This window comes from Pseudomonas sp. 21LCFQ010, assembly GCF_024129905.1.
In the GTDB taxonomy this organism is placed as follows: domain Bacteria; phylum Pseudomonadota; class Gammaproteobacteria; order Pseudomonadales; family Pseudomonadaceae; genus Aquipseudomonas.
The window spans coordinates 115,344-230,686 of record NZ_JAMYDZ010000007.1 but is presented as its reverse complement, the minus strand read 5'-3'; the positions used below and the strand labels follow the sequence as shown (position 1 = coordinate 230,686).

Below are 115,343 nucleotides of genomic sequence, written 5' to 3'. Positions count from 1 at the left end.
AGCTGAGCGTAGCGCGCGGCGTGGTGCGTTGCGGGTCATGCCTGCAGGTATTCAACGCCGCCAAACAATTGCTGGAGCAAAGCCATCAGCAGCGCACCGCGCTCGCCCCACTGCCTGCTCCCGCAGAGCCGGCAGCGCTGGCGGAGCCCGAGGCCGTCACTGAACCGTCAGCGCAAGCGCCGCTTGAGCCGGCGCCGTTAGCCGCAGAGCCGCCCGCTACCGTGCCAGTGGTTGCCGAACCAGCACCGCCGGCCATCAACGCCGCGCCCGGCGAAGACTACTGGCATGTCAGCGAACTGGATCTGGACAGCCTGGACCTGGACGAAGAGCTGGCACGCCTGGAGCAGCGTGAAATCCAGCTGGCCGAGTCGGTTGCCACTGCCGATGCACGCGCCCCGCAAGCAAGCCTCAGCGCACGACGCGACGCAGCACCGGGCGAAGCCGGCGAGTGGATCGCCAGCCTGGCCAATGACGATGTCGAGCAATTGCCTGAAGTACATGCCGAAGTCATCCGCGCCAGAGAGCCAGAACCTGAGCCGGATGAACCGGACCAACCCATCGTTGAACCCGCTGCCGCCCACGAAACCCGCACCGAGCCCTCGTTGTCACTGACCAGCGTCACGGACGACGACAAGGGACCGGATTTCACTGCACTGGAGCTGCGCAAGCAGCCCTCGGGGCACAGCGCCCGCCTTTCGGCGCTCGACGACGAAGACGAGCCGGCGCCGGACGATGACGATCATGATCCGCGTGGCCGCAGCGAGCCTGCCCTGCGTGACAAACCGCTGGTGGACCTGACCGACGACCCGCTGCAGCTCGACTGGCAGCGCCCCAAGCCGCGCTGGGGCCGGCGTCTGTTATGGATAACCCTGATTACCCTGGCGCTCAGTGGCCTGGCCGGGCAGTACATCTGGTATCACTTCGATCATCTGGCCCGCCAGGATCAGTATCGCCCCTGGTTCCAGCAGTTGTGCCCGCAACTGGGCTGCAAGGTGCCATCGAAGGTCGACATCAACCAGCTCAAGAGCAGCAATCTGGTGGTACGCAGCCACCCGGAGTTTCAGGGCGCGCTGGTGGTCGATGCGATCATTTATAACCGTGCATCCTTTTCCCAGCCCTTTCCGCTGCTGGAGCTGCGCTTTGCCGATACCAGCGGTCAGTTGATCGCCAGTCGTCGCTTCAAACCCGGCGAGTATCTGTCAGGCGAAATGGCCGGCAAGGAAGAGATGCCACCCCAGACGCCGATCCACATTGCACTGGACATCCTCGATCCAGGCGCCAAAGCCGTGAACTACAGCCTCAATTTTCGCTCCCCGGAATAGCCTCTGCGGCCAGCACGGCGGTCCGGGGCAACCGGACGCCGCCCCGGCATAACGAACAGTTGCCTGCATGATCGCTGCTGTTCGTTGGTAAAACCTGAAAAACCGAACGATTAGTGATAAGCATCGAGCTGTTCAGATTTTATCCAATTCAGCCTTTATCCAGTCATCGAGAGCGGGTATCATGCCAACCCTTTTTCAAACTCCCGGTTCGGTCTGGCCGCTGTGCAAGCAGTTGGACGGGCGAACCGTTGCAGACCGTGTGCAACGGTAATCATGCGGCCTGTGGATGATTCGGCCCCTTTATAGGTAACGCTATGTCGGTGGTACGCATCGGCCCATATACATTGCAGAACGGCTTGATTCTCGCTCCGATGGCGGGCGTCACCGACCAGCCTTTCCGTCAGTTGTGCCGCCAGATGGGCGCCGGGCTGGTGGTTTCGGAAATGGTCACCAGTGACATGAGCCTGTGGAACAGCCGCAAATCGCGCCTGCGCATGATCCACGAAGGTGATCCCGAGCCACGCTCGGTACAGATCGCCGGTGGTGATCCGCAGATGCTGGCCAGTGCGGCCCGTGCCAATGTCGAACTGGGCGCCCAGATCATCGACATCAACATGGGTTGTCCGGCCAAGAAGGTATGCAACAAGGCAGCAGGTTCAGCGCTGCTCAAAGACGAACAACTGGTGACCGAGATCCTGCACGCCGTGGTGGCCGCAGTCGATGTGCCGGTCACCCTGAAGATCCGCACCGGCTGGGACCGTGACAACAAGAACGGCCTGACTGTCGCGAAGATTGCCGAGCAGGCCGGTATCCAGGCCCTGGCAGTTCACGGGCGGACCCGTGCGGACCTCTACACCGGCGAAGCCGAGTACGACACCATCGCCGCGATCAAGCAGGCGGTGTCGATCCCGGTGTTTGCCAACGGCGACATAGATTCACCCGAAAAGGCCCGGTATGTGCTGCAAGCGACCGGCGCCGATGGTTTGTTGATTGGCCGGGCAGCTCAAGGGCGCCCGTGGATTTTCCGCGAGATAGAGCATTACCTGCGCACCGGCATGATCCTGCCCGCCCCTTCGCTGGTTGAAGTGGAGCAGATCCTGCTGGAGCACCTGACCGCCCTGCACGCGTTTTACGGCGATGTAATGGGCGTGCGCATCGCGCGCAAGCATGTCGGCTGGTATCTCGCAACCTTGCCGGGCGCCAGGGAGTTTCGCGCCCACTTCAATCGTTTGGACGATACGCAACAACAATGCGCCAACATCCGGGAGTTCTTCAGCCAAGGCTGTCAGGGCCCGGATAACGAAAATGAAGAAGAGGTGGCCGCATGACGATGATGACCGAGACTTTAGTGAGTGGAACAACACCCGTGAGCGACAATGTCAATTTGAAACAGCACCTGAACACGCCGAGCGAAGAGGGCCAGACCCTGCGCGGCAGTGTCGAGAAGGCGCTGCACAATTATTTCGCCCACCTCGAAGGCGCCAACGTCACTGACGTGTACAACCTGGTGTTGTCCGAAGTCGAGGCACCATTGCTCGAAAGCGTCATGAATTACGTCAAGGGTAACCAGACCAAAGCCTCTGAAGTTCTGGGCCTCAATCGCGGCACCTTGCGCAAGAAACTCAAGCAGTACGACTTGCTGTAAGCATTGCAGACCAACCAAGGCGACCCACCCACCGGTCGCCTTTTTTGCTGATTACCTTTAGCTTTGATGGAAATCGAGATGACCGACCAGACCACCCGCCTGCCGATCCGCCGCGCTTTGATCAGCGTTTCCGACAAAACCGGAATCCTCGAATTCGCCCGCGAGCTCGAAGCCCTGGGCGTGGAGATCCTGTCCACTGGCGGAACCTTCAAACTGCTGCGCGACAACGGCGTTGCGGCGGTTGAAGTGGCCGACTACACCGGCTTCCCGGAAATGATGGACGGCCGGGTCAAGACCCTGCATCCGAAGATCCACGGCGGCATCCTCGGTCGTCGCGGCACCGACGACGGCATCATGGGCGAACACGGCATCAAGCCGATCGACCTGGTGGCGGTCAACCTCTACCCGTTCGAAGCCACCGTTGCCAAACCAGGCTGTGACCTGCCGACCGCCATCGAGAACATCGACATCGGCGGCCCGACCATGGTCCGCTCCGCAGCCAAGAACCACAAAGACGTGGCCATCGTGGTCAACGCCAGTGATTACGCCAGCGTTCTGGAAAACCTCAAGTCCGGCGGTCTGACCTACGCTCAGCGCTTTGACCTGATGCTCAAGGCGTTCGAACACACGGCCGCCTACGACGGGATGATCGCCAACTATCTGGGCGGCATCGACCAGAGCGCCGAAACCCTGAGCACCGAAGGCCGTGGCCAGTTCCCGCGCACCTTCAACACCCAGTTCATCAAGGCCCAGGAAATGCGCTACGGCGAGAACCCGCACCAGAGCGCGGCGTTCTACGTTGAAGCAAAACCTGCCGAAGTCGGTATCGCCACCGCCACCCAGCTGCAGGGTAAGGAGCTGTCGTTCAACAACGTGGCCGACACTGACGCTGCGCTTGAGTGCGTCAAGAGCTTCGTCAAGCCAGCCTGCGTCATCGTCAAGCATGCCAACCCGTGCGGCGTGGCCGTCAGCCCTGACGACGAAGGCGGCATCCGCAAGGCCTACGACCTGGCCTACGCCACGGATACCGAATCGGCATTTGGCGGCATCATCGCCTTCAACCGCGAGCTGGACGCTGAAACAGCAAAAGCCATCGTCGAGCGTCAGTTCGTCGAAGTCATCATCGCCCCGAGCGTCAGCGCCGAAGCTCAGGCCGTGGTCGCCGCCAAAGCCAACGTGCGCCTGCTGACCTGCGGCCAGTGGGGCGAGCGTCAAGCCGGCTGGGATTACAAGCGCGTCAATGGCGGCCTGCTGGTACAGAGCCGCGACATCGGCATGATTACTCAGGCCGACCTCAAAGTCGTGACCCAGCGCGCGCCAAGCGAGCAGGAAGTGCATGACCTGATCTTCGCCTGGAAAGTGGCCAAGTTCGTCAAGTCCAACGCCATCGTCTACGCCAAGAACCGCCAGACTATCGGTGTCGGCGCCGGCCAGATGAGCCGCGTCAACTCCGCGCGCATCGCCGCCATCAAGGCCGAACACGCCGGCCTGCAGGTCGCCGGTGCAGTCATGGCCTCGGACGCCTTCTTCCCGTTCCGCGACGGTATCGACAACGCCGCCAAGGCCGGCATCACCGCGGTGATCCAGCCAGGTGGTTCGATGCGCGACGCGGAAGTGATTGCTGCCGCGGATGAGGCCGGAATCGCGATGGTGTTCACCGGCATGCGCCACTTCCGTCACTGAGTTATAAAAACGGCCGCACTGGCGCAGGCGTCTGCTGCGTTGGACGGGGCTGCCCCGATGCTCATTGCCATAAGGCAACTGCGCTCGGTCCAGCCCCATCCGCCTTGCATCCACCTACGCCAGTGCGACCTCGTAATGCATGATCGCGTTACACCCCAGAATTTGCGTCATCGAGGTTTTTGAAATGAATGTTTTGATCATTGGTAGCGGTGGCCGTGAACACGCCCTAGCCTGGAAAGTCGCTCAGGATCCTCGCGTAGAGAAGGTTTTCGTGGCACCGGGCAACGCCGGCACTGCCACAGAAGCCAAGTGCGAGAACGTCGCCATCGACGTGCTGGCTCTGGAACAACTGGCCGACTTCGCCGAGAAGAATGTCAGCCTGACCATCGTCGGCCCTGAAGTACCACTGGTAGCCGGTGTCGTGGACCTGTTCCGCAGCCGTGGCCTGGACTGCTTCGGCCCGACCGCAGGCGCAGCCCAGCTCGAAGGCTCCAAAGCGTTCACCAAGGACTTCCTGGCCCGCCACAAGATCCCGACTGCGGACTATCAGAACTTCACCGAGATCGAGCCGGCCCTGGCCTACCTGCAGGAAAAAGGCGCACCGATTGTGATCAAGGCCGATGGCCTGGCTGCCGGCAAGGGCGTGATCGTTGCCATGACCCTGGCAGAAGCCGAAGCAGCCGTGCGCGACATGCTGGCTGGCAATGCGTTTGGCGATGCCGGCTCGCGGGTCGTGATCGAGGAGTTCCTCGATGGCGAAGAAGCCAGCTTCATCGTCATGGTTGACGGCAAGAATGTGCTGCCCATGGCCACCAGCCAGGACCACAAGCGTGTTGGCGACGGCGACAGCGGCCCGAATACCGGCGGCATGGGCGCTTACTCCCCCGCACCGGTGGTCACCGCCGACGTTCACCAGCGGGTCATGGACCAGGTCATCTGGCCGACCGTCCGCGGTATGGCTGAAGAAGGCAACGTCTACACCGGTTTCCTCTATGCTGGTTTGATGATCGACAAGGCCGGTAACCCGAAGGTCATCGAGTTCAACTGCCGCTTTGGCGACCCCGAAACCCAGCCGGTCATGCTGCGCCTGCAATCGAGCCTGGTCTTGCTGATCGAGGCCGCTTTAGCGCAAGCTCTGGACAAGATCGAAGCGCAGTGGGACCCGCGCCCGAGCCTTGGCATCGTCCTGGCCGCCGGCGGCTACCCGGGCGATTACGCCAAAGGCGCCGCAATCGAGGGTCTGGACGCAGCAGCCAGCCTGCCAGGCAAAGTGTTCCACGCCGGTACCGCGCTCAAGGATGGCCGTATCGTGACCAGTGGTGGTCGTGTGCTGTGTGCCACAGCGCTGGGAGAAAGTGTCAGCAGCGCTCAGCAAAACGCCTATGCTCTGGCAGCGAAGATTGATTGGCAAGGTTGTTTCTATCGCAAGGACATTGGCTATCGTGCCATTGCCCGTGAGCGTGGTGAAGGCCAGCAATAAGGCCACCAGGCCGGCCCCTGACCGGGCCGGCCGGTTGTACTGGTCGCAGCAATACCGCGCATGTATTCAGGCATTCACACAGGGAAGGATTACGTCGTGCGCTGGCTCAGGATCGCCATAGCTTCAACCGCAAGCCTGCTGACCCTGTTTTTCATGCTGTCGGCCCATGCCGCTGCAACTACAGGCTGGTCGACTTTACTCGATGAAAAGGGCCACCTTTCAATTGCCGAGGTGCGCGCGGCGCATCAGCAGAACCAGTTCAGCCCACGCGAGCTCGACAGTATCACCGCCGCCAAACGTGACGGTGCCGTCTGGTTGCATTACCGTCTGACACCCGAGCCCCACGAACAACTGCTGCGCATCTTTGCGCCTGATCTGGCCAGTGCCGATCTATACGTATTCCAGGGCGACAGGCAGATCGATCTGCTGCGCACCGGCAATCTGATTGCCAAACAGAACCAGCGCCTGCCCGCCAATGACTTTCTGTTGCCGGTACCACAAGCCCAGACCCCTCTGGACCTGTACCTGCGCATGGTCTCCAGCCAGCAGATGCGCCCCAATATCACTCTGCAGCCCGCCATCGAAAGCGCCGCCGACGAGCGCGAGCCGTTCCTGTTCGGCCTGGTGTTCGGTTTGCTGGCCATGTTGATCCTGCAGAATCTGGCCCGCTACAGCCACACCCGTTCCCGTACCAACTTGTGGCTGGCCGCCTGCGAAACCTTGCTGGCGCTCAGTGCGCTATTGCTATTGAACCTGCTAGACCTGTTCGATGACTGGCACCTGCCACAGACCCCCGGCGCTCACGTGGCGTTGCTGCTGGCGGCCGTCACCGGGTTGATGTACACCTACTGCTTTTTTGCCCATCGCAAGTCCAGAGCGGTTGATCGCCTGCTGCTGATCGACGGCAGCTTGATGGTCATCGGCACCCTGTTGGTGTTACTGGTCGACGACCTGTCAATCAACCTGGTGACCTTCGTGCTGGTGGCCCTGACCACGGTGAGCATCCTCGGCATTTCAGTGCTGCACTGGATCAAGGGTTATCGGCCTGCACGCCTGTTCATGTTCTCGATGATCATCTTCAACCTCGGTTACATGGTGGTCCTGCCCGGACTGTTGTGGCTGAGCCTGATACCACCGCAGTGGCTGATTCTCACCCTCCTTGCGGTGTTCTGCGTCAGCGGCCTGCTGATGAACACTGCCCTTGGAGAACGTCAGCGCAACATCGTCGAGAGCAAGTTCAGCATCAGCCGCGACGAGGCGGCCAGCACCGCCGAGATCAACGCCAAAGCCGAATTCCTGGCCAAGATCAGCCACGAGATTCGCACCCCCATGAATGGCGTGCTGGGCATGACCGAGCTGCTGCTTGGCACACCGCTCTCGGTCAAGCAGCGCGACTATGTACAGACCATTCACAGCGCCGGCAATGAGCTGCTGACGCTGATCAACGAGATCCTCGACATCACCAAGCTGGAGTCCGGGCAGATCGAACTGGACGACGTGCAGTTCGACATCAGTGCCTTGATCGAAGATTGCCTGAACATCTTTCGGGCAAAGGCAGAACAACAGAATGTCGAGTTGATCAGCCTGGTCCAGTCCCAGGTGCCAAGAGTGATCAGCGGTGACCCGACGCGCCTGCGCCAGACCTTGCTGAGCCTGCTGGAAAACGCCCTGAAGAAAACCGAGGGCGGCGAAATTCTGCTGGTCGCGGCACTCGACAATCGTGGCGGCAAGCCGCGCCTGCGCATTGCCGTGCAGGATACCGGCGAGCCGTTGTCGGGCGAAGAACGCGATGCCCTGTTGCATACTGAACTGCACAGCAAAAACTTCCTGGCCTCCAGCAAACTGGGCGGCCATCTGGGGCTGGTCATCGCCCGCCAACTGATCATCCTGATGGATGGCGAATTCGGCATCCAGAACAGCACCGGTCAAGGCAATACCCTGTGGCTGTGCCTGCCGTTGCCGGCGCACCTGCTTGAGCAGCCGACCCTGGACCTGGACGGGCCGCTCAAAGACGCCCGAGTACTGGTGGTCGATGACAACGACACCTGCCGTAAAGTGCTGGTGCAACAGTGCTCGGCATGGGGCCTTAACGTCAGTGCCGTGGCGTCCGGCAAGGAAGCCCTGGCCATGCTGCGCACCAAGGCGCACCTGCGTGACTACTTTGACGTGGTCCTGCTCGACCAGAACATGCCCGGCATGACCGGCATGCAGTTGGCGACCAAGATCAAGGAAGACCCGAGCCTCAACCACGACATTCTGCTGATCATGCTCACCGGCATCAGCAACGCGCCGAGCAAAATCATTGCCCGTAATGCCGGGATCAAACGCATATTGGCCAAACCGGTGGCCGGTTATACCCTCAAGACCACCCTCGCCGATGAGTTGACCCAGCGCAGCAAGGGAACCGCGTATGTCGCACCGTCAGCACTGCCGTTGGCGGCCGCGCCCATCGACGTACCGGGTGACTTCCGCATTCTGGTGGCCGAGGACAACAACATCTCCACCAAGGTCATCCGCGGCATGCTGGGCAAGCTCAACCTCAAGCCCGACACTGCCAGCAACGGCGAAGAAGCCTTGCGCGCCATGAAAGCCCAGCGCTACGACCTGGTGCTGATGGACTGCGAAATGCCGGTGCTTGATGGTTTCTCGGCGACCGAGCAACTGCGCGCCTGGGAAATGGGCAACCAGCGGGTGCGCACGCCCATCGTGGCCCTTACCGCACACATTCTCACCGAACACAAGGATCGCGCCCGCCAGGCTGGCATGGACGGCCATATGGCCAAACCCGTGGAGCTTTCGCAATTGCGCGAGCTGGTCGAGTACTGGCTGGCACAGCGCGATCGCACCCGTGCCAAGACGACTGAAGAGAAGGTCTACCAGCAGAACTGACCCTGATAGACTGAGCACATTCTCCCTGCCTGAGCGCCCGCCATGCTTCATGTGCTGTCCAGCGTTTACCTGAAAATGTTAGTGCTCTACAGCCCATTTTTCGTCCTGTCCTGCTTCATCAGCCTGACCCGTGGCCACTCGCGCAAAGAGCAGAAGCGCCTGGCCTGGAAAGTCGCGTTGGGCACGTTGGTATCGAGCGTGCTGTTGTACCTGTTCGGGCGGGTGATCTTCGACGTGTTCGGAATTACCGTTGACGCTTTCCGGATCGGTGCCGGTACTGTGCTGTTTATCTCGGCGCTGAGCATGGCCCAGGGTAAATCAGCGGTACAGACCGATAACATCCAGCAGGATGTGAGCATCGTACCGCTGACCATCCCCATCACCGTTGGCCCCGGCACCATCGGCGCCCTGCTGGTCATGGGGGTCAGCCAGCCGCACTGGAACGACAAAATCAGCGCGCTGCTGAGCATTACCCTGGCCAGCTTCACCGTGGGGCTGGTGCTGTTCATGGCCAACCGCATCGAACGCTTGCTGGGCGACCAGGGCTTGCAGATCGTCAGCCGCTTGATGGGGCTGTTCGTCTGCGCGCTGGCTGCACAGATCATTTTTACCGGGATACGTGGTTATCTTGTCCCGGCTTAGAGTTCAAGCCGGGTAATGAATGCATTGCTCTTGCCCCTCAGGTAGCTGCGCACCTCTTCGCGGCGCGCAGCAAACAACTGCGCGTTGAAGTGGTAAGCGTTACCCTTGAAATGCAAGATCAGACGTTTACCGCCCGCAGCATAGTCGTCAATGTTCAGACGCAAGCTACACAGCAAGGTCATCAGCCCTGCGCTGTCAGTCTGCACGCACGGCATCACCTGAAAACTGCCCAGCCGCACCGCTGCCAGGTGCTCACTGCGAAAAAAACCACTGGCAAGCTGCTGGACCCCAAGCCTGCTGAATGCATCGCGGACCTGCGCTGCCAGATGTTCTCTGACCTGCGGGTTGGCAATCCTGAAACTTGCACGGTCCAAATCGTCGGCGCTACCAATGACCAGAGAGTCGCCAGTCACCAGCCCACCGGGCTGAAATCCCTTACGCTCCAGATGCTGCCGGTAAGCGTGAATCCAGCTGTGCCACTGGCTCTGAAAGTCATACCGATGGCCAGCACGTTGCTGGGCATACAGCAGGGCGTCCTGGATATCCTCCCGATGTGACTGTGCCACACCGGGAAAGAACGCGAGCAGGCTGTCTATGTCACCCAGACGGCAGACAAAGTCAGGCGCACTCATGCTTTACTGCCCTGGCTCAGCACCGGCAAGACAAGCCCGACACGGCGGTCCTCAAGCTTGCGAAAAAGCGCTTCACGACGTTCCCGGTATAAGGCCCCGCTGGACAACAACAGCCGATGAAAGCTGAATCGGATATTGCCCTTTACCTGAGCCGGGCTCCAGGGTCCGAACAGGCTGTCGCGACTCAGCGGACTACGGCACTCAAAGTACAACTGCAACAGGGTCAAGCTTTTATCCCTGTCCAGCAGCCCTACTTGCATCGCCAGGGCGGTTGCACCGGGGCCCAGCACCTGGTTGGCAAATACCGTGAAGGCGGCCTGCTGCAATGAGCACTGTTGCAATGCCTTCTCGCCACCCTCAACGAGCGCCTCGCTGACAAAGGCCGGGCGTAACGCCTTGGCCCAGTCCCAGAAAGTGGCAGACTCCTGGCAGGGGGCCGGCTCTACGAAATTAAGACTGCCCTGATAATCCCATCCCAGGTAAATCGCAGCCTCCAGCCAAGCCTTTTTCCAACGCTCATGATCAGTCAGCCTGGAATGTTTTTTCGAAGCAAACAGTTGCGTATACAGCGCAGCGTCAATGACATCCGTGTCAGACCGATGATTGCCGAAAAACAACAGGCATCCCGCACTGACCATCAAACTGTGGTTTTGCAGTTCCATGAGCCGCCCCCTGCCAATCTGGCTGTCAGATCTCGAATGCCGCGATGTTGGCACGAGCGCCCTTGCCCAGTTTGTCCTCTACATCGCCTTTGACACGCTCATAGTGCCGGCGATTGAAGACCAGGCCACGATTCGCACCATAGATCTGCGCTTCACCGTCGCTCCAGCGAAAGCCCAGGACCGACGTCATGTTGCGCTTGATTCTGAAGTTGACGGTGGCCAGCGTAATATAGACCTCACCGTCTTGCGCCTCATGGCAAGTGCCGACCCGAAAGTTGGCACCTTGTTGTGATTTGCTCTTTTGCTCGAATAGCTTGAGTGGCCCTGGCTGACTGGAAAACCCCTGAATCAACTGGGTGGCAACCTCCAGCAACTTTGCACCAGCAGCCCCAGGCAAGGCTGCCGTAGCAATCGCCGAGGCGAGCATTTCCAGAATCAGTTTGTCCATGCTCAGGCTGGCACCGCCAGACTGATAATCGCGGTAGCCCATATCGTGAACCGGCCAGCCCAGATTGAGCAGAACGTAATTAAAAGCCCCGAACCAATCCTTGTTTTCGGTTTCGATATCATGAGCGTTATTGGCAACCAGGGTCGCTAACAACAAACAATCCAGTACTTCCTTGCGAACCTCTGCGCTGGTGCCTGGCGTGAAGACCATCAGACCGCCTTCAACTACTGCGCCGCTGCCAGCGCCTTCGACAAGGTGCTGTGGACCCTCATTACCGCCATCGACGGCCATCGTCAGCGCGGCCGACATCGCCCCGTGCGGAGTGATCGACGGTGCTTCGCACTGCCCCAGCTCACAGTTGGCAATAAACTCTTGAACACTCTGCAGCGACAGCTCATTAAAGTTTTCCATAACGTCTAACCCTTTTAGTTCCCTGTAGTCAAATGTCCTACTGGACAACAACAAGGTAGCACTAGCCGTTATAAATACTCCATCCTCTCAATTCGCCAGCATCCGAAAACAAAATACTAAAAATTGATTTAACAAACAGACAACACGACAAAGGCGTATTTTTTATCCACAGAACATTAATCAACAAAAACAATAAATTACAAAAAAACCGGCAAATAAAGAGAAAAATCTTACAAAACCAATATTTAGAAAAAGTACAAAACCCTACAACTCCCCTGCCTGCAGGCCACCTATTGAAAGATGAACTTTCCTACGAGCCGCGCCTACCAGACGACGGCTCGTCACCATGAGTTCAGGGTTTGCTGCCATACCAACGCGGCGTATACACCCACTGCCCGCCATCGGCCCGCGGGAAGGTGCAGGTGGTCGACGAGCCAACCAGCACCATGGTGCGCATATCGACCATCTCGGGGGTCAGCTCGCCCAGGCTCACGACCCGCAGGCTCTGCCCAGGCCGGCCAATGTCGCGGCCCAGGGTGACCGGGGTCTGCGCACTGCGATGCTGACGCACGATCTCCAGCGCGCGGCCCAGTTGCCAAGGTCGCGAGCGGGAGATCGGGTTGTAGAAGGCCAGCACCAGATCAGCCTGGGACGCCAGCTCCAGGCGCTGCTCGATGATCGACCAGGGCTTGAGGTTGTCCGACAGCGACATCACGCAGAAGTCATGCCCCAGCGGCGCGCCGGCCTGCGCCGCGGTGGCCAGGCTGGCCGATACGCCGGGCAGGATTTCCAGCTCCACGCCCCGCCAGTCAGCGCGGGCCGGATCGTCGACGACTTCGTGCAAGGCTTCGAGCACTGCAGCGGCCATGGCGAACACCCCAGGGTCACCGGACGATACCACTACCACCGACCGCCCCTGGGTAGCCAGTTCGAAGGCGTGGCGGGCGCGCTGCATTTCTTCGCGGTTATCGGTGTTGTGCAGCACTTGATCGTCGCGAAAAGGCCCGGCCATGCGCACGTAGGTTTCATAACCCAGCACATCGTTGGCGCGGGCCAGTTCGGCCTGCACCGCCGGGACCATCAGCTCGCGGGCACCGGGGCCCAGGCCGATAACTGCCAGCCGGCCACGACCACGCCCGATGCGCTCGACATTCAGTGGCTCGGCGCCGATGCCGATCAACAGCCCGGCCTGCGCTGCGCTGTGCAGGCTAACCCCGCTCAATTTCAGGCGCTCGGCATTCGAGGCGCCGGTCACGTAGCGCACCGCGACCTTCAGCTCGGCGGCCGCCTGATGCAGCAATGGGTTGGCCATTTGTGCCTCATCGGCGAGCAGGCATGCTAGAGCCGGCGCAGCAATTGCGGCGGCGCTCAGCGCCTGATTCACTTCGCTTGCCAGCTGTTCGGACACCCGCTCGACCGCCACCAGCACGTTGCGCGGATAAATCAGCAACTCGTCGGCTGCGGCTTCACGTTGCAAGTGGCTGACATGGATACTCCGGGCCGCCTGCGCATCATGGGGCAACGGCACTTTATCGAGCCACGGCGCCTGCCCCTCGACACGCACGCTTTGCCCGGCCAGCAAGTCAGAGACAAAGCGCTTGCCCTGCTCCAGATCCGCCAGGGCATAGCCGGCCGGTGGATTGAGCAGGCAGGTGCCAAAGCGCAGTTCGCCACTGGTGGTGATGGCCGGTGCCACCGCCAGCGCAGCAGCGATTTCCCGGGCCAGGCCATTGACCCCGGCCAGGCCACCGAGCAGCGGCACCACGGCGCTGCCGTCCTCGGCCACCGCCAATACCGGCGGCTCGACGCCCTTCTCCAGCAGCAGCGGCGCCAGGGTGCGGATCACGATGCCGGCAGCGCACAGGGCAATGATTGGCGAGCCTTGTCGGTACAGCTCGCGCAGGGTGGCACCAAACTCGGCATAGGGCCGGTCCGCACCCTGCACCCGGCCGTCGAGGCCATGGATCAACGCGCCGGGGTACACCTGCTGGATGCGCCGCGCCGTGGCCAGGCTGCCATTGCCGAGGATGACAATCGCTGGAGGTGTCTGGGTCATCAGCCTTGCCACCTTTCGCCCGGTACGATGATCAGCGAGAAGTACGGCGACGACATCGGGTCGACGTCATCCAGTGCCACGATCTTCTGGTTGGCCATGGTCGCGCGCTCGACATACAGCGCCCGCCCGGCCAGCCCCAGTTCTACCAGCACCTGACGCACCTTGGGAAAATTGCGCCCCAGTTTCATGATCACCGCCGCATCGGCATCGCCCAGCTTGCGCTTGAGCTCTTCATGGGGCAGCACGCCGGACAGTACCGACAGGCTCTGGTTGCGATACACCAGCGGCACGCCCAGCACCGAGGCGCCACCGAGCATCGAGCAAACGCCGGGAATCACTTCAGCCACATAACGCTCGGCCAGCCGATCGTGCAGGTACATGTAAGAGCCGTAGAAGAACGGGTCCCCCTCACAGATCACCGCCACGTCACGACCGGCGTCCAGATGCGCCGCCACCTCGACACTGGCCTGGTCGTAGAAATCGCTGATCACCTGCTCATAAGACAAGGGGGCCGGCAGCGCTTCGGTGGTTACCGGGTAGACCAGCGGCAATAAGGTTTGCGCTTCTTGCAGGTGCGCCTCGATGATGCCGAAGGCGTTGCCTTTCTTGCCCTTGGCCACGAAATACGCCACCACCGGCGACTCGCGCAGCAGGCGCAGCGCTTTGACGGTAATCAGCTCAGGATCGCCGGGGCCTACGCCCAGCCCGATCAGACGGCCACGCTGCTGCATCATTCGACCTCCGTGGCCAGGGCATTGACCGCCGCCACCGCCATGGCGCTGCCACCGCGCCGGCCTTTGACAATCACATACGGCACGCCGCGGCTGTCGGCCGCCAACATGTCCTTGGACTCGGCAGCACCCACGAAGCCCACCGGAAAACCAATGATCAGCGCCGGCTTCGGAGCCCCGGCGTCGAGCATTTCCAGCAGGTAGAACAATGCGGTCGGCGCGTTGCCGATCACCACTACACTGCCCTCCAGGTGTTCGCGCCAGTGCTCCAGAGCCACGGCCGAACGGGTATTGCCCAGCGCTTTGGCCAGCTCCGGTACACCTTCGTCGTGCAATGTGCAGATGATCGGGTTATTGGCTGGCAGCCGCGCACGGGTGATGCCCTCGGACACCATCCGCGCATCGCACAGAATCGGCGCACCGGCGGCCAGTGCCTTGCGGCCCGCCGCACCTGCACCTGGCGAGAAGCGCAGGTCTTCGACCACATCGACCATGCCGCAGGCATGAATCACTCGCACCGCGAGCTTTTCCAGGTCGGCGGGAATGGTCTCCAGCCGCGCTTCAGCGCGGATGATCGCGAAGGAGTTGCGATAAATCTCCTGACCATCGCGGATGTAATCAATCATGCAGGGTGCTCCGTGTGTCGGCGGCCAACAGTGCGCCGACGGCTTCAATAGTGAGATTGCGCGCCCGCAGCACACCGAACCCCGGGTGCTGCGCATTGCGCTGATAAAGATCGTAGTGCCCCGGCGCCACCGCCAACAGCGTCAGCGGCGCCACATGGGCGGCGGCGCAGGAGCGCTGGCAGCCGGTCAGGTGCAAGGCGGTATCGGCAGGCAACTGCGCAGCCAGGGCCAGCGCGTCGCCCTTGGTATCGGCCAGGCCTTTGGCGCAGCCCTGCGAGCCGGTGCACGCCATCAGCCGCGCCAGCGGCTGCTCGGCGCTAACGGTCAAGCCGAGCCCCTGCAAGGCGTCGAGCACCGACCCGGCATTGCTGGCAGGCACATTGGGCAGCAACAGACTCTGCCAAGGGGTCAGGTGCAGGCTGCCGTCGCCCAGCTGTTCAGCCAGCTGCGCCACGGCGCCGAGCAAGCATGAATCAAGCCGCCCAAGCGCGGGGGCGGCGCCGACCGCAACCAGGCCATCCTGCACCTGTGGATAAATCCCCAGATGCCGGTACGCCTCGCGGGTCGGGCGCTGCCAGCCGCTGACCTGGCGCCATTGCACCGGCAAGCGCGCCTGTAGCTGGCCCAGTAACTCAGCCGCTGGAACATCCTGCAAAAGGTGACGCATGCGCGCCTGCTCCGGCCGGGCCAGGTCAAGAAACAGCTCCAGTACCGCGATCACCAGAGCATGACCGTGCTCCAGCGGCACAGCCGCCAGCGGCGCATCGTGCGCCGGGCAACCCGCCAGCCCAAAACCAAGCCAGACCTGGCCGTCGAGGCGCAGCGCCGACAGCCACAGGTCATGGGGATGCTCCAGCATGGCCAGCCCTTCGCCGCCGTCCAGCGAAACGGCGAACTTGGGCGACAGGGCGTGCAGGTGTGGCAGGTTTTCCAGCGAGGCGAGAATCTGCGCTGCCAGTGGCCGGGTGTCGCAGAGCATCTGCGGGTCGAGCCCGGCACTGGGGCTGAGCATCAGGTTGCGCACATCGTCACTGGCCGGGTTGGCCGGCCCGAGACCGGCGCCCAGCAGTTCGCCGATCAGCGCCTGATGCTCAGCGCCAATGCCGCGAATCTGCAGGTTGGCGCGGTTGGTGACCTCGATCACGCCCTGTGCATAAGTCTGCGCCGCTGTGGCCACGGCCTGCGCCTGGGCGGCACTGAGTACCCCGCCGGCCAGCTTTATCCGGCAGATCCCGCCATCGCGCGCGGCGACGATACGCAACAACCCCGGACAAGCCGAGGGACGAGGCGTAACGAAGCAAGGGCGAGCGGACTGCGGCTCGTTCAAGGATTCACCGATGTGCGTGTATACAAGTGGCTGGCAGCGCTGCGCGCTGCATTCGCCGGCAGAGCCGCCTCCCACAGACTTGTGGGAGGGAGCTCTGCTCGCGAACGAACGCAGTGCCAGGCGCTGCCAGAAGCCATGACGGGCAATGTGCCTGTCAGGCGCGCTATTATGCCTGCTTTGGCGACAGGCTTCATAAGGCGCTCTGTCGGAAGTTCGAATCGAGGTATTCAGATGTCACCCTGGCTGACCGTCGTGGGAATCGGTGAAGACGGCTACAAGGGCCTGGGCCGCAATGCCCGGCATGCGCTGCTCAATGCCACCGAGGTGTTTGGCAGTACCCGGCAACTGGCATTGCTGCCGCCGTGCATCGGCGCCGCCCGGCAGCCCTGGCCCAGCCCCTTCTCGCTCAACGCGGTGCTGGAGCGCCGTGGCCAGCCGGTGTGCGTGTTGGCCAGCGGCGACCCGATGCTGTACGGCGTGGGGGTCAGCCTGTCGCGGGTGGTGGATAAAAGCGCAATGACCGTGCTGCCGGCGCCGTCTTCCTACTCACTGGCCGCCGCGCGGATGGGCTGGGCGCTGCAGGATGTTGTCACCCTGTCGGTGGTCGCCCGGCCGCTGACGGCGCTCAATGCGCACCTGCATCATGGCCTGCGCCTGCTGGTGTTGAGCAACGACGGCAGCAGCCCTGCCGCGCTGGCTGCGCTGCTGCGCGAACGCGGCTTCGGCCCCAGCCAGATCAGCGTGCTGGAGCATCTGGGCGGCCCGGCCGAGCGTCGAGTCGATGGCATCGCCAGCGAATGGCAAAACCCGGACATTGCCGCCCTGAATCTGGTCGCTATCGATTGCCGCATCGCCGCCGACACCTTGCGCCTCAGCCCGCTGGCCGGGCTGCCAGATCAGGCTTACCTGCATGACGGCCAACTCACCAAACGCGACGTACGCGCGGTGACCCTCGCCCACCTGGCACCGGTACCCGGCCAGTTGCTTTGGGATGTCGGCGCCGGCTGCGGCTCGATCGGCATAGAGTGGATGCGCGCCCACCCGACCTGCCGCGCCATCGCCATCGAGGCCGATGAGGGGCGCCAGCAGTTGATCGAGACCAACCGCGACAATCTCGGTGTACCCGGCCTGCAACTGGTGCGCGGTACAGCCCCCGACGCACTGGCCGGCCTGGAGCGCCCGGACGCGATTTTCATTGGCGGCGGCGTGACCCGCCCCGGCGTGCTGGAGACTTGCTGGGAGCATCTGCGCCCCGGCGGGCGGCTGGTGGCCAATGCCGTGACCTTGCAGAGCGAGATGGCGCTGCTGAACTGGCGCGAACGTCATGGCGGTGAACTGACCCGTCTGCACGTCGCCCAGGCCAAGCCACTGGGTGAGTTCGACACCTGGCGCCAGGCGCTGCCGATCACCCTGCTGGACCTGGTCAAACCCTGATGCGCGAAGAAACCGCTGAACAACCCGCGCCCCTGCGCAGCGGCCTGACCACTGGCAGCTGCGCCACGGCCACCAGCCTGGCGGCGGCGCGCCTGCTGCTGGGCGGGCAAGCCTGTGATGCGGTTGAGATCACCTTGCCAAAAGGCAAACAGGTGCAGCTACGCCTGGAGTTCTGCCGCCTGCTGGAAGACGGTGCCCAGGCCGGTACGATCAAGGATGCCGGTGACGACCCGGACGTGACCCACGGCGCCTTGCTGTTCGCACACGTGAAGTTGCTCAGCGCACCGGGCGTGCGCTTTGTCGCAGGCCCAGGCGTGGGCACCGTGACCCGACCGGGGCTGGTGCTGGCGGTGGGTGAGCCGGCCATCAATCCGGTGCCGCGACGGATGATGACCGAGCACTTGCAGCGGCTGGCTGACGAGCAGGGCTACAACGGCGGCTTCGAAGTCACTATTGCGGTCCAGGGCGGTGAACAGCTGGCCCTGAAAACCATGAACCCGCGCCTGGGCATTCTCGGCGGGCTGTCGATTCTCGGCACCAGCGGCATCGTCCGGCCGTTCTCCTGCGCGGCCTATATCGCCTCGATCCAGCAGGGCATCGATGTCGCCACCACCAACGGCTATCAGCACATCGCCGCCTGCACCGGCAACGCCAGCGAAGACACCATGCGCCGGGTCTACGGCATCCCGGACATCGCCCTGATCGAAATGGGCGACTTTGTCGGCGCCGTGCTCAAGCACCTGCGCAAAGTGCCTGTGGATAAATTGAGCCTGTGCGGCGGCTTCGGCAAAATCAGCAAACTGGCCGCCGGGCATATGGACCTGCACAGTCGCCATTCAAGCATCGACCTGCCGCAACTGGCGCGCTGGGCGGCGCAAGTCGGGGCCGACACCGAGCTGCAACAGCGCATCATCGCAGCCAACACCAGCCAGCAGGCCCTGGCCATGTGTAGCGCCGCCGCTGTACCGCTGGGCGATACCGTATGCCGCCATGCTCTGACCTTCGCCCGCAGTGTGGTGCCGGCCAGCGTCGAGGTGGAAGTCTTCGCCATTGATCGGCAAGGCGGCATCGTCGGCCACGCACGATAAGGAACCCCATGAAACGCATCCTGCTGCTCGGCGGCGTCGCCGAGGCCTTGGCCATCGCCCGCACCCTGGGGCCGGCGCATATCTACAGCCTGGCCGGTGTCGGCCGGGTGCCCAATGACCTGACCTGCCAGCTACGGGTCGGCGGCTATGGCGGTGCCGAAGGGCTGGCCCAGTTCATTCGCGACCAGGGCATCAGCCTGCTGCTCGATGCCACCCACCCCTACGCCGCCCAGATGAGCCGCAACGCCGCAGCCGCCGCCCAGCTGACCGGCATCCCTTGCTGGGCCTTGCGCCGCCCGGCCTGGCAAGCCGGGCCGGACGACGACTGGCGTGAAGTCGCCGACTGGCACGAACTGATACGCGCCCTGGCGCCCTTCAAGCGACCGCTGTTCACTCTGGGCCGCGAGCCGTTACAGCATCTGCACGAAATCCCCGAGCAGCAGTTCTGGACCCTGCGCGCACTGGACAGCGTGCCTGGCAATGATCGCTGCGAAATCATCGCCGCTCGCGGCCCGTTTCAGTTGGAAGAGGAACGCCAGCTATTCGAACGACGCGGCATCGATGTGCTGATCAGCAAAAACAGCGGCAGCCAGTCCACCGAGCCCAAACTGCAGGTGGCTCGCGAGCGCCGGATACCGGTGCTGGTACTCAAACGGCCTGAGTTGCCGGCGGTGGATCGGGAGTTGGGGAGTGTCGCCCAGGTAATTAAAGCACTCACAATCTGAGGAGCGCCTTTAAACACTACCTGCTGGCTGGGCAGCTGTCGGCGCTAAGCACGCCAATGTTTTTTTAGGCACCCTGAAGTGCCCACGCCTGACGTACTGGATGTTTGCATGATGCCAGCAGCGGCGCAGCCAAACACCCGGTTGATCCGATTGCCTACACTGGCGACTTAAACCACGTCTCAAGCCGGTGCACATTGAAGCCGCCCCATAGCAATACGGCAAAGATCAATCCACTGCGCAATGTTTTGCCCGCCTCGGAAATTGTGCACCAAGCACCGAATAGCTCGTCATCAAGATTGAGGCGATCAGCAATCCGGAAAAAACACTTTATAGAATTTCAAAAAGCGATTGGAAGCGGTGTCAGAAGTGCCTTCCATCATGTTGACTACCTTGGATAGGGTGGATTGAATTCCGTTAATTGCAGTCATTAGGGAGGCCAGCAAAACATTGATATCAGCAAGCTCATGCAGAATGCCGACGCCCGCTTTGAGTTCCAGTTGTGCCAGAACCGCATCATAACGAGCGCGAGCGAGCTCGTGGTGGGCCTGACATGGCTACTTTGCACCTGCAACACATCAATGCTGACACGCGCCCTTCTTCATAGCCTAACCGGTTGGACTCCACTGCCACTTTCGCCAAACGCTTGGCCGCTTTCAACGCCCGAACCTGTGCTATACCGGGCAACAGTCCTGACCAAGCATCCCGTCGCCCTAAAGTGGTGGTCCACAAGTGCCAATGGAATCTGGCCTATGCTCATCTGAAATCAACTCGTGAGCGCTGCGCTTTTATAGGGGCTTATCAGCGACCGGACGTGGTCTCGCGGTCGCGCACAGGCTTGTCGAAATAGGGATTGATTGGCCTGCACGATGAACATCGTTCCGGCCACCCGCGCACAATCGGTGATGAACAAGTGCAGAAGGTGGTTGATCAGGTTCTGAAGAGTAAACCCGATGACGCCAAGGTCGCTCCCACTGGAAGCATAAAGCGCCTAATTGAACAGTATTGGTATTACGTTGGATGACGCTCGCTGGATGAATGAGCCCATTATCGCATTCAGGCTACTGCGCCCCGTCCAGTAAAACCTGACGCTTTTACTTTCATCTCGCGTTCAGGCTAAATGACGCGTCTAGACGCACCTCTAGGCTACTTGCGAAATGGCTTTACGAAGCTCAGGCACGACAGATGGCCGTCCCATAAAGCAGGCACGACCGCAGCGCTTGAGAGTTTCAAATGAGCAGCTGACCACTCGGCGATCCGTCGGGTTGGCGCACCAGCCGGCTTTTAACGCAGCGACGGCGCACCTAGCATCGAAGAAGCCCGGCCAGCGGGAGTAGTTAGAGGTGTTCTCAAGTCTTGTCCCAAACAGGTACCCGCCATGTCCCAGCCCCGGACAACATCAGCCTGGATCGCCTGCTTTGCAGTGCTGTTCAGCCTGCTGGCCATGCCGCTTGCGCCGAATGCGCAGCGCGGGGTCGATGCCGGGTTGCTGTGGGGCGGCTTCTGTGGGGCCAATGTGCAACTGGCGGCGCAGGCGCCCAGCGGCGAGGGTCAGGCGCAGCAAGACCCGCATGCCGGTATGCAGCATTGCCTGTGCTACAGCGCTTCGCTGCTGGTGATGCTGCCGGGCGGGCTGCCAACGGGGTTGTTCAGCGGGCTGCCAGCACTGCGCCTGCCGGTCTATCGGGTGGCGGCCCCCATTTCGCCACGCCTGCAATGGCCGACGGCCAACCCGCGCGCCTCTCCTGAAGTTTGAAGATAACCATCCGTATCGACTGACTGACCGGAGATTTACATGCTCAAGAAAACCCTGCTGCTGGCCGCGTTGTTGTTGCCTGCCGTGTTTGCCCATGCCCATGAATACAAGGCCGGCAGCCTGTTGGTCGACCACCCGTGGTCAATGCAACTGCCGCCCAACGCGCCCAGCGTTGCGGCCTATTTCACCATTGATAATCAGGGCGCCAGCGCCGACCGGCTGCTGTCAGTCGACACCCCGATTGCCGGCCAGGCGCAGCTGCATCAGCATGTGCAGGTCGATGGCCTGATGAAGATGCGCCAGGTGCCCAGCGTCGAGGTGCCCGCCGGCGGCCAGGTGAGCTTTTCGCCCATGGGCTATCACGTGATGCTGCTGGACATCAAAGACCGCTCGCAATTGGTCGAGGGCCAACGCTTTGCGCTGACCCTGCACTTCGAGAAAGCCGGAGCATTACCGGTGCAGGTCGTGGTACAAAAGCAGGCCCCTGAACACAGCCATTGAGTAAGCGTCTGCCGTGAGCGCCTTGCGCACCTGTCGCGCCAACCGGGCACTGCCTCGCCAGCCAAGAGGTTCGTGGCTTGCCCTGTTTGCCATGTTGATGATCTTTATCGGCCCACTGATTTCTCAGTCGATGCCGATGGAGCATCACGCCGGTATGCCCATGCCTGCGGCGCAACACAGCGGCATGTTGTCGATGGACCACGCCAGCCACGGCGACCGGCATGCCGCACACGCGGCCTCGCAGGACGCTGCCGCCATGGACCATGCGCTGTGGGCCAAGTGCGGTTATTGCACCCTGCTGTTCGGCTGCCCGGCCCTGCCGCAGATGCTCAGCCTGGTACTTGCCACACCGCCCAAACCCGCCGACTACTACGCTGCCCTGACCCGCGACGGCCACGCCCGCCGCACGGTATTTCTGCATGCCCTGAGCCGGGCGCCGCCGTTATTGATGCTGTCTTGATCTTTTAACCCGCAGCTTTAAGAGCTGCGCGATCCTGATTGCTATACGGAAAGCACCATGAACGGTTCTACCTCCACGCCCGCAGGCGCGCTTGTTCCTGCTCCGTGCGTTATCTCATCACCTGGCATCCGCGTTACGACCGTGAGCGACAGCCATGAAAACCAGTAATCCCAACTTCTACAACCTGGCCTGGCGCTGGCACTTCTATGCCGGGCTGTTCGTTGCGCCGTTCATGATCCTGCTGGCCATCACCGGGATCATTTACCTGTACAAGCCGCAACTGGACAACCTGATGTACCACGACATGCTGCATGTCGAAGCCGGCCAGCAACGCATCAGTGCCGACCTGCAGCAGCATCATGTGCTGATGGGCTGGCCCGGCGCTTCGATCAGCAAGTATTTCCCGCCAGTGGATGCCCAAAGCAGTGCGCAGTTCGTGCTGACCTACGAAGGCCGTGGGCAGAACGTGTTCATCAATCCGTACACCGGCAATATCCTCGGCGTACAGGATGCGCAGAACAACCTGCAATCAATTGCCCGCGCGCTACACGGCGAACTGATGATCGGCACCCTGGGTGACCGGCTGATCGAGCTGGCCGCAGGCTGGGGCATCGTTCTGGTGGTCTCGGGGCTATACCTGTGGTGGCCCAGAGGCAAAAACCCGGCCGGCGTGCTCTGGCCACGGCTGTCGCGCCGCGGCCGGGTGCTGTGGCGCGATCTGCATGCGGTAACCGGTTTCTGGGGTTCGCTGTTGTTGTTGTTCATGCTGCTCAGCGGCATGACCTGGACCGGCTTTTGGGGCAAGCAATACGCTGAGCTGTGGAACAGCTTCCCGGCCGCGATGTGGACCGATGTACCGCAATCCACCCGGCTGGCGGGCGAGCTGAACACCGCCAACGCGCAGACCGTACCCTGGGCGCTGGAAAATACGCCGTTGCCTGTCTCGACTGAAAAGCCCAGCGGCGAACATGCCGAGCACATGCACCATCACGGCCCGTCCAGCGGTCCGGCAGCGCCGCAGGTCAGCCTGCAGGACGTTGTGGACATCGCCACCGAGCACGGCGTCGAACCCGGCTACAGCATCACCGCCCCCCGTACCGCTGAAGGCGTGTTCACCATTGCCGTGTTTGCCGACGACCCGCGCAACGACGCCACGCTGCACATCGACCAGTACAGCGGCAAGGTACTGGCCAATGTCGGCTGGGAGCATTACAGCCTGGTCTCCAAGGCCACGGAAACCAGCGTGATGCTGCATGAAGGCAAGTTCTTCGGCTGGCCCAACCAACTGCTGATGTTGCTGGTGTGCCTGATGATCCTGCTCGGCTCGGTCAGCGGCCTGGTGATCTGGTGGAAGCGCAGGCCAGAAGGCGGGTTGGGCGTACCGCCGCTCAAGCATGAACTGCCGCGCTGGAAAACCGCCACCGGGGTCATGCTGGCCCTCGGTGTGATATTCCCGCTGGTAGGCATATCGATGCTGGTGATGTGGGTGATAGACAGTCTGGTGGTGAGGCGTCAGGCGCTGCAACGCGCTTGAACACGCCACACGGTATAAGCATGGTCCCGTCAGGGAGCATGCTTGCACAGCCAGAATTAATCGCTATCGACCTGTGTACGAACCGCACTGACAAAAAAACAGCGCATTTGATCGAATAGTTGTTACGCGCTTTGCCAAATCCCCGGCAGAAGCTTAAATTGCTGGGGCGGGGCCCGAAACCGGCGAGCGGTTTTGTGATGAATTCCTCACTCGACACGCTTCGGGTCCCGCGTCCCTCCCGCAAACCTCACTCCTGCTTCGATCTCATGGCTTTTACGCGTCGCCCTCTTGCGTCCTGCCGCCACCGCGCTCCAGACTGACAGCTGACTGGAGACTCTGATGATGCCCCTGATTCGTGACGCAACCCCTGCCGACCTGCCCGGCATTCTCGCTATCTATAACGACGCGGTACTGAACACCACCGCCATCTGGAACGAACAGCCCGTGGACCTGGCCAACCGTCAGAGCTGGTTCGCTGCACGTCAGGCGCAGGCCTATCCGATTCTGGTTGCGGTTGACGAACATGAGCAGGTGCTGGGGTATTCATCGTTTGGCGACTGGCGTCCGTTCGAGGGCTTCCGGCATACCGTCGAACACTCGGTGTACATTCGCCACGATCAGCGCGGCCGAGGTCTGGGACCGCAACTGATGAACGCCCTGATCGAGCGTGCCCGCGCCTGTGACAAACACATCATGGTGGCCGCCATCGAAAGCGGTAATGTCGCCTCCATCACCCTGCACGAGCGGCTGGGTTTTAGCGTGACCGGGCAAATGCCTCAGGTAGGCACTAAAGGCGGACGCTGGCTGGACCTGACCTTCATGCAGCTGGACCTGTCGCCGGGGCTACAGGCGCCAGCCTCGCAAGCCCCGGCGCTTTAAGGCCTGGCAGGCGGTCAGCGGCCCCAGCCGCTGCGCGGATCAAAGCCAGACTTGTCGGCCAGTTTTTGCCACAGGGCGCGGCTGGCTTCATCATTCTGGCTGGGCATGACCACCTTCAACTGGGCAAACAGGTCGCCGCGCTGGCCCTGCTTGTCCTGCAGGCCATTACCCTTGACCCGCAGGCGCTGGCCGTTCTGGCTGTCGGGGCGGATGGTCAGGTTGATCCGGCCGGTCAGGGTCGGCACCGCCACCTTGGTCCCCAACGCCAGCTCCCAGGGCGCCAGCGGCACCTGGATCACCAGATCGTGACCCTCGACCTCAAACAGCGGATGTGGTGCCAGGCGAATGGTCAGGTACAGGTCGCCATTTTCGCCACCGGCGATGCCCGGCGCGCCCTGGCCCTTGAGGCGGATGCGCTCGCCATCGGCCACCCCGGCGGGGATTTTCACATTCAGGGTCTTGGTGATATCGGCCATGCGCTGACCGTTGGGGCTGTGCTGCGGCACCCGGTAGCTGACTTTCTTGGATTCGCCCGACAGGCTCTCTTCCAGAAAGATCGCCAGTTCCATGTCAACGTCCTGGCCCTTGCGCCCCTGCGTACGTGAACGACCGCCCCCCGGCTGGCCACGGTTACCGAAGATCGAACTGAAAAACTCGGAAAAGTCCGTGGTATCGCCGCCAAAACCGCCCGCGGCACCACCACTGCGGCTCTGCCAGCCAGGCGGCGCCTGGAAAGGCCGGCCCTGGCGCCCGTACTTGCGGATTTCATCGTACTCGGCACGCTTGTCCGGGCTGCCAAGCACTTCGTAGGCCTCACTGGCCTCCTTGAACTTGTCTTCGGCCCCGGCTTCCTTGCTGACGTCAGGGTGATACTTGCGCGCCAGCTTGCGATACGCGGCCTTGATGGCCTTGTCATCGGCACTCGGCTCGACCCCAAGTATCTTGTAATAGTCTTTGAAATCCATCGAACACTCACCCGTTACTCAAAATCCGGCCGCTGCGCAGAAACCTGCCTGTCAGAGAGTGACATCCGCAACCGCTCAAAGTCGCAGAGTGTATCGGCAAACGAGCGCTATGGATGACTCTGCGCGACTCATTTTCAACTTTGTTCAGGGCCAGAAGCGCTCTTTGGGAAAGAACCTGTGCCCATCGATTTCCAGCCCCTGATAGCGCGGCGGGACCAGCCGGAACTTGCCTTGGCGAACCCGCTCAGGCAGGTCATCAGGCCCATAATCACCTTCCAGATAACCGACACGCTCCCAATTGCCGTCTTCGAGCCGCTGAAAAAATGCCAGCCAAGAGGTATCGGCGCTGAACAGCACCACTTCGGCCTGCCCGTCAGCGTCCAGGTCTACCGGCCACAACACGCACGGGTGCTGGTTGCAGCTTTGCAGGCCCAGCCTGGGGTTGGCAAATTGTTCATGGCCCGGCACCGGCGTACCGATCCAGACCCGGTTGGCTGCTGCGACCGGCAGGCTGTCGCGCTTACGGTAGTCGCGCTCGACCTCAAGACGGTTACGCAATAGCTCACGGTCCTGCGCAGAAAATTGCGCAAGCCGCTCAAGGTTGGCCAGCAGCCACTCGAACGTCTCGCGGCCTGGCTTGCCCAGCTTGCGATGCATATGTGCGGCATCGAATTCAACCGGCTGAGTACGACCATCAAGCAAGCGCTGCAACTGATTACTTGCACTCAACGCCTGCGGGTTCAGGCCGGGTCCATGAATCAGTAAAAGCACCACACAGACCAGCAATGCCTGCCATGGGTTGCTCCAGCGCAGGCTGCCCAGCCAGCCCTGTGGCGAGCGCAACACGGCATACATCGCCGCCAGGCTGTACAAGGCGGCAAACGCCACCGCCAACAGGGCAAAAAAGCGCGAAGGCGACAGTCCGTACTGGTCCAGACGCAGCCAGGTCGAATAACCGGCCAGCGCGGTAAGCACAGGCAGACATAACAGGCTGAGATTGACCAACTGCCGCAGCCAGCGCGGATAGGCCGCAGGCTGCTGCCCATCCTGGAACACCCCATTGACCAGAAACAGCGTGATTGCCACCAGCCCCAGCAGGATCCTTGAGGCATAACCGGTGCTCCAGATCGATGCCAGGCCGGTGAACGGCAAGCTCAGGCAGAACAGCACGACAATCAGTGCCGCCAGCGGGGCCAGGAAACGACACAGGCTTAACAGGATGCCGCGCAACAGGCCGATGACCTTGTCATTCTCGCAGCCCATGCGCATCCCGACGGAAAACACCACGGGCATGACCAACAGCAGAACGTATCGATGGTTGATCCAGTCCTTGAGCGCCACAATGCCAATCATCTCGAACAGGCTGGCGCACAGCATCAGCAGCCCCCAGAACAGCCAGCTCAGCACCACAGCCAACAGCACGATAAACGCGTTGTTCCAGGCATGCCTGAACAACGCCGGGTACGGCACTCGCCAGCCCTGACGGGTCGGGGCGCTGGCGATGAAGGCCGTAGCGACATAACCGATGACCAGCGCACAAACGCCCCAGCTGAAGGCCAGCGAGCTTTGCGCAGAGGCGTGCATGACCCACTCGGTGATCAACCCCATGGTCGCCGCCAGTAACACCGTCCATGCCAGTGGCACACGCTCGTGCCAGCGCTCACCGAGCAGTTGCAGGTTGATCCCCAGTACAGCGGCTGCCACGCCCAGCGCAGGCTGCTTGAGCTCCAGCGCCAGGAGCATGCTCAGCCCTTGCACCAGCCCTATCAGCAGATAAAGCGGCAGGGTTCCCTTGATGAACCGAGACATCACACATCCTTATGCCTGATCGAGAAAAGCCCAGCAGTTTAAACCTGCGCCACCGGCGTGCAACCAATCGGCACATGGCACTACGCATTCCTGGTGCACTGACATACACTGCGCGGCCGTTTTTTTCTGGAAGGCACTCTCCATGACAGATCAATCCCCGGCCCGTGCCTGCGGCATCGACTTCGGCACGTCCAATTCCACCGTCGGCTGGCTGCGCCCCGGCATGGAAACGTTGATTGCCCTGGAAGACGACAAGATTACCCTGCCGTCGGTGGTGTTCTTCAATATCGAAGAGCGCCGCCCGGTGTTTGGCCGCCTGGCCCTGCATGAGTATCTGGAAGGCTACGAAGGCCGCCTGATGCGTTCGCTCAAGAGCCTGCTGGGTTCCAAGCTGATCAAGCACGACACCAGCGTGCTGGGCACCACCATGCCGTTCACCGACCTGTTGGGGTTGTTTATCGGCGAGCTGAAAAAGCGCGCCGAACGCAGTGCCGGCCGGGAGTTCGAGCACGTGGTACTGGGCCGCCCGGTGCATTTTGTCGATGACGATGCCGCCGCCGACCAGGAGGCCGAAGATACCCTGGCCGCCGTCGCCCGCAAGATCGGCTTTAAAGACGTGTCGTTCCAGTTCGAGCCGATTGCCGCAGCGTTCGACTACGAGTCGGGCATTGGGCAGGAAGAGCTGGTGCTGATCGTCGACATCGGCGGCGGTACCTCGGACTTCTCGCTGGTGCGCCTGGCGCCTGAGCGCCGCAGCCGTGACGACCGCCAGGACGACATCCTGGCCACCGGCGGCGTACACATCGGCGGTACCGATTTCGACAAGCAACTGAGCCTGCAAGGCGTGATGCCGCTGTTCGGCTACGGCAGCCGGATGAAAAGCGGTGCGTTCATGCCGACCAGCCACCACATCAACCTGGCGACCTGGCACACCATCAACTCGGTGTACTCACAGAAATCGAAACTGGCGCTGGGCAGCATGCGCTACGACATCGAAGACGCCAACGGCATCGACCGTCTGTTCAAGCTGATCGAGCAGCGCGCCGGGCACTGGCTGGCCATGGAAGTGGAAGCCAGCAAGATCGAACTGAGCCAGGCCGAAAGCCGCCATGTGGCCATGCAACGCATTGAGGCCGGTTTGAGTGTCGACCTGACCCGGCCGCTGTTCGAGTCGGCCATCGAGTCGCAACTGGAGCAGGTGCGCAACAGCGTCACTGAGTTGCTGAACAAAGCCGGGGTCGGCGTCGCGCAGGTCAACACCGTGTTCTTCACCGGCGGTTCCAGCGGCATCCCGGCACTGCGCAACAGCGTGTCACTGATGCTGCCCAACGCCCGGCACATTGAAGGCGATATCTTCGGCGGCATCGGCAGCGGCCTGGCGATCGAAGCCAAAAAGCGTTACGGCTGAGGAGCCGTTGCAAGCCCCAAGCTGTTAAGCCTCAAGCGAAAAGCCAACCTCGATCAGCTTGTAGCTTGCAGCTGCGTTCAGACCAGACCCGCCTGCTTCAATTCGCTCTTGAGGTAGGCGTAGTACACCGGCCCCGCCACCACGCCAGGCAGGCCGAAAGCGGCTTCGAACAGCAGCATGGCCAGCAACAGCTCCCAGGACTTGGCGCTGATCTGGCCGCCGACGATGCGTGCGTTGAGAAAATACTCGACCTTGTGGATAACGATCAGGTAGCCCAGCGCCGCCAGCGCCACCCACAGCGACACCGACAGGCCGACGATGAAGATCAGCGTGTTGGACAGCAGGTTACCCACCACCGGCAACAGGCCCAGCACGAAGGTCATGAAGATCAGGGTCTTGGTCAGCGGCAGGTGAATGCCCCACAGCGGCAGCACCACGGCCAGAAACACCGAGGTCAGTGCGGTGTTGAGCAACGAAATCTTGATCTGCGCAAAGACAATGTTGCGAAACGCCTGGCTGAGCAGGTGCAGACGATCAAACAGCGCGGCAGCCAGCGGTTTGCGGCTGCTGACATCGCTGATGCGCTGCAAGGCAATGATCGCGCCCAGCACCATGCCAATGAGCATGGTTACGAACATGTGCGCGGCACCCTTGCCGATCAGTTGCAGCTCGCCAATGTGCTTTTGCAGCCAGACCACCAGCGAGACCCGGAACTCGGCCGCACTGGCCGGCAAGTAGGACTCGATGAACGGCGGCAACTGACCGCGAGCGCGGTCGATCAGGGTCATGAACTTGTCCAGCGAGGCGCCAGGGTTTTCCGCCTCGTGCAGGATGAAGCTGAACGCGCCGGCGAACAGCAAAGCCAGCAGGCTCACCACCAGGGTGCCAAGCAACGCCACCGCCAGCCAGCGCGCCCGCTCGCCGGCAATCAGGCGCTGCAAGCGCGGGGTCAGCATGTTGACCAGCTCAAACACCAGCAGGCCGCAGAGCAGGCTTGGCAGCAAACGAAACGGCAGCACGAACAGCAGGCCGCCAAACATGATGAGCCAACTGGCGATGAAGATCTGACGCGAAGAAAACGTTGGCATAGCGCCTCATACGGCAGCACGGACAAGCGGGCAGTCTGCCAGCCTTCCAGAGCGAGAACCAGTGAGCGCGCTGCAACGCGCCTGACAACACTGACAACGATCAGCTGCGCGCCCCCGATTTGACGGGGGCGCGACCGGATGACGCAGGCTGAAAATTATTTCTTGCGGGCGCGAAAGCTAGAGACCGGCGGCTTTCAGCCGTGCGGCATGCTCCAGAAACAGCTGCACCGGCCGGGCCCCGCGCCCGACCAGGCCGATCATCTGATTGACGCTGTCGAAGTGATCCAGCGCAAAGTCATCACCGATCACCCGGCCCAGATGCGAGCTGAAGCGCCCGACCATGCCGTCACACTGGCCGCGCTCTTTGGTGAAGGTCCGGGCAAACAGGCGACAGACGATATTGGAGCCATCGAGCAGGTTCAGGCCACGATTGGTGATCCCCGGCTTGATGATCCCCGACCAGGAGTAGTAGCGCACGCCATCGACCACCTCTGCGCCCTGCCCGCCCCAGGACTCTGGCAAGCCTTGGGGATACGCGCGGTTGAACAGGGCCACGCCGGTGGTGGTCAACGACTGGTGCGAGGCACTGATATCAGTGGGCAAGCGCGGCCCGCGATAGCCGGTTTCGAAGACCCGGATCAACCCGTCGAGCAAACCGATGATCGCATTGACGATGCGCCCGCCTGGCGTGCCCACCGGAAACCGCCGCTCAAGAAAGTCGGCCAGTTCCGAACCATGATTGGGGCCGGCCACGGAGGTGACTGAGGCCACCAGGTCCGGGCGCTTGGCCGCCACATAGCGGACCGTCAGCGCGCCCTGGCTATGGCCGAACAGATTGACCTTGGTCGCGCCGGTGTCGCGCATGATCTGCTCGATGACCAGCAACAGTTGTTCCCCGCGGATTTCCGTGGAGTTGACCCCCGAAACCATGACCGGAAAGACCTTGGCACCACCACGCTCCAGAGGTTTGACGATCCCGAACCAGTAGGGGTAGATCAGCACCCTGACAAATCCCAGCAGGCCGGGGACCAACAACAGGGGATAACGCGTGGCGTAGTCTTGTGTCATGGGACGCTCCTGTCCTGAACCTTGATGGGTTCAGCCTAGCGGCGTTTGCCGACAAGGCAGCAAAAGACGACCAACAAACGATACTGGCCAAATGCATCGAACTCTCTGCCGCCGCTGCGGTTCAAAATCGTACCGGGCCGGCATCGGCTCTGTCATACGGAGAGACTGCGATGTACAAGCAAATCCTGGCAGCAAGCTGTGTTCTGGCAACTCTGGCCGGCTGCGGCAGCACCACCGTGCAAAACCCGGTGGACTACGTGACCTATCGCGACCAGCCGCTGGTCAAGCAGGTCGAGAACGGCATGACCCGCCAGCAGGTGCTGACCATTGGCGGCGAACCTTCGACCACCGTGCAGCGCAAGGTCAACCCTGGCACCTGTAATAACTACGTGCTGACCAAAGACGGTCACCAACAGGTGTATCACGTGAGTTTCAACAGTGATGGCAGGGTGGTACACAAGGGCTTCATGACCTGTGAGCAGCGCGAGCAGAACGAAAAGGCAATGTAGCGTTAAACGACATAGACAAAAGCCCGGTGGCTAAAAAACCGGGCTTTTTGCTCTCTGGCGTCGTGATCGACCTAACGCCCATCAGACCTGAAAACGCTGCACATGGCCTTGCAGGGTATGGCCCAGCCTGGCCAGCTCCATGCTCGCCTGGCTGGTCTGCTCGCTCGCGGTGTAAGCCTGCTCGGTAATGCTGCGCACATTCACCACGCTGCGACTGATCTCTTGGGCGACCGCACCCTGCTGTTCGGCAGCGGCAGCAATCTGCCGGGTCATGCCCTGGATGGCGATGATGTTCGAGGTAATGCTCGACAACGCCTGACCGGCATCGCGGGCCAACCCGACGCTGTCTGTGGTCAATTTCAGGCTGGCATCCATTCGCTGTACGGCGCGCTGGGTGCCCTGCTGCAACGCCGCAATCAGCGCTTCTATCTCTTGGGTCGATTGCTGTGTGCGCTGGGCGAGTGCGCGAACCTCATCGGCCACTACGGCAAAACCACGTCCGGCTTCGCCTGCCCGCGCCGCTTCAATGGCAGCGTTCAACGCCAACAGGTTGGTCTGCTCGGCAACCGACTTGATGACGTCCAGCATGGCACCGATACGGCCACTTTCCAGCGCCAGACTGCTTACCGCCTGGCTGGTCAGCTGAACCTCCCCGGTCAGGCTCTCGATCTGCTCTATGGCCTTGATGACGATAGTAGCGCCGCCATCGGCATCCTGCGCAGCCTGGTCTACTGCGCTTGCCGTTTCGACGGCGCTGCGGGCCACGTCCTGGACCGAGGTGCTCATCTGATGCATCGCTGTCGCAACCTGCTCGGTCTCAAGCTTCTGCTCACTGGCGCCGCTGCTGGTCTGCCGGGTGATCGCCGAGAGTTGTTGCGTTGAACTGGCGATCATGGATGCGCCATCACCGATATGGCTGATCAATTGCCGCAAATGGGTCACCATGTCGGCCAGTCCCTGCTCAAGCTGACCGATCTCATCCTCACGGCGCGAGGCAGGCTGCACGGTCAGATCACCGCTGGCAATACGCCGAACGCTTTGCAGAGCGGCGCGCAGGGGCGGCGCAATCTGCCGGGTGATCAGCACGGCCCCAAAGACCCCCAGGCCAAGCGCCAGCGCCAGGCTAAGCGCCATTGTCCAGGCAGCGGTTTGAGTGTCCTGGGTACGCAGTTGCATCTGACTGGCATACAGATCCTGACTGAGCTGCAGCATGGCATCGCCCTGCTTCTTGATTTCATCGACTTGGGTCCTGATCTGCACCAAGGCCGCCTGATGAACATCCAGCGTGGCGCGATAACCGAGCACCAGATCGCGCAGGCTTGAGGCAACGGATTGACCGCTGTCATCCAGCGACTGGCGCAACACCTCCAGACTGGACAAGGTCTTGTCGACGGCCGCGACCGATGCAGAAAAGCTGTTCGGGTTATTGCTGTAGGTGTAGGCCCGTGTTTCAAACCGGGCATACAGAAACTGCATTTGCAGGTCTTTGACGGCTCGGTAGCGCGTGTACTGTTGCTCGACATTCAATTGATTCTTGCCGATATAACCGTCCAGGCTGTCCAGCAGTGCCAGGGTCTTGTCACCGGTACTGCGCCGCATCGCGCGTGACTCGTCGATCTGTTGATAACTGGCTTTAAGGTTATTAAGACCGGCGCTGTATTGCGTCAGGTAGTTTGCCATTTCAGCGAGAATCGCCTGATTCGACGCCTGCCTGTACAGCGCGGCAAGGGCATTGAGTGTCTGCCCGGTCGCGCTGATTCTTGTCTCCAGGGTGCCGGCCTTTTCGGCATTGCCCTCACTCTGCAAATAATCCGATCTGGCCAGGCGCATCGTCGCCAGGTCATCCATGAGCTTGTTCACAGCGCTCATACGATCCATACGCCCGGACAACGCGCTGATGGAGCTCCAGCCGGCGCAAAAAATCAGAACACTCATCAACAACAGCAGCCCGAAACCTGTCATCAGTTTCCTGGCGACAGTCAGATTGGCCAGCCAGCGATACATACCCGGTACTCCTATTCAATCCGACAGACAGCCTGGGACGCGCAGTGCAGGGGGTGCTGGCGTAACAGAACGGGCTGGCAGAATGACAGGCCGGTTTCAATCGCTCCAATGCAAAAATCAGAGAAATTATTGCTTTATGCGCATAAATAAGCACACATCAGCAGCGTCGAACAGGACCGGGGGGACGGCGCGAAGCGAGGCTGCACGTCAGTTGGCTGGCAACCCAGCAGCAATCGTGCAGCCTTGAATCATTCAAACCTCAGAAAACCAGCTTGAACAGCGCGATGACCACGATCAAACCAATCAGAAAAATGATGCCGACGGTGCCGCCAAGGAACTTGAGCATGGTGTCTCTCCATAGAAAGGTCTCATCGTTGTGACCCCCACCTGCTGCAGTCGTTTCGTGTTTTTTACACCCGGATGAATGATTGAATTCCGATAAAACTTTTCCTGTCGCTTGTTACTCACAACCTGTAACGACTTCGCCGCACCGGCTGCAACAGAGCGAAGCGTCACAACCGTACTAGCCCAGGAGATACCTGATGAACAGCCTGAACCCAGCCCATACCCTGTCTGACGTCAGCAGCCTGCGCCAGCGTGCCCGCCAGCACGTCGAGAACGGCGCGGTCACCGAAGGCTACAGCGCCGACCGGGATACCATCCTGCGCCTGCTCAATGAGTCGCTGGCCACCGAACTGGTGTGCGTGCTGCGCTACAAACGTCACTACTTCATGGCTTCGGGGCTTAAAGCCAGCGTTGCGGCGGCAGAGTTCCTCGAACACGCCCAACAGGAAGCCGAACACGCCGATAAACTCGCCGAGCGCATCGTGCAACTGGGCGGCGAGCCGGAGTTCAACCCGGACCTGCTGTCGAAGAATTCCCACGCCCAGTACGTGGCCGGCACAACGCTCAAGGAAATGGTCTACGAAGACCTGGTGGCCGAGCGCATTGCGGTGGACAGCTATCGGGAGATCATCCAGTACATCGGCGAAGCTGACCCGACCACCCGGCGCATCTTCGAAGACATTCTGGCCCAGGAAGAAGAACACGCCGACGATATGGCGGACATTCTCGCTGATTTGTGAGGGTGGATGGCTGGGGCGCTATCCATGACGCCTCGGCCACTCGCTATTGATTCTGCTCCACTGCCCGGCACAGGCCAGCCACCGGGCCAGGCCTGACCCCAGAGGTCAATCAGGCACTTTATGCTTCGCTGGGAGCAGTAATGGGCGTAACGCCAAGACTGTTCGTTTAGGCGTTATATACCTCTGTGGGAGCTCCCCTGGTAGCGAAGAGGCCAGTAAAAACACTGCATCTGCCGTGACTTTACCGACCTCTTCGCGAGCAGAGCTCGCTCTCATCAAACAAATTACAAATCGCTGATTTACAAGGCCCTCCCGTAGGAGCAGCTTTAGCTGCGAAGCCTTTCGCAGCTAAAGCTGCTCCTACGGGGTTGCGTGTTGGCTACGCGACAGCGCGGCGCCGAGGCGGCGGGCGATCTCCCATAGAGATTTTTGAGGCTTAATCGAACAGTATTGGGCTTACCCCTGATTATCTGGTCGCCTTGGGTAACTTGCCGGCCCTGATCTGTTCCAGCATCGGGGTGCATTGGTCCGGGGTGCTGTCGCCGGTGGCAACCAGCGCCAGCAGGCTCGCGGCAGGGCCGGCGGCGACACCCAGCGCCAGCATGCCGGCGCCGCGCAGCAACAACGGGCCGGTCTGTACGCCGGCATTGGGTTTGGCAAAGGTGCCGTTGACGTACAACGGTGAGCGCAGGGAAAACACCCGGAAGCCTTTCGACTCAGGATTGATCTTCAGGTCCAGTTGCTCGCTCTTGAGATTGGCGGTGCCATTGATGTAAATGATCGCGTTCTCGGTATCGAACACAAACAATCGGCTGCTGGCCAGGCCGTCCTTGATCCCGAAGTCGCTGACCGCGCAATTGATCTTCACCTCCTTGTCACCGAACAACTCTCCAACCAGATAGTTGCCAACATTGAGCCCGGCGATTTCCATCAGCCCGCGACTGATCGCACCATCGTTGATCAACATGCGCAGTTGGCCATTGGCGGTCCCCAACAAGGTCGCGACCGAGTTGCCCTGGCCGCTGATATCAGCGTCACCATTGAGCTCGCCGAAGCTGGTTTTCATCGGTTCGAACGTGGGGAACAACTGCTTGAGCTTAAAGCCCCGGGCCGACAGTTTGGCGCGCCCCTGCAGCGGCTGGACGCGACCGTTAAGGCGAATATCGGCATCAAGCTTGCCGCCGGCCACGCCAAAGCGCAGAGGTTGCAGGCTCAACTGACCATCATCGAGCAGCACATGGGTGTACAGATCGCTCAGCGGTAGTTCCGGCGCCTGGACGATGCGCTTGCCGGTGAACTCCACATCGGCATCCATGGCGCGCCAGCGGTCGGTGGCAAATGTCTCGACCGGCAACACTTTACCCGACGGCTGCTTGCTCTCGCCGCCGCGCTTTTTCTGCTCGGTATTGGAATCGGCACCGATCAGCGGCGCCAGATCGGTGAACAGCAACTGGTTGGACACCAGCTTACCGGTCAGTTTCGGCCGTGGCTGGCTGGCGACAAAGCCCAGGTCACCGTGGATGTCACTGTTACCGATCTTGCCGTTGAAGCCTTCATAACGGAAGTTCGCACCTTGCGGGTCCTTGAGCCGGGCAATCAATCGACCGTCGGTGGCGTATGCCCCTGAATCGGGCAGGGTCACGCCGGTCAGCGGGTACAGGTTGCTCAGGCTCGCGCCGGAGAGTTTCAGGCGCAGGTCCAGGGCGCCGAAGTTCTGCGGATCGGTCAGGGTGCCGGCGACCACGATATGGGTATCGGCAATTTTTACATCGGCCTGCACCGGAAATGGCTGGCTGGCATCCTTGAGGGCCAGCAACCCGCCAACCTTGCCATTGCCGCCAACCGGCAGGCCACGGTATTGACCCTTGGTGGCGATGGCAAAGGCATAGTCCTGGGGCCTGGCGCCCTTCTCGGCCACCTTCTGTGCTTCTTTGCCGCCGACAATGTCACTGAACGGAATCGGTTTACCCAATGGGGTGATGACCAGTTCCATCCGGGTTTTAAGGGTCTGGTCATCAATGCTTACCAGGCCTTTGTCGAAGCGGATCGAGCCAATGTCGAGCTCCCACGCCGAAGGCTCTGCGTCTGGATCGGACTTGGGCAGGTCGAACACCCAGTTGGCGCGGCCGTCGGCCAGCCGTTCGAGCTTTGCGTCGGGTTGATTCAGTTCGATGCGGGGAATCACCACCCGCTGGCTCAATAGCGGCAACGGCGAGAGGCTGAACGTCACCTGTTTGAGCGTGACCATCTGCGCCTGACGCGACCAGTCAGGGTTGCCCAGGGTCAGGTCCTGCGCGACAAACTGCGGCCAGGGCACCCAGCCACGCCAGCCGTTTTCATCGCCTTCGCGCTGCCAGCGCACGCTCAGATCTCCGTTGATGGCAAACGGACGATGCAAGGCTGCGCTGACTTTGTCGTTGATAAAAGGTTTGAGGCGGTTCCAGTCAAAGGTGGCGATCACAACGATCAGAATGGCCAGCAGGGCGACCAGGGTGACGCCTGTCCAGGCGAAAATCTTGCGGCTGCGCGTCATTGCGACTCTCCAGAACCCGCGCGCCCATCAGGCGCGCTACACACGACATACCACTTTGACTGGTAAAAGCCAGCATGGTTTGACTCGATCACTCATCAACCTGCTATCGGTCGCTCTCGTGTTAGAGTGCAGCGCAGTTTATCCCCGGAACGCCCCACCCATGTCACCCCGCGCCGAACAGAAACAACAGACCCGCCGCGCCCTGCTCGACGCCGCACATCAGTTGATGGAAAGTGGTTGCGGCTTCGGCAGCCTGAGCCTGCGGGAAGTGGCACGCACCGCCGGGATCGTGCCGACCGGTTTCTATCGGCACTTCGACGACATGGACCAGTTGGGTCTGGCGCTGGTCGCGGAAGTCGGCCACACCTTTCGGGAAACCATCCGCCTGGTCCGTCATAACGAAATGGTGATGGGTGGTCTGATCGAAGCCTCGGTACGGATCTTTCTCGACGGTGTGGCAGCCAACCGGCAGCAGTTCCTGTTTCTGGCCCGCGAACAGTACGGCGGCTCGTTGCAGGTTCGTCAGGCGCTGGCGGCATTGCGCGAAGGTATCGTCGCCGACCTGGCCACAGACCTGGGGAAAATGCCCAAGTGGCAGCACCTCAACAGCGACTCGCTGGGCATCATTGCCGACCTGGTGGTCAAGAGTGTCTTTGCCATGTTGCCAGAGCTGATCGACCCGCCCGCCGCCCCGCTGGCGGCCCACCTGACCCCGCAGGCCAAGATCACCGAACAGCTGCGCTTCATATTTATGGGCGCGCGCCATTGGCGCGGCCTGCACGGTTAGCAGTACGCCTGTTAACATGCGCGCATCCGATCCTGCCGTGATGCCCGCTCATGCCCCACGCCTCCAGCACCGTTCCACAGCCTGAACTGAGTCAGGTGTTTGCCGCCTTGCAAACGCATTTTCTCCAGATTGTTGTGCCCATATGGCTGGGCCCAGGCTGGAACCCGGCACTGGCACTGCCTTTTGAGGCCGTCGACCCCGAGCACCAGCCACTGCCTGCGCAGCGCTACCGGGCCATGGCCTGCGCCCGCCAGTTGTTTGTATTCGCAAGCCTGATTGGCAGGCCGCAAGTACCGCAGGCCGAGCAGCGTGCCCATGCGTTGTTCCGCTCGTTGCAGCGGCACTTTCACGATGCCGAGCATGGCGGCTGGTTCTACAGCATCGACCCGCAAGGCGCCCCACTGGATCGGCGCAAGGATCTGTATACCCACGCGTTCATCATTTTCGCCTGCGCGCACTACTGGGCCAAAACCCGAGAGCCATTGGCCGAGTCGGCACTGGACGCAGCCTTGAGCGTGGTACGCGAGCATTTTGCCGATGGCCAGGGGCTTTATGAAGCAAGCCTTGGCGAAGACTGGTCCGATCTGGGCAGCGGTGCGTTGCAGAACCCGCTGATGCACCTGGCCGAAGCCTTTCTGGCCACGTTACAAGTGCGCGCCGACCCCGACACCGTCGAGGCGCTGGAAGGGCTGGTGGATCACATGCATGAGCACTTCATTGATCCGGCGAGCGGCGTGCTGCTGGAGAAGCCGCTCGGCGCTGTGGATAACTGGTACGAGCCGGGGCACCAGTTCGAGTGGTTCTTTCTTCTGCAATCAACCCCGCAGTTGCATGGCAGCCCGTTGTACAAGGCGCTGCACACAGCGTTCGCCGTGGCTCAGGCGCAAGGTGTCGATGCTCGCAGCGGCGCGGTCAGTGCAATGCTCAAACCCGATGGCAGTGTCGTGGACGGCATCCAGCGTATCTGGGCCCAGGCCGAGTACCTGCGCGCCCTGGCGTTACGCGACGGTGCGCAGTCATTGCTACCTGCGCAGGCCATGGCGCTGCAGACCCGGTTCATTTATCCACAGGGCTGGCATGAGTGCCTGGACAGCGAGGGAAAAGTCAGCCGCAGCGACATGCCCTCCACCACCCCGTACCACTTGGCAACCTGCTACCTGGGGCTGGAAAACCACCTCAATAACAACACATGACCCGGTAGGAGCGGCCGGGCGGCGGTCCGCTTCAGCCGCGAAGGCTTCAGCATCAATTCGCTGCTGAAATTCGCTGCTAAAGCAGCTCCTACGGGGTCAGCGGACAGGTTTTAGCCGCGGTTGCGATCGATGGCAAAGCCTGCCCAGGTCTGGCTGACCGGCATCAGCTCCAGGCTGTTGATGTTGACGTGGGCCGGGGTGTTCATGATCCAGAAGATGGTCTCGGCGATGTCTTGCGGCTGGATCGGCTCGGCGCCGGCGTAGGTGGCGTCGTACTTGGACTGGTCACCGGCAAAACGCACCAGCGAGAACTCGCTTTCGCACAGGCCCGGCTCAAGGTTGGTGACCCGCACGCCAGTGCCGACCAGGTCGTTGCGCAAGTTCAGCGAGAACTGACCGACAAAGGCCTTGGAGCCGCCGTATACGTTACCGCCCGGATACGGGTAGTTACCGGCCACCGACCCCAGGTTGACGATGCTCGCACCACGGCCATGAGCGATCAGGCGCGGCAACAGCAGGCGCGTGGTATAGACTAGGCCTTTGATGTTGGTGTCGATCATGGTGTCCCAGTCGTCCAGATCGCACTTCGGTGCCGGTTCCAGGCCCAGAGCCAGGCCTGCGTTGTTGATAAGTCCGCGAATCGTGGCGAACTCTTCCGGCAGTTCGGCGATGGCCTTCTCCATGGCCTTGCGGTCACGCACGTCCAGCTCAAGGGTCAGCACCCGGGTCTTGGCCGACAACTCGGCCTGCAGCGCATCCAGGCGCTCTTTGCGCCGACCGGTAAGTACCAGCGACCAGCCGGCCTCGGCAAAGCGGCGGGCACAGGCTTCGCCAAACCCGGACGTCGCTCCGGTAATGAATACGGTGGAAGTCATTTCATTCTCCTGACATGGCGCTGAACCGCGCAGCCTGTTGATAAGTGCGCCAACTGCAAACAGCCGCGCACACAAGACCGGCAGAATGCCCGTGCGATCGGCCGAGGATCAAGCCCGGTGGATAAAACAGCCAATACCACGTGAACCTGTACAAAAAACGACCAACAGCCTGTAAGCCATGCAGTTCGTGGCCTGTAGCTGGTTTTACTCACCTTATCCACAGTCAGGCCCACAATTTCCGTGAGCAACTCTGAAACCGGCAAAGCCTTGCGTGACGCGGGCTGCAGGGCCTCAGGAAAAGTTTTTTGCTTGACTTGCGCTGCCTGGTTGTTACGAGCCGTTCATGGATGTTTAGCGAAAATACGTCGCAGCCCTTTGGGTACTTGGCATTGCCGAGTCTTTCCAAGGCTTTCCCACAGAGTTATCCACAGGATGACAGGCACCTGATACTGTATCAATAACCAGCGCTCAAACGATTGACAAACGCTCTGATACGCTTGAAAAAAACCGCTGATCATTTTTTAACCATAGCGCTATAAGCCTTGTATATAAAGGCCTACAGATAAATGCCACCAAGTTATCAACAGTCAGTTCCACAGTAATCCTGAACAAGTCAAAAGCGTGACAAAACAGGCCGTTACAGCGGCTTTATGTCGCGCTCCAGCGCTGCGCCAAAAAGGTTTTCCACAATCGGAAAAAATGACGCCCCGGACGATAACCGGCCGGGGCGTGGATAACTGCTGTTGAAAACTTGACGCGATCAATGCCCGCCCAGATAAGCGTTGCGCACCTCCTCGTTGCAGAGCAGCTCCTGGCCGGTGCCAGACAGGCGAATCTCGCCGTTGACCATCACATAAGCGCGGTCAGACAGCTTCAGGGCGTGGTTGGCGTTCTGCTCGACCAGAAAGATGGTCATGCCGGTAGAGGCCAGCTCGCGCAGGATCGAAAAGATCTGTTTGACGATGATCGGTGCCAGGCCAAGGCTCGGCTCATCGAGCAGCAGCAGTTTGGGCCGGCTCATCAGCGCCCGGGCAATGGCCAGCATCTGCTGCTCGCCACCCGACATGGTCATCGCTCGCTGGTTGCGCCGCTCCTTGAGCCGGGGAAACAACTCGAACATACGCTGCATGTCTTCGCCGCAGTGCTTGTCGCCAATCGGAATGGTGCCCATCAGCAGGTTCTCTTCCACTGACATGTCGGGGAACACCCGGCGGCCCTCCGGTGACTGGGCAATACCGTTGGAAGCGATGTAGTGCGAGGACTTCTGGGTGATGTCGGTGCCCTGATAGAGAATCTGCCCGCTGGCCGCCCGCGGCTGGCCGAAAATCGACATCAGCAGGGTCGACTTGCCGGCCCCGTTGGCACCGATCAGGCTAACCGTCTCGCCTTCATCGATGTGCAGCGACACCTTCTTGAGCGCCTGGATCGGCCCGTAGAACACGTCGATCTCTTTCAATTCGAGGATCGGTTGACTCATACCAGTTCCTCTTCCTCAGCGCCCAGATAGGCAGCAATCACTTTGGGGTCGTTACGAATGTCTTGTGGCTTGCCCGCCGCAATCACGTTGCCGTGGTCGAGCACCACGATGTCATCGGAAATGCTCATGACCATCCCCATATCGTGCTCGATCAGCACGATCGTCATGTCGTGTTCATCGCGCAGCTTGCGGATCATGCCGCTCAGGGCTTCGGTTTCCTGCGGGTTGAGGCCGGCAGCCGGCTCGTCGAGGCAAATCACCTGGGGCCGGGTACACATGGCCCGGGCGATTTCCAGACGCCGTTGCTGGCCGTAGGACAACTCACCGGCCAGGCGGTTGGCACAGTCCACCAGATCCACCACTTCGAGCCAGTAGAATGCGGTATTCAAAGCGTCCTCTTCGGCCTTGCGATAGCCAGGGGTGTTGAGGATACCGCTGAGCAAGTTGCGGTTGACCCACATGTGCTGGGCCACCAACAGGTTCTCCACCACGGACATTTCCTTGAACAGGCGAATGTTCTGGAACGTCCTTGCCAGCCCTGCGCGGTTCACCAGGTGAGTACCGCCGAACATCTTGTAGTACAGCCGGCGGAAAAAGCTCGGTGGCGAGATAAAGTCGGTCGGCTGGAAAGACTCGCCCAGCAGCTTGATGACGTTGGTGGTTTTGCCACGGGTGTGCAGCTCGATGCGCCCGCCAGTGGCCTTGTAAAAGCCGGTCAGGCAGTTGAACACGGTGGTCTTGCCGGCGCCGTTGGGGCCGATCAGGGCGAAGATCGAATTGCGCCGCACTTGCAGGCTGACGTCACTCAACGCCTTGATACCGCCAAAGTGCATCATCAGGTGCTCGACCGAAAGTACGATTTCCTGGCTCATTGCGCCGCTCCTCCCTGCACCAGAACACCCTTGCGAGGCTTGACGCCGGTGCGGCTGATACGGATCAGGCCGCGTGGCCGCCAGATCATCATCAATACCATCAGGATGCCGAACAGCAGCACCCGATATTCAGCGAAGCTACGCAGCAGTTCAGGGGCAACCGTCAGCACGAACGCCGCGATCACCACGCCGACCGTCGAGCCCATGCCACCCAGTACCACGATGGCGAGGATCAGTGCCGACTCGAAAAAGGTGAACGAGGTCGGGTTGACGAAGCCTTGATAGCTGGCGAAAAACACCCCGGCAAGACCGGCAGTGGAGGCACCGATGGTGAATGCCGAGAGTTTGACCAGCACATGGTTCAGGCCCATGGCACGACAGGCGATCTCGTCCTCACGCAGCGCTTCCCAGGCACGCCCGATAGGCATACGGGTCAGGCGATGCTTGATGAACAGCACCGCCAGCACCACGATGAACAGCACCGCATAGATGAACAGGAATTTCAGGTCAGGGTTGTATTCGAAGCCAAAGTACTCGTGGATCGGCACCCCGCCCTCTCTCGCCCTGCGCCCGAACTCCAGACCGAAGAAGGTCGGCGACGGCACCGGCACACCATTGGGACCACCGGTGAACGACAGCCAGTTGTTGAGCACCAGGCGAATGATCTCGCCAAAACCCAGGGTCACGATGGCCAGATAATCACCGTGCATGCGCAACACCGGAAAGCCCAGGATACAGCCCGCCAGTGCCGCAGCAATGGCCGCCAAGGGCAAGGCCGACCAGAAACCCAGGCCCAGATACTGGTAACCCAGCGCCAGACCGTAGGCGCCGATGGCGTAAAACGCCACGTACCCCAGATCGAGCAGGCCAGCCAGACCGACCACGATGTTCAGCCCCAGGCCGAGCAACACGTAGATCAGGCCAAGAATGACCACGGTCAGCAGGTACTTGTTGGCAAATACCGGAAAGATCACGGCAATGACGATCAGGGCCGGGATAATCCAGTACAGGCTCGACTTGTGATCAGGCTTGAGCACATGCACCCCTGCGCCACCGGACTCCATGCCCTGGGCCAGCCGCTGGCCACGCGCCGTTTGCAGGAACAGGCTGAGCAGCAGGCGCCCGACCATTACCACGGCGACAAACATCGCCACCTTGGCAGGCTCAAGATTGAAGCTGTAGCCATCCAGGACCACGCCGACGATAGGACCGAACACGATCAGCGCGAGCAGGCCGGCCAGCACCGCGTCGATCAGGCTTTTCTTGTAATCGATTGGTTTAGTAGGAGCTGACATGCTTACACCTTAGCCACGAGTGGGCGGCCCAGCAGGCCCTGCGGACGGAAGATCAGGATCAGCACCAGCAGGCTGAAGCTGAACACGTCTTTGTAGTCAGAGTTGATCATCCCGGAGAACTGCGCCTCAGCCACGCCAAGAATCAGCCCGCCGAGCATCGCCCCCGGCAGTGAGCCGATGCCGCCCAGCACGGCAGCAGTGAATGCCTTGATGCCGATCACGAAGCCGGCGTAGAAGTCGAAGGTGCCGTAGTTCATGGTGATCAGTACACCGGCCAGCGCCGCCATGGCCGCACCGATGATGAACACGTAGGAAATCACCCGGTCAGTGTTGATGCCCAGAATCGAGGCCATCTTGCGGTCCTGCTGGGTGGCGCGGCACATCCGGCCCAGCTTGGTGCACTGGATGATGTAAGTCAGGATCGCCATGCCGGCAAAGGCGGCGATCAGGATAAAGATCTTGGTGTAGGTGATCTGCACGAAGCCGCTGCCAATCTCGAAACGCCAGGCGCCTTCGAGCAGGGTCGGTACGCCTTGCTGGCGGGCACCCTGGCTGATCTGGGCGTAGTTTTGCAGAATCAGCGAAATACCGATGGCACTGATCAGCGGTGCCAGACGGGTCGAGTTACGCAGTGGCTTGTAGGCCACCCGCTCGATCACAAAGCCGTAGACCCCGGTGACCACAATGGTGAACACCAGGGTGCCGAGAATCAGTAAGGGAAAGGACTCAAGCCCGAAAAATGCCAGCACCGCCAGACCGATGGCGGTCAGGTAGGCAGAGATCATGTACACATCGCCGTGGGCGAAGTTGATCATGCCGATAATGCCGTAGACCATCGTGTAACCGATGGCGATCAGGCCGTAGACCGACCCGAGGGTCAGGCCGTTGACCATTTGTTGCAGGAAAATACCGTCCATCACGCACGCTCACACACTTGAAAGCCGCTCAGGGTCCTGCCCGCCGCGCCTTTAAAGGCGCAGCGAACAGGTGCAAAGGGAACAATCCAGGTCACCCCCGCAGGGTGCGAGGGTGTGGCGGGCCCGGATTACTTCTGCTGGTCCAGTTGCTTGTATTTACCGTTGGCGTCCCACTGGTAAACGACATAGTCGGAGGTTTTCAGGTCACCCTTGGTGTCCCACTCCTTCTTGCCCATCACCGTCTGCACCGGATTGGCCTTGAGCCACTCGGCCGCCTTGTCGCCCTTGTTGGCCTTGGCACCGTTGAAGCCGGCAGCCAGTGCCTGCACTGAAGCGTAGGCATACAGGGTGTAACCTTCAGGCTCGTACCCGGACTTGCGGAACTCGTCGACCACTGCCTTGCTGTCAGGCAGCAGACGCGGGTCGGCGCCGAAAGTCATGTACACGCCATCGACGTTTTTCGCGCCGCCCGCGGTGGTGACCAACTCGTCGGTGACGATACCGTCATCGGACATGAACTTGACGTCCTTCAGGCCCTGCTCACGCAACTGGCGGACCAGCGGGCCGGCTTCGGGGTGCAGCCCACCGAAATAGACCACTTCAGCGCCAGTGGAGCGGATCTTGGTGACCAGCGCACTGAAGTCTTTTTCGCCACGGGTAAGACCTTCGTACAACACCTCTTTCACACCGCGCTTGGCCAGTTGCGCACGGGTCGCATCGGCAAGGCCCTGACCATAGGTGTCTTTGTCATGGATGACCGCGACCTTCTTGGCCTTGAGCACGTCGACGATGTAGTCGCCGGCGACGATACCCTGCTGGTCGTCACGGCCACACATACGGAACATTTCTTTCAGGCCACGCTCGGTCACCGTCGGGTTGGTGGAGCCAGGGGTGATGGCGATTACGCCAGCATCGCTGTAGACCTCAGAGGCCGGAATGGTAGAAGACGAGCAAAAGTGCCCGACCACCCCCACGACCTTGTCCTGATCGACCAGGCGGTTGGCCACGGCCACGGCCTGCTTGGGTTCGCAGGCATCATCTCCGGCCACCAGGACAATCTTCTCGCCATTGATGCCGCCTGCCTTGTTGATCGCATCGGCGGCCGCCTGGGCGCCCTTCATGTACTGCTCACCAAACGATGCATTAGCCCCTGTCATGGGCCCCGCAACGCCGATCTTCACGTCAGCCTGGGCAAAAGACGACACGCCCAATGCAGTTGCCACTGCGATTGCCAGAAAGCCTTTACGGTAGAACGTCTGCGACATGAGTGGTGCTCCTGAGGTTTTTTTAATTAGCACTGCAACTACGCCATAGGCTTGAGCAAGCCTCGTGCCATCATTTTTTTATTTTTCAAAAACTCACGATCCAGGGGACGTACGGTTGCTGATAATCCAGCAAACCAAGAGGTGCAACCCTCTGGATCAACGGGTTGCAACCACACAACAAAAAAGCGCAACCAGAACGACAAAAAGCAGCAACCCCGCCCTCACACGAAGAGCAACCCAACTGTAACCGGCGCTGTCACCGAACTGCACACCGGCGGTGCGCGAACGCTACGGGACGCACCATTTTGAGATTAGTGGATTGTTAGCGTAACGCGGCAAAACCTTTCGACGGGTGTCGTCAGGCCGCCAGCCGCACGGGCAAAATCCAGCGGCTATTGATAAACCCTTGATCGACGGCGGGCAAACGAGGTTTGTGCCGAATGTCATTCCATTCGGGCATGAAGTTGCCTTGGTGCTATGGAATCGCCCAGCAAGGCCTTCGCATTACGGCTCATCCCAGAAAACGGCATCCCTCAGACTGTCCAGACCACGCCCGGTCTGGAAAGAAAAAGGGCGCTCCAGGGTAGCCACTTCGCGGGTGCACTGCTGATGCATTCTTGAATAACGCAACACGGGATTGGCAATGTCCGATACATCAATGGATGTCAGAGTGAAGCTGATGTTCTCTACGCCATACATAGGAACAGCCCAGGCTCCCCAAGAGCGCTGTGGGGGCTCGAGTTGAAAATGTACCTGCAGCCGACCTTCGTTCAACAACCTGCGCAGGTCAGCATCCTCGATACTCAGTAAAACAGGCACTTTCATCAGCTGTTCGGGCATTGAAGGCCGCAAGGAGCGAACTTCACCGTACACGTTGGGTTTGCGCGCGCCGGAAAACGCTGCACCCTCGATCCGCTCGATACTGGAGTAGGAGACCGACGTCGGACGCTGAAGCCTTAAAGTGACGGCGCATACTGCCCGCTCGCCGGTATCACCAGGCCGATAAGGTTTCAGGCTTTGCGGGTCCAGTAAGTTGACCGAAAAATAACCCGAGGTATTGAACGTCACCAAGCTCTTCATGCCCGCCATTGACAGCTTGCTGGTGACCTCCTCGATAGCGGTCTTGTCAGTCGTCAGGGACATACGAAAGTTGGCGTGCCGACGCGACTCGATCAGGCCGATGAGATAGCTCTTTATCGCCTCTTGCTGTTGAGCATCAAGAGCCCCTTGAACCATCTTGATATGCACAACACTCTGATCATCCCTGTCTCGCCTGATCTTCAGCGCGCCCGGCGCAATACCCATTTTCTCGAACTGATTGGCCAGTTGTGATTCATGAGAGCGGGCGGACGCCGGCGGTAATACACGACCGTCGTGCGTGACCGGACCTGAAAAATTCAGGCTTATCCAGCGCTCTTGGCCTTTGCAACCGACCAGCATCAGCATGGGCAAGAGGATCAGACTTGTGAGCAGTTTCATCGGACTTCCTTTTCCTGATTGATCAACGCACAGATCCGGGACAGCCGAAACGAGCCATCAGACCAGACGCAGGCGCGTTTTATACGCGCCGCAGCCAAGGCCTTGAAAGCGAATCAGAAAAAATGGATGCATCCTATTTAAATAGGTAAAAAAGCCTACGGTGTTGATCGTCATTTCTGCATTGCCGAGCTGAGTGCATCGCTGACACACCTTTGAACAAAGCGCCCCACCAAATGCCGTTCGCTGGCATCATGATCGCCTCGACACACTCGCGACTCGAGTTGCCACATTCGCTGCCCGGTGATGTCGGATTGTTTTTCGCCTGGACCGCATCCTTTGAGCGGTCATGCTGGAGCTATCCCGATGAGCGAGAGCGCTTTCTCCGAGAGCATCGTGCAAAACCTGATCGACACCGATTTCTACAAGCTCACCATGATGCAGGCGGTGTTGCATAACTATCCCAATGTGGATGTGGAGTGGGAGTTCCGCTGCCGCAATGGCGAGGATCTGCGCCCGTACCTGCCTGAAATCGAACGGCAGATCGAGCGGCTGTGCAATCTGTCGCTCGGCAAGGAGCAACTGGGCTTTCTGGAGCGCATCAGTTTTCTGAAACCGGACTTTCTGCGCTTTCTGGGCCTGTTTCGCTTTAACACCCGCTATGTAGACGCCAGCATCGAAGACGGTGAATTGCGCATTCGGCTGCACGGCCCCTGGCTGCACGTGATCCTGTTCGAGGTGCCACTGCTGGCCATCGTCAGTGAGGTGCGCAACCGCCACAAGCATCCAGACATCCTGCTCGCTCAGGCCAGCGATCATCTGTACGCCAAGTTCGACTGGCTCAAGGCCAATGCCAGTGCCGAAGAACTGGCCGAGTTCAAGGTCGCTGACTTCGGTACCCGGCGACGCTTCTCCTATGCCGTGCAGGAAACTGTGGTCCAGGCCCTCAAGGATGATTTTCCCGGACAGTTCGTCGGCACCAGTAATGTGCACCTGGCTCAACAAAAAGACATCAAACCGCTGGGCACCATGGCTCATGAGTGGATCATGGCCCACCAACAACTCGGCCCGCGACTGATCGACAGCCAGAGCGCCGCCCTGGATTGCTGGGTGCGTGAGTACCGCGGCCTGCTGGGCATCGCCCTGACCGACTGCATCACCACCGATGCCTTCCTGAACGATTTCGATCTGTACTTCGCCAAACTGTTTGACGGTTTGCGTCACGACTCGGGTGATCCGGTACAGTGGGGCGAAAAATGCATAGCCCATTACCGCAAGCTGGGCATCGACCCGATGAGCAAGACGCTGGTGTTCTCAGACGGCCTGAGCCTGCCCAAGGCCTTGCAGATTTTCCGTGCCCTGCGTGGGCGCATCAACGTCAGCTTCGGCATTGGCACCAATTTGACCGCCGATATCCCCGGCGTCGCGCCGATGAACATGGTGCTGAAGATGACAGCCTGTGCCGGCCAGCCGGTGGCGAAGATTTCCGATGAGCCGGGCAAGGCCCAATGCAAGGATCCCAACTTCGTTGCCTACCTGCGCCACGTGTTCAAGGTGCCGACCATTGCCGGCGAGTGAGCCTTTCGATTTTCAACAAGGAGAGCCCCATGCAAGCCCTGCAACGCCAGATTGCCGAACAACTCAAGGTTCAGCCGCCGTTCGCCGATGAGGCAGCGCTGCAAGCCGACCTGACCCGCCGGGTCGAATTCATCAAGCAATGCCTGCGCAATGCGCGGCTCAAGACCCTGGTACTGGGCATCAGCGGCGGCGTCGACTCACTGACCGCCGGCCTGATGGCCCAGCGCGCGGTGCGCGAGCTGCGTGAAAGCACTGGCGACAACGGCTACCGCTTCGTTGCGGTGCGTCTGCCTTACCACGTGCAACAGGATGAACACGAAGCCACCGCCGCCGTGGACTTCATCAACCCGGACGAGCGTCACACCGTGAACATCGCACCAAGCGTCCAGGCGCTGGTCGCCGAGGTTCGGGCCTTCGATGCGCAGCACGCCGGTGCGGTGGACTTCGTGGTGGGCAACACCAAGGCACGCACCCGTATGGTGGCGCAATACACCATTGCTGGCGCATACCAGGGGTTGGTGATCGGCACCGACCACGCCGCCGAAGCGGTGATGGGCTTCTTCACCAAATTCGGTGACGGCGCTTGCGACCTGGCGCCTTTGAGCGGCCTGGTGAAAAACCAGGTACGGGCGATTGCCCGCAGCTTCGGTGCACCGGAGTATCTGGTGGAAAAAGTACCGACCGCCGACCTGGAAGACCTGGCACCGGGCAAGCCGGACGAAGCCTCGCATGGCGTGACTTATGTCGAGATCGATGCCTTCCTGCATGGCCAGCAGGTCAGTGAAGAGGCGTTCCGGATCATCAGCGAAACCTACGCCAAGACCGCTCACAAACGCGAACTGCCTTACGCGCCGTAACAGGCTGAACCAGCGAACTCATCCGCAACAGGGATGAGCTCGCCGGGCGGGTCACTTGAGGATCAAGTCGCCCTGCATCATCGCCACATGGCCGGGGAACGAGCAGAAGAACTTGTATTTTTCTGCGGCATCGAGCTTGGTCGCATCGAAGGTCAGCGATGTGGTTTCGCCGCCGCCGATCAGTTTGGTGTGGGCGATGATCCGCGCATCGCCCTCTTTGAGGTAATCCTTGTCGACCCCGGCGCCCATGCCGTCGGTGGCGATGCCCTGCACATCCGCCGCCTTGCTCAGCACCAGGTTATGGCCCATGACGTTCTTGGGCAGAGTGCCGACGTGCTTGAGTTCGACCGTGAACGTCTTGCAGCTCTTGTCGACGTCAATGGACTTGCTGGTGAACTGCATCATGTCGTTGGAATCGACAGTGGCCTTGCATTCGGCCGCCAGCAGTTGGCCGCTGGCCAGCGTCAGCAAAGACACGGCGAGAAGTTTGCGAATCATGGAAATCTCCTGAAAGGGTACTCGGTCTTGCTCCAAGACTGCCTGATAGACGGGCCGGTTCCAATGACCTGCGTCAACGTGCCTACCGCCGGGCACTATCGGTGCCATACAGACAATCAAACAGCCAGACGGCGGCCAGCCTACTAGGCTTGCGGCATCAAGTCATGGAGCCATCATCATGTCGGTAAGCGAACTGTTAAGCCGTGTTTTCGCCGCCTATGCCTGCGCTGCCAGCGCGCATTGTCCATACGACTCTCTCGACCAGCCATAGGTGCTGCGCTTTCGCGGTGAAGGACGAGGTAATGCCGATCAGTTAAGGTCGGCGCAATCTCTGTGGGAACGAGCTCGCTCATGAAGAGGCTGGTAAAGTCACAGCATCTGCTGCGAATGCGCCGCTGTCTTCGCCAGCAACCGGAGCGCCGTTCGGCCTCGCCTACGCATTGCGCATCTGCGCTTCCTCCAGCGGCATCACGGTCACTCGCACTTCAGGGTCATGACTGCCGCCGCCGAGGATGACGCCACGCAGCGGCGACACGTCGGAGAAGTCGCGGCCCCAGGCCAGAGTGATGTGTTCCAGCGCTGGCTGGATATTGTTGGTCGGGTCGAAATCGACCCAGCCTGACGCCGGGCAATACACCGAGACCCAGGCGTGGGAGGCGTCAGCGCCGATCAGGCGTGGCTGGCCAGGAGGTGGCTGGGTCAGCAGGTAGCCGCTGACGTAACGCGCCGCCAGGCCGCGTGAGCGCAGGCAGGCGAGCATCATATGAGCGAAGTCCTGACACACCCCGCGACGCCGCTCCAGCACCTCCAGCAGCGGCGTCGCCACTTGCGTGGCTTCGGCGTCGAAGGTGAATTCACGAAAGATCTTTTCCATCAGCGCCTGGGCCCCCTGCAGCACCGGCCGGCCGGGCGGGAAGCAATCGTCGGAAAATTCGGCAAAGGCCCGTTTGAGATGCACATAAGGCGACTCGAAACGGAAGCGGCAGGCATCCAGGCTGCCGGCATCCATCGGCCGGGCGCTGTAGCTCAATGCCGCGCAGGCCAGCTCCCATTCGCTGGACAGGCGAAAGTCCAGCTCCGGACGCGCCAGCACCTCGACCTGCAAGCGGGCGTTGATCTGTAGTTCATCGTGCGGGCGCTCGAACGCCAGCCGGGTGACCGGGTTACCGAACACATCCAGCTCGTCGCGACGCATGGTGGGTATCGGGCTGATGTCCAGATGCTGTTCAGTGCAGTGCTGCCAGCGATTGCTGCGCGGCCAGAGATGCGCCAGCTGCTGCGCCAATGACACCGCACTGTCATAGCGGTAATGGGTATCGTGGAAAATCTGGTAACGGGCACTCATCAGACGGACACCGTGCGCTGGCTGATATCATCGACATGGGCAAAATGGCGCAATGCCAGGCGATCGGACACCAGCCCGCTGGCATCGCCGACGCTTTGCAACAGCTCAGCCAGGGCGTCGAGTGCAGCCTGCACGCCGCTGTCGCCGAACAGCGGATTTTCCAGGTTGCCGAGGTCGACACTGGCCAGGCGCCTGGCCAGGTTCGCCAGGCTGTGATCACGCGGCGCGTCGAAGGCTTCGTTCAGCCGGCGCAGCGAGCGCGACACCTGTTTGAGCTGGAACAGCACGGCATGCGGGTTCTGCTCATCGAGCAGCAGCAGGTCAAGGACCGGAATCAACTGCGGCACCGCCATGTAACGCGAGCGGTAGGTGATGCTGCTGTTGCCCAGTTCCAGCAGCCATTCCAGCGCGGCCTGATCCTTGACCGCTGCGCCACGCAGGTAGCCTGCCAGCGCAGTGCTGAGAAACCGCAAGCGCTCGATGCGCCGGCCAATCATCAGAAAGCTCCAGCCTTCATCACGGGTCATGTCGTCCAGGGCAAAGCCGGACAAGGCCGCCAGCGACATGACCAGACGGTTGAGAAAGTCCAGCAACTCGCCAAAGTCCGGCTCGGCGGTTTCCAGACTCTGAGCCTCTTGTTGCAGTTCGACCAGCGCCTGCCAGTTCTCCCTCGACAGCTTGCCGCGCACCTGCGAGGCCGCCCACTGCAAGCGCTGCAGGTTGGCGCGCAGGCTGAACACCCACTCCTTGCCTGCCAGCGCACTGAACAGTCGCTGCGGCAGGGTCTCGCCCTCCTCGGCATCAGGCAGCAAACCCAGACGCTCGGCCAGCTCCACCGCCGCTTGCAAGGCCAAGGGGTCGTCACCGTCGACATAGCGGGTCAGCATGATGCGCAACAACCGCGCGCTGTCGTCGCAGCGCTCACTGTAGCGACCGAACCAATAGAGGTTTTCCACCACCCGCGAAGGCAGGTAAGGATCGCGGCGGATCAGGTCATGCACACCGATCACCCGACGCCCCTTCCAGGGTTCGCTGGCCGGCGTGCGCTCACCCAGCACCCAGGTGTCCTTGCTGGCCCCGCCGCGCTGCATCGAGACCGCATCGGCATTGGCCAGTGCTGCCACCCGGGTCAGCCCGCCCGGCAGCACCCGATAGCCCATCGTATCCGCCACGGCGTAAAGCCGCATGCCGATGGCCCGCGCCTGCAGGCTCTGCCCATCGTCCTGCAATACCGGCGCCTGGGATAACTGCGCCAGTTCCTGGGCCACGTAGGCATAGGGCCGGGCCTGGATGCGCTGCGCCAGCGTATCACGCTGAGCCTCATCCAGATCGCGGCCAAGAATCGGGATAAAGCGCTGCGAAGGAAACGCCGGCTTGAACAGTAGCTCGGGCATCTTTTCCAGGGCCTGGGCCAGCACCGGTGGCTCGCCGCACCACCAGGTGGCAATCGACGGCAGGATCAATGGCTCGCCCAACAACCGCTCACTGATTTTCGGCAGAAAACCCAGTAACCCGGGCGACTCCAGCACCCCGCTGCCCAGCGCATTGGCCACCAGTACCTGGCCCTGACGCACCGCCTCCAGCAACCCCGGCACCCCCAGCGCAGAGTCGGTGCGCAGTTCCAGCGGGTCGCAGAAGTCGTCATCGAGACGGCGCATGATGGCATGCACCCGGCGTAGCCCACTGAGGGTCTTCAGGTAGACACGCGCATCACGCACGGTCAGGTCGCCGCCTTCGACCAGCGGATAACCCAGATGGCGGGCCAGGTACAGGTGTTCGAAATAGCTTTCGTTGAAGCGCCCCGGCGTCAGCACCACCACCAGCGGCGCCTCATCGCCAGCCGGCGCCTGACGGGCCAGGGTCTGTTGCAACGTGTCGAAAAAGCCGGTCAGGTGCCGGACCTTCATGTCACGGTAGCTGTCGGGCAACGCCCGGCCAACGATCTGGCGGTTCTCCAGAGCATAACCGGCCCCCGACGGTGCCTGGGTACGGTCGGCGGTCACCCACCAGCGGCCGTCGGGCGTGCGTGCCAGATCCACCGCATACATGTGCAGATAGGTGCTGTCTGGCGTCAACACACCCTGGCAAGGCCAGAGGAAGTTGTTATGGCCAAATACCAGCTCGGCAGGCAGCAGACCTTCGGCGATCAGGCGCTGTGGGCCGTACAGGTCGGCCAGCACCGCGTTGAGCAGGCGTGCGCGCTGGGCGATGCCGGCTTCGATATGGCGCCACTCGTCGGCGTCGATCACATGCGGCAGCAAGTCCAGCTCCCAAGGCCGGTCAGCGCCCTTGGGGTCGGCATAGACGTTGTAGGTGACGCCGTTTTCCTGGATCTGCCGGCTCAGCAATGCCTGGCGCTGCATCAACTGCGCCGGGCTGCTGCGTTGCAGTTGCTCGTGCAAACGGCGCCAGTGACTGCGCAACTGCCGCTGTTCATCGAGCATCTCGTGGTAGGTTCCCGATGAAAACGGGTAGCGATCGAGCAGATCAGGCATGCAGGTCTCGGCAGGCGACTATGAGGACTTCAGGTTAACTCACACGCGTTTCATTTGCGGTGTCGCCAGGCAGCCGGCGGTAAAGCCAGGCTGCCGTTCATGCTCAACTGCGGCGAACGGGTTGATGACGACGCATATCCAGCGTCATCGGCAGCTCGTCGCTAATGTTGAGCGGCGCCACACTGATCTTGCCCGGTGTATGACCGATTCGCTGAAAACGCGCCAGGCGTCGACTCTGCGCTTCATTGCCATTGACTGGCAAGGTCTCGAAGTTGCGGCCGCCCGGATGCGCGACATGATACTCGCAGCCACCCAACGAGCGCTGCATCCAGGTATCGACCAGATCGAACACCAGCGGCGCATGCACACCAATGGTCGGTTGCAGGCAACTGGCCGGCTGCCAGGCGCGATAGCGCACCCCGGCGACAAACTCCCCGGCCTGCCCGGTCGGTTGCAGCGGCACCGGTATACCGTTGCAGGTCAGCACGTAACGCTGCGGCGCCAGCCCCTTGAGGTGTACCTGAACGCGCTCCAGTGATGAATCCACATAGCGCACAGCGCCGGAACCTGAGCCTTCCTCCCCCAGTACATGCCAGGGTTCCAGCGCCTGATGCAGTTGCAGCTCGATGCCATTGACCGCGTAGTCGCCCAGCTTGGGAAAGCGAAACTCCAGGTGTGCGGCGAACCACTCGCTCTTGAGCGGGTAACCGGCCTGATTGAGTTCGGTGATCACATCCGCGAAATCCTGCTCAATGAAGTACGGCAGCATGAACCGGTCATGCAGCTCTGTACCCCAACGCGCCAAGCGTTGCGGCGCGTAGGGTTCACGCCAGAAACGCGCCACCAGCGCGCGCAGCAACAACTGCTGGGCCAGACTCATGCGGGCATGCGGCGGCATCTCGAAGCCGCGCAGCTCCAGCAGCCCCAGGCGACCGCTGCTGCTGTCCGGCGAATAGAGTTTGTCGATGCAGAACTCCGCCCGATGAGTATTGCCCGTCACATCGATAAGCAGGTTACGCAGCAAGCGATCGACCAGCCACGGCGCGACCTCTTCACCCGGTGCCGGGAACTGGGCAAAGGCGATCTCCAGCTCGTACAGCGAGTCATTGCGCGCTTCGTCGATGCGCGGCGCCTGGGAGGTCGGGCCGATGAACAGCCCCGAGAACAGGTAAGACAGCGAGGGGTGGTTGTGCCAGTAGCTGATCAGGCTGCGCAGCAGATCGGGGCGGCGCAGAAATGGCGAGTCTGCCGGGGTCGCGCCGCCCAGCACGAAGTGATTGCCGCCCCCGGTGCCAACATGCCGGCCGTCGATCATGAACTTCTCGGTGGTCAGCCGCGTCAGGCGTGCTTGCTCGTAGAGAAAGCCGGTACGCTCGACCAGCTCGCTCCAGCTCGCCGAAGGCTGAACATTGACCTCGATGACCCCAGGATCGGGGGTGATCCTGAAGTTCGCCAGCCGCGGGTCGCCGGGCGGCTCGTAACCTTCCAGCAACACCGGGCATTTGAGTTCTTCGGCGGTGGCCTCGATCACCGCCACCAACGCCAGATACTCTTCGAGCTTCTGCAGCGGCGGCATGAACAGATACAGGCGCCCGTTGCGGGCCTCGGCGCACAGCGCGGTCCGGGTCAGCCAGTCGGCCGACTCATCAATGAGCGGCGCATGCTCATTCTCCTGGCTACCAGACAGCGCAGGCTCATCGGCAAGTTCAGCCAGCTCGGCAAACGGCTGGTTCGGGTCTTCAGGATGGATAAACGGATACTCGGCCGCGCTCACCCAGGGCTGCGAAGCCAGCGGCAAACGGTAGCCCAGCGCCGAGTCACCCGGCACCAGACGGCAATGCTGGCCGCGCAGATACCAGCGCCCGCTCTGCCAATGCTTGCCGTCCGCGGTGCGGGCCAGTGGCAACACCTGGCCGACCACCTTGTCCAGCCCCTGAGTGAATACCTTGCGCAGCCGGGCGCGCTCCAGCTCATCGTCCAGCCGTGAGTCTTCAGCGCTGACATTGACCGGCAACTGCCCTTCACGCCAGAGGTAGTAAAGGTTGTCTTCATAAGCCGCAAACACGAAGCGCGGGGCTACGCCCAAGCGCTCGGCGACACTGGCCAGAAAGCGCCCGGCCAACTCGCTGTCGGCGCCATGGTCGCGGTTTTCATCAGCGATCAGCGCCGGGTTGCGCCACACCGGCTGGCCGTCCTTGCGCCAGAAGCAGTTCAGCGACCAACGCGGCAATTGCTCGCCGGGGTACCACTTGCCCTGCCCGAAATGCACCAGTGACTGCGGCGCGTAATGCTCACGCAGGCGCTGGAACAGTTCAGCCGACAGACGCCGCTTGTTCGGCCCCAGGGCTGCGGTGCTCCACTCCTGACCATCACGGTCGTCAATCGACACGAAGGTCGGCTCGCCGCCCATGGTCAGGCGCACATCACCTTCTTGCAGGTCGTGATCGATCTGTTCGCCAAGGGCCAGAATTTCGGCCCATTGCTCATCGCTGTAGGGCTGGGTGACCCGCGGCGCTTCCCAGATCCGCTGCACTGACATGCTGTGGCTGAACTCGCTTTCGCACGGCTCCAGAACCCCGCTGATTGGTGCCGCCGAGGAAGGCTCGGGGCTGCACGCCAGTGGAATATGCCCTTCGCCCGCCAGCAAGCCCGAGGTCGCATCCAGGCCGACCCAGCCCGCGCCTGGCAGGTACACCTCGCACCAGGCGTGCAGATCGGTGAAATCGACCTCGGTGCCCGACGGCCCGTCGAGGGCCTGGACGTCAGCCTTGAGCTGGATCAGGTAGCCCGAAACGAAACGCGCTGCCAGGCCTAAATGACGCAGCAGTTGTACCAGCAGCCAGGCCGAGTCGCGGCACGAGCCCGAGGCATTCTCCAGGGTTTGTTCAGGGGTCTGTACACCAGGCTCCATACGGATCAGGTAGCTGATGTCAGCGTGCACGCGCTGGTTGAGCGCCACCAGAAAGTCGATGCTTGCCAACGGCTCACGGCTGATGCCGTCAAGATAGGCGGCAAACTTCGGCGTCAGCGGCAGCTTTTCCAGAAACGAGCTCAGCTCGCGCTGCTCATCAGCGCTGTAGGCGAACGGGATCTTCTCGGCATATGGCTCAAGAAAGAAATCGAACGGGTTGAACACCACCATTTCCGCGACCAGATCGACCTCGATACGCAGTTCGCGGGTCTTCTCGGGAAACACCAGACGGGCCAGGTAATTGCCCTGCGGGTCCTGTTGCCAGTTGATGAAGTGCTCTTGCGGTTGCACCTTCAGGGAGTACGAGAGGATCCGCGTGCGGCTGTGCGCCGCCGGGCGCAGGCGAACCACCTGCGGGCCCAGAGCAATAGGGCGCTCGTAACGGTAATGGGTAACATGGTGCAAGGCGATGTGAATCGACACGGCGAGCCTCCTGCGAGCCTGGACAGTCCCTGGGCCGCGCAAGACTTATGCCATCGTCGGCATGCACGACGCCCGAGGCGTGGGTGATGGCTAGTCAGTCAAGCAGAGCACCAGGATTACGCCACACCATGCTCTGAATAGGGGTGGATGCACAAGAACGGAGCCGAAATAAAAACGCCAACCCGAAGGTTGGCGTGTTCATTTAGCGCGGCAGCACGGGCTGACGGGCCGGCTTCTTGCCGCCCTTCTTGTTGGCCTGGGCGCGCTCGCGCGCGGCTTCCTTGTGGCGGGCTTCGGCGGCGGCCTTGGCCTGCTCGCGCTTGTCCCACGGCTTGCTGCCATCGCTGCCACGCGGTGGCAGGCCGGTGTGCTGGGTCAGGATCTTGCCACCACCGTTCCCGGTCGCGCTGCCCTTGCCCACCTTGTGGCTGCCCGACGGCGTGGAGTTCTTGCGCCGGGCACTCTGGTAGCTGTCGGTGGCCGGCTGATGCAGCGGAATCAGTTGATCCTTGCCCGGCCCGATCAGGTCGCTACGCCCCATGCGCTCCAGCGCCTCGCGCAGCATCGGCCAGCCTTTGGGGTCGTGATAGCGCAGGAACGCCTTGTGCAGACGGCGCTGCTCATCGCTCTTGACGATGTTCACCCCTTCACTCTTATAGGTGACCTTGCGCAGCGGGTTCTTGCCCGAGTGGTACATCGCGGTGGCCGAAGCCATCGGCGACGGGTAGAACGCCTGTACCTGGTCGGCGCGGAAGCCGTTGCGCTTGAGCCACAGCGCCAGATTCATCATGTCTTCGTCGGTGGTGCCGGGGTGGGCCGCGATGAAGTACGGAATCAGATACTGCTCCTTGCCCGCTTCTTTCGAGAACTTCTCGAACATGCGCTTGAAGCGGTCGTAGCTGCCGATGCCCGGCTTCATCATCTGGTTGAGTGGACCTTCCTCGGTATGCTCCGGGGCAATCTTCAGGTAACCGCCGACGTGGTGGGTTACCAGCTCCTTCACATACTCCGGCGACTCCACGGCCAGGTCGTAACGCAGACCCGAGGCAATCAGAATCTTCTTCACCCCCGGCAACGCGCGAGCACTGCGGTACAGCTGGATCAGCGCAGAGTGATCGGTATTGAGGTTCGGGCAGATGCCCGGGAACACGCACGATGGCTTGCGGCACGCGGATTCGATTTCCGGGCTCTTGCAGGCAATGCGGTACATGTTGGCGGTCGGCCCGCCGAGGTCGGAAATCACCCCGGTAAAGCCTGGCACCTTATCGCGGATCTCTTCGATTTCGCGGATGATCGACTCGTGGGAGCGGTTCTGGATGATCCGCCCCTCGTGCTCGGTGATCGAGCAGAAGGTGCAGCCACCGAAGCAGCCACGCATGATGTTCACCGAGAAACGGATCATCTCGTAGGCAGGAATCTTCTCCTTGCCGTACGCCGGGTGCGGTACTCGCGCATAAGGCATGCCGAACACGTAGTCCATTTCTTCGGTGGTCATCGGAATCGGTGGCGGGTTCAGCCAGATATCCGTGTCGCCATGCTTCTGCACCAGCGCCCGCGCGTTGCCGGGGTTGGTTTCCAGGTGCAGCACGCGGTTGGCGTGGGCGTAGAGCACCGGGTCGTTGCGCACTTTCTCGAAGGACGGCAGACGGATCACGGTCTTGTCGCGGGTCATGCGCGGGCTTTCGAGGATCTGCACGACCTTGGCTTCGTTGGGGTCCTCGACCTCGCCCTTGGCCTGCTCGATGGCGCAGGCCTGGGTGTCCTGAGTGTTCACATAGGGGTTGATGATCTTGTCGACCTTGCCCGGCCGGTCAATGCGGGTCGAGTCGACTTCATACCAGCCTTTGGGGGTATCACGGCGCACGAACACAGTGCCGCGAATATCGGTGATGTCTTCGATCTTCTCACCCCACGACAGGCGCTGGGCCACCTCGACCACGGCGCGCTCGGCGTTGCCGTACAGCAGGATATCGGCGCAGGCATCGACCAGGATCGAATGCCGCACTTTGTCCTGCCAGTAGTCATAGTGGGCAATGCGGCGCAGCGAAGCCTCAATGCCGCCGAGGATGATCGGCACATGCTTGTAGGCTTCCTTGCAGCGCTGGCTATACACCAGGCTGGCGCGGTCCGGACGCTTGCCGGCCATGCCGCCGGGCGTATAGGCGTCATCGGAACGGATTTTCTTGTCCGCCGTATAGCGGTTGATCATCGAGTCCATGTTGCCCGCTGCAACGCCGAAAAACAGATTCGGCTCGCCAAGCTTCATGAAGTCGTCCTTGGACTGCCAGTCAGGCTGGGCAATGATCCCGACGCGGAAGCCCTGAGACTCCAGCAGCCGGCCAATGATCGCCATGCCGAAGGAGGGATGATCGACATAAGCATCACCGGTAACGATGATGATGTCGCAGGAATCCCAGCCCAGTTGATCCATCTCTTCCCGGCTCATCGGCAGGAAAGGCGCTGGTCCGAAACATTCGGCCCAGTACTTGGGATAGTCAAATAACGGCTTGGCTGCTTGCATGGCGGTGCCCAGTCTCGGAGTGCAGGAAAATCGCGGGCGCGGAATATAGCACAAATTTTGACCACATCCGACGGTAATGGTCGGATTTGTCAGCTTGTTTGGGGTTGCTGCGCACCCGGCAAAGCTTCGCGTTTTTATATGACAGCCGGGCCGGTGTGGAACACCAGGCCGACAAGCTGTCACCAGAACAAAGTGCCGGCAGGATCAATCATCGTCGAACTGATAACTGCCCGGCGCGAGGTTTTCGAAGCGGGTGTATTTACCGATGAACGCCAGCCGTGACGTGCCGATCGGGCCGTTACGCTGTTTACCGATGATGATTTCCGCAACCCCCTTGAACTCGGTCTCCGGGTGGTAGACCTCATCGCGGTAGACGAACATGATCACGTCGGCGTCCTGCTCGATCGCTCCGGATTCACGAAGGTCGGAGTTGATCGGGCGCTTGTTCGGCCGTTGCTCCAGAGAGCGGTTGAGCTGCGACAGGGCGATGACCGGACAGTTGAATTCCTTGGCCAGTGCCTTGAGGGAGCGGGAAATCTCGGAGATTTCGTTGGTCCGGTTCTCGCCGCCGGCACCTGGGATTTTCATCAACTGCAGGTAGTCGATCATGATCATGCCAATATCGCCATGCTCGCGGGCGACGCGCCGGGTTCGGGCGCGCATTTCCGACGGGCTGATGCCTGCGGTATCGTCGATGAACAGCTTGCGGTCGTTGAGCAGGTTGACTGCCGAGGTCAGGCGCGGCCAGTCATCATCGTCCAGTTGCCCGGAGCGAATCTTGGTCTGGTCGATACGCCCCAGCGATGACAGCATCCGCATCATCAGCGATTCGCCTGGCATCTCCAGCGAGTAGACCAGCACGGCCTTTTCGCTGCGCAGCACGGCGTTTTCGACCAGGTTCATGGCAAAGGTGGTCTTACCCATCGATGGACGACCGGCAACGATGATCAGGTCGGCCGGCTGCAGCCCGCTGGTTTTGTCATCCAGATCGGTATAGCCGGTGGACAAGCCGGTGATCGCATTGTTGCTGTTGAACAGCGTGTCGATGCGGTCGATGGCGCGGGTCAGCAGGTCATTGACGCCGACCGGGCCGCCAGTCTTGGGACGCGCCTCGGCGATCTGGAAGATCTGCCGCTCGGCCTCGTCGAGAATTTCCTCGGCAGTGCGGCCTTCAGGGTTGAACGCGCTGTCGGCGATATCGTTGCTGATACCGATCAGTTGCCGCAGGGTCGCACGCTGGCGGACGATCTGCGCATAGGCCTTGATGTTGGCCACCGACGGGGTGTTCTTGGCCAGCTCGCTGAGGTAGCCAAGGCCGCCGACCTGAGAGGTCTGGCCTTCCTTGTCGAGTTGCTCTGACAGGGTCACGACGTCGATCGGCAGGTTCTGATCGGCCAGCCGGGCAATGGCCCGGAAGATCAGGCGGTGGTCATGTCGATAGAAATCGCCATCGGATACTTGATCGAGCACGCGCTCCCAGGCGTTGTTGTCCAGCATCAGACCACCCAGCACAGCCTGTTCGGCCTCGATGGAATGCGGCGGCACCTTGAGGGCAGCGGTTTGCAGATCGTATTGCTCGGGGGCGGAAATGTCGTTCATGGCCACTGGAATTAGTAGTTACTCATTTCAGAAAGACAAAGGGCACGACCTGTAAACAGGATCGTGCCCGATGTTAATCCTCTGGCGGGCCAGCCGCCAGAGCATCACGTACTGCTTACGCAGCCACCACGACAACGCGAACGGTCGCATCAACGTCGCTGTGCAGGTGCACGGCAACGTCGTACTCGCCGACGTTACGGATGGTGCCGTTCGGCAGACGAACTTCGCTCTTGGCAACTTCAACGCCGGAGGCGGTCAGTGCGTCAGCGATGTCGTGGGTGCCGATCGAACCGAACAGCTTGCCTTCGTCGCCAGCGGTGGCAGTGATGGTCACTTCCAGCTCGGCCAGTTGGGCAGCGCGGCTTTCAGCCGAAGCTTTCTTGTCTGCAGCCAGTTGCTCCAGCTCAGCACGACGCTCTTCGAACGCAGCCAGGTTGGCTGGGGTCGCAGGGGTGGCTTTGCCGTAAGGCAGCAGGTAGTTACGACCGTAGCCGGCCTTAACGTTTACTTTGTCGCCCAGGTTGCCCAGGTTGGCGACTTTTTCCAGAAGGATCAGTTGCATGTGGAAATCCTCTAAACTTTTAACCTTCACCGTTCGCAGGACCGTTACCGGCGTCTTTCGACCCCCGGCGGCCGCGAAAATCAATCAGGCTGTCGACAATGGCCAGAACCACGAGCAACGGATAGATCAGTTGCATGACTAACAGCAGCGCGACATACATCCCCACCAGCCAGAATTTGCCAAGACGCTTTTCAGCGACCAGGCCATGAACCAGTGCCAGCCCTGCAAAGACCAGCGGCACGCTGCACAGAGGTGTCAGCATGGCCATGTGGGGACCGAAATTCGGCCCGACCAGCATGGCGACCACCAGTACCAGCATCGGTATTGGCGACAGTCTCACGGCACGAAATTCGCGCCCGAAACCGCCAGGGTTGTACAACAACGCTTGCCAGTAACGCCCCAGCATCAGGGTCAGCACACTGACGATCTGCAACAAAGCCGCTATCAGGCCATTGAGTACCGGTGCAATCAGGGATCCCAGACGGGCCCGCTCTTCTACGCTCATTTGCTCGTAGAGGCCGGCGAGCATTGTCGGCAGGTGTTTCTGAATCTCCTGCGACAACAGCTCGATAGGTTCACGGAATACCGCTCCCAGGATCACTGCATACATCAGTCCCCACGCCACACTGGCGAGTAACACACGGGCCCAGGACTCGCTGGCACGCAAAACCATTGCCAGGCCGAGCGATCCGACCAACACCATGGCGGTGCGCGGTTCGCCGAAATACCACCAGGCCAAAGCCGGCAGCAGAGCCCAGGCCAGGATGCCGGCGGCATCGCTGAACCCGCGTCGCAGAAGCACCAGGCATCCTGCGGCAGCACTCAACCAGAACAGCAGCGGCAATGCCGCACATCCGACCACCACGAAGGTGGCCTGCATACGGCCGCGCATGATCAATTCAGCCAAGGCACGCATGCGATCTATCCCTTGTTACGCTTGTCGACGACCCGGTCTCAGCGGCCGTGGCTGTCGGTGTAAGGCAGCAAGGCCAGGAAGCGGGCGCGCTTGATAGCGGTGGCCAGCTGACGCTGATAGCGAGCTTTGGTACCGGTGATACGGCTTGGAACGATTTTGCCGGTTTCCGATACGTAGGCTTTCAGAGTGTTGAGATCTTTGAAATCGATCTCTTTCACGTCTTCAGCGGTGAAGCGGCAGAATTTACGACGACGGAAGAAACGTGCCATTTAATAGGCTCCTCAAAAGGTCCGTGGATTACTCGTCAGCGCTATCGCTAACGTCGCTGTTGTCGCTGTCGTCGCCATCGGCGCTGTCAGCGTGCTCAGGACGATCGCGACGCTCACGGCGCTCGCTGCGGTTTTCTTCAGCCTTGAGCATCTCGGACTGGCCGGTAACAGCTTCGTCACGACGGATGACCAGGTTACGGATCACGGCGTCGTTGTAACGGAAGTTGTCTTCCAGTTCGGCCAGAGCCTTGCCGGAGCACTCAACGTTCAGCATCACGTAGTGAGCCTTGTGAACGTTGTTGATGGCGTAGGCCAGTTGACGACGGCCCCAGTCTTCCAGGCGGTGGATCTTGCCGCCGTCTTCTTCGATCAGCTTGGTGTAACGCTCGACCATGCCGCCGACTTGTTCGCTCTGGTCCGGGTGAACCAGAAAGATGATTTCGTAATGACGCATGAATGCTCCTTACGGGTTGTAGCCTGCCGCTTGCGCGGTCAGACAAGGAGTGAATGACTCGTTCTGATCTTGCTCGTCACAGGCGCATGTACGCCTGCCATGACAGCAAGGGGCGCAATTGTAGAGAAGCGCCGGAGGTGGCGCAAGAACATTGGTGAATTATTGAGCAATGAGCAGCTGCAAGCTGCAAGCTGCAAGCTGCAAGCTAGAACAAAGGCAGATCGTGGCAAACGGGAATACTGTGTCCGCCCGGTTCTGCTTTTTCTTGTAGCTTGTCGCTTACAGCTTGTAGCTGGCGCGCAGCGCCTAGCGCTTGCTGCCGCGCTGACGCTGGGCTTCGAACAGACACACACCGGTCGCAACCGAGACATTGAGGCTGCTGACGCTGCCGGCCATGGGCAGACGCACCAGAAAATCGCAATGCTCACGGGTCAGGCGGCGCATGCCTTTGCCTTCGGCGCCCATGACAATGGCGATCGGCCCGGTAAGATCCTGCTGGTACAGCTCCTGCTCGGCTTCGCCCGCAGTGCCGACGATCCACACGCCGCGTTTTTGCAGTTTTTCCAGGCTACGCGCCAGGTTGGTTACCGCCACCAGCGGGATGACCTCGGCGGCACCACAGGCCACTTTACGCACCGTGGCATTGAGGGTTGCCGATTTGTCCTTGGGCACGATCACCGCCAGCGCACCGGCGGCATCGGCGGTGCGCAGGCAGGCACCGAGGTTGTGCGGATCGGTCACGCCGTCGAGCACCAGCAGCAATGGCGCGCCTTCATGACGCTCAAGCAACTCATCGAGCATCGCCTCGCCCCAGACCTGGCTGGGGCTGACTTCCGCCACCACACCCTGATGCACACCTTCAACCCAGGCGTCCATCTCGCGGCGCTCGGCCTGACCGATCTGCACGCGGTTCTGCGTGGCCAGTTCAACCAGGTTTTGAACCCGCGGTTCGCTGCGCCCTTCCGCCAGCCAGATCTGCTTGACCCGTTTGGGGTGATGACGCAACAACGCCTCTACGGCATGCACGCCGTAGACTTTTTCCAGCTCACTCATGACTTGCCCTTGGACTTGGACCGCGATGGCCCCTTGCGATGCTTGGTCGGCTTGCCAGCCGGCTCACCGCTGTGCGATGAGGACTTGCCTGAAGACTTGCCGGCGCCCTTGGCTTCGGCCAGCAGCGCCTTTTTCATTTCCCGGCTCTTGCGCACCTCGGCGTTTTTGGCCACGGCATCGCTCGGATAGTAAGCATCAGCCACCGCACGTTTGCCTGAAGTGGCGCGCCGCTCTTTTTTTGCCGGCGCTGCAGGCGGCTCACTGAAAGGCGATTGGCTCTGCCCCTGATTTTGCCCCTGCAACTGACGCTTGCGCGGTGCAGCTGCAGTCGCTGAACCGGCCGGCACTTCGAAGTCGATCTTGCGCTCGTCCAGATTGACGCGCATGACCTTCACTTCAATGCTGTCGCCCAAGCGGTAGCTGCGCCCGCTGCGCTCGCCAGCCAGGCGATGGTGCACAGGGTCGTAATGGTAGTAGTCGTCCGGCAAGGCAGTGACATGCACCATGCCTTCGACATAGATGTCGGTCAGCTCGACAAACAGGCCAAAGCCGGTCGCTGCGGTGATGACACCCGGGAACGTCTCACCCACGCGGTCTTTCATGTACTCGCACTTGAGCCAGTTGACCACGTCACGGGTGGCCTCGTCGGCACGGCGCTCGCTCATCGAGCACTGCTCGCCCAGTTGCTCAAGGCTTGTTTCGTCGTACGGATAGATCCGCGCCTTGGGAATCGTCGCCCCACCGGCACGCCGCACATGGGGCGTCTCGCGCTTGGAACGGATCACACTGCGGATCGCACGGTGGGTCAGCAGGTCCGGATAGCGACGGATCGGCGAGGTGAAGTGCGTATAGGCCTCGTAGTTCAGGCCGAAGTGGCCGTTGTTGTCGGAGGTGTACACCGCCTGGCTCAACGAACGCAACATCACGGTCTGGATCAGGTGATGGTCCGGGCGTTCACGCACGGTTTCCAGCAGCGCCTGGTAATCCTTCGGGGTTGGCCCCTCTTTGCCCTTGTGCAGCGACAAACCCAGCTCACCAAGGAAGGCACTGAGCTTTTCCAGACGCTCTGGCGGCGGGCCGTCATGCACCCGGTACAGGGCAGGAATCTCGTGTTTCTTGAGGAATTCGGCAGTGGCCACGTTGGCCGCCAGCATGCACTCCTCGATCAGCTTGTGCGCATCGTTGCGGGTGGTCGGGCGGATCTCGGCGATCTTGCGCTCGGCACCGAAGATGATGCGGGTTTCCTGGGTTTCGAAGTCGATGGCACCACGCGCATGCCGTGCGCCCAGCAGCACCTTGTACAGTGCGTACAGTTGCTTGAGGTCCGGCACCACTTCGTTGTATTGCTCACGCAGCTTGCGTGCTTCGGAAGTACGCGAGTGCTCAAGGATGGTGCTGACCTTGTTATAGGTCAGGCGTGCATGGGAGTGGATCACGGCTTCATAGAACACGTAATCGACCATCTCGCCGGTCTTGGAGAAATCCATCTCGCAGACCATGGCAAGGCGATCGACATGCGGATTCAGCGAGCACAGGCCATTGGACAGCTCTTCCGGCAGCATGGGCACGACGCGCTCGGGGAAATACACCGAGTTGCCACGCACCTGGGCCTCGGCATCCAGCGCCGAGTCGACTTTCACATAACTGGAAACGTCGGCAATCGCCACGTACAGCTTCCAGCCGCCGGAGAACAGCCGCAGTTTGCCGGGGCGCGCTTCGCAGTACACCGCATCGTCGAAGTCGCGGGCATCTTCGCCGTCGATGGTCACGAACGGCAGATGGCGCAGGTCGATGCGGTTGGCCTTGTCGCGCTCTTCGACTTCGGGCTTGAGGCGCCCGGCCTCCTTGAGCACCCCTTGCGGCCAGACATGCGGAATATCGTAGCTGCGCAGCGCAACGTCGATTTCCATGCCCGGAGCCATGTAGTTGCCTACCACTTCGACCACGTCACCTTGAGGCTGGAAGCGCGGGGTCGGCCAGTGGGTAATCTTCACCGAGACGAACTGGCCCACCTTGGCGCCACCGTTACGCCCTTGGGTGATCAGCACTTCCTGCTGGACCTTGGGATTGTCAGGCACCACGAAACCAATGCCGCTTTCTTCGTAGTAGCGACCCACGATGGTTTCGTGTCCACGGGAGATGACTTCGACAATCACCCCTTCGCGGCGGCCACGACGATCGAAACCAGCCACACGCGCCAGGCCACGGTCGCCGTCGAACACCAGGCGCATCTGCGCCGGGCTCAGGAACAGGTCATCGGAGCCATCGTCCGGAACCAGAAAGCCGAAGCCGTCACGGTGGCCCGACACGCGACCCAGGATCAGGTCCAGCTTGTCGACCGGCGCATAGGTGCCGCGACGGGTGTAAATCAGTTGACCATCGCGCTCCATGGCCCGCAAACGGCGGCGCAGGGCTTCGATCTGGTCTTCGGTGGTCAGACCGAATTCGTCGACCAGCTGCTCACGGGCAGCGGGCGAACCACGCTCAGCGAGGTGATGCAGGATCAGCTCGCGGCTGGGAATGGGGTTTTCGTATTTTTCCGCTTCACGGGCGGCCTCGGGATCGAGGGATTGCCAATCGGCCATTAGTATTCGTTCACCTTATCTGTAAGGGCGCAGTTTCGCATATACGGGGTTGAAACGCTAAATGAAGGCGCCTAACCCCATCCAGTCACTTTTTTTCAAAAACCTTAAAAAAGAGCTTTACAGGCTTTCATGCCATCCCTATGATGCGCACCACAACGACGGCACAGCCTACGTTGAGTTGTAACAAGCTTTGATTTCAAACGAAATTAAAGCCAAATGCAACGAGTTGCCCAGGTGGTGAAATTGGTAGACACGCCAGCTTCAGGTGCTGGTGGCCTTACGGCCGTGGAAGTTCGAGTCTTCTCCTGGGCACCAATTCAAACATTCAAGATAATGTCTTGGATGTAGCTGAAAAAGCAAACGCTGCAAATGCAATATCCGCCCAGGTGGTGAAATTGGTAGACACGCCAGCTTCAGGTGCTGGTGACCTTACGGTCGTGGAAGTTCGAGTCTTCTCCTGGGCACCAATTCAAACAAAACCGAGCCACTGGCTCGGTTTTGTGCTTTCTGCGATCCGGTTTTTCATCACCCTAACCGACAATCAATGCCGCCCTAGCGCCACCTACGCAAATCCCCCGCCACACAAATCAGTGGCGACCGAAGCCGCCACCCGCATACCAGCCCCATCAAGCCCGGAACTGCCCCAGGCTCGCCTTGAGCTGCGCCGCCAGACCACTCAGCACTTTACCACTAGCAGTGGTTTCCGATACCGCCTGCGCTGCGCGCTCCGCCTGGGCATGGATCACCTCGACCCGACCACGCACCGCCTGCGCACCTTGCGCCTGATGCACAGCGGCCTGAGTTGCCAGACCAATGGCCGCATGCACCTGCTCGACCGACTCCTGCACCGATTGCTGCAACCTAGAACTGTCACGCAACACCGCCAACCCCTCTTTGGCCTGCCGGCCGGCCTGATCAATTGCCGCCACCGCCTCCTTGGCGCCGCGCTGCAACGCCACGATATGTTCCTGAATATCGCCTGTGGAGCTTTGAGTCTTGCTGGCCAGCGCCCGCACCTCGTCCGCCACCACAGCAAAACCACGTCCGGTTTCACCGGCCCGCGCCGCTTCAATCGCCGCGTTCAGGGCCAGCAGGTTGGTCTGCTCGGCAATCCCGTGAATCACCTCAAGCACCACTTCGATCTGCTGACTCTGCTGGGCCAGACGCTCAATCACCTGAGCACCGGTCTCGACCTGCCCGGCCAGCGCCTCGATCAGACCGCCCACCTGGTTGGCAGTGCGCGTGGTTTCATCGGTCGCCTGCTTGATTCCCACCACTTGCTGCAACGCACTCTGCATCACCTGGCTTTCGTTCTGCGCCTCATCAGCCATACGCTCCAGTGCCTGCAAGCTGGCGGCGACTTCGTCACGCTGCCGCCCGGCTGCCGCATCGGCACCGGCATTGCGCTCGCTCATCACGCCGATTTCGACACCGGTACGCTGGGCCACCTCACCCGCCTCACGCACGATTGGCTGTAGCTTGTCGACAAACCGGTTGACCGCTGCCGACATATCGCCAATTTCGTCATCGCTGTCGAGCTTGACCCGCTTGGTCAAATCACCCTCACCCGCTGCCAGGTCATTCAGGGCCGCAATCAGCAAGCGCAGTTTGCTGACCACCCGCCGCCCAAGCACCACAGCCACCAACAGCAGCACACCCAACCCGACCAGCGCCAGGCTCAGACCAATCCTCCAGCGCAGTGATTCAGCTGCTTGCTGCACCGCCAGCCGGGTATTGCCCGCCATGGTGTCGGCAGTGTTGTGTGCCTCCTGCAAGCGGCTGCGCAGCGCCGTCGAACTGCCTGCCGAAGCACTGGCCAGGCTCTCTGAAACCAGTTGCTCGCTACTGCTGATGAGGCCCGAGAAGCGCTTGTCCAGCGCAGTCAGGTTTTCTTCCACCGCACTGGTAGAAACCCCCATGCGCACCTTGCCGATCTCGACGCCATTGGGGCTGATCGATGCTTCGACGTAATACACACCCGGATCGGTTTTCGCCGCATCCAGGACCTTGTCCATGGCCCGCTCGCCCTGCCCCTTGGCCAGCAGCGCCTTGATCTTGGCGTTATCTCGATCCAGGTAGCGAGTCAGGTGCTCACCGGCCGCATCGTCATAGACGACGAACAACACGTTGGGATTGCGCTGCGCCCGGCGGGCGAATTCGGAGAGGGTCGGGGTGTCGTTATCCCACATGGCACGCGGCGCAACCGCCGCCAGCAATTCGGCCATGTCATTGGCAGACTCGTGCAGGTTCTTTTCCAGCGTGGCACGCAGTTGCCCCTGCTCATCCTTCAAACGAGTGGACAAACCCTGACTCAAACGCTGGCGGGTATTGGTCGATAGCGCTTCCAGGCTGGAAGCAACTTCGTTACTGGCACGCTCCAACTGAGTCGACAGCTGTTGCGAATCCACACCCAGACTGCGGGCAAGATCAGCCTCCAGCGCAGCCACCGTGCTGCGTGTCAGCGCAACAGCGACCAGCACTTGCACCAGAAGGGCAATACCAAGAGCAATGAATACAGGACGCAACAAACGACTACGCAGCAGAGAAAGGACAGCAGACACGGGGGAACTCCTTCCACCAACAAACGCCATCAAACTGATAGCATCTTTTCTGACGTTTCTACAGCAATAGTCGTGCCCACAGCAAGTAACACATTTATGAGCAACTCAGCTGCCCAGAAACGACAAAGGGTCGCAAATGCGACCCTTTGTCGTGTAGCGCGATCAGATCAGGCGAACGGATGACGCAGGACGATCGTCTCGTTGCGGTCAGGACCGGTCGAAATGATGTCGATCGGAGCACCCACCAGCTCTTCGATGCGCTTGATGTAAGCCTGGGCAGCCGCCGGCAGCTCGGCAAGGGTCTTGGCGCCCAGCGTCGATTCGCTCCAGCCCGGCAACTGCTCATATACCGGACGCAGGCCTACATAGCTGTCGGCATCGGTCGGCGCTTCGATCACCGCACCGTTTTCGTTCTCGTAACCGACGCAGATATTGATGGTTTCCAGACCGTCGAGCACGTCCAGCTTGGTCAGGCACAGGCCCGAGATGCTGTTGATTTCGATGGCACGGCGCAGGATCACGGCGTCGAACCAGCCGCAACGACGAGCGCGGCCAGTGGTGGAGCCGAATTCATGACCACGCTTGGCCAGGAACGCACCGGTGTCGTCGAACAGTTCGGTCGGGAACGGACCGGAACCTACGCGAGTGGTGTAGGCCTTGGTGATGCCCAGAATGTAGTCCAGGTACAGCGGACCAAAACCGGAGCCGGTGGCGATACCGCCAGCAGTGGTATTGGAACTGGTCACATACGGGTAAGTACCGTGGTCGATGTCGAGCAACGAACCCTGAGCACCTTCGAACATGATGTCCTTGCCGGCGCGACGCAGCTCGTGCAGTTCGGCGGTCACATCGAGCATCAGCGGTTGCAGCTGCTCGGCGTATTCCATGCATTCGTCCAGCGTTTTCTGGAAGTCGATAGCCGGCTCTTTGTAGTAATTGACCAGCTGGAAGTTATGGTAATCCAGCAGCTCACCCAGCTTGGCAGCGAAACGCTCGCGATGGAACAGGTCGCCCACACGCAGGCCGCGACGAGCAACCTTGTCTTCGTAGGCCGGGCCAATACCGCGACCGGTCGTACCGATCTTCAGCTCGCCACGAGCCTTCTCGCGCGCCTGGTCCAGCGCAACGTGGTAAGACAGGATCAGCGGGCAGGAAGGGCTGATACGCAGGCGCTCACGCACCGGCACGCCTTTTTCTTCGAGCTTGACGATTTCGCGCATGAGCGCGTCGGGCGCCACGACCACACCGTTACCGATCAGGCACTGTACGCCTTCGCGCAGTACACCGGACGGAATCAGATGCAGTACGGTCTTCTCACCATCGATCACCAGGGTGTGGCCAGCATTGTGACCGCCCTGATAGCGAACTACGGCGGCAGCATGTTCGGTCAGCAGATCGACGATCTTGCCTTTGCCCTCATCACCCCACTGGGTGCCCAGGACTACGACATTCTTACCCATAACACTCGTCCTCATTCACGCAAACTTGGTGCCGGCGGCAGCCGGCAGGAATACTCAAGAGGCCAGTGGCATTACCTGCCAGCCCTCACCATGCTGAATCAATTGCCGGTCGCAGCCAGCTTCACGCGCGGCGCTTACCTGCTGCCCAGGCAACGCCTGAACGACACGTTGCCCGTCTTTGCGCAACTGGCAGATGGACTGCCAGAGCGCTGAATCATTACTGTCCGGCACCCAGATACCGCCGGTCGGCACTTCGATTTCGGCCTGCCCCAGAGTGACCAGGGTTTTCAGATCGGTCGAGAAGCCGGTAGCCGGACGTGCACGACCGAAATCGGCACCGATATCGTCGTACCGGCCACCCTGAGCAATCGACTCGCCTACACCCGGCACAAACGCGGCAAACACAACACCGGTGTGGTAGTGATAACCGCGTAACTCACCCAGGTCGAAATACAGCGGCAACTGCGGGAAGCGCGCGGTCAGGCGTTCGGCCACCACCAGCAGGTCATCCAGTGCCGCCAGTACCGGTGCAGGCGCACCCGCCAGTCGTTCACGGGCCTCGGCCAGCACCTCACGGCCGCCGCACAGCCCGACCAGCGCCTGCAGCATGGAAGCCAGGTTGGCAGGCAGACCGGTGGTCAGGCTCACGACCTCGTCGATGGCCTTGCGCTGCAGTGCATCGAACAACTGCTGCTCGACCTCGCCAGACAAGCCGGCTGCACGCGCGAGACCGCGGTAGATACCGACATGCCCCAGATCCATATGCACATCCGGCACTTCGGCCTGCTGCAGCATCGCCAGCATCAAACTGATGACTTCGACGTCACTGCTGGTGCTTGCATCGCCATAAAGCTCGGCACCCAGCTGGATCGGGCTGCGCGAATTGGACAATGCACGCGGCTTGGCATGCAGCACGCTACCGGCGTAGCACAGACGTGTCGGACCTTCACGCTTGAGGGTGTGGGCGTCGATACGCGCCACCTGCGGCGTGATGTCGGCGCGAAACCCCATCTGCCGCCCCGACTGCGGATCGATCACCTTGAAGGTACGCAGGTCCAGATCGGAACCGGCGCCGATCAACAGCGACTCAAGGTATTCGATATGCGGAGTGACGACGAATTCATAGCCCCAGCTCTGGAACAGGTCCAGTACCTGACGTCGTGCGACTTCAATGCGTGCAGCATCGGGTGGCAGCACTTCTTCAATGCCATCCGGGAGCAGCCAGCGGTCAACCGTTGCCATTAAGCCCTTCCCCTTATCCGGGCGGCCAGCCTTCGGGCAAGCCTTGAATGAAGCAGAGAGCGGTCGCCATACGACGGGCACGACAAACACCCGAAACCAGGCCTCGGACCCACTCTCCTTGAAAAATCCTGCCGCCTGCACTCAGGCAAACGGCCAATCAAACATGCAGACGCAAAAAAGCCGGGAATTTCCCGGCTGCCGCATGATACACACGTTTTACCGTACGTTCACCCCATGAGACAGATTTGCCGCCCAATGGGGTGATGCGGATTACGGCTTGGCTTTCTCCAGGTAGCGGAAAAACTCGCTCTTGGGGTCCAGCACCAGCACGTCACTCTTGCTTGCAAAGCTTTCACGATAGGCCAGCAGGCTGCGATAGAACGCGTAGAACTCCTGATCCTGACCATAGGCCTTGGCGTAGATCGCAGCGGCCTGGGCATCACCATCACCACGGGTCTCTTCAGACTCACGATAGGCTTCAGCCAGCAGCACACGGCGCTGACGATCAGCGTCGGCACGAATACCTTCAGCCAGCTCGTTACCCTTGGCGCGATGCTCGCGAGCCTCACGCTCACGCTCGGTGCTCATGCGCTCGAACACGCTGCGGTTGACTTCCTTGGGCAGGTCGATGGCTTTGACACGTACGTCAAGGACTTCGATACCCAGCTCTTTCTCCGCCATACGGTTCAGCGAGCCGGTGATGTCTGCCATCAGCGCGTCACGCTCACCCGATACCACTTCATGCAGGGTGCGCTTACCGAACTGGTCACGCAGACCGGACTCCAGACGACGCGACAACCGCTCGTCGGCAATCTGCTTGAGGCCCGAGGTCGCGGTGTAAAAGCGCTCGGCATCCTTGACCCGCCACTTGGCGTAAGCATCGACCATCACGGCCTTTTTCTCCAGCGTCAGGAACCGCTGGGTGGGTGCATCAAGGGTCAGCAGACGCGCATCGAACTTGCGCACCTGATTGACGTACGGAACCTTCACATGCAGGCCAGGCTGTACGTCAGGCTGTACGACCCGACCGAATTGCAGCAGGACCGCACGTTCGGTCTGCGCAACGATGTAGAAGCTGTTCCAGGCGACAACCGCCAGCACCACGCCCACGATGAGCGCAAACAGTGACTTATTGCTCATCAGCGGCTCTCCCTGGTACGCGTTTCACGCTGCTGGATATCGACCGGGCGAGCAGCATTGTCAGCACTCACGGCAGAGCCGTTATTGCTGGCAGGCGTCGCGGTATTGTTGCTGCGACCGCTCTCGACCATCTTGTCCAGCGGCAGATAAAGCAGGTTGTTCTGCCCCTTGTCACCGGTGACCAGCACTTTGCTGGTATTGCTGAACACTTCCTGCATGGTCTCCAGATACAGACGCTCGCGAGTGATCTCAGGAGCCTTGCGGTACTCAGCTACCAGCTTGGTGAAGCGCTCGCTGTCACCCTTGGCCCTGGAAATCACTTCATCGCGATAACCGTTGGCGTTCTCGATGATGCGCTGGGCCTGACCACGCGCCTCAGGAATCACGCCATTGGCGTAGCCTTCGGCCTGGTTGCGGGCACGCTGCTCGTCTTCACGGGCACGGATCACATCATCGAAGGCTTCCTGCACTTCACGCGGTGCCGCTGCGCTTTGCACGTTCACCTGGGTGATGGTGATACCGGTACGGTAGGTATCGAGGAAACGCTGCAAACGCTCCTTGATCTCGGTGGCCATCAGCTCACGACCTTCGGTCAGTACCTGATCCATGGCCGTGGAGCCCACGACATGGCGAAGGGCACTTTCGGTGGCATGCTGCAGGCTCACTTCAGGCTGATCCACATTCAGCACGAAGTCCTGGAGGCTGGAAATCCGGTATTGCACGGTCAACGGCACTTCGACGATGTTCTCGTCTTCGGTCAGCATCTGACCCTGCTTGCTGTAAGCGCGCTCGCGGGTGACGTTTTCCATGTATTTGCGGTCGAACGGCGGGAAATAGATGTTCAGGCCGGGACCTACAGTCTCGTAGTACTTGCCGAACCGCAGGACGACGGCCTGCTCCTGCTCGTCGACAACATAGACGGCGTTGTACAACCAGAAGGCCAGGACCACGAACAGGCCGATGCCCAGCAGGCCAAAGCCGCCGCCCTTGCTGGAGCTGCCGCCGCCACTGCCATCACCACTGCGTTTCTTACCGCCGCCGAACAACCCATTCAGGCTTTCCTGCAGCTTGCGGAAGGCTTCGTCGAGATCCGGCGGCCCCTTGCGATCGCCACCACGACGGTTGCCACCCCAGGGATCCTGATTGTTCGAGTTGCCACCCGGCTCATTCCAAGCCATAGCGCTCTCCATCTGATAAAGCAAAGACGCGCCCTCGGCGCGCCGCCCCATGCTACCGAATGCTCGGGAAAGGCGTGCTATCGCTTTCCCGCGCTTTTATTGCAAAGTGTGTTGCTCAATGAACTCCAGCGGCTGCAATCCTTCGCGACTCACCAGTCGATTGAGTTCGACACGTGGCAGACGCACAGCCAGCAAGCTGGCCCCTTCTTCATCGTGCACCTCGCTTTGCACAGCGCCGACTTCAAAGAACCTTGCCCGCAGTCGAGCAAAACGCTGCGGTAAACGCAAGGTTGCAACAAAAAGATCTTCACCCAACAGCTCAGCGATCGCCTGCTTGAGCAGGTCGAGACCACGACCGTCGCGGGCCGACAGCCAGACCCGCTCCGGCTTGCCATCAGGGGTTCGCTGGATATGCGGCTCGACATTCTCGAGCAGATCGAGTTTGTTATACACCTCAAGTATCGGCAAGTCCTGGGCGCCGATCTCGACCAGCACGGCCATGACCTGTTCGATCTGCGCATCGCGCTCAGGCTCATGGGCGTCGATCACATGCAGCAGCAGGTCGGAATTGCTCGATTCTTCCAGCGTGGCGCGAAACGCCTCGACCAGTTTGTGCGGAAGGTGGCGAATGAAACCCACGGTATCGGCCAGGACAATCGGCCCCAGGTCGTCAAGCTGCAGACGACGCAGGGTCGGATCGAGGGTGGCGAACAACTGGTCGGCCGCATAGACCTCAGAGTCGGTCACTGAATTGAACAGCGTCGACTTGCCTGCGTTGGTATAGCCGACCAGCGAAACCGAAGGGATATCCGCCCGCTTGCGCCCGCGCCGCGCCTGATCGCGCTGGCTGCGCACCTTCTCCAGACGGCCCTTGATCTGCCGCAGGCGCACCCGCAGCAGACGACGGTCGGTTTCGAGCTGGGTCTCACCAGGACCGCGCAGCCCGATACCACCCTTTTGCCGCTCAAGGTGAGTCCAGCCGCGAACCAGGCGGGTACTCATATGCTCAAGCTGGGCCAGTTCAACCTGCAGCTTGCCTTCATGGGTACGCGCACGCTGGGCGAAGATGTCGAGAATCAACCCGGTACGATCGAGCACCCGGCATTCAAAGACACGTTCGAGGTTACGCTCCTGGCTGGGCGTGAGGGTGTGATTGAAAATCACCAGATCGACATGACCGGAGCGGACCTGGTCGCGAAGTTCCTCGACCTTGCCGGTTCCGATCAGGTATTTGGCCGATGGACGATGCCGTGGCACGTTGACCAGTGCGACGGTATCGGCGCCGGCCGACAGAGCCAGCTCCTGAAACTCCTGCGGATCTTCGCGCGCCTCAGGGTCTTGACCTTCCAGATGAACGAGCAACGCCCGCTCACCACCGCTGTGGCGCTCAAAGAACAAGGCAGGCTCCTATCAGGCGTTACCAGGCTCGGAATCACCTGCTTCATCGGTAGCACTTGGCAGGCGGATTGGACGGACCGGAACAACAGTGGAAATAGCATGCTTGTACACCATCTGGCTGACGGTGTTTTTCAGCAGAATGACGAACTGATCGAACGACTCGATCGTACCTTGCAGCTTGATACCGTTGACCAGATAGATCGAAACGCCGACCTTCTCTTTGCGCAAGGTATTCAAGTAAGGGTCTTGTAGCGAATGCCCTTTTGACATGTGCCGCACTCCTTTAAGGATCAATAATAGTAAAACGAATTCGATTGGCTTGGACCGCCACCCCCCAAGGATAGACAGCCATTGCAGGGACTCAGTCCAATATGGAGACCGATCCCAGGTATTTCAAGGTGCGTGGCAGATTGTCGCGATCCAGACTGTCAAGCCAGTGCAGGTTCTTCCAGCTGCGTAGCCAGGTGAACTGCCTCTTGGCCAACTGGCGCGTGGCAATGATGCCGCGTTCCTGCATCTCTTCACGTGTAAGCTTGCCATCCAGATGATCCCAGACCTGGCGATAACCGACGGCTCTGATGGACGGCAGATCTGCGTGCAGATCGCCTCTTGAGCGCAGTGCCAGTACTTCGTCCAGAAATCCCTGTTCCAGCATTTGCACAAAACGTAAGGCAATGCGGTCATGCAATACCTTGCGATCAGCCGGAGCTATCGCAAGACTGGCGACAGTATAGGGCAATTGTCCCTGTCCCGATGCTGATCCTTCGGCACTTTGCGCAATTTGTTGCTCGCGGTGCGCCGTCATGCTCATTCCACTGACCAGATAAACCTCCAGCGCGCGAATCAACCGCTGCGGGTCATTGGGATGAATACGCGCCGCCGACACCGGATCCACCTCGGCCAACCGGTCATGCAACGCCTGCCACCCGTGAGCCTGCGCCTGGGCTTCAAGCTGTGCGCGTATCCCGGCATCGGCGGACGGCATGTCGGCCAGCCCCTCCAATAGAGCCTTGAAATACAACATAGTGCCGCCGACCAGCAAAGGAATATTGCCGCGCGCGGTAATTTCAGCCATGGCCTCAAGAGCATCGCGGCGAAAATCGGCTGCCGAGTAGCTTTGCGAGGGATCGAGAATGTCAATCAAACGGTGTGGAAACTCGGCCAGTTGCGCCTTCGACGGCTTGGCCGTGCCGATGTCCATGCCGCGATAGACCAGTGCCGAGTCGACGCTGATCAGTTCACAAGGCAGGACCCTGGTGAGTTCAATGGCAAGATCAGTCTTGCCCGCAGCGGTTGGCCCCATGAGAAAGATGGCCGCAGGTAAAGCATTCATTCAACGACCGCGCAGGAAAAGTTTGTCCAGATCATCCAGGCCCATCTGGGTCCAGGTGGGCCGCCCGTGGTTGCATTGGCCACTGCGCTCGGTATTTTCCATGTCACGCAGCAAACCGTTCATTTCCGGGATCGCCAGCCGCCGGTTGGCACGTACCGCGCCGTGGCACGCCATGGTGCCAAGCAACTCGTTCATGTGTGCCTGGACCCGGTCACTGGTGCCGTACTCCATCAGGTCGGCCAGCACGTCGCTGACCAGCCGATTGGCCTCGGCCTGTTTGAGCAGCGCCGGAATCTGCCGGATCGCCAGGCTTTCCGGCCCCAGCCGCTGTAATTCGAAGCCCAGCTGCCGGAAGGTATCCAGGTGTTCCTCGGCGCAATCGGCTTCGCGCTGACTGACCGCAATCGACTCAGGCACCAACAGCGGCTGACCACTGAGACCTTCATGGGCCATCGCCACCTTCAAGCGTTCATACATGATCCGCTCATGCGCGGCATGCATATCCACCAGCACCAGACCATGGGCATTTTCGGCCAGGATGTAGATCCCCTTGAGCTGCGCCAGGGCATAGCCCAGCGGCGGGATGTCGCCGCTTGACTCCGGCAGCGACGCCACCTCAGACGCCGGCGCGGCGCCGGCCAGTGGCGCATAGAATTCGCGGTAGACGTTCTGGGTCTCAGCAGTCGGCAGGCTGGAACTGGGCCGCGGCGTGTACTGATACTGGTAACCGCCAGAACCGCCGCCAGCGGCCCCTGCGCCACCTGCCGGCGCGCCATAAGCCTGGCCTTGCGGGCGCTCCAGCGCGTGCGCAGCCAGGCTCATCTCGCCTTGTGGCCCGAACTCGCCAGCCTGCAGACCGCTCGGCCGCTGGATCGGTGCCTCGGGTTGCGCCTCGGGCAGGTGATCCTGCGGCCTTACATCGCCCAGCGCCCGGTGCAGGGTGCCGTACAGGAAGTCATGGACCATGCGTCCGTCACGAAAACGCACTTCATGCTTGGTCGGGTGGACGTTGACATCCACTGCTGCCGGATCGACCTCGAAAAACAACACGAAGGTCGGATGACGACCATTGAATAGCACGTCGCGATAGGCTTGCCGCACCGCATGGGCAACCAGCTTGTCGCGCACCGCACGGCCATTGACGAAAAAATACTGCAGGTCGGCCTGGCTGCGCGAAAAGGTCGGCAAGCCGACCCAGCCCCACAGGTGCAGGCCGTTGCGCTCGATATCAATCGGCAGCGCCTGCTCCAGAAAACCCGGACCACAGATGGCCCCGACACGCCGCGCCTTGGCCGTGTCGTCATGGGCTTCATGCAGGCTCAGGACGCTTTTGCCGTTGTGGCGCAAGTGGAAGGCCACGTCGAAACGCGCCAGCGCCATGCGCCGGATGACTTCCTGCAAATGATCGAATTCGGTTTTTTCGGCCTTGAGAAACTTGCGCCGTGCCGGGGTGTTGAAAAACAGGTCACGCACTTCGACCGATGTGCCCACCGGGTGCGCCGATGGCTGGACCCTGGAGTTCATCTCACGACCTTCGGTTTCGACCTGCCAGGCCTGATCGGCGTCACGGGTTCGGGAAGTCAAGGTCAGACGCGACACCGAACTGATCGACGCCAGCGCCTCACCACGAAAGCCCAGGCTCATCACCCGCTCAAGGTCGTCGAGCTCGCGAATCTTGCTGGTCGCGTGGCGGGCCAGCGCCAGCGGCAGATCATCCGCCGCAATGCCTCGGCCGTCATCACGCACCTTGAGCAGCTTGACGCCGGCCTGCTCGACATCGACATCAATGCGCCGGGCACCGGAATCCAGGCTGTTCTCCAGCAGTTCCTTGACCACCGAGGCCGGGCGTTCGACCACCTCACCGGCAGCAATCTGGTTGGCAAGGCGCGGGCTGAGCAACTGGATACGCGCCGCAGGAGAAACGCTTGCAGCGTCCTGTGCGGGTTGGTCGTCGACAAGCAGATCCGTCATGGCTGGGTGGCAACCTCGACGCTGGGGATTCGCAGGTCCTGACCAATGCGCAGATCGTCAGTCTTGAGCCCGTTGGCACTGCGCAGGGTCGCCATGCTCATCTCATAGCGCGCAGCAAGCATGGCCAGGGTTTCACCGGAGCGTACGACGTGGTTGCGCGGCCCCCGAGCCAGTTTACCGTTATCACGCAGCCAGGCGATGTAGGTGCCCTGCGGCGGGTTCTGCTGGAAGAACTGCTTGACCCCGGCGTTGATCGAACGGGCCAGCGCCTGCTGGTGCGAAGTGGTGGTCAGCTTGCTGGCCTCGTTGGCATTCGAGATAAAGCCGGTTTCGACCAGGATCGACGGGATATCCGGTGACTTGAGCACCATGAAGCCGGCTTGCTCGACACGGGATTTGTGCAGCGGCGTAATCCGGCCGATGCTGCTCAAGACCTTTTGCCCGACGTTCAGGCTCGACGACAGCGAGGCGGTCATCGACAGGTCAAGCAGCACACCGGCAAGCATTCGGTCCTTGTCGTCAAGGCTCACGGCACCGGCACCGCCAATCAGGTCGGAACGGTTTTCACTGTCGGCCAGCCAGCGTGCGGTTTCCGATGTTGCGCCGCGATCGGACAAAGCGAACACCGAGGCGCCGAACGCCGCCTTGGACGGCGCGGCGTCAGCGTGAATCGACACGAACAGGTCAGCCCCCTTGGCGCGGGCGATCTCGGTACGCTTGCGCAGCGGAATGAAGTAGTCGCCAGTGCGGGTCAACTCGGCCCGGTAGCCCTTCTCCGCGCTGATCTGGCGCTGCAGCTCTTTGGCGATCGACAGCACCACATGCTTCTCGATCTGCCCTTTGCCGCCCGAGGCTCCCGGGTCTTCGCCGCCGTGACCGGCATCGATCACCACCACGATGTCGCGCTTGCCGCTGGGGACCGGAGTGAGCTTGACATCGGGCTTGGCCGGGCTGATCGGTACCGCTGGCGCAGTGGCCACTGTGGTCTCCGGCAGGCTCGGCGGCGGGTTGGCATCGGCGGCGTTGTCGAACAGGTCGACCACCAGACGATTGCCGTACTGCTGGTTAGGGACCAGGGTAAAACTCTTGGGGGTCACAGCCTTGTTCAGGTCAACGACCACGCGCAAATCCGTAGGGGTGCGCTGCGCCGAACGCACACTGGTAATCGGCGTATTGGCGGTCGCCACGTTCAATGGCCCGCTCAGGGTCGCACCATTGATGTCGATCACCAGCCGATCCGGAGCGGTCAGCGTGAATACGCTGTGCTGCACCGGCCCCGACAGGTCAAAGACCAGCCGGGTGTTGTCCGGGGCGCGCCACAGGCGGACACTGCGCACCTGGGTCGCGGCCGCCCACACATCGACGGCCATGGCCATCAACAGCAAACCAAGCACCGCCAGCGGCGCGCGCATGCGCATATTCATCCCCATATCAGTAAAAGTTCTCTGTGAATTCTGCCTGGCTCATCAGGCCAGGGCCGCGCACCAGCGTTCGCCACGCGGGCCTTGCGGGTTGAGGGTCACCGTACGACCGGCACCCTGGTGCGTAATGGTAATGGTCAGGTCGGGCTTTGGCAAAAACCCCTTGCCACGGGCCGGCCATTCGATCAGGCACAGTGCATCATCGGCGAAGTAATCGCGGATGCCCATGTACTCCAGCTCTTCAGGGTCGGTCAGCCGATACAGGTCGAAATGAAAAGCCCGCAGCGCGCCGATTTCATAGGGTTCGACCAGGGTAAAGGTCGGGCTTTTGACTGCCCCTTCATGACCCAGGCCGCGGATCAGTCCGCGTGACAGGGTGGTCTTGCCTGCGCCCAGGTCACCTTCGAGAAAAATCACACCCTTTGCCGCAGTGAGCTGCGCCAGCTGCGCGCCCAATGCCACCATGGCGTCTTCGCCATCTACCTGCAGGGTTACTTCAGACACGGTTGCAGCTCCTCCAACAGGCGACGAATGATCACGATCAGGTCACTGGCGAGCAGCCCACGCCCCTCCAGGCCTGCCAGCTCACCGGCCCTGGCATGCAGCCAGACGCCCAGGCAAGCCGCTTCGAATGGTTGCATGTGCTGCGCCAACAGGGCACCGATCAGACCGGACAGCACATCGCCCAGCCCGGCACTGGCCATGGCTGGATGCCCCCGATCACAGAGCGCCAGGCGCCCCTGCGGATCGGCAATCAGGCTGCCACTGCCCTTGAGCACGCAAACAGCCTTGAACTGTTCTGCAAGACGGCGAACCGCTGCGGGCCTGTCGGCCTGCACTTCGGCCGTCGTGACACCCAGCAACCGTGCCGCCTCACCAGGGTGCGGGGTGATGACACAGCCCGACGGCAGCCTGACCTGGTCGGCCGCCAACAGGTTGAGCGCATCGGCATCCCACACCTGCGGCGTGTCGGCACCGGCAACGACAGACAGCAGGCTGCGTGCCCAACTGCCCTGCCCCAGACCAGGACCTGCCACCAGCACATCAGCGGCAGCGACCAACCCGGTCAATTGGTTGGCCGAATGAATCCCGGCGCTCATGATTTCCGGCATGCGCACCAGCGCAGCCGTGACGTGTTCAGCGCGGGTTGCCAGGGTCAGCATCCCGGCGCCGCTGCGCAATGCACTTTCGGCGCTCAACAGCGCGGCGCCGCCAAAGCCGTGATCACCGCCCACCACCAGTACCCGGCCGAACTGCCCCTTGTGCGCAGTACGCGGGCGCGGCGCCAGAGTTGCCAGGTTGGCGCTGTCAAGCCGTGTCGCGGTGGCCGGCGTCTGGCTGAGCGACTGCGGGTCAGCCTGCAAATCTTCACACAGCAGTTGCCCGAGATGATCGGCCGCATCGCCGGTGAACAGGCCCAGCTTCAGAGCGATAAAGGTCACGGTCAGATCGGCGCACACGGCGCAGCCCAGCGCCTGCCCCGTGTCAGCACTCAGACCGGAGGGGATATCCACCGCAACCACCGGCAGGTCCGCCGCATTGATGGCTTCAATAGCCGCTTTATAGGGCTCACGCACCTCGCCGCGCAGCCCGGTGCCCAACAGCGCATCAACTACCACACCGACCAGCGGCTGGCCCAGCCACTGGAGGATTTCGACACCCGCTGCGCGAGCCTGCTGATGAGCCGTGGCGGCATCGCCATGCAGAGCAGCCGGATCACCCACCGCCAGAACCCGCACCACCCAACCGGCCTGATGCGCCAGCTGTGCCACCAGATACCCGTCGCCGGCGTTATTGCCATGCCCGGCCAGCACCGTCAGCACGCCCGCCTCGGGCCAGCGCCGGCGCACTGCACGCCAGGTCGCGCGGGCCGCACGCTGCATCAGCTCCAGACCTGGCGTGCCGGCGGCAATCAGCCGCGCATCGAGGTCACGGACCTGTTCAGCGGTGTACAGCGCGTCGGGTAAATGGCTTTGAGTATCTGGCATGCGTGTGTGGGCTCCGATATCTGGCAGAATTATACGCACCTTGGTCTTATTTTCTCCTTTCGCATGCCCGCCACTACCGAACAACTGACCGGCGACGAACTCGCCGAACTTGCCCTGTCGATCAAGACCTGGGGCCGCGAACTGGGCTTCCAGCAGGTCGGCATCAGCGGTCTTGATCTCAAGGAGCATGAACAGCATCTGGAGCGCTGGCTCGACGCGGGCTACCACGGCGAGATGGACTATATGGCCGCGCATGGCAGCAAACGTTCCCATCCCGAGCAACTGGTGCCTGGCACCTTGCGCGTGGTGTCGCTGCGCATGGACTACCTGCCAGGCGACAGCGAGATGACCCAACGCCTGGCTGAACCGGAAAAAGCCTACGTGTCGCGCTACGCGCTGGGCCGCGATTACCACAAGTTGGTGCGCAAACGTCTGCAGCAACTGGCCGAGCGCATTCAGCAGGCGATCGGCCCGTTCGGTTACCGGGCCTTCGTCGATAGCGCCCCGGTACTGGAAAAAGCCATTGCCGAACAGGCCGGGCTGGGCTGGATCGGCAAGAACACTTTGGTACTCAACCGCAAGGCCGGCAGTTTCTTCTTTCTTGGCGAGCTGTTCGTCGACATGCCGCTGCCGGTGGACCCGCCCCACGCCACCGAGCATTGCGGCCGGTGCAGCGCCTGCCTGGACATCTGCCCGACGGCAGCGTTTGTCGGCCCGTATGTGCTCGATGCCCGGCGTTGCATTTCCTACCTGACCATCGAGCTGAAAACCGCCATTCCTGTCGAGTTGCGAGCACTGATCGGTAACCGGGTATTCGGCTGTGATGACTGCCAGATCGTCTGCCCATGGAACCGCTTCGCCAAACCCACCGAGCAAAGCGATTTCCAGCCGCGCCATAACCTCGACAATGCCGGGCTGGCCGAGCTGTTCATGTGGGACGAAGAGCGCTTTCTCAGCAGCACCGAAGGCTCGCCCCTGCGCCGCGCCGGCTATGAGCGCTGGCTGCGCAACCTGGCCGTCGGGCTGGGTAACGCGCCCTCGACCATCAGCGTGCTGCAGGCCCTGGAGGCACGACGTGAGCACCCGTCAGAACTGGTCCGTGAGCATGTCGAATGGGCCATAGAGCAGCACGCCCTGCGGGGTAGGAGCTGCGTTCAGTGGTCATCCTTGTAAACGAACTTGGGCATTTCCCATTTGAAGCGGATCGCCAACAGCCGCATCAGCAGGCCGCCAAACAGGGTAATCAGGATCGCCTGCTCATCTGACACGCCAAGGTAGCGACAAGCCAGGAAGCACCAGGCAGCAAGGAAGGACACGCTGGCATAGAGCTCGCGGCGGAAGATCAGCGGAATATCGTTGCAGAAGATGTCGCGCAGAATGCCGCCGAACACTCCGGTGATCACGCCACAGACCGAAGCGACCAGCATACCGTGCCCTGTTTCCAGGGCGGTCAGGCAGCCAATCAGGGTGAAAGCCACCAGGCCCACGGCATCGAGCACCAGAAACAGCGAGCGCAGATGCCGCATCAGCGGCGCGATGAAGATCGTCACCAGCGCCGCGACGCTGGTCAGTACCAGATATTCGGGGTGTTTCACCCAGGTCAGAGGGTAATGACCAAGCAGCACATCGCGCACCGAGCCACCACCCAACGCAGTGACACAGGCAATCAGCACCACGCCAAACCAGTCCATGCCCCGCCGTCCTGCGGACAACGCGCCGGTCATGGCCTCGGCGGTAATCGCCATCAGATACAGCATCAACAACATGGCGTTACCCCCTGCGACAAAGCCGCGCAGTCTACCCGGCGGCCCGACGCACTGAAAGGGTGCAAAGGGCTTTGTTGACTGCGCGCTTGAAGCAGCGTGCTTACTTGATGAAGTTTTCGCGGTAAAAACGCAGCTCAGCAATGGATTCGCGGATATCGTCCAGTGCCAGGTGAGTGCTGCCCTTCTTGAACTTCAGCTCTGGCGACCAGCGGGCCGCCAGCTCCTTGAGGGTCGAAACGTCAAGGTTGCGGTAGTGAAAGTAGTTTTCCAGCGTTGGCATGTGCCGGTACAGGAAGCGCCGGTCCTGGCAGATGCTGTTACCGCAGATCGGCGAGCTGCGCTCCGGCACCCATTGCTTGATGAACGCCAGCGTCAGGGCCTCGGCCTGGGCGCTGTCGATGGTGCTCTCACGGACCCGCTGAGTCAGCCCCGAGCCGCCATGCTGACGGGTGTTCCACTCATCCATGCCGGCCAGAATCTCGTCACTCTGGTGCACCGCAATCACCGGGCCTTCGGCCAGGGTATTGAGCTCGCTGTCAGTGATGATGGTGGCCATTTCGATGATTACATCGTTGTCAGGGTCCAGGCCGGTCATTTCCAGATCGATCCAGATCAGGTTGCTCTTGCTTTGCATATATTGGCTCCTCAGCATAGGCGCGCAGTTTAGCTCAGCGTCGGCATGCTAGTATCGCGCGTTCGAGCTCATTGACCGGGAATCCCATGGCCAAACGCCAACTCAACCGCCGCCAGAACTGGCGCATCGAAAAGATCCAGGGCGAACGCGCCGCTCGCGCCGCCAAACGTGAGACCCAGGCGCTGGAGATTCTGGAAGGCGGCGACCTGGGCCCGGAAGAGTTCGGCCAGGTGATTGCTCATTTCGGTGTGCAGGTCGAAGTCGAGGCCCAGGACGGCGAGCATCGCGGCCAGACCTACCGCTGCTACCTGCGCGCCAACCTGCCGGCACTGGTCACTGGCGACAAAGTGGTGTGGCGGGCCGGCAATCAGGGCGTTGGCGTGATTGTCGCGCAACTGCCGCGCAGCACCGAACTGTGCCGCCCTGACAGCCGCGGGCTGCTCAAGCCGGTCGCGGCCAACGTCGACCTGATCGTCATCGTCTTCGCGCCGATGCCCGAGCCGCATGCCAACCTGATCGATCGCTACCTGGTCGCCGCCGAACATGCCGGCATCCACCCGTTGCTGCTGCTCAACAAGGCTGATCTGATCGACGAACACAACAGCGTGGTACTCAACGACCTGCTGTCGGTGTATCGCGGCCTGGGTTATCCGGTGCTCGAAGTATCTGCCCATCAGGGCGATGGCATGCAGCAGTTGCAACAGCAACTGGATGGCAAAGTGAGTGTATTTGTCGGCCAGTCCGGGGTCGGCAAATCATCGCTGGTCAACAGCCTGTTGCCGGAAGTCGGCACCCGGGTCGGGCCGCTATCGGAGTTTTCCGGACAAGGCACCCACACCACCACCACCGCACGCCTGTTCCACTTCCCGGGCGGCGGTGATCTGATCGACTCGCCGGGTATCCGCGAATTTGGCCTGGTGCATGTGAGCCGGGACGACGTCGAGGCCGGCTTTATCGAGTTCAATGATCTGCTGGGCAAATGCCGCTTTCGCGACTGCAAGCATGACCGCGAGCCGGGTTGTGCGCTGCTCAATGCGCTGGAACAAGGCCGCATCCATCCGCAACGGATGCACAGCTACCGCTCGATCCTGGCCAGTCTGCCGCAAGACGAATACTGAGACTGGCGCAGCAAAGCTGCCAGCCGCCCCTGCTGCACGCTACAGGGGCGGCCTGACAGCCAGGCAGATTACGGGTTGCTACCCGGTGCCCTGAGCGGCCCCTGATCGAAGATATTGACCCGTTCACGAACCTCATGCGGCAGCACGGCCGGCGCCTGGCTGCCGTTCGCCGCGCCAGGCGCAGCGGCTCCAGGCGCCGCAGCACCCGGTGCCGCCGGGGCTGGATTGACCGGCGGCGCACTGCCTTGGTCACCATCCATACGCTGCTGGGCCTTGCGGGTCAGCACGATGATATCGATACGCCGGTTGACCGGGTTCAGCGGATGCTGGCGATCGAACAGCGCCGAGGACGCGTACCCCACCACTCGTGCCACCTGCTGCTCAGGGTAGCCACCGGCGATCAGCGCACGACGGGCAGCGTTGGCGCGGTTGGCCGACAGCTCCCAGTTGCCGAACTCACCGGTACCGGCAAACGGCTTGGCATCGGTATGACCACTGACGCTGATCTTGTTCGGCACAGCCTTGATGGTGTCAGACATCGCCAGCAGGATGTCTTCGAAGTAAGGTTTGAGCCGCGCACTGCCGGAGTCGAACATTGGCCGGTTATCGGCATCGACAATCTGGATACGCAAACCGTCCTGAGTGATCTCCAGCAGGATCTGGTCCTTGAACTTTTGCAGCTCCGGACTCTCTTCAATCTTGTTCTGCAACTCCAGCAGGAGCATTTCCATGCGTTCCTGCTCGACCTGCTCGGCCTTGGCTTCGGCAGACTCGGCCTCGATCGGCACGGTGTCCGGGCTCGGCGTACTCTTGACCTCGGGGTTGAGGGTCTGGTTAGGAGACATTTCCGGCGAGCCGCCCAGGTCGATGACATAGGGCGAGCCACTGTCGCTGAAGCCGACCGGGTCCTTGAAGTAACCGGCCACGGCCACCAGTTGTTCCGGAGTCGCAGCCGACAACAGCCAGAGCACCAGAAAGAACGCCATCATTGCTGTCGCAAAGTCAGCAAAGGCGATCTTCCAGGCACCGCCGTGGTGCCCCCCGCCAAAGCGCTTGACGCGCTTGACGATTATTGGCTGATTATTTTCCATGGTTTAGCGACCACGTACGGCTTGTTCCAGCTCGCTGAAGCTGGGGCGGTGGGCGGGGTAAAGCACCTTGCGACCGAACTCGACGGCCAGTGATGGCGGCATGCCGGAAGCCGAGGCCACAAGAGCCGCCTTGATCGACTCGTAGACGTTCATTTCTTCCTTGGCATCGTGCGCCAGGCAAGAAGCCAGCGGACCAAAGAAGCCGTACGCCGCGATGATACCGAAGAAGGTACCGACCAGTGCCGCCGCCACGTGCTGGCCGATGGCGGCCTTGTCACCGGTTCCCAGCATGGCCATGGTGATCACGATACCCAGTACCGCGGCCACGATACCGAAACCGGGCATACCGTCGGCAATGCCGGTCACGGCGTGGGAAGGATGTTCAAGCTCTTCCTTCATGCTCAACAGTTCCATGTCGAACAGGCCTTCAAGCTCGTGAGGAGCCATGTTGCCGGACGACATGATGCGCAGGTAATCGCAGATGTAGGCGGTCATGCGCTCATCCTTGAGTACGCCAGGGTACTTGGCGAAGATCGGACTGGAAGCCGGCTCTTCGATGTCCCCTTCGATGGCCATCATGCCTTCGCGGCGGCTCTTGTTGAGAATCTCGTACACCAGACCCAGCACTTCGAGGTAATAGGCATGCGTGAAGCGAGTGCTGAACATCTTCAGCGACTTTTTGAACACATGCATGGTCATATGGCCAGGGTTGGCCTGCAGAAAGGCGCCCAGCGCTGCACCACCAATGATGACGATTTCAAATGGCTGGAACAGCGCTGCCAATTGACCGTGGGATAGCATGTATCCGCCGAGAACGCTCGCGAAAACGACAATGATGCCGATGATTTTGGCCATAGGTACAAATACTTGTTGAGTCGGGTTCAGGGAGATGTGCGGTGATTCATGAAACTGTTGTTCTGCTTATCGGCCCGCCTGAGCCAGACTATAGGCTGTTGCCGTGAAAAACCTGTTTTGCTATCGAAACAGGGTGTAACAATACATGACGCATCCATATATGAAAAAGCGTATCCACTGCTGAACGATCTCAGCCGCACAGGCCTTCCGTATGCCGATAGCCAGCACATCGCACCTCCCACGCCCCAAGACACTTGAAGCCTGGGTCAAACAACTGGATGATCTTGCCCTGCCCGTTGCACAGGCCAATCACGCCCGTGTGCGCGCCGCACTGAACGACAGCCGTCGTTCGTTGCGTGATATTGCCGACATGATGCAAGACAGCCCGGCGCTGGTGCTGAGCGTGCTGCGCGAGGCCAACCAGCACAGCCATGGCATCACAGAGCCGGCCGAGAGTCTTGAAGTGGCGCTCAATCGCCTGGGCCTGGCCCGCACCGAAGTGCTGCTTAATCGCCTGCCGGCCAAACAGGCGCAGGAAGTCCCCCAGGCTTACCGTCAACTGATTCTGATCAGCCAGCATGCCACCCAACAGGCCAATGGCCTGTTCGCCAGCCGTCTGGCGCGGCTCTGGCAGGATATTCATCTGGGCAGCCTGCTGTTCCTCGCACCGCTCTGGCCACTGGCGCTGGCCCACCCCAAGCTGCTGGAAGAATGGGAACTGCGGGTCATTCATAAAGGCGAATCAAGCCGCACGGTCGAGCTTGAATTGTTCGGCGTCAAGCTGCTGGACTTGTGCCAGGCACTGGCCACGGTCTGGCGCCTGCCGGTCTGGGTCACGCGTGGCTATACCGTACTGATCAAAGAGCGCCGCGAATGGGTCAAGGCGCTGCGTATCGCCAGGGAAAATCACGACCCGCTGCAACAGCAGCGCGACATGGATGCCAACGCCGATCTGCAACGCTGGTTCAACCAGCCAGCCAATACGGTATTGATGGGTAATGGCCTGGCGCTGGCCGCACAGCAGGCCTGGAACAGCCCGCACTGCCTGCGCTGGGAACTGCTGAGCAGTCTGTACCTGCAACAGTCAATGGACCAGACCCAGCAACAGGTACACCAGAACGCTGCCAGCAGCGCTCGCCAGCATGCGGCGGACGATCTTTGGCATCCCGCCCAGGCGCTGCTGTGGCCGTGGGATTTTCGGCGCATCAGCAATGGCCATGAACCCGCTGCCGCACCTTCTGCCGATGACCTGCAACGCTGGCGCAAACTGTGCGCCGACATGCTGGTCGAGCCCTCCCCGTTCAACAACGCCATGCACCTGATCAGCACCGCCCGCGATGCGCTGGTGGCGAGCGGCATGCAGCGGGTCATGCTGCTGATGCCGGACAAGAACACTGGCCTGCTGCGCGTGCATCAACTGGCCGGCCTGGGTGCGGAAAATGCCGCATTACAGTTTCAGATCAAAGACAGCAAGGTACTGGAACGACTGCTGGCCCAGCCGACCCAACTGCGTCTTACACCGGCCAACCACGCACAGTTCGCAGCCTTGCTGCCGCCGGCCTTCAAGACCCTGTTCAAGGGCCAGCACTTACTGATCCGCTCGCTGAGCTGCAACGGCAAAGTGCTGATCCTGGCGATTGCCGACCAAGGTGGCAGCCCGATGTCGGAGATCACCGTACAGGCATTCGCCAAGACGGCGCAGTGTGTGGAACGTGCCCTGGTCAACTTTACCCAGCTCAAAAGCACCGGCCGGGCGAAACCTGTGTGATCGCTGGCGGGGCTGACAGGTTCAGACTGTCTTATCGGCGTGCAGGCCTTTCCGGCTCTGGGCTACAATCCACGCCTTTGCTCATGAAGGGAGGCTGGAAATGTCCGTGTTTAACGACTTGCCACTGGTTATTGAAGCCAGTGACCTGCAGCCTCGCCTGGAGGCGCCGGAGCTGATCCTTGTCGATCTGACCAATCAGGCCCGCTATGACGCAGGACACATTCCCGGCGCCTGCTTCATCGAGCCCAAGCGCACCCAGCTGGGCCAGCCTCCCGCTCCGGGCCTTGCGCCTGCGCTGAGCGATCTGGAGCGCCTGTTCGGCGAACTGGGGCACCGCAGCGATGCGGTATACGTGGTCTACGACGATGAAGGCGGTGGCTGGGCCGGGCGGTTTATCTGGCTGCTGGACGTCATCGGCCACTCCCGCTACCACTACCTCAATGGCGGACTGCTGGCCTGGGAGGCCGCCGGGCTACCGCTGTCCAGTGAAGCATCGCCCACCCGCCACAGCGCAGTGAGCCTGAGCCTGCAAAGCGCGCCCACCGCCACCCGCGAATACCTGCAGAGCCGCCTGGGTGCTGCCGATCTTGCGATCTGGGATGCCCGCGGGCCCGAGGAATTTACCGGCAGCAAAGTGCTGGCGGCCAAAGGCGGACACATTCCCGGCGCGATCAACTTCGAGTGGACCGCTGGCATGGACAAAGAGCGTCAGCTGCGCATTCGTACCGATCTGCGCCAGACCCTGGAAGCACTGGGTATCACCCCGGACAAGGAAATCATCACCCACTGCCAGAGCCATCGCCGCTCAGGCTTTACCTATCTGGCCGCCAAAGCACTGGGCTACCCGCGAGTCAAGGCCTATGCCGGCTCCTGGAGCGAATGGGGCAACCACCCCGACACGCCTGTGGAGCAATGAACCTACGGCCTGCCCCGCGCAGGCCCCATCAAGCTGTTAGGAATATCAATGAAAGAGCGTCTGTTTATCCTGAGCCAGTACCTGCTGCCCCACCACCTGCTGTCACGCCTGGCTGGCTGTGTGGCCGAATGCAAGGTGAGCTGGTTCAAGAACGCATTCACCGCCTGGTTCGCCCGCCGCTATCAGGTAGACATGTCTCAGGCCCAGGTCGAAGACCTGACGGCCTATGAAAACTTCAACGCGTTTTTCACACGCGCACTGAAACCCGATGCTCGCCCTCTGGACGACACCCCCGGGGCAATCCTGTGCCCGGCCGACGGCGCCATCAGCCAGTTGGGTCCGATCGAACAAGGCCGGATTTTCCAGGCCAAGGGCCACAGTTTCAGCGTGCTGGAGCTGCTTGGCGGCGATCCGCTGCTGTCTGCGCCGTTCATGGGCGGTCAGTTCGCCACCGTCTATCTGTCGCCCAAGGATTACCATCGCGTTCATATGCCACTGGCCGGCACCCTGCGCGAGATGGTCTATGTGCCAGGGCGCATTTTCTCGGTCAACCAGACCACCGCCGAAAACGTACCTGAGCTGTTCGCCCGTAACGAGCGGGTAGTCTGCGTATTCGATACCGAACGCGGCCCGATGGCAGTAGTGCTGGTCGGCGCGATGATCGTAGCGTCGGTAGAAACTGTCTGGGCAGGCTTGGTCACGCCACCCAAGCGCCAGCTCAAGAGCGTGCGCTACGACGAAGCGGCACGGGCGCCAATCCAGCTGGAAAAAGGCGCCGAAATGGGCCGTTTCAAGCTGGGCTCCACAGCCATCGTACTGTTCGGCCCTGAGCAGGTGAAATGGGCCGAAACCCTGACGGCCGGCTCAGCGGTACGCATGGGCCAGGCTCTGGGTCGCGCCGACCAGGCGTGATCGTGGCTGCCGGCCAGGATCGTGCCTGGCCGACAGCGGTGTCCATGCAACCTATTGCGGCGGGATTAATCATAAGGTCATGGCCCTGTGCCAGATTAAGCTGCGGGCGCAGGCCGATGCTGTTAAAGTCGACCCATCGGTGTTGTAGGACACTTCGCAGTCTATTGATATTGCCCAGCGCTCTCCCCCTCGACGCATTGGCACCTTATCAATCTGACGCCACCGTTCAGGCCATCAACACGAGGGAGTTGCCTGTCACATGAGTAATATGAGCTTTCCGCTGCTGTTGCGCGTTTCTGCGCCGACTCAGTCGAGCCTGACATTCTGTGAAGCCAACCCCCGCGACCTGAAACGCTGGATCTCGACCCTGCCCAAGGCAAACCTGGGCGAAATGGCCCGCCAGCTGTATCAGGGCTTGAGCGAACTCAACCAGTTGCTGACCTCCAGCGATAACCGCCTGCTGCTGCTCGAAGAGCTGCGTCCGGAGGTCTATTTCGTCTGCAAGCACCTGGAGCGCCACTTCCTCAACCAGGCCATCGTTCTGGACGAGCGCCCGCGCAAGGTCGCCAACCTGTGCCAGGCGCTGCAGAACCACCTGGCCACCGGCTACAAGCTGATTATCAACAGCATCGCGCCGCGCTACACGCGCGAAAACAGCACGCTGCTGACCACCGCGCTGCAACGTGCTGCACATTGCCTGAGCGGCCCGCTGATTCGCGCCAGCCAGCTGTATTGCCCGGTGCAGGACGGGCTGTGGCTTGAGCTGCACCAGATCTATCAGATCGCCCGCCAGTATCAGTTGCACCAGATGCCGGTCAACGAGCCACAGGCCGTCCATGTTCGCAAGTTGAGCATTGAGCAGACCTACATCATCTCGCTGATGATGGGCAGCTCACGCTGCAACCAGATGCGCCAGCTCAATATTGGCAAGCTGGGCGAAGTGCTTGAGGCCTGGAGCAGCATGGTCAAACTGCAGGCAGCCAACGAACCAGGCACGTTGTTCGCCCTGGATCCAGCCGCCGACAAGCCGCCGCTGTATCGCACCCTGTTCGATGAGCAGCTGTTGCCGCGCCTGCTGGGTATCAACCCGCTGGCCCTGGCCGTGACCCTGGAGCAGTATTTGGAGCTGCCCGCCGAACAACGCTCGCAATCCGGCCTGAGCGTACCGCCGGGCGTCAGCACAGACCTGATCCAGCATCTGGCAGCCGCCTGGGGTGATGTCGCCGAGCGCACCTTCCAGCGCATGGCCGGGCACGGCACGCTGAAGATCTGCATCGGCATGAGCGCCCTGCATTACTACCTGGCCGGCAAGAAGTCGTTCAGCGAACTGCTGCAGTTGCCCGCCGTGATCCAGGCCGCCGACTTCACCCTCAAGGTCGCCAATGAGAACAGTGACGACCCATGGTCGCAGGCGTTTGATGCCCACCGTGGCGGCACCTCGTCGACTTTGCTGCCGTTCGAGGAAATCGAATACCCGCAGGTCGACGCCGACCATGACCCCGGCAACGCGCAACACGACTTTCCGATGTTCGAGCTAAGCATCGTCAATCACAGCCCGGGGGGTTATTGCCTGGCCTGGCACAAAGAAGTGCCAACTCAACTGCAAGCCGGTGAGCTGGTCGGCATTCAGGACGAAAGCGCGCAAAACTGGAGTATCGCCATCGTGCGCTGGGTACGCCAGGTACGCAGCGGCGGTACCCAGATGGGGATTGAACTGATCGCTCCATTTGCCCAGCCATGCGGCATGCAATTGATCCGTGAAGAGCAGAACAGCCAGTACCTGCGCAGCCTGATGCTGCCGGAGGTGCGCGCCATGAGCAAACCACCCTTGATGCTGGCGCCACGTCTGCCATTCAAGGAAGACAGCAAAGTACTGATCAACATCAATGGCGAAGAAAAGCGCGCAGCGCTTAAAACCCGGCATATTGCTAGCGCCAGCTACAACCAGTTTGAATATCAGGTCTTCGAGGCGCCGAAATCAGCGGCGCCCGAGAAAAAGATCGGGGAAGAGTTCGAATCGTTGTGGGGCAGCCTGTAGGCGCTGCTTCAGCAGCGAAGATCGCTCAGCCACCTTCGCCGCCAAAGCCCTTGACCTCAAGCCCGCCTCAGTTACGCCCTTCGCGGTCGCGCAAGCCCAGCAGGTAGAGAACCCCATCCAGCCCCAGGGTCGAGATGGCCTGTTTGGCCGATTGTTTGACCAGCGGTTTGGCACGAAATGCCACGCCCAGACCGGCAATGGCCAACATCGGCAGGTCGTTGGCACCGTCGCCCACGGCGATGGTCTGCTCCAGGCTCAAGCCTTCCTTGTGCGCCAGCTCGCGCAGCAGGTCAGCCTTGCGCTGCGCATCGACGACAGGCTCGACGGCCACACCGGTGACCCGGCCATCCTCAACTTGCAGTTCGTTGGCAAATACATAGTCGATGCCAAGCTTTTCCTGCAATTGACGGGCAAAGTAGGTAAAGCCGCCCGACAGAATCGCGGTTTTGTAGCCCAGCCGTTTGAGTTCCGCGAACAGCGTTTCGGCACCCTCGGTCAGACGCAGCGAAGCGCCGATTTCGTCGAGCACGCTGACATCCAGGCCTTTGAGCAGCGCCAGACGCTCTTTGAAACTGGCGCGAAAATCCAGTTCGCCGCGCATGGCCCGCTCGGTGATTTCCGAAACCTGCTCACCCACGCCGGCGGCTTTGGCCAGTTCGTCGATGACTTCGGCTTCGATCAGGGTCGAGTCCATGTCGAACACGGCCAGGCGCCGATTACGCCGGAACAGCGAGTCTTGCTGGAACGCGATGTCGACATTCAGCGCCTGAGCAACACTGAGAAACTCGGCCTGCATGGCCTTGAGGTCCGCCGGTTCGCCGCGCACCGAAAACTCGATGCAACCCTTGCCCTGATCCGCCGGGGTGTCGAGCGGCATACGCCCGGACAAACGGTCGATATGGTCAATATTGAGCCCGTAGCGGGCGGTAATCGAGCTGACACACTGCAACTGCTCGGCCGTGACCTTGCGGGTCAGCAGGGTCACGATGTGCCGCGCCTTGCCCTGGCCTTCAACCCAACGCTGGTAGTCCTGTTCCGACACGGCAGTGAAGCGCACCTGCTGGTCGAGCTTGTAGGCGGTGAACAACACGTCCTTGAGGACCGATGAGCCTTCGTCGGTGCCCGGGATTTCGACCAGAATGCCAAACGACAGAGTGTCATGGATCACAGCCTGACCAATATCGAGAATGTTCACGCCACCCTGGGCGAGGACGCCGGTAATGGCCGCAGTGAGACCGGGACGGTCTTCACCAGTAATGTTGATCAGGACGATTTCGCGCAAGGCGCACCCCCGCAGGTGGAAAAAAACCGCATTCTACCCGCTTTCAGTGACCATCGGGCACAGCCAGCGCTTTGCCACGTCTGGGCCGCTCGCTATACTGCGCGGCAACTTCATTATCGAAAGAGCCGCGCTCAGTGAACCGGCCCACGCCTATCAAGACCGATAACTTCTTCCTGTTGATCTTCCGTGCCCTGCGTCATCGCCGCGTACCGATCGCCCTGCGTATTGCCAGCCACAACGTGATTCTCGTGGCTCTGGCACTGGTGATCTATGCCGGCGTGATGGGCTTGCAGTTCAAACAGGCCATGCACGAGCAGGCAGACGCGCTGGGGCAGTCGCTGACCATCCAGACAGCCAGCTCGGCGACCGAACTGCTGGTGTCCAACGACATCCTCAGCCTCAACGTGCTGCTCGGCAATCTGGTGAAAAACCCGCTGGTGGCCCACGCGGCGATCTACAGCGTCGACAACCGCATCCTCGCCGAAGCCGGGCAACGCCCGAAAAACAGCCTGCTGGGTGAAACCCAGGGGCTGTACGAGATCAAGATCACCTTCCAGGACGTCATGGCCGGGCATCTGCGGATCAGCCTGGACATGTCGCAGTTCCAGCAGCCGATGACCATCAGCCTGCAGAGCATGGGCATCCTGGCCGGCATCCTGCTTGCGTTGGCGCTGGCCCTGAGCCTGCGCCTGGGTCGGCATATCTCGACCCCGCTGCTGCAACTGCGCCTGTGGCTAAGGGATATCGACCCCTACACCCCAGGCACCGAGCGCCAGGATGAGGTGGGCGATCTGGCCCGCCAGCTACGCACCTCGTTCGCCCCACCGATACCAGAGCCTGAGCCGATCCCTGAGCCCGAACTGTTCGACGAAGATCTCGAAGAGCACGACGAGCCCGAGCCGCGCAGCCAGGTTGCCGAACCGGCCCGGCCGCGCCTGCCAGTCGCTGCTGCGCCGCGACGTGTGGTGGCCGAGGAAGACCTCGAAGACGAAGAAGACCCGTTCGCCGACCTGCGCGACAACTCCACTCCCGTCGCCCGCCCGGTCGCGTCCCTGCCAGTACCTGCCGCAGCGCCCAGCGAGCCGCAGTACAGCGCAATTCTTGCCGTGCAACTGGGCGGCCAGGACCAACTTCGCCGCCTGCCCAAAGCACGGCTGACCGACCTGCTGCAGCGCTATCGCGACTGCCTGGACCAGGCCACGTCACTGTATGACGGCGAGCTGCACACCTTGAACGACGGCAGCACGCTCATGCTGTTCCACACCCAGACCAGCGGCGAGGATTACCTCACCAATGCAATCTGCTGTGGCGAGCTGCTGCGCGCCCTGAGCCATGCCCTGCAGATCGAAGTCGCCGACAGCGGCATCACCCTGCAACTGCAACTGGGCCTGACCCTGAGTGACGGGGTGGCTGGCCTGAGCCAGATCGACCTGCTGCTGACCGACAAGGCGCAAGACGCTCTGGCCCTGTCGCAACACAGCCGCAACCTGCTGCTGGTCGAGCGCTCGGTAAACGATGACGAACTGCTGCGCCAGCGCGCACGCATCCGGCCGATCGCCAGCCCCGAAGGCGCCTGCTGTGTCGAACGGCTGATGGAGCCCTACCCGTCGATGCTCGAACGCCAACTGGCGCGCATGCACGACGCGCACAAGGTCTGATTAAGGTCTGATTGCAGAGATAAAAAAACCGCGCCAGGCGCGGTTTTTTTATGCGTGTCTTTAGAAACGGAACACCTCAAGATCAGTTCGAATGGGCGATGCCATTGGAATCTTGGGCTTTTCAGGCTGCGGCTTGGCACGCACCACCGGCGCAGTTTTCTTGGGTTCCTCAACCGGCGCCCAGGAAATCGGCTTGATGGCGGTGCTGACCTGATCGGCCAGACGCTGCAGCAGAATGCCCTGCGCCTTGACCTGCGAAGCCGTTGTCCCTGTGTGGACCTCTTCGAGGTGCACCAGGCGGCTGTCGCGGACATTGCCCTTGCGGTCGAGCAGGCGCCACTGCGCATCGAGAATCGCCGGCTGCTTGCTACCGGAGTCCAGACGGGTGATGGACAACAGCACCTGTACGTCCGGCGTGAAGTTGGCAACCGTGGGCGACAACACCACCCGCTGACTGTCGAGCTTCCAGGAAATCTGGCGCAGCAGCAGTTGATCGATATCCGAAGACAGGTTACCGGCCCAGCGTCCATCGGCGGCCGCGGTCAGCGTGCCATCAGGCTGACGTTGCAGCAGGGTTTCGCGTTGCAGGTAGTCGGCAATCGAAACCGGCCCCAGCAATACTGCCAGCCCAGCGGCCTGCTTGGGCTGGCCTGGCTCACCGCTGTCGAGCTGGTAGAGCGCAGCCGGTTGATGCACGCTGCACCCGGCAAGGCCGAGCACACCCGTCACCAACAAAATCATGGGAAGGCGTAGAAGATTCATCGTCCCGTCCAACCTGCGTTCGGCAGGTCAAAAATTGAATACGCATCAGGGTCATGCAGGCATTGAGCCACGCCTGCTCCTGAAGACCCCATATCATCCGTGAATATTCGCTGTGACTCCAGCGATTATGCGGCGATCTTCATGGCAGAACGAAGATCGCTGACCGCAAACGATCATTCTCAGCCGTTTTCCACCAATAAGGCGTCTACCCGCTGGAAACCGCGTGGCAGTTTATTACCGCGCCGTCCACGCTCGCCCTTGTAGTGTTCCAGATCATCGGCCTTGAGCGACAGTGTACGCTTGCCGGCTTGCAGCACCAGCGTTGCGCCTGACGGCACGACGGCCAGATCGGTGACATATTCTTCACGGCTGGCCACCCGGTCACCCGGCACACCGATGATCTTGTTGCCCTTGCCCTTACCCAACTGCGGCAGATCGTTGATGCGAAACACCAGCAGGCGACCCTCGGTAGTCACTGCCGCCAGCCAGTGATTTTCGCGGTCGAGCACCGGACGCGGAGCAATCACCTTCGAGCCGGCCGGCAGGGTCAACAGCGCCTTGCCGGCCTTGTTCTTGGCCTGCAGGTCTTCACCCTTGACCACAAATCCGTAACCGGCGTCGGACGCGATCACATACAGCGCATCGTCATCGGGCAACAGCACGCAATCGAAGGTCGCACCGGGTGGCGGCTGCAGCTTGCCGGTCAACGGTTCGCCCTGGCCCCTGGCCGATGGCAAGGTATGCGCGGCCACCGAATAACTGCGGCCGGTGGAATCAATGAACACCGCAAACTGATTGGAGCGCCCTATCGCTGCGGTTTTGAAACCATCGCCGGCTTTATAAGAGAGCCCGGTCGCGTCGATGTCGTGGCCCTTGGCGCAACGTACCCAGCCCTTTTCCGACAGCACCACAGTGACCGGCTCGGTAGGCATCAGCTCGTTTTCCGACAGCGCCTTGGCTTCGGCACGCTCGACAATCGGCGAACGGCGGTCGTCACCATAGGTTTCGGCATCGGCAATCAGCTCAGCACGCACCAGTTTGCGCAGTTTGGTGTCGCTGCCCAGCAATGCCTTAAGCTTGGCCTGCTCTTTGAGCAATGCATCCTGCTCGCCGCGCAGCTTCATTTCTTCGAGCCGCGCCAATTGCCGCAAGCGCGTGTCGAGAATGTAGTCGGCCTGGATTTCCGACAGGTCGAAACGGGCAATCAGGTCAGCCTTGGGCTGATCCGAGGTGCGGATGATGTGAATGACCTCATCGAGGTTCAGATACGCCGTCAGCAAACCGTCCAACAGGTGCAGGCGATGCTCGACCTTGTCCAGACGGTACTGCAGGCGGCGGCGCACGGTGGCGATGCGAAACATCAGCCACTCATTAAGCAACACCTTGAGGTTCTTGAGCTGCGGCTTACCGTCCAGGCCAATGATATTGACGTTGACCCGGTAGCTGGACTCAAGATCGGTGGTGGCGAACAGATGCTGCATCAGTTCGGCGGCGTCGACCCGGTTGGAGCGCGGAATGATCACGATCCGGCACGGGTTTTCATGGTCCGACTCATCGCGCAGGTCGGCCACCATGGGCAGCTTCTTGGCCTGCATCTGTGCAGCGATCTGCTCCAGCACCTTGGCACCCGACACCTGGTGCGGCAGCGCCGTGACCACAATGTCGCCATCCTCGACCCGGTACACCGCGCGCATGCGCACCGAGCCCTTGCCGGTTTCGTAAATCTTCAGCAGGTCAGCCCGTGGCGTGACAATTTCCGCCTCGGTCGGGTAGTCCGGGCCCGGAATGTGTTCGCAAAGCTGCTCGACCGTGGCTTTGGGATCGTCGAGCAAATGCACGCATGCACTGGCGACCTCACGCAGGTTGTGCGGCGGCACGTCAGTCGCCATGCCCACGGCAATACCCGTGGTGCCATTGAGCAGGATATTCGGCAAACGGGCCGGCAACACCGCGGGTTCTTCAAGGGTGCCATCGAAGTTCGGCACCCAGTCAGCGGTCCCCTGGCCCAGCTCGCTGAGCAACACTTCGGAATACCGCGACAGCCGGGCTTCGGTATAACGCATGGCCGCAAACGACTTCGGATCGTCCGGTGCGCCCCAGTTACCCTGGCCATCGACCAGCGTATAGCGGTAGCTGAACGGCTGAGCCATCAACACCATGGCCTCGTAACAGGCCGAGTCACCATGCGGATGGAACTTGCCGAGCACGTCGCCGACCGTACGCGCCGATTTCTTGTGCTTGGCGTCGGCGCCCAGGCCCAGTTCGCTCATCGCATAGACAATGCGCCGCTGTACCGGCTTGAGACCATCACCGATATGCGGCAGGGCACGGTCCATGATCACGTACATGGAATAGTTGAGGTAGGCCTGTTCGGTGAAGTCAGCCAGGGACCGGCGTTCTACGCCATCGAGACTGAGGTCAAGGGAGTCGCTCATGCGGGCCTCATCATTGGGTCGTCTGGCGCAGCAGCAAGGTGCCGCTGCGCTGGGTAAATTCAAGTTGTTTCATGGCGCTCATACCGAGCAGGATTTCTCTGCCTTCAAGGCTTGGCGTCACCAGGGCACGAACATCGTGCAGGACGATCTGGCCCAGTTGCAGACGCTCGACGCGGGTCCGAAACCCCTGGACCCGGCCGTTGGCGGTATTGACCGTGACCGGTACACCGCGCTCCAGGCCCAGTTCGTCGGCCACCTCGGCCGGTATCGCCACATCGGTGGCGCCGGTGTCGATCATGAATGCGACCGGGCGACCGTTGAGCTGCGCTGTCCCGACAAAATGCCCCTGACGGTTACCTGCCAGACGCACCTCGACATAGCCATCGCCCTGCTCAGAAAGCATTTCGCTGTTGGGATTATGCTGCCGGTCTTCCCACTCACCAAAAAAACGGGTGGCCAGGAACAGGCCTGCTATCCAGGCAAGCATCATCAGGACCTTGCCGGCCCGCCGGCCTGGGGGTGACTGGCTCATGGCGCGCTCCAGCCACCGGTCGGGGCGGCGAAGCGCCATACCACCGGCCGCTTTTCGCCATCGGCACGTGCACCAAAGTTGTTATCGGTGCCGATCCAGGCGCCGCTCTCATCAACCACCAGCGCCTCGGTCAGACCATAGGGTTGCTCATAGCGCCGGTGCGGCTTTTTCGCCTCGGCACCGAATGACCAGCAACGTTCAAGCTCGCCGTCTTGCAGGCTGCGCCGGCAGACCCGGTACACCGAGCGCTCAAGGGTGAACAGCTTGCCGTTGTACAGCGCCAGGTCGGAAAAGTCCGGAAAAGCACTGCCCTTCGGCGCGGCCTGATCCACTTCGGCATACAGCACGCAACTGCCGGTGCACCGCCATTGCCCGTCTTGCTGATCCACTCGCAACAGCCCGCGCTGTTCGCGCTCGGCGGCCAGCCAGAGCTGTTGCCCGTCGGAGCTCACGGCAATGCCTTCATACAGCGCATTGAAGCGCTGCAACATGCCCTTTTCCCGGGCCTGACGGATCACATCTGCTGGCAGTGGCAGCCAGTTGGCCGCACCTTGCGCGGTGACTTTGAGCACTGCGCCATGGGCCTCGCTGACCACATAGCGGTTGCCTGCCGCGTCGCAACTGATACCTTCATAATCCATTGCACCACCCCGCACCACCGACGACAGGCTGGCCATTGAGCGCAGGCTGGCCGGCAGGTCGCTGTGCGCTGCGGGCACCTCGATGATTTCGGCCTCGGCCTGCCAGACGGGTTGCGAGCGGTCCAGGCGATACAGCACCCGGTCATCGCGGTCCGACACCGCCCACAACTCACCGTTACACAGCGCCAGACCCGACAGGTTACCGCCGGTCATGCCGTCGATCGGATGTTCCGAGACCAGCTTGAGCTGCTCAAGCGGCACCGCGAAAGCAGGTGCCGCCAGCAAGGCCAGAAGGGCGAACCAGGCCGCTCTCAAATCATGACCTCGGCCAGGTTGCCCTTGGTTTCGAGCCAGGACTTACGGTCTGCGGCGCGCTTCTTGGCCAGCAACATGTCCATGATTTCCCGGGTCGTATCGAAGTCGTCCAGGGTCAGCTGTACCAGCCGCCGGGTGTTCGGGTCCATGGTGGTTTCACGCAGCTGCGGCGGGTTCATCTCACCCAGGCCCTTAAATCGGGTGACCTGTGGCTTGCCGCGTTTTTTCTCGGCCACCAGACGGTCGAGAATCCCGTCGCGCTCGGCTTCATCCAGGGCATAGAAGATTTCCTTGCCCAGGTCGATGCGGTACAGCGGCGGCATCGCCACATAGACGTTACCGGCATCCACCAGCGGGCGGAAATGCTGGACGAACAGCGCACACAACAAGGTTGCGATGTGCAGGCCATCGGAGTCGGCGTCGGCCAGGATGCAGATCTTGCCATAACGCAACTGACTGATATCCGTCGAACCCGGATCCACTCCGATCGCCACGGCAATGTTGTGCACTTCCTGGCTGGCCAGGACTTCACCACCATCGACTTCCCAGGTATTGAGGATCTTGCCGCGCAACGGCAGGATCGCCTGGAACTCCTTGTCTCGCGCCTGCTTGGCCGAACCACCGGCCGAATCACCCTCGACCAGGAACAGTTCGGAACGGGCCGGGTCCTGGCCTGCGCAATCAGCCAGCTTACCGGGCAGCGCCGGCCCCTGGGTAATGCGTTTGCGCTCGACCTTCTTGCTGGCTTTCAGGCGCCGACCGGCATTGCTGATCGCCAGCTCCGCCAGTTGCATGCCAAGGTCCGAGTGGGTGTTCAGCCACAGGCTGAACGCATCCTTGACCACCCCGGAAACAAAGGCTGCGGCCTCACGGGATGACAGACGTTCTTTGGTTTGCCCGGAGAATTGCGGCTCCTGCATCTTGGTCGAAAGCACAAAGGCAATCCGCTCCCAGACGTCTTCCGGAGCCAGTTTCACACCACGCGGCAGCAGGCTGCGGAATTCACAGAACTCGCGCATGGCATCGAGCAAGCCCTGACGCAAGCCGTTGACGTGGGTGCCGCCCTGCGCGGTCGGAATCAGGTTGACGTAGCTTTCCTGGAGGCTGTCGCCGCCTTCAGGCAGCCATAACAGCGCCCAGTCCACCGCCTCCTTGTTACCGGCAAAACTGCCGCAGAAGGGTTCTTCCGGCAGACGCAGGAAGTCGTTGACCGAGTCCTGCAGGTAGGAGCGCAGGCCATCTTCGTAGTGCCACTCGACCTTCTCGCCGTTGGACTTGTCTTCGAAACTCACCAACAGGCCAGGGCACAATACAGCCTTGGCCTTGAGCACATGCTTGAGACGGCTGACGGAAAACTTCGGGCTGTCGAAATACTTCGGGTCCGGGCTGAAATACACGCTGGTGCCGGTATTGCGCTTGCCCACGGTGCCGACCACTTCCAGCTCCGAGGCTTTGAAGCCGTCGGCGAAGCTCATCTGGTATTCGTTGCCGTCACGCTTGACCTTGACCCGCACCTGGGTCGACAGCGCGTTGACCACCGAGATGCCCACCCCGTGCAAACCGCCGGAGAACTGGTAGTTCTTGTTGGAGAACTTGCCGCCGGCATGCAGCTTGGTGAGGATCAGCTCGACACCTGACACCCCCTCTTCGGGGTGGATATCCACCGGCATGCCGCGACCGTCGTCGCTGACTTCAAGCGAGTTGTCAGCGTGCAGAATCACTTGCACCGAACGGGCGTGACCGGCCAGGGCTTCGTCGACACTGTTGTCGATGACCTCCTGGGCCAGGTGGTTGGGCCGCGAGGTGTCGGTGTACATGCCCGGACGTTTGCGAACCGGGTCGAGGCCCGAGAGGACTTCGATGGCATCGGCGTTATAAGAGCTAGCGCTGGGAGTGGCCATGGGTTCTCGTCATCAATGGTTCATGAAATGTTGCATATTTGCATGCGCGCCTTTCACTGGGGTGACAGGCGGGCGGATTACAGCGGCGTCGGAGCAAAACCGGCTATCGCCAGCAACTCGGGCATGCGCGCCTCGAAGCCTTGATAGCTGTGGTCCCCGCCTTCGCGAATATCCAGCTTGCACTGAGCATAAAACGCAGCGGCGCGGCGGTAATCCAGGGTCTGGTCACCGGTCTGCAGCCAGACCTGGATGTCCTGCGGCTGATTTGGCGCAGGCACCTCCAGCTCGGCCAACGCCTGAATATGATCCAGGGTCAGTTCCCAGCGCTGTCCGGTATAAAGGTTCTGCTGAGTGCCCAGATAGCCATCGAACAACTGGTGCGGGTTGACCGCCGGGTTGATCAGCACCGCTTTGAGCCCGTGACGCTGCGCAAGATGGGTCGCATAGTAGCCGCCAAGCGAGCTGCCGACCAGTAATGGCCGGCCCAACGCCTCAATGGCCTGTTCAAGCTGGGCCAGCGCCTGGCGAGGATGATGGTGCAGTTCAGGCACGCGCAAGCGCTCTTGCAGCCCCAGCGAATGCATCAGCGCCGCCAGCCAGGTGGCCTTCTTCGACAGGGCCGAGCTGTTCAGGCCATGGATATACAAGAGTGCGGGGGTATGGCCGGTCATGCCTTGGCTCCGGTTTGCGCGTCATGATAAAGCCGCACAGTTTACAGGACTAAGGCCCGGGAGCTGCACCGGCATATGTTTCAATAGCCGGTTCCGGACAGATCGACCTCGAAATGTACGCCGACCAGCCGCGAAACACCGGTTTCAAGCCGCCCGTCGTCATGCAGGCGTAACCAGCGATAGCCTGGCGCGGCGGTATCAAGGGCAAAGTCTGCGCTGCCCGGTGCGAACTGAATGCAGGTTGACGGCGTGGCCAGCAGGCGAATGCCTTGACGCACTTGATCAAATTCCTGATGCACATGCCCCCAGAGCACCGCCCGGACCTGGGGATAACGCTCCAGCACGGCGAACAACGCATCAGCGTTATGCAGGCCGATCGGCTTCATCCATTCACAGCCAATGGCGACCGGATGATGATGCAGACAAACCAGGTGATGGCGTTCAGGCGCCTCACGCAAGGACTGCTCCAGCAACTGGAGTTGTTCGTCTGCAAGATAGCCGAACACCGCCCCCTCGACCTCGGAGTTGAGCATGGTGACCCGCCAGCGGCCGACATCGGTCACCGGCTGTAATACGTCACAGCCCTGCGCGGCTTCGCTCATCTGTGGCCAGTGGTCATGGTTACCGGGCAGCCAGCGCACCGGTGCCCCGAGCACCTCGCTCATCTGCCGGAACGCCTGATACGACTGCAGTGAGCCGTCCTGAGACAAATCGCCGGTCATCAACAGCAGATCAATAGCCGGTTGCTCGGCCTGCACCCGCTCAATGACCTTGTGCAACCCCTCGCGGGTTTTCATGCCCAGCAGCGTGCCGTCCGCGTCAGCGAACAAATGACTGTCAGAAAGCTGGACCAGCAGGACTGAAGAGCCCTTGATTGATGAACTCGGCAACGGCCGTCTCCCCCGGACGATTCGCTGCGATTATGGTAGTTGATAAGGAGCGCGGCAAATCTGCGAATGAGTGGTGGGTCACAGAGATAGAGATGTTCAAGGTTTGCGCCAGATGCGCGCACGCCGCGAAGAATGAATGCCGCCGAGTACCACGCCGATCAAGCCGACAATGAACAGGTAATTCAAGCCTTTTTCGTAATTCATTCCCGGCCAGACAAGCAAGATGACCAAGTAGGTGCAAAAGACACCCAGACCCAGTCCTGCCAGACAACGCATCAGGAAAGGCACACTGAACATCCAGGCCAGAATCAATGCCACAACAACGATCAGGGCCATGATCCGATCAGGATGCAAAGACAGATCACCTATACCGAGCAGAGCAACAATTCCGCCCACGAGGAACAGAGAAACAAAACAGCTCACCATGATGCCGAGCAGCAGACTGAATAACTTCATCGCCAGTTGGCTGGGCAGTTTATAAACGATGCGTCGTTAGCCCCTCCAGCCCGCAAGATATCCTCCACATACGATACGCAATTGTTAGGCACGCCTAGCCAATGCCAAGGTTTCACGCTGAGCGCCTCAAGTTTGCGTTGTGCCTCTAATGGTTTGGTGATGATGATTTTACGGCGAAAGAGTTCGCGCTTGCCCCCTTCGTGTTTGTAGCGCTCAAAGCCTTGTTCGGTCATATACCAAGGACGCTCGGCCCAGCCCAGAATATGAAAATAGTAGAAGCCGACTCTAAGCAATGCATGACCACAAAAATTGGGGCCATCACCACTGACCACTACCAGCCAGGTATCGCCCCAGTTAAAGGGCACCGCCCGGCAAATCTCCAACGGCTCGCCAAAATAGCTCATAAGTCTGATCCAGAAACGCTTCAGACAAGGCTAACAAGGTGCCGGGAGTCTTACAGTCGCGTTGAACATCACAAAAAACCATTTCAGAAACAGACTACAAATACAAAAGGGTATTTCCTACTTAAGCCTTAGGTTTTGTACAAAAAGTCAGCGGACGAAGGTCAGGCAAGGCAAAGACAGGCGAGGAAGCGTCGCGCTCGACTTTACGGGTGTAAATGAGCATTCCGAGCCTGTTTTTAACGCAACATGATCGAGCGCAGGCACTTTCCGTACAAAACCTCACAACAAACCAAGTGCAGTTGTCTTACCGCACTGCCTCATACTCATGCCCGCACGCCAGGCAGTGGCTCAGCCATTCACCGAGAAACAGGTTGAGCTGGGATTTTTCGTCTGGTTGGTGCATGTGTGCATTGGGGTACGGATAAATGCCCTGGAAGCGCCGCGCATGTTCGGCGCCGATCACCTCGGCCATGCGCGCGTCGTGATAGACCTGCACTTCCAGGCTGGGCACCGGCAGCCAGGGCAGGCTGTGCTCCTGGCGCACCTGCAAGGTGGTGGTGTACGGGCAGTCGAGCACCACTTCAAGCGTCAGCACCCCCAGCATCTGGTCGCCTTGGGTCACCGCAATCCGGCGCGAGCTTTTTTGTGTCCGCATGTCTGGCAACAAACGCATCAGGCGGGCGTAATTGGCCTCGCAGGCGGCCTGCAGCCCGGCAAGATCGACACGGTAGCGCTCGCGCAAGAGATTCACGACCATAGCCCCCTGATTTCATTGCGGTTCAAGGCCAGCCACTGGATGGCGATGATGGTTGCCGCATTCATGATCCGGCCATCGGCCACAGCCTGCAAAGCGTCGTCGAACGACCAGACCGTGACGCGGATGTCCTCCCCCTCCGACTCCAGGCCGTGCACACCGCCGGCGCCCTGGCTGTCGCACTGCCCCAAAAACAGATGCACATACTCATCGCTGCCGCCCGGCGAAGGAAAGTACCGGGTAATCGGCCACAAGGCACTGAATTGCAGACCAGCTTCCTCTTCTGCCTCGCGATGAGCAACTTCTTCCGGTTGCTCGTCCTTGTCGATCAGACCGGCGACCATTTCAATCAGCCACGGGTTGCCGGATTTCTCGGCAGCGCCGACCCGGAACTGCTCGATCAGTACCACTTCGTCGCGCCTGGCGTCGTACGGCAGCACACAGACCGCGTCATGACGGACGAACAGTTCGCGGCTCAGTTCCCGCCCCATACCGCCATTGAACAGCTCATGGCGCAAGTACAGCTTGTCGAGTTTGTAGAACCCCTTGAAACAGGTTTCACGCCGGGTGATCTCGTAGGCCGTGGGGGTCGATCGGGTGCTCTGGGTCATGAAAGTCTCGCTGCGAAAGATTTGGCTTGGGGCCATCCTAACGCGCATCGCAGGCCTGATGCAGCCCCTTCCTTACCTGCCAGAGTAGACGCGCGGGCGTAAAGCATTTCTAATCCGTCGCGATGGCGAACCGAACACCGGTTTTGCAGTCCAATCGGCCTGGATGCGTATCGCGCAGCCGCTTATTTTGATACTGCCAAGGATCATCATGTCGTTAACGAAGATCGCTGCGCTGGCTTGCCTGGCCGTCACTCTGGGTGCCTGCCAAAGCCTGTTCAAGCCCAACATGCGTGCCCCGCTGCAGGTCGAACGCGAGGCCTGGGAGCAGATCAAGCCGGGCTGCAGCAGCGCCGACTGCCCGCTGGTGAACATCGATACCGTGCATTTCCCTGACGAGCCGCGGCTCGATGCCATCGTGCAGAAGAACCTCCTGCAGATGGCCCCGACCCGCCCGGGTGCAGCGCCAGCGACGTCCCTGAAAGCCTATGAGCAGCAGTTCCTCAGCCAGTCCGAAGGCCGCAACAGCAGCTACCTGCAAGCCAAGGTACGCGAACAGCATGACGGTATCGTGGTGATTGAACTGTCCAGCTATCTCGACAGCGGCGGTGCCCATGGTGATCCGGGCCGGGCGCTGTTCAATTACTCGCGCCAGCAGCAGAAAGTCCTGACCCTGGCCGACATGGTAGTGCCCGGCAAGGAAAACGAGTTCTGGCAAAAAGCCCAACTCGCCCACCAGGCCTGGATGGTTTCGACCAAAGCCAACGAAGACCCGCAGTTCGCCAGCACCTGGCCGTTCAAGCGCACACCTAACGTGGCATTGACCTATGGCGCGGTGATCCTCAAGTATCCGGTGACCACCATCGCGCCCTATGCAATGGGCCATATCGAGCTGAAGATTCCCTATCCGCAGCTCAATGGTGTGATCAGGCCCGAGCTGTTCCCCGGTCGCGGCTGAAACCACGCCCCAGCAAAAATTGCAGGGCACCGGCAACCAGCAGGGCGGGCAACGTGGCGCCCACCTGCGGGTACAGATTGGCCAACAAGTGATAGGTGCTGACGCCGCCCAGCCAGGCCAGCAGGCTCAGACCGTACAACGCCGGCAGCGCAGCCGGCGTACGGCGGCGACGGACGATAAAATGATCGACCAGCACCACGCCGAACAGCGGTGCGAACAGCGAGCCGATCAGTAACAGAAAGCCTTCGTACTGTGCCAATGGCGCAAAACAGGCAATCAAGGTACACAGCACCCCGATTGCCAGTGCCAGGTGTTCGACCTTCAACCCCGACAACATCGCACTGGAAACCGCCGCCGAATGAATATCGGCAAAGGCTTTCTCTGATTCGTCGAGCAACACCAACAGCAGCGGAATGCCCATCCCCGCGCCCGCCAGCGCCAACAGCAATGCATTGGCTTCACCGTCGGCAGCGAACGCCAGGGTGTAGGCCACGCCCAGGCTCATCAGCCAGCAGTTGCCGATGAAGTAGCCCAGCACCGTGCCGACAAAGACTGGCTTGGCCCGACGCCCAAAACGTGAATAGTCGGCGATCAACGGCAACCACGACAGCGGCATGGCAATCGCCAGGTCCAGACCGGTGGCAAATGGCATCGAGCCATCCCCTGCCCTGGCCCACAACGCGCTCAGGTCGGCCTTGCTCAACAGGTTCCAGGTCAGCCACAGGCAGGCACCCAACAGCAGCCAGATCCCCCATTGGCGCAGAATCTTGCGCACGAAGGTCAATGGCCCGCTGACCGCCAGCAGCGTTGCCAGCCCGCCGAACAACAGCGCCCAGAGCAGTGGGCTGCTCCAAAGACCCGCAGCGCCGAAGGTGCGCCCGGCCAACAGGCTGGCTGCATCGCGCATGACGATGATCTCGAACGAGCCCCAGCCAATCAGTTGCAACAGGTTGAGAACCGCCGGCAGCATCGCACCGCGCCGCCCCAGGCTGAGCTTGAGCGACGCCATCGACGACAGCCCGGTGTCAGTACCAATCACCCCGGCGCTGGCCAGCAACAGCACGCCGATCAGCGTACCCAGCGCAATCGCCAGTAGCGCCATGGCCATGCCCAACCCCGGTGCCAGCAAGGCACCCGCTTGCAGGACCATCAGGCCGATCCCTAATGAAAACCACAGGGAAAACAGATCGCGCCCGCCGAAAACCCGTTTGTCGCCGGGGACCGGCAGGTCAGGGGAGTAAGTGCCAAGTGTGTTCACATTAACGCTCGGTAATAGAGTGGAATACGGTAGGAGCTCGCTCGCGAAGGGGCCGGTTCAGGCGATACACCATCACCACCGTCAGAGACGCCTTCGCGACCAAGGTCGCTCCTACACTTTCTGGTACAGCTGGCTGCCTTCCTGTTTGAAGCGTTCGGCCTGTTCGCGCATGCCGTCTTCCACCGCGACATCCACCGCATCAATGCGCTGGTTGGCGGCGTACTCGCGCACTTCCTGGGTGATTTTCATCGAGCAGAACTTCGGCCCGCACATCGAGCAGAAATGCGCGACCTTGGCCGACTCCTTGGGCAAGGTTTCGTCGTGATAGGCACGCGCAGTGTCCGGGTCCAGGCCGAGGTTGAACTGGTCTTCCCAGCGGAATTCGAAGCGCGCCTTGCTCAGTGCGTTGTCGCGGATCTGCGCGCCGGGGTGGCCCTTGGCGAGGTCGGCGGCATGTGCGGCGATCTTGTAGGTGATGATCCCGGTTTTCACGTCATCCTTGTTCGGCAGGCCCAGGTGCTCCTTGGGGGTGACGTAGCAGAGCATCGCGCAACCGAACCAGCCGATCATCGCCGCACCGATGCCCGAGGTGATGTGGTCGTAACCCGGCGCAATATCAGTGGTCAGCGGGCCGAGGGTATAGAACGGCGCCTCGTCGCAGCATTCCAGCTGCTTGTCCATGTTTTCCTTGATCAACTGCATTGGCACATGGCCAGGGCCTTCGATCATGGTTTGCACGTCATGCTTCCAGGCGACCTTGGTCAGCTCGCCGAGGGTTTCCAGCTCACCGAACTGCGCGGCGTCGTTGGCGTCGGCAATCGAACCCGGACGCAGACCGTCGCCCAGCGAGAAGCTGACGTCGTAGGCCTTCATGATTTCGCAGATGTCTTCGAAGTGCGTGTAGAGGAAGTTTTCCTTGTGATGCGCCAGGCACCACTTGGCCATGATCGAGCCGCCGCGGCTGACGATACCGGTGACCCGCTTGGCGGTCATCGGCACGTAGCGCAGCAGCACACCGGCGTGGATGGTGAAGTAGTCCACGCCCTGCTCGGCCTGCTCGATCAGGGTGTCGCGGAACAAGTCCCAGGTCAGGTCTTCGGCTATACCACCGACCTTTTCCAGCGCCTGATAGATGGGTACGGTGCCGATCGGCACCGGTGAGTTGCGGATGATCCACTCGCGGGTTTCATGGATATGCTTGCCGGTGGACAGGTCCATGACCGTGTCCGAGCCCCAGCGGATGCCCCAGGTCAGCTTGGCCACTTCCTCTTCGATGGACGATCCCAAAGCGCTGTTGCCAATGTTGCCGTTGATCTTCACCAGGAAGTTACGGCCGATGATCATCGGTTCCAGCTCGACGTGGTTGATGTTGGCCGGAATGATCGCCCGGCCGCGGGCGATTTCTTCACGCACGAATTCGGCAGTGATTTCCTTGGGAATACTGGCGCCGAAGCTGTGCCCGGCGTGCTGCTGCTTGAGCAGCCCGGTGGCGCGGGCCTCCTGGAGTTTCATGTTTTCGCGGATGGCGACGTATTCCATCTCGGCGGTAATGATGCCCTTGCGCGCATAGTGCATCTGGCTGACGTTGGCGCCCGCCTTGGCGCGGCGCGGATTGTTCACATGGGCAAACCGCAGGGCTGTCAGTTCGGCATCGTTGAGGCGCTGCTGGCCGAAACTGGAGCTCAGACCGCCCAGCCGCTCGGTGTCGTTACGCGACTCGATCCACGGCGAGCGCACATCGGCCAGGCCCTTGCGCACGTCGATGATCACATTGGGGTCGGTGTAAGGCCCGGAGGTATCGTAGACGGTGACCGGCGCGTTGATCTCGCCGCCGAAATCGGTAGGCGTCACGTCCAGGCTGATCTCGCGCATCGGCACGCGGATATCCGGGCGCGAGCCCTGAACATAGATCTTCTGCGAACGGGTAAAGGGCTGGACCGAACCCGAGTCGACCTGGGCCGATTCACTCAGATGGGGGGCGTTATTGGTTTTTCTTGTCGTCATCACGGTCTCTCCTGACATCCTGCACGGATTGATTGTCGGAGTGACCTGAACGGACGGAGGGCGTCATGCATGCAATGACGCAGAGTGACGCGGCGCGAAGTGGTGCATAAATATTGAACGCACGACCCCGGACGACACTCAAGAGGACTCGCCGGGAGCGAGCAATCTTGTTCCCTACGCAGGCGTTAACCTGATCAGGTTCAACGGGATCCGGTTTAACCGATCTCAGCCTCATAGCAAGGCACCCCGACAAGAACGGCGCCAGTCTATGCCGGCTCGGGAGCGAGCGCCAGTCCCAAATGCAACACCTGCGATAAGTGGCTGAAATGGCCGAAATAGCTGATTGTTGCGCCGAACATCTGGCTCTACACTCGCCGACTGCGATCATCTTCTGGAAAAGGAACGCCCATGCTGCGCAAATTGCCGTTGGCCTTCGCCGTGTCGTATGCCTGCATTGCCCCGAGCTGGGCCACTGATGCACCACCGACGGCGTTGACCGGGCTGGTGAATGTCTATCAGCAGGCAGTGGACAACAACGCCGATCTGGCCGCCGCCCGTGCCGATTACCAGGCGCGTATCGAAGGCGTACCCCAGGCCCGTGCCGGCCTGCTGCCCAACCTCTCGGCCAGCGCCCAGAACAGCAGCACCCGCACCAGCATCGACCAGCCCAAGGCCACCGCCACCCGCAGCGGCACCCTGTACCAGGCGACCCTGAGCCAGCCGCTGTTCCGCGCTGATCGCTGGTTCCAGCTACAGGCGGCCGAAGCGGTCAACGAACAGGCCGCGCTGGAGCTGTCAGCCAATGAACAGAACCTGATCCTGCAATCGGCGCAGAGCTATTTCGGTGTCTTGCGCGCCCAGGACAATCTGGCGACTGCCAAAGCCGAGGAGTCGGCGTTCCGGCGCCAGCTTGATCAGGCCAATGAGCGCTTTGACGTCGGCCTGTCGGACAAGACCGATGTGCTGCAATCCCAGGCCAGCTACGACAGCTCACGGGCCAACCGCCTGATCGCCCAGCGTCAGGTGGACGATGCCTTCCAGGCCTTGGTGACGCTGACCAATCGCCAATACAGCGCGATCGAAGGCATTGTTCACAGCCTGCCGGTGCTGCCGCCGTCACCCAACGACGCCAAGGCCTGGGTCGACACCGCCGCCTTACAAAACCTCGACCTGCTGGCCAGTAACCACGCCGTCGATGCTGCACAACAGACGCTGCGCCAACGCAAGGCCGGGCATGCGCCGACCGTGGATGCTGTCGCCACCTGGCAACGCGGCGATAACGATCTGCAAGGGTTTTCCAACCCCAACTACACGGGCACCAACTACAGCGGCGATGTCGAACAACGCACAGTGGGTCTGCAGGTCAATATCCCGCTGTACAGCGGCGGTCTGACCAGCTCCCAGGTACGGGAGGCCTATGCGCGCCTGAGCCAGAGTGAACAGCGCCGCGAAAGCCTGCGCCGCCAGGTGGTGGAGAACACCCGCAATCTGCATCGTGCGGTGAATACCGACGTGGAACAGGTGCAGGCGCGCAAGCAGTCGATCATCTCCAACCAGAGTGCGCTGGAAGCGACGGAGATTGGTTATCAAGTGGGCACCCGTAATATCGTCGATGTGCTCGATGCCCAGCGTCAGTTGTATGCGTCGGTGCGTGACTACAACAACACGCGCTATGACTACATCATCGACAGCTTGCGCTTGAAGCAGGCGGCCGGGACGTTGAACCCTGGTGACTTGCAGGATTTGGCGCGCTATCTGAAGCCTGACTACAACCCGGACCGGGATTTTCTGCCACCGGATCTGGCGACCGAGGCGCGCAAGAACTTTGAGCGGCCGGCCAAGCGTTGAATATGTCGTAGGAGCTCGCCCGCCGCCTCGGCGCCCCGCTGTCGCGTAGCAAACACGGACCTCGTAGGACCGGCTTTAGCCGGGAAGCCTTCGCGGCTGAAGCCGCTCCTACAGGATCTCGTGTTTGCTGTACGACCGCGCGGCACGTCCCCTAGGCCACCAACCGATCAATCAACGCCAATAGCCGCTGCAAGGCGCCCTGGTTGGCTTTCATCACCTGCAAACCGGCCTCGGCCATGCGGCGGGACTGGTCGGGCTGCTCGAACAGGTGCTGTACGGCCTTGGCCAGTGCGGTCGGGTCGCTGGCTTGCTGCAGGGCGCCGGCGGTGCGCAGCATGGCGGCGATTTCCAGGAAGTTGAACAGGTGCGGGCCGCTGAGTACCGGTTTGCCCAGCGCGGCCGGTTCCAGCAGGTTGTGACCGCCATTGGGCACCAGGCTGCCGCCGACAAAGGCGCAGTCGGCCAGTGCATAGAGAAACAGCAGCTCGCCCATGGTGTCGCCCAACAGCACGGTGGTCGTGGCGGTCACCGGCTGGCCGCTGGAGCGCCGGACCGTGTCGAAACCTTGCTGGCGGCACAGCTCGTGCACGCTGTCGAAACGCTCGGGGTGGCGCGGGACCAGGATCAGCAAGGCCTGCGGGTGGCTGGCGAGCAATTGGCGATGGGCCGCCAGGATGCTCTCGTCTTCGCCCGCGTGGGTACTGGCGGCGATCCATACCGGCCGGGCCGTGGCCTGCCATTGCTCGCGTAAGTGCGCAGCCTGTACCGGCAACTGTGGATCGATGGTCAAGTCGAACTTGATCGAACCGGTGACCGTCACGCATTCGGGCCGCGCGCCTAGGTCACGAAAGCGCTGGGCTTCGGCCTCTGTCTGTACGGCAAAGCCGTTCATTTCTGCCAGCATCGGCCGGGTCAGGCCGGCAAACCGTGCATAACCCCGTGCCGAACGTTCGGACAGCCGGGCATTGGCCAACACCACCGGGATACCGCGTCGCGCGCACTGGTGAATATGGTTGGGCCACAGCTCCGTCTCCATGATGATGCCCAGCCGCGGCCGTACATGGTCCAGAAACCGTCCTGCCGCCCACGGCAGGTCATAGGGCAGGTAGCAGTGCTGGATCCGCGGCTCATTGGCGAACAGCGCCTGGATCCGCTCGGAACCGGTGGGCGTCATGCAGGTCAGGGTGATGGTCTGCTGCGGGTACGCCTTGAGCAGCGCCCGGACCATCGGCGCAGCAGCAATGCTCTCGCCCACCGACACCGCATGCACCCAGATCCCGCCCTGGCGCATCGGCGGCAGACCGAAGGCAAAGCGTTCTTTGATACGCCGGGCATAAGCAGGCGCCTTGCGCGAACGCAGGAACAGGCGCAGCGCAACCAGCGGCAGGCCCAGGTGAAACAGCAGGGTATAGAGAGTTCTGTTCATGGCGGCGAAGTTTACAAGGATCCGGGGTCGATGATCAGCCAATCGCCTGCAAATGCACCGCAAAGCGCTC

95 protein-coding genes, 2 tRNA genes and 1 riboswitch (2 of these 98 cut by a window edge) are annotated in these 115,343 nt (G+C 61.1%); of the genes, 33 read left to right on the top strand and 64 right to left on the bottom strand.

The window, feature by feature from the left end; all coding sequences use genetic code 11:
- From NJC38_RS11415 to NJC38_RS11385, 7 genes are all read left to right on the top strand, one after another.
- Positions 1-1,322, top strand: the 3' portion of a protein-coding gene (locus NJC38_RS11415) for a DUF3426 domain-containing protein (protein ID WP_253114659.1). Its footprint begins 64 nt before the window's first position; 1,322 of the gene's 1,386 nt are visible here — the last part of the coding sequence; the start codon falls outside the window, past its left edge; the stop codon is at positions 1,320-1,322.
- A gap of 314 nt (positions 1,323-1,636) precedes the next feature.
- Positions 1,637-2,650: a tRNA dihydrouridine synthase DusB gene (dusB, locus tag NJC38_RS11410; protein ID WP_045486970.1), complete on the top strand. Its 1,014-nt coding sequence runs from the start codon at positions 1,637-1,639 to the stop codon at positions 2,648-2,650.
- The gene (fis, locus tag NJC38_RS11405) at positions 2,647-2,967 is read left to right on the top strand and encodes a DNA-binding transcriptional regulator Fis (RefSeq protein WP_045486967.1); all 321 of its coding nucleotides are present in this window, start codon (positions 2,647-2,649) and stop codon (positions 2,965-2,967) included. Before dusB ends, fis begins: the two co-directional genes overlap by 4 nt.
- Positions 2,968-3,045: 78 nt before the next feature.
- Positions 3,046-4,650 (top strand): bifunctional phosphoribosylaminoimidazolecarboxamide formyltransferase/IMP cyclohydrolase, encoded by a 1,605-nt coding sequence (gene purH / locus NJC38_RS11400; RefSeq protein ID WP_045486964.1) that lies wholly within the window; start codon positions 3,046-3,048, stop codon positions 4,648-4,650.
- 184 nt (positions 4,651-4,834) lie between these two features.
- A complete protein-coding gene (purD, locus tag NJC38_RS11395; protein WP_045486961.1) occupies positions 4,835-6,130 on the top strand; it encodes a phosphoribosylamine--glycine ligase in 1,296 nt (431 codons plus the stop codon).
- 96 nt (positions 6,131-6,226) lie between these two features.
- Positions 6,227-9,019 (top strand): hybrid sensor histidine kinase/response regulator, encoded by a 2,793-nt coding sequence (locus tag NJC38_RS11390; protein ID WP_045486958.1) that lies wholly within the window; start codon positions 6,227-6,229, stop codon positions 9,017-9,019.
- Between the two features lie 42 nt (positions 9,020-9,061).
- Positions 9,062-9,661, top strand: coding sequence for a MarC family protein (locus NJC38_RS11385; RefSeq protein WP_253114657.1), 600 nt, complete (start codon positions 9,062-9,064; stop codon positions 9,659-9,661).
- Here NJC38_RS11385 and NJC38_RS11380 read toward each other — a convergent pair.
- The 7 genes from NJC38_RS11380 to cobG form a co-directional block, all read right to left on the bottom strand.
- Positions 9,658-10,293 (bottom strand): hypothetical protein, encoded by a 636-nt coding sequence (locus NJC38_RS11380; protein WP_253114655.1) that lies wholly within the window; start codon positions 10,291-10,293, stop codon positions 9,658-9,660. The genes NJC38_RS11385 and NJC38_RS11380 overlap by 4 nt on opposite strands.
- Positions 10,290-10,955 (bottom strand): hypothetical protein, encoded by a 666-nt coding sequence (locus NJC38_RS11375; protein ID WP_253114653.1) that lies wholly within the window; start codon positions 10,953-10,955, stop codon positions 10,290-10,292. Before NJC38_RS11375 ends, NJC38_RS11380 begins: the two co-directional genes overlap by 4 nt.
- A 25-nt stretch (positions 10,956-10,980) precedes the next feature.
- Positions 10,981-11,868, bottom strand: coding sequence for a hypothetical protein (locus NJC38_RS11370; protein WP_253114651.1), 888 nt, complete (start codon positions 11,866-11,868; stop codon positions 10,981-10,983).
- Positions 11,869-12,166: 298 nt separating this feature from the next.
- A complete protein-coding gene (cobJ, locus tag NJC38_RS11365) occupies positions 12,167-13,870 on the bottom strand; it encodes a precorrin-3B C(17)-methyltransferase (RefSeq protein ID WP_253114649.1) in 1,704 nt (567 codons plus the stop codon).
- Positions 13,870-14,601, bottom strand: coding sequence for a precorrin-2 C(20)-methyltransferase (locus tag NJC38_RS11360; RefSeq protein WP_045486942.1), 732 nt, complete (start codon positions 14,599-14,601; stop codon positions 13,870-13,872). The genes cobJ and NJC38_RS11360 overlap by 1 nt, the downstream gene beginning before the upstream one ends.
- Positions 14,601-15,227: a precorrin-8X methylmutase gene (locus tag NJC38_RS11355; RefSeq protein WP_045486939.1), complete on the bottom strand. Its 627-nt coding sequence runs from the start codon at positions 15,225-15,227 to the stop codon at positions 14,601-14,603. Before NJC38_RS11355 ends, NJC38_RS11360 begins: the two co-directional genes overlap by 1 nt.
- A complete protein-coding gene (gene cobG / locus NJC38_RS11350; RefSeq protein ID WP_253114637.1) occupies positions 15,220-16,554 on the bottom strand; it encodes a precorrin-3B synthase in 1,335 nt (444 codons plus the stop codon). Before cobG ends, NJC38_RS11355 begins: the two co-directional genes overlap by 8 nt.
- A 231-nt stretch (positions 16,555-16,785) precedes the next feature.
- Between cobG and cbiE the strand changes: the two genes are divergently transcribed.
- The 8 genes from cbiE to NJC38_RS11310 all read left to right on the top strand — a co-directional run bounded on the left by cbiE (position 16,786) and on the right by NJC38_RS11310 (position 24,928).
- Entirely contained in the window at positions 16,786-17,988 is a 1,203-nt protein-coding gene (gene cbiE, locus NJC38_RS11345; protein ID WP_253114635.1) for a precorrin-6y C5,15-methyltransferase (decarboxylating) subunit CbiE, read from the top strand.
- Complete coding sequence (locus NJC38_RS11340; protein ID WP_253114633.1) at positions 17,988-19,076, top strand: cobalt-precorrin-5B (C(1))-methyltransferase; 1,089 nt, start codon at positions 17,988-17,990, stop codon at positions 19,074-19,076. The genes cbiE and NJC38_RS11340 overlap by 1 nt, the downstream gene beginning before the upstream one ends.
- Before the next feature lie 8 nt (positions 19,077-19,084).
- Complete coding sequence (locus tag NJC38_RS11335) at positions 19,085-19,801, top strand: cobalt-precorrin-6A reductase (protein ID WP_253114630.1); 717 nt, start codon at positions 19,085-19,087, stop codon at positions 19,799-19,801.
- A gap of 1,375 nt (positions 19,802-21,176) precedes the next feature.
- A complete protein-coding gene (locus NJC38_RS11330) occupies positions 21,177-21,554 on the top strand; it encodes a DUF2946 domain-containing protein (protein ID WP_253114627.1) in 378 nt (125 codons plus the stop codon).
- 39 nt (positions 21,555-21,593) lie between these two features.
- Complete coding sequence (locus NJC38_RS11325) at positions 21,594-22,055, top strand: copper chaperone PCu(A)C (RefSeq protein ID WP_045486921.1); 462 nt, start codon at positions 21,594-21,596, stop codon at positions 22,053-22,055.
- 13 nt (positions 22,056-22,068) lie between these two features.
- Positions 22,069-22,515 carry a DUF2946 domain-containing protein gene (locus NJC38_RS11320; protein ID WP_084709945.1) on the top strand — a complete coding sequence of 149 codons (447 nt, stop codon included), beginning with the start codon at positions 22,069-22,071 and terminating at the stop codon, positions 22,513-22,515.
- Between the two features lie 154 nt (positions 22,516-22,669).
- A complete protein-coding gene (locus NJC38_RS11315; protein ID WP_045486918.1) occupies positions 22,670-24,049 on the top strand; it encodes a PepSY domain-containing protein in 1,380 nt (459 codons plus the stop codon).
- A 339-nt stretch (positions 24,050-24,388) separates the two neighbouring features.
- Complete coding sequence (locus NJC38_RS11310) at positions 24,389-24,928, top strand: GNAT family N-acetyltransferase (RefSeq protein WP_253114625.1); 540 nt, start codon at positions 24,389-24,391, stop codon at positions 24,926-24,928.
- Between the two features lie 14 nt (positions 24,929-24,942).
- Here the strand turns inward: NJC38_RS11310 and cbpA are convergent, their stop codons facing one another.
- Both cbpA and NJC38_RS11300 read right to left on the bottom strand, forming a co-directional pair.
- A complete protein-coding gene (gene cbpA, locus NJC38_RS11305; RefSeq protein ID WP_045486912.1) occupies positions 24,943-25,893 on the bottom strand; it encodes a curved DNA-binding protein in 951 nt (316 codons plus the stop codon).
- Positions 25,894-26,037: 144 nt separating this feature from the next.
- Positions 26,038-27,702 carry a DUF4153 domain-containing protein gene (locus NJC38_RS11300; protein ID WP_253114622.1) on the bottom strand — a complete coding sequence of 555 codons (1,665 nt, stop codon included), beginning with the start codon at positions 27,700-27,702 and terminating at the stop codon, positions 26,038-26,040.
- Positions 27,703-27,844: 142 nt separating this feature from the next.
- Here NJC38_RS11300 and NJC38_RS11295 point away from each other — a divergent pair, with 142 nt between their 5' ends.
- Complete coding sequence (locus NJC38_RS11295) at positions 27,845-29,110, top strand: Hsp70 family protein (protein WP_253114619.1); 1,266 nt, start codon at positions 27,845-27,847, stop codon at positions 29,108-29,110.
- Positions 29,111-29,187: 77 nt separating this feature from the next.
- Here NJC38_RS11295 and NJC38_RS11290 read toward each other — a convergent pair whose 3' ends face one another.
- Both NJC38_RS11290 and NJC38_RS11285 read right to left on the bottom strand, forming a co-directional pair.
- Positions 29,188-30,198, bottom strand: coding sequence for an AI-2E family transporter (locus NJC38_RS11290; protein ID WP_045486905.1), 1,011 nt, complete (start codon positions 30,196-30,198; stop codon positions 29,188-29,190).
- A gap of 177 nt (positions 30,199-30,375) precedes the next feature.
- Positions 30,376-31,266 (bottom strand): triacylglycerol lipase, encoded by an 891-nt coding sequence (locus NJC38_RS11285; RefSeq protein WP_253114617.1) that lies wholly within the window; start codon positions 31,264-31,266, stop codon positions 30,376-30,378.
- Positions 31,267-31,436: 170 nt separating this feature from the next.
- On the opposite strand from NJC38_RS11285, the gene osmE reads away from it, so the two are divergent.
- The gene (osmE, locus tag NJC38_RS11280; protein ID WP_045486901.1) at positions 31,437-31,775 is read left to right on the top strand and encodes an osmotically-inducible lipoprotein OsmE; all 339 of its coding nucleotides are present in this window, start codon (positions 31,437-31,439) and stop codon (positions 31,773-31,775) included.
- A gap of 81 nt (positions 31,776-31,856) precedes the next feature.
- On the opposite strand, the gene NJC38_RS11275 is transcribed toward osmE, so the two are convergent.
- A complete protein-coding gene (locus tag NJC38_RS11275) occupies positions 31,857-33,779 on the bottom strand; it encodes a methyl-accepting chemotaxis protein (RefSeq protein WP_253114614.1) in 1,923 nt (640 codons plus the stop codon).
- 542 nt (positions 33,780-34,321) lie between these two features.
- Here NJC38_RS11275 and NJC38_RS11270 point away from each other — a divergent pair.
- The gene (locus NJC38_RS11270) at positions 34,322-34,864 is read left to right on the top strand and encodes a ferritin-like domain-containing protein (RefSeq protein ID WP_253114611.1); all 543 of its coding nucleotides are present in this window, start codon (positions 34,322-34,324) and stop codon (positions 34,862-34,864) included.
- A 466-nt stretch (positions 34,865-35,330) separates the two neighbouring features.
- Here NJC38_RS11270 and NJC38_RS11265 read toward each other — a convergent pair whose 3' ends face one another.
- The gene (locus tag NJC38_RS11265) at positions 35,331-37,397 is read right to left on the bottom strand and encodes an AsmA family protein (protein ID WP_253114609.1); all 2,067 of its coding nucleotides are present in this window, start codon (positions 37,395-37,397) and stop codon (positions 35,331-35,333) included.
- A 160-nt stretch (positions 37,398-37,557) separates the two neighbouring features.
- Between NJC38_RS11265 and NJC38_RS11260 the strand changes: the two genes are divergently transcribed.
- Together NJC38_RS11260 and NJC38_RS11255 are read left to right on the top strand one after the other, a co-directional pair.
- Positions 37,558-38,184: a TetR family transcriptional regulator gene (locus NJC38_RS11260; protein WP_253114607.1), complete on the top strand. Its 627-nt coding sequence runs from the start codon at positions 37,558-37,560 to the stop codon at positions 38,182-38,184.
- Between the two features lie 50 nt (positions 38,185-38,234).
- On the top strand, positions 38,235-39,377 hold the full coding sequence (locus NJC38_RS11255; protein ID WP_253114597.1) for an AGE family epimerase/isomerase: 1,143 nt from the start codon (positions 38,235-38,237) through the stop codon (positions 39,375-39,377).
- A gap of 110 nt (positions 39,378-39,487) precedes the next feature.
- Here NJC38_RS11255 and NJC38_RS11250 read toward each other — a convergent pair whose 3' ends face one another.
- The 7 genes from NJC38_RS11250 to NJC38_RS11220 all read right to left on the bottom strand — a co-directional run bounded on the left by NJC38_RS11250 (position 39,488) and on the right by NJC38_RS11220 (position 47,557).
- Positions 39,488-40,252, bottom strand: coding sequence for an SDR family oxidoreductase (locus tag NJC38_RS11250; protein ID WP_045486886.1), 765 nt, complete (start codon positions 40,250-40,252; stop codon positions 39,488-39,490).
- Positions 40,253-41,012: 760 nt separating this feature from the next.
- Positions 41,013-41,729 carry an ABC transporter ATP-binding protein gene (locus NJC38_RS11245; protein ID WP_045486883.1) on the bottom strand — a complete coding sequence of 239 codons (717 nt, stop codon included), beginning with the start codon at positions 41,727-41,729 and terminating at the stop codon, positions 41,013-41,015.
- Positions 41,726-42,601: an ATP-binding cassette domain-containing protein gene (locus NJC38_RS11240; protein ID WP_253114595.1), complete on the bottom strand. Its 876-nt coding sequence runs from the start codon at positions 42,599-42,601 to the stop codon at positions 41,726-41,728. The genes NJC38_RS11245 and NJC38_RS11240 overlap by 4 nt, the downstream gene beginning before the upstream one ends.
- Positions 42,598-43,896 (bottom strand): high-affinity branched-chain amino acid ABC transporter permease LivM, encoded by a 1,299-nt coding sequence (gene livM / locus NJC38_RS11235; RefSeq protein WP_045486879.1) that lies wholly within the window; start codon positions 43,894-43,896, stop codon positions 42,598-42,600. Before livM ends, NJC38_RS11240 begins: the two co-directional genes overlap by 4 nt.
- A 2-nt stretch (positions 43,897-43,898) precedes the next feature.
- The gene (locus NJC38_RS11230; RefSeq protein WP_045486877.1) at positions 43,899-44,813 is read right to left on the bottom strand and encodes a branched-chain amino acid ABC transporter permease; all 915 of its coding nucleotides are present in this window, start codon (positions 44,811-44,813) and stop codon (positions 43,899-43,901) included.
- 128 nt (positions 44,814-44,941) lie between these two features.
- Positions 44,942-46,078 (bottom strand): branched-chain amino acid ABC transporter substrate-binding protein, encoded by a 1,137-nt coding sequence (locus NJC38_RS11225; protein ID WP_045486875.1) that lies wholly within the window; start codon positions 46,076-46,078, stop codon positions 44,942-44,944.
- Positions 46,079-46,582: 504 nt separating this feature from the next.
- Entirely contained in the window at positions 46,583-47,557 is a 975-nt protein-coding gene (locus tag NJC38_RS11220) for a hypothetical protein (RefSeq protein WP_253114583.1), read from the bottom strand.
- Positions 47,558-47,920: 363 nt separating this feature from the next.
- On the opposite strand from NJC38_RS11220, the gene pncB reads away from it, so the two are divergent.
- Positions 47,921-49,132, top strand: coding sequence for a nicotinate phosphoribosyltransferase (pncB, locus tag NJC38_RS11215; RefSeq protein WP_045486870.1), 1,212 nt, complete (start codon positions 47,921-47,923; stop codon positions 49,130-49,132).
- Positions 49,133-49,161: 29 nt separating this feature from the next.
- The gene (gene nadE, locus NJC38_RS11210) at positions 49,162-49,989 is read left to right on the top strand and encodes an ammonia-dependent NAD(+) synthetase (RefSeq protein ID WP_045486867.1); all 828 of its coding nucleotides are present in this window, start codon (positions 49,162-49,164) and stop codon (positions 49,987-49,989) included.
- A gap of 51 nt (positions 49,990-50,040) precedes the next feature.
- Here the strand turns inward: nadE and azu are convergent, their stop codons facing one another.
- The 12 genes from azu to rnr form a co-directional block, all read right to left on the bottom strand.
- Positions 50,041-50,487, bottom strand: coding sequence for an azurin (gene azu, locus NJC38_RS11205; protein ID WP_045486865.1), 447 nt, complete (start codon positions 50,485-50,487; stop codon positions 50,041-50,043).
- A 433-nt stretch (positions 50,488-50,920) separates the two neighbouring features.
- On the bottom strand, positions 50,921-51,832 hold the full coding sequence (locus NJC38_RS11200) for a transglutaminase family protein (RefSeq protein ID WP_253114580.1): 912 nt from the start codon (positions 51,830-51,832) through the stop codon (positions 50,921-50,923).
- Entirely contained in the window at positions 51,832-54,327 is a 2,496-nt protein-coding gene (locus NJC38_RS11195; protein WP_045486859.1) for a circularly permuted type 2 ATP-grasp protein, read from the bottom strand. Before NJC38_RS11195 ends, NJC38_RS11200 begins: the two co-directional genes overlap by 1 nt.
- Positions 54,328-54,430: 103 nt before the next feature.
- Positions 54,431-57,721 carry a transglutaminase family protein gene (locus NJC38_RS11190; RefSeq protein WP_253114578.1) on the bottom strand — a complete coding sequence of 1,097 codons (3,291 nt, stop codon included), beginning with the start codon at positions 57,719-57,721 and terminating at the stop codon, positions 54,431-54,433.
- A 202-nt stretch (positions 57,722-57,923) separates the two neighbouring features.
- Entirely contained in the window at positions 57,924-60,242 is a 2,319-nt protein-coding gene (locus NJC38_RS11185; protein WP_045486853.1) for a YgiQ family radical SAM protein, read from the bottom strand.
- Positions 60,243-60,446: 204 nt separating this feature from the next.
- On the bottom strand, positions 60,447-61,841 hold the full coding sequence (gene dnaB / locus NJC38_RS11180; protein WP_045486851.1) for a replicative DNA helicase: 1,395 nt from the start codon (positions 61,839-61,841) through the stop codon (positions 60,447-60,449).
- Between the two features lie 115 nt (positions 61,842-61,956).
- A complete protein-coding gene (rplI, locus tag NJC38_RS11175; RefSeq protein ID WP_045486850.1) occupies positions 61,957-62,403 on the bottom strand; it encodes a 50S ribosomal protein L9 in 447 nt (148 codons plus the stop codon).
- A 19-nt stretch (positions 62,404-62,422) separates the two neighbouring features.
- Positions 62,423-63,319, bottom strand: a complete 897-nt coding sequence (locus tag NJC38_RS11170) for a hypothetical protein (RefSeq protein WP_253114575.1) — start codon at positions 63,317-63,319, stop codon at positions 62,423-62,425.
- Between the two features lie 38 nt (positions 63,320-63,357).
- Positions 63,358-63,588, bottom strand: a complete 231-nt coding sequence (gene rpsR, locus NJC38_RS11165; RefSeq protein ID WP_003249563.1) for a 30S ribosomal protein S18 — start codon at positions 63,586-63,588, stop codon at positions 63,358-63,360.
- A 28-nt stretch (positions 63,589-63,616) separates the two neighbouring features.
- A complete protein-coding gene (rpsF, locus tag NJC38_RS11160) occupies positions 63,617-64,042 on the bottom strand; it encodes a 30S ribosomal protein S6 (RefSeq protein WP_045486846.1) in 426 nt (141 codons plus the stop codon).
- A gap of 306 nt (positions 64,043-64,348) precedes the next feature.
- On the bottom strand, positions 64,349-65,095 hold the full coding sequence (rlmB, locus tag NJC38_RS11155) for a 23S rRNA (guanosine(2251)-2'-O)-methyltransferase RlmB (protein WP_253114572.1): 747 nt from the start codon (positions 65,093-65,095) through the stop codon (positions 64,349-64,351).
- Positions 65,092-67,680: a ribonuclease R gene (gene rnr / locus NJC38_RS11150; RefSeq protein ID WP_045486837.1), complete on the bottom strand. Its 2,589-nt coding sequence runs from the start codon at positions 67,678-67,680 to the stop codon at positions 65,092-65,094. Before rnr ends, rlmB begins: the two co-directional genes overlap by 4 nt.
- A gap of 228 nt (positions 67,681-67,908) precedes the next feature.
- Here rnr and NJC38_RS11145 point away from each other — a divergent pair.
- A tRNA-Leu gene (locus NJC38_RS11145) sits at positions 67,909-67,995 on the top strand.
- 65 nt (positions 67,996-68,060) lie between these two features.
- A tRNA-Leu gene (locus NJC38_RS11140) sits at positions 68,061-68,147 on the top strand.
- A 159-nt stretch (positions 68,148-68,306) separates the two neighbouring features.
- Here the strand turns inward: NJC38_RS11140 and NJC38_RS11135 are convergent.
- The 12 genes from NJC38_RS11135 to NJC38_RS11080 form a co-directional block, all read right to left on the bottom strand.
- Positions 68,307-70,241, bottom strand: a complete 1,935-nt coding sequence (locus NJC38_RS11135; RefSeq protein WP_045486835.1) for a methyl-accepting chemotaxis protein — start codon at positions 70,239-70,241, stop codon at positions 68,307-68,309.
- A 167-nt stretch (positions 70,242-70,408) separates the two neighbouring features.
- Positions 70,409-71,701, bottom strand: coding sequence for an adenylosuccinate synthase (locus NJC38_RS11130; RefSeq protein WP_253114569.1), 1,293 nt, complete (start codon positions 71,699-71,701; stop codon positions 70,409-70,411).
- A gap of 54 nt (positions 71,702-71,755) precedes the next feature.
- On the bottom strand, positions 71,756-72,943 hold the full coding sequence (locus NJC38_RS11125) for an ATP phosphoribosyltransferase regulatory subunit (protein WP_045486831.1): 1,188 nt from the start codon (positions 72,941-72,943) through the stop codon (positions 71,756-71,758).
- A gap of 270 nt (positions 72,944-73,213) precedes the next feature.
- Complete coding sequence (hflC, locus tag NJC38_RS11120; RefSeq protein WP_045486829.1) at positions 73,214-74,083, bottom strand: protease modulator HflC; 870 nt, start codon at positions 74,081-74,083, stop codon at positions 73,214-73,216.
- Complete coding sequence (hflK, locus tag NJC38_RS11115; RefSeq protein WP_045486827.1) at positions 74,083-75,261, bottom strand: FtsH protease activity modulator HflK; 1,179 nt, start codon at positions 75,259-75,261, stop codon at positions 74,083-74,085. Before hflK ends, hflC begins: the two co-directional genes overlap by 1 nt.
- A 96-nt stretch (positions 75,262-75,357) precedes the next feature.
- Positions 75,358-76,659, bottom strand: coding sequence for a ribosome rescue GTPase HflX (gene hflX, locus NJC38_RS11110; RefSeq protein WP_045486825.1), 1,302 nt, complete (start codon positions 76,657-76,659; stop codon positions 75,358-75,360).
- Between the two features lie 12 nt (positions 76,660-76,671).
- Positions 76,672-76,929 (bottom strand): RNA chaperone Hfq, encoded by a 258-nt coding sequence (gene hfq / locus NJC38_RS11105; RefSeq protein WP_045486823.1) that lies wholly within the window; start codon positions 76,927-76,929, stop codon positions 76,672-76,674.
- Between the two features lie 91 nt (positions 76,930-77,020).
- The gene (gene miaA, locus NJC38_RS11100) at positions 77,021-77,992 is read right to left on the bottom strand and encodes a tRNA (adenosine(37)-N6)-dimethylallyltransferase MiaA (protein WP_045486821.1); all 972 of its coding nucleotides are present in this window, start codon (positions 77,990-77,992) and stop codon (positions 77,021-77,023) included.
- Complete coding sequence (gene mutL, locus NJC38_RS11095) at positions 77,993-79,963, bottom strand: DNA mismatch repair endonuclease MutL (protein ID WP_253114560.1); 1,971 nt, start codon at positions 79,961-79,963, stop codon at positions 77,993-77,995.
- Positions 79,960-81,381: an N-acetylmuramoyl-L-alanine amidase gene (locus NJC38_RS11090; RefSeq protein WP_290447220.1), complete on the bottom strand. Its 1,422-nt coding sequence runs from the start codon at positions 81,379-81,381 to the stop codon at positions 79,960-79,962. The genes mutL and NJC38_RS11090 overlap by 4 nt, the downstream gene beginning before the upstream one ends.
- Positions 81,382-81,429: 48 nt before the next feature.
- Complete coding sequence (tsaE, locus tag NJC38_RS11085) at positions 81,430-81,888, bottom strand: tRNA (adenosine(37)-N6)-threonylcarbamoyltransferase complex ATPase subunit type 1 TsaE (RefSeq protein ID WP_253114551.1); 459 nt, start codon at positions 81,886-81,888, stop codon at positions 81,430-81,432.
- The gene (locus tag NJC38_RS11080) at positions 81,876-83,372 is read right to left on the bottom strand and encodes an NAD(P)H-hydrate dehydratase (RefSeq protein WP_253114541.1); all 1,497 of its coding nucleotides are present in this window, start codon (positions 83,370-83,372) and stop codon (positions 81,876-81,878) included. The genes tsaE and NJC38_RS11080 overlap by 13 nt, the downstream gene beginning before the upstream one ends.
- A 63-nt stretch (positions 83,373-83,435) precedes the next feature.
- Between NJC38_RS11080 and queG the strand changes: the two genes are divergently transcribed.
- Positions 83,436-84,545, top strand: coding sequence for a tRNA epoxyqueuosine(34) reductase QueG (queG, locus tag NJC38_RS11075; RefSeq protein WP_253114539.1), 1,110 nt, complete (start codon positions 83,436-83,438; stop codon positions 84,543-84,545).
- Here the strand turns inward: queG and NJC38_RS11070 are convergent.
- Positions 84,527-85,138 carry a trimeric intracellular cation channel family protein gene (locus NJC38_RS11070; protein ID WP_045486812.1) on the bottom strand — a complete coding sequence of 204 codons (612 nt, stop codon included), beginning with the start codon at positions 85,136-85,138 and terminating at the stop codon, positions 84,527-84,529. The genes queG and NJC38_RS11070 overlap by 19 nt on opposite strands.
- 100 nt (positions 85,139-85,238) lie before the next feature.
- The gene (gene orn, locus NJC38_RS11065; protein ID WP_045486810.1) at positions 85,239-85,772 is read right to left on the bottom strand and encodes an oligoribonuclease; all 534 of its coding nucleotides are present in this window, start codon (positions 85,770-85,772) and stop codon (positions 85,239-85,241) included.
- An 86-nt stretch (positions 85,773-85,858) separates the two neighbouring features.
- On the opposite strand from orn, the gene rsgA reads away from it, so the two are divergent.
- Complete coding sequence (gene rsgA, locus NJC38_RS11060; protein ID WP_045486808.1) at positions 85,859-86,890, top strand: small ribosomal subunit biogenesis GTPase RsgA; 1,032 nt, start codon at positions 85,859-85,861, stop codon at positions 86,888-86,890.
- A gap of 68 nt (positions 86,891-86,958) precedes the next feature.
- On the opposite strand, the gene motB is transcribed toward rsgA, so the two are convergent.
- Both motB and motA read right to left on the bottom strand, forming a co-directional pair.
- Positions 86,959-87,981 carry a flagellar motor protein MotB gene (motB, locus tag NJC38_RS11055; protein ID WP_045486807.1) on the bottom strand — a complete coding sequence of 341 codons (1,023 nt, stop codon included), beginning with the start codon at positions 87,979-87,981 and terminating at the stop codon, positions 86,959-86,961.
- 3 nt (positions 87,982-87,984) lie between these two features.
- Positions 87,985-88,836, bottom strand: coding sequence for a flagellar motor stator protein MotA (gene motA, locus NJC38_RS11050; protein ID WP_045486806.1), 852 nt, complete (start codon positions 88,834-88,836; stop codon positions 87,985-87,987).
- A 211-nt stretch (positions 88,837-89,047) separates the two neighbouring features.
- Between motA and NJC38_RS11045 the strand changes: the two genes are divergently transcribed.
- From NJC38_RS11045 to NJC38_RS11030, 4 genes are all read left to right on the top strand, one after another.
- Positions 89,048-90,604, top strand: coding sequence for an HDOD domain-containing protein (locus tag NJC38_RS11045; protein ID WP_253114532.1), 1,557 nt, complete (start codon positions 89,048-89,050; stop codon positions 90,602-90,604).
- Between the two features lie 100 nt (positions 90,605-90,704).
- Positions 90,705-91,520 (top strand): rhodanese-like domain-containing protein, encoded by an 816-nt coding sequence (locus NJC38_RS11040; RefSeq protein WP_045486804.1) that lies wholly within the window; start codon positions 90,705-90,707, stop codon positions 91,518-91,520.
- Between the two features lie 42 nt (positions 91,521-91,562).
- The gene (gene asd / locus NJC38_RS11035) at positions 91,563-92,432 is read left to right on the top strand and encodes an archaetidylserine decarboxylase (protein ID WP_231906582.1); all 870 of its coding nucleotides are present in this window, start codon (positions 91,563-91,565) and stop codon (positions 92,430-92,432) included.
- A gap of 259 nt (positions 92,433-92,691) precedes the next feature.
- On the top strand, positions 92,692-94,470 hold the full coding sequence (locus NJC38_RS11030; protein WP_253114518.1) for a molecular chaperone: 1,779 nt from the start codon (positions 92,692-92,694) through the stop codon (positions 94,468-94,470).
- Between the two features lie 67 nt (positions 94,471-94,537).
- Here the strand turns inward: NJC38_RS11030 and serB are convergent, their stop codons facing one another.
- Positions 94,538-95,752 carry a phosphoserine phosphatase SerB gene (gene serB / locus NJC38_RS11025; protein WP_045486800.1) on the bottom strand — a complete coding sequence of 405 codons (1,215 nt, stop codon included), beginning with the start codon at positions 95,750-95,752 and terminating at the stop codon, positions 94,538-94,540.
- A gap of 134 nt (positions 95,753-95,886) precedes the next feature.
- Here serB and NJC38_RS11020 point away from each other — a divergent pair, with 134 nt between their 5' ends.
- The gene (locus NJC38_RS11020; protein ID WP_253114513.1) at positions 95,887-97,410 is read left to right on the top strand and encodes a histidine kinase; all 1,524 of its coding nucleotides are present in this window, start codon (positions 95,887-95,889) and stop codon (positions 97,408-97,410) included.
- Positions 97,411-97,470: 60 nt separating this feature from the next.
- Here the strand turns inward: NJC38_RS11020 and NJC38_RS11015 are convergent, their stop codons facing one another.
- The 11 genes from NJC38_RS11015 to NJC38_RS10965 all read right to left on the bottom strand — a co-directional run bounded on the left by NJC38_RS11015 (position 97,471) and on the right by NJC38_RS10965 (position 107,782).
- Complete coding sequence (locus NJC38_RS11015) at positions 97,471-98,172, bottom strand: membrane integrity-associated transporter subunit PqiC (RefSeq protein WP_045486795.1); 702 nt, start codon at positions 98,170-98,172, stop codon at positions 97,471-97,473.
- Positions 98,173-98,351: 179 nt separating this feature from the next.
- On the bottom strand, positions 98,352-100,607 hold the full coding sequence (gene parC / locus NJC38_RS11010; protein ID WP_045486792.1) for a DNA topoisomerase IV subunit A: 2,256 nt from the start codon (positions 100,605-100,607) through the stop codon (positions 98,352-98,354).
- 10 nt (positions 100,608-100,617) lie between these two features.
- Positions 100,618-101,151 carry a TIGR02281 family clan AA aspartic protease gene (locus tag NJC38_RS11005; protein WP_253114749.1) on the bottom strand — a complete coding sequence of 178 codons (534 nt, stop codon included), beginning with the start codon at positions 101,149-101,151 and terminating at the stop codon, positions 100,618-100,620.
- A complete protein-coding gene (locus tag NJC38_RS11000) occupies positions 101,136-102,095 on the bottom strand; it encodes an esterase-like activity of phytase family protein (protein WP_253114510.1) in 960 nt (319 codons plus the stop codon). Before NJC38_RS11000 ends, NJC38_RS11005 begins: the two co-directional genes overlap by 16 nt.
- Positions 102,092-103,996, bottom strand: coding sequence for a DNA topoisomerase IV subunit B (gene parE, locus NJC38_RS10995; protein ID WP_045486783.1), 1,905 nt, complete (start codon positions 103,994-103,996; stop codon positions 102,092-102,094). The genes NJC38_RS11000 and parE overlap by 4 nt, the downstream gene beginning before the upstream one ends.
- A gap of 77 nt (positions 103,997-104,073) precedes the next feature.
- The gene (locus tag NJC38_RS10990) at positions 104,074-104,667 is read right to left on the bottom strand and encodes a YqiA/YcfP family alpha/beta fold hydrolase (RefSeq protein WP_253114507.1); all 594 of its coding nucleotides are present in this window, start codon (positions 104,665-104,667) and stop codon (positions 104,074-104,076) included.
- A gap of 80 nt (positions 104,668-104,747) precedes the next feature.
- Positions 104,748-105,557 (bottom strand): 3',5'-cyclic-AMP phosphodiesterase, encoded by an 810-nt coding sequence (cpdA, locus tag NJC38_RS10985; protein WP_253114505.1) that lies wholly within the window; start codon positions 105,555-105,557, stop codon positions 104,748-104,750.
- Between the two features lie 96 nt (positions 105,558-105,653).
- Positions 105,654-106,013 (bottom strand): hypothetical protein, encoded by a 360-nt coding sequence (locus NJC38_RS10980; protein ID WP_253114502.1) that lies wholly within the window; start codon positions 106,011-106,013, stop codon positions 105,654-105,656.
- Positions 106,010-106,417 (bottom strand): hypothetical protein, encoded by a 408-nt coding sequence (locus NJC38_RS10975; protein ID WP_253114499.1) that lies wholly within the window; start codon positions 106,415-106,417, stop codon positions 106,010-106,012. The genes NJC38_RS10980 and NJC38_RS10975 overlap by 4 nt, the downstream gene beginning before the upstream one ends.
- A gap of 304 nt (positions 106,418-106,721) precedes the next feature.
- A complete protein-coding gene (locus tag NJC38_RS10970) occupies positions 106,722-107,174 on the bottom strand; it encodes a DUF1249 domain-containing protein (RefSeq protein ID WP_045486777.1) in 453 nt (150 codons plus the stop codon).
- Positions 107,165-107,782 (bottom strand): NUDIX domain-containing protein, encoded by a 618-nt coding sequence (locus NJC38_RS10965; protein WP_045494160.1) that lies wholly within the window; start codon positions 107,780-107,782, stop codon positions 107,165-107,167. Before NJC38_RS10965 ends, NJC38_RS10970 begins: the two co-directional genes overlap by 10 nt.
- Positions 107,783-107,990: 208 nt before the next feature.
- On the opposite strand from NJC38_RS10965, the gene NJC38_RS10960 reads away from it, so the two are divergent.
- Positions 107,991-108,737, top strand: a complete 747-nt coding sequence (locus NJC38_RS10960; RefSeq protein WP_045486775.1) for an RsiV family protein — start codon at positions 107,991-107,993, stop codon at positions 108,735-108,737.
- On the opposite strand, the gene cytX is transcribed toward NJC38_RS10960, so the two are convergent.
- Positions 108,706-109,995 (bottom strand): putative hydroxymethylpyrimidine transporter CytX, encoded by a 1,290-nt coding sequence (gene cytX, locus NJC38_RS10955; protein ID WP_253114496.1) that lies wholly within the window; start codon positions 109,993-109,995, stop codon positions 108,706-108,708. The two genes, NJC38_RS10960 and cytX, sit on opposite strands and share 32 nt — an antisense overlap.
- A gap of 111 nt (positions 109,996-110,106) precedes the next feature.
- The gene (thiC, locus tag NJC38_RS10950; protein ID WP_253114493.1) at positions 110,107-111,999 is read right to left on the bottom strand and encodes a phosphomethylpyrimidine synthase ThiC; all 1,893 of its coding nucleotides are present in this window, start codon (positions 111,997-111,999) and stop codon (positions 110,107-110,109) included.
- A 154-nt stretch (positions 112,000-112,153) separates the two neighbouring features.
- A riboswitch (TPP riboswitch) is annotated at positions 112,154-112,258 on the bottom strand.
- Positions 112,259-112,407: 149 nt separating this feature from the next.
- Here thiC and NJC38_RS10945 point away from each other — a divergent pair.
- Positions 112,408-113,847, top strand: a complete 1,440-nt coding sequence (locus NJC38_RS10945) for a TolC family outer membrane protein (RefSeq protein WP_253114491.1) — start codon at positions 112,408-112,410, stop codon at positions 113,845-113,847.
- 151 nt (positions 113,848-113,998) lie between these two features.
- Here the strand turns inward: NJC38_RS10945 and waaA are convergent, their stop codons facing one another.
- Positions 113,999-115,273 (bottom strand): lipid IV(A) 3-deoxy-D-manno-octulosonic acid transferase, encoded by a 1,275-nt coding sequence (waaA, locus tag NJC38_RS10940; RefSeq protein WP_253114478.1) that lies wholly within the window; start codon positions 115,271-115,273, stop codon positions 113,999-114,001.
- Between the two features lie 34 nt (positions 115,274-115,307).
- On the bottom strand, positions 115,308-115,343 hold the final stretch of the coding sequence (locus NJC38_RS10935; RefSeq protein WP_253114475.1) for a LysR family transcriptional regulator. It continues 855 nt past the right edge of the window; the window shows 36 of its 891 coding nt (coding positions 856-891); its start codon lies beyond the right edge, outside the window — the gene reads right to left on this strand; the stop codon is at positions 115,308-115,310.

Excerpts from the sequence above, each read along its gene's own strand:
- NJC38_RS10975 (WP_253114499.1), bottom strand. The coding sequence starts at position 106,417 with ATGAGCTATTTTGGCGAGCCGTTGGAGATTTGCCGGGCGGTGCCCTTT.
- motB (WP_045486807.1), bottom strand. The coding sequence starts at position 87,981 with ATGGAAAATAATCAGCCAATAATCGTCAAGCGCGTCAAGCGCTTTGGC.
- NJC38_RS11385 (WP_253114657.1), top strand. The coding sequence starts at position 9,062 with ATGCTTCATGTGCTGTCCAGCGTTTACCTGAAAATGTTAGTGCTCTAC.
- rpsF (WP_045486846.1), bottom strand. The coding sequence starts at position 64,042 with ATGCGTCATTACGAAATCATCTTTCTGGTTCACCCGGACCAGAGCGAA.
- NJC38_RS11250 (WP_045486886.1), bottom strand. The coding sequence starts at position 40,252 with ATGACTTCCACCGTATTCATTACCGGAGCGACGTCCGGGTTTGGCGAA.
- rnr (WP_045486837.1), bottom strand. The coding sequence starts at position 67,680 with ATGGCCGATTGGCAATCCCTCGATCCCGAGGCCGCCCGTGAAGCGGAA.
- nadE (WP_045486867.1), top strand. The coding sequence starts at position 49,162 with ATGCAAGCCCTGCAACGCCAGATTGCCGAACAACTCAAGGTTCAGCCG.
- pncB (WP_045486870.1), top strand. The coding sequence starts at position 47,921 with ATGAGCGAGAGCGCTTTCTCCGAGAGCATCGTGCAAAACCTGATCGAC.
- NJC38_RS11040 (WP_045486804.1), top strand. The coding sequence starts at position 90,705 with ATGTCCGTGTTTAACGACTTGCCACTGGTTATTGAAGCCAGTGACCTG.
- parE (WP_045486783.1), bottom strand. The coding sequence starts at position 103,996 with ATGGCCACTCCCAGCGCTAGCTCTTATAACGCCGATGCCATCGAAGTC.
- dusB (WP_045486970.1), top strand. The coding sequence starts at position 1,637 with ATGTCGGTGGTACGCATCGGCCCATATACATTGCAGAACGGCTTGATT.
- rpsR (WP_003249563.1), bottom strand. The coding sequence starts at position 63,588 with ATGGCACGTTTCTTCCGTCGTCGTAAATTCTGCCGCTTCACCGCTGAA.
- hfq (WP_045486823.1), bottom strand. The coding sequence starts at position 76,929 with ATGTCAAAAGGGCATTCGCTACAAGACCCTTACTTGAATACCTTGCGC.
- NJC38_RS11330 (WP_253114627.1), top strand. The coding sequence starts at position 21,177 with ATGTCCCAGCCCCGGACAACATCAGCCTGGATCGCCTGCTTTGCAGTG.
- NJC38_RS11325 (WP_045486921.1), top strand. The coding sequence starts at position 21,594 with ATGCTCAAGAAAACCCTGCTGCTGGCCGCGTTGTTGTTGCCTGCCGTG.
- thiC (WP_253114493.1), bottom strand. The coding sequence starts at position 111,999 with ATGACGACAAGAAAAACCAATAACGCCCCCCATCTGAGTGAATCGGCC.
- NJC38_RS11355 (WP_045486939.1), bottom strand. The coding sequence starts at position 15,227 with ATGATTGATTACATCCGCGATGGTCAGGAGATTTATCGCAACTCCTTC.
- cbiE (WP_253114635.1), top strand. The coding sequence starts at position 16,786 with ATGTCACCCTGGCTGACCGTCGTGGGAATCGGTGAAGACGGCTACAAG.
- hflC (WP_045486829.1), bottom strand. The coding sequence starts at position 74,083 with ATGAGCAATAAGTCACTGTTTGCGCTCATCGTGGGCGTGGTGCTGGCG.
- NJC38_RS11315 (WP_045486918.1), top strand. The coding sequence starts at position 22,670 with ATGAAAACCAGTAATCCCAACTTCTACAACCTGGCCTGGCGCTGGCAC.
- NJC38_RS11070 (WP_045486812.1), bottom strand. The coding sequence starts at position 85,138 with ATGTTGTTGATGCTGTATCTGATGGCGATTACCGCCGAGGCCATGACC.
- NJC38_RS10965 (WP_045494160.1), bottom strand. The coding sequence starts at position 107,782 with ATGACCCAGAGCACCCGATCGACCCCCACGGCCTACGAGATCACCCGG.
- NJC38_RS11265 (WP_253114609.1), bottom strand. The coding sequence starts at position 37,397 with ATGACGCGCAGCCGCAAGATTTTCGCCTGGACAGGCGTCACCCTGGTC.
- NJC38_RS11255 (WP_253114597.1), top strand. The coding sequence starts at position 38,235 with ATGCCCCACGCCTCCAGCACCGTTCCACAGCCTGAACTGAGTCAGGTG.
- NJC38_RS11045 (WP_253114532.1), top strand. The coding sequence starts at position 89,048 with ATGCCGATAGCCAGCACATCGCACCTCCCACGCCCCAAGACACTTGAA.
- cbpA (WP_045486912.1), bottom strand. The coding sequence starts at position 25,893 with ATGGATTTCAAAGACTATTACAAGATACTTGGGGTCGAGCCGAGTGCC.
- NJC38_RS11240 (WP_253114595.1), bottom strand. The coding sequence starts at position 42,601 with ATGAGCCAGGAAATCGTACTTTCGGTCGAGCACCTGATGATGCACTTT.
- NJC38_RS11360 (WP_045486942.1), bottom strand. The coding sequence starts at position 14,601 with ATGCAGCAGCGTGGCCGTCTGATCGGGCTGGGCGTAGGCCCCGGCGAT.
- cobJ (WP_253114649.1), bottom strand. The coding sequence starts at position 13,870 with ATGACCCAGACACCTCCAGCGATTGTCATCCTCGGCAATGGCAGCCTG.
- NJC38_RS11340 (WP_253114633.1), top strand. The coding sequence starts at position 17,988 with ATGCGCGAAGAAACCGCTGAACAACCCGCGCCCCTGCGCAGCGGCCTG.
- purH (WP_045486964.1), top strand. The coding sequence starts at position 3,046 with ATGACCGACCAGACCACCCGCCTGCCGATCCGCCGCGCTTTGATCAGC.
- NJC38_RS10960 (WP_045486775.1), top strand. The coding sequence starts at position 107,991 with ATGTCGTTAACGAAGATCGCTGCGCTGGCTTGCCTGGCCGTCACTCTG.
- NJC38_RS10970 (WP_045486777.1), bottom strand. The coding sequence starts at position 107,174 with ATGGTCGTGAATCTCTTGCGCGAGCGCTACCGTGTCGATCTTGCCGGG.
- waaA (WP_253114478.1), bottom strand. The coding sequence starts at position 115,273 with ATGAACAGAACTCTCTATACCCTGCTGTTTCACCTGGGCCTGCCGCTG.
- NJC38_RS11285 (WP_253114617.1), bottom strand. The coding sequence starts at position 31,266 with ATGACACAAGACTACGCCACGCGTTATCCCCTGTTGTTGGTCCCCGGC.
- NJC38_RS11080 (WP_253114541.1), bottom strand. The coding sequence starts at position 83,372 with ATGCCAGATACTCAAAGCCATTTACCCGACGCGCTGTACACCGCTGAA.
- NJC38_RS11290 (WP_045486905.1), bottom strand. The coding sequence starts at position 30,198 with ATGCCAACGTTTTCTTCGCGTCAGATCTTCATCGCCAGTTGGCTCATC.
- NJC38_RS11030 (WP_253114518.1), top strand. The coding sequence starts at position 92,692 with ATGAGTAATATGAGCTTTCCGCTGCTGTTGCGCGTTTCTGCGCCGACT.
- NJC38_RS11230 (WP_045486877.1), bottom strand. The coding sequence starts at position 44,813 with ATGGACGGTATTTTCCTGCAACAAATGGTCAACGGCCTGACCCTCGGG.
- orn (WP_045486810.1), bottom strand. The coding sequence starts at position 85,772 with ATGCAAAGCAAGAGCAACCTGATCTGGATCGATCTGGAAATGACCGGC.
- NJC38_RS11015 (WP_045486795.1), bottom strand. The coding sequence starts at position 98,172 with ATGAATCTTCTACGCCTTCCCATGATTTTGTTGGTGACGGGTGTGCTC.
- queG (WP_253114539.1), top strand. The coding sequence starts at position 83,436 with ATGCCCGCCACTACCGAACAACTGACCGGCGACGAACTCGCCGAACTT.
- NJC38_RS11170 (WP_253114575.1), bottom strand. The coding sequence starts at position 63,319 with ATGCGTGCCTTGGCTGAATTGATCATGCGCGGCCGTATGCAGGCCACC.
- NJC38_RS10945 (WP_253114491.1), top strand. The coding sequence starts at position 112,408 with ATGCTGCGCAAATTGCCGTTGGCCTTCGCCGTGTCGTATGCCTGCATT.
- NJC38_RS11335 (WP_253114630.1), top strand. The coding sequence starts at position 19,085 with ATGAAACGCATCCTGCTGCTCGGCGGCGTCGCCGAGGCCTTGGCCATC.
- NJC38_RS10980 (WP_253114502.1), bottom strand. The coding sequence starts at position 106,013 with ATGAAGTTATTCAGTCTGCTGCTCGGCATCATGGTGAGCTGTTTTGTT.
- fis (WP_045486967.1), top strand. The coding sequence starts at position 2,647 with ATGACGATGATGACCGAGACTTTAGTGAGTGGAACAACACCCGTGAGC.
- NJC38_RS11130 (WP_253114569.1), bottom strand. The coding sequence starts at position 71,701 with ATGGGTAAGAATGTCGTAGTCCTGGGCACCCAGTGGGGTGATGAGGGC.
- mutL (WP_253114560.1), bottom strand. The coding sequence starts at position 79,963 with ATGACGGATCTGCTTGTCGACGACCAACCCGCACAGGACGCTGCAAGC.
- livM (WP_045486879.1), bottom strand. The coding sequence starts at position 43,896 with ATGTCAGCTCCTACTAAACCAATCGATTACAAGAAAAGCCTGATCGAC.
- NJC38_RS11200 (WP_253114580.1), bottom strand. The coding sequence starts at position 51,832 with ATGAGTGCCCGTTACCAGATTTTCCACGATACCCATTACCGCTATGAC.
- dnaB (WP_045486851.1), bottom strand. The coding sequence starts at position 61,841 with ATGAACGACATTTCCGCCCCCGAGCAATACGATCTGCAAACCGCTGCC.
- parC (WP_045486792.1), bottom strand. The coding sequence starts at position 100,607 with ATGAGCGACTCCCTTGACCTCAGTCTCGATGGCGTAGAACGCCGGTCC.
- miaA (WP_045486821.1), bottom strand. The coding sequence starts at position 77,992 with ATGAATGCTTTACCTGCGGCCATCTTTCTCATGGGGCCAACCGCTGCG.
- NJC38_RS11225 (WP_045486875.1), bottom strand. The coding sequence starts at position 46,078 with ATGTCGCAGACGTTCTACCGTAAAGGCTTTCTGGCAATCGCAGTGGCA.
- NJC38_RS11310 (WP_253114625.1), top strand. The coding sequence starts at position 24,389 with ATGATGCCCCTGATTCGTGACGCAACCCCTGCCGACCTGCCCGGCATT.
- NJC38_RS11195 (WP_045486859.1), bottom strand. The coding sequence starts at position 54,327 with ATGCCTGATCTGCTCGATCGCTACCCGTTTTCATCGGGAACCTACCAC.
- rlmB (WP_253114572.1), bottom strand. The coding sequence starts at position 65,095 with ATGAGTGAGCTGGAAAAAGTCTACGGCGTGCATGCCGTAGAGGCGTTG.
- purD (WP_045486961.1), top strand. The coding sequence starts at position 4,835 with ATGAATGTTTTGATCATTGGTAGCGGTGGCCGTGAACACGCCCTAGCC.
- osmE (WP_045486901.1), top strand. The coding sequence starts at position 31,437 with ATGTACAAGCAAATCCTGGCAGCAAGCTGTGTTCTGGCAACTCTGGCC.
- NJC38_RS11220 (WP_253114583.1), bottom strand. The coding sequence starts at position 47,557 with ATGAAACTGCTCACAAGTCTGATCCTCTTGCCCATGCTGATGCTGGTC.
- NJC38_RS11270 (WP_253114611.1), top strand. The coding sequence starts at position 34,322 with ATGAACAGCCTGAACCCAGCCCATACCCTGTCTGACGTCAGCAGCCTG.
- hflK (WP_045486827.1), bottom strand. The coding sequence starts at position 75,261 with ATGGCTTGGAATGAGCCGGGTGGCAACTCGAACAATCAGGATCCCTGG.
- NJC38_RS11185 (WP_045486853.1), bottom strand. The coding sequence starts at position 60,242 with ATGCAAGCAGCCAAGCCGTTATTTGACTATCCCAAGTACTGGGCCGAA.
- NJC38_RS11245 (WP_045486883.1), bottom strand. The coding sequence starts at position 41,729 with ATGAGTCAACCGATCCTCGAATTGAAAGAGATCGACGTGTTCTACGGG.
- rplI (WP_045486850.1), bottom strand. The coding sequence starts at position 62,403 with ATGCAACTGATCCTTCTGGAAAAAGTCGCCAACCTGGGCAACCTGGGC.
- azu (WP_045486865.1), bottom strand. The coding sequence starts at position 50,487 with ATGATTCGCAAACTTCTCGCCGTGTCTTTGCTGACGCTGGCCAGCGGC.
- NJC38_RS11260 (WP_253114607.1), top strand. The coding sequence starts at position 37,558 with ATGTCACCCCGCGCCGAACAGAAACAACAGACCCGCCGCGCCCTGCTC.
- NJC38_RS11380 (WP_253114655.1), bottom strand. The coding sequence starts at position 10,293 with ATGAGTGCGCCTGACTTTGTCTGCCGTCTGGGTGACATAGACAGCCTG.
- NJC38_RS10990 (WP_253114507.1), bottom strand. The coding sequence starts at position 104,667 with ATGACCGGCCATACCCCCGCACTCTTGTATATCCATGGCCTGAACAGC.
- NJC38_RS11125 (WP_045486831.1), bottom strand. The coding sequence starts at position 72,943 with ATGGCAACGGTTGACCGCTGGCTGCTCCCGGATGGCATTGAAGAAGTG.
- NJC38_RS11375 (WP_253114653.1), bottom strand. The coding sequence starts at position 10,955 with ATGGAACTGCAAAACCACAGTTTGATGGTCAGTGCGGGATGCCTGTTG.
- rsgA (WP_045486808.1), top strand. The coding sequence starts at position 85,859 with ATGGCCAAACGCCAACTCAACCGCCGCCAGAACTGGCGCATCGAAAAG.
- NJC38_RS11275 (WP_253114614.1), bottom strand. The coding sequence starts at position 33,779 with ATGTATCGCTGGCTGGCCAATCTGACTGTCGCCAGGAAACTGATGACA.
- motA (WP_045486806.1), bottom strand. The coding sequence starts at position 88,836 with ATGGCCAAAATCATCGGCATCATTGTCGTTTTCGCGAGCGTTCTCGGC.
- NJC38_RS11090 (WP_290447220.1), bottom strand. The coding sequence starts at position 81,381 with ATGCGCATGCGCGCGCCGCTGGCGGTGCTTGGTTTGCTGTTGATGGCC.
- NJC38_RS11295 (WP_253114619.1), top strand. The coding sequence starts at position 27,845 with ATGACAGATCAATCCCCGGCCCGTGCCTGCGGCATCGACTTCGGCACG.
- NJC38_RS11300 (WP_253114622.1), bottom strand. The coding sequence starts at position 27,702 with ATGTCTCGGTTCATCAAGGGAACCCTGCCGCTTTATCTGCTGATAGGG.